The sequence below is a fragment of the Vibrio atypicus genome (genome assembly GCF_009811315.1).
Taxonomy (GTDB): domain Bacteria; phylum Pseudomonadota; class Gammaproteobacteria; order Enterobacterales; family Vibrionaceae; genus Vibrio; species Vibrio atypicus.
The window spans coordinates 1-95,578 of the sequence record NZ_BLID01000014.1; the positions used below are offsets into that span (position 1 = coordinate 1).

General features: G+C 42.7%; 82 protein-coding genes and 4 pseudogenes. 40 read left to right on the forward strand and 46 right to left on the reverse strand.

Translation table 11 applies throughout. From position 1 onward, the window contains the following. Nucleotides 1–576 precede the first annotated feature (576 nt). The 12 genes from GVO60_RS20625 to GVO60_RS20680 form a co-directional block, all read right to left on the reverse strand. Complete coding sequence (locus tag GVO60_RS20625; RefSeq protein ID WP_159657463.1) at nucleotides 577–1,113, reverse strand: HEPN domain-containing protein; 537 nt, start codon at nucleotides 1,111–1,113, stop codon at nucleotides 577–579. 387 nt (nucleotides 1,114–1,500) lie between these two features. After that, a complete protein-coding gene (locus tag GVO60_RS20630; RefSeq protein WP_031429622.1) occupies nucleotides 1,501–2,925 on the reverse strand; it encodes a VWA domain-containing protein in 1,425 nt (474 codons plus the stop codon). After that, nucleotides 2,916–4,529 carry an AAA family ATPase gene (locus GVO60_RS20635; protein ID WP_031429619.1) on the reverse strand — a complete coding sequence of 538 codons (1,614 nt, stop codon included), beginning with the start codon at nucleotides 4,527–4,529 and terminating at the stop codon, nucleotides 2,916–2,918. Before GVO60_RS20635 ends, GVO60_RS20630 begins: the two co-directional genes overlap by 10 nt. A gap of 48 nt (nucleotides 4,530–4,577) precedes the next feature. Further along, nucleotides 4,578–5,192 carry a hypothetical protein gene (locus tag GVO60_RS20640; RefSeq protein ID WP_225874953.1) on the reverse strand — a complete coding sequence of 205 codons (615 nt, stop codon included), beginning with the start codon at nucleotides 5,190–5,192 and terminating at the stop codon, nucleotides 4,578–4,580. Nucleotides 5,193–5,206: 14 nt separating this feature from the next. Further along, entirely contained in the window at nucleotides 5,207–6,298 is a 1,092-nt protein-coding gene (locus GVO60_RS20645) for a ComEC/Rec2 family competence protein (RefSeq protein WP_031429617.1), read from the reverse strand. A 163-nt stretch (nucleotides 6,299–6,461) separates the two neighbouring features. Beyond that, nucleotides 6,462–7,148 (reverse strand): hypothetical protein, encoded by a 687-nt coding sequence (locus GVO60_RS20650; protein ID WP_031429615.1) that lies wholly within the window; start codon nucleotides 7,146–7,148, stop codon nucleotides 6,462–6,464. Between the two features lie 82 nt (nucleotides 7,149–7,230). Beyond that, nucleotides 7,231–8,121, reverse strand: a complete 891-nt coding sequence (locus GVO60_RS20655; protein WP_031429613.1) for a hypothetical protein — start codon at nucleotides 8,119–8,121, stop codon at nucleotides 7,231–7,233. Continuing rightward, entirely contained in the window at nucleotides 8,121–9,587 is a 1,467-nt protein-coding gene (locus GVO60_RS20660) for a DUF3696 domain-containing protein (protein WP_042782920.1), read from the reverse strand. The genes GVO60_RS20655 and GVO60_RS20660 overlap by 1 nt, the downstream gene beginning before the upstream one ends. A gap of 51 nt (nucleotides 9,588–9,638) precedes the next feature. Further along, nucleotides 9,639–10,835: a restriction endonuclease subunit S gene (locus tag GVO60_RS20665; RefSeq protein WP_159657465.1), complete on the reverse strand. Its 1,197-nt coding sequence runs from the start codon at nucleotides 10,833–10,835 to the stop codon at nucleotides 9,639–9,641. After that, nucleotides 10,832–12,427, reverse strand: a complete 1,596-nt coding sequence (locus GVO60_RS20670; protein ID WP_159657467.1) for a type I restriction-modification system subunit M — start codon at nucleotides 12,425–12,427, stop codon at nucleotides 10,832–10,834. Before GVO60_RS20670 ends, GVO60_RS20665 begins: the two co-directional genes overlap by 4 nt. A gap of 132 nt (nucleotides 12,428–12,559) precedes the next feature. Next, the gene (locus GVO60_RS20675) at nucleotides 12,560–16,009 is read right to left on the reverse strand and encodes a DEAD/DEAH box helicase family protein (protein WP_159657469.1); all 3,450 of its coding nucleotides are present in this window, start codon (nucleotides 16,007–16,009) and stop codon (nucleotides 12,560–12,562) included. 62 nt (nucleotides 16,010–16,071) lie between these two features. After that, complete coding sequence (locus GVO60_RS20680) at nucleotides 16,072–17,556, reverse strand: sigma-54 interaction domain-containing protein (RefSeq protein ID WP_031429604.1); 1,485 nt, start codon at nucleotides 17,554–17,556, stop codon at nucleotides 16,072–16,074. 189 nt (nucleotides 17,557–17,745) lie between these two features. On the opposite strand from GVO60_RS20680, the gene GVO60_RS20685 reads away from it, so the two are divergent. The 4 genes from GVO60_RS20685 to cas6f are packed head-to-tail and all read left to right on the forward strand — an operon-like array spanning nucleotide 17,746 to nucleotide 22,495. Further along, the gene (locus GVO60_RS20685) at nucleotides 17,746–18,930 is read left to right on the forward strand and encodes a TniQ family protein (protein ID WP_031429603.1); all 1,185 of its coding nucleotides are present in this window, start codon (nucleotides 17,746–17,748) and stop codon (nucleotides 18,928–18,930) included. Then, on the forward strand, nucleotides 18,931–20,832 hold the full coding sequence (locus GVO60_RS20690) for a type I-F CRISPR-associated protein Csy2 (RefSeq protein ID WP_031429602.1): 1,902 nt from the start codon (nucleotides 18,931–18,933) through the stop codon (nucleotides 20,830–20,832). A 5-nt stretch (nucleotides 20,833–20,837) separates the two neighbouring features. Next, on the forward strand, nucleotides 20,838–21,893 hold the full coding sequence (gene csy3, locus GVO60_RS20695; protein ID WP_031429600.1) for a type I-F CRISPR-associated protein Csy3: 1,056 nt from the start codon (nucleotides 20,838–20,840) through the stop codon (nucleotides 21,891–21,893). A 2-nt stretch (nucleotides 21,894–21,895) separates the two neighbouring features. Continuing rightward, complete coding sequence (gene cas6f / locus GVO60_RS20700) at nucleotides 21,896–22,495, forward strand: type I-F CRISPR-associated endoribonuclease Cas6/Csy4 (protein ID WP_031429598.1); 600 nt, start codon at nucleotides 21,896–21,898, stop codon at nucleotides 22,493–22,495. Between the two features lie 396 nt (nucleotides 22,496–22,891). On the opposite strand, the gene GVO60_RS20705 is transcribed toward cas6f, so the two are convergent. Beyond that, nucleotides 22,892–23,098, reverse strand: a complete 207-nt coding sequence (locus GVO60_RS20705) for a helix-turn-helix domain-containing protein (protein WP_031429596.1) — start codon at nucleotides 23,096–23,098, stop codon at nucleotides 22,892–22,894. 95 nt (nucleotides 23,099–23,193) lie between these two features. Between GVO60_RS20705 and GVO60_RS20710 the strand changes: the two genes are divergently transcribed. Together GVO60_RS20710 and GVO60_RS20715 are read left to right on the forward strand one after the other, a co-directional pair. Beyond that, nucleotides 23,194–23,742 carry a VspR family transcription factor gene (locus tag GVO60_RS20710; protein ID WP_031429594.1) on the forward strand — a complete coding sequence of 183 codons (549 nt, stop codon included), beginning with the start codon at nucleotides 23,194–23,196 and terminating at the stop codon, nucleotides 23,740–23,742. Then, nucleotides 23,736–25,115: a DEAD/DEAH box helicase gene (locus GVO60_RS20715; protein ID WP_031429592.1), complete on the forward strand. Its 1,380-nt coding sequence runs from the start codon at nucleotides 23,736–23,738 to the stop codon at nucleotides 25,113–25,115. Before GVO60_RS20710 ends, GVO60_RS20715 begins: the two co-directional genes overlap by 7 nt. A gap of 42 nt (nucleotides 25,116–25,157) precedes the next feature. Here GVO60_RS20715 and GVO60_RS20720 read toward each other — a convergent pair whose 3' ends face one another. From GVO60_RS20720 to GVO60_RS20765, 10 genes and pseudogenes are all read right to left on the reverse strand, one after another. Next, nucleotides 25,158–26,147, reverse strand: coding sequence for a TniB family NTP-binding protein (locus tag GVO60_RS20720; RefSeq protein ID WP_031429590.1), 990 nt, complete (start codon nucleotides 26,145–26,147; stop codon nucleotides 25,158–25,160). Between the two features lie 11 nt (nucleotides 26,148–26,158). Continuing rightward, the gene (locus GVO60_RS20725) at nucleotides 26,159–27,970 is read right to left on the reverse strand and encodes a TnsB C-terminal domain-containing protein (protein WP_122045180.1); all 1,812 of its coding nucleotides are present in this window, start codon (nucleotides 27,968–27,970) and stop codon (nucleotides 26,159–26,161) included. Beyond that, nucleotides 27,963–28,652 carry a TnsA endonuclease N-terminal domain-containing protein gene (locus tag GVO60_RS20730; protein WP_031429588.1) on the reverse strand — a complete coding sequence of 230 codons (690 nt, stop codon included), beginning with the start codon at nucleotides 28,650–28,652 and terminating at the stop codon, nucleotides 27,963–27,965. The genes GVO60_RS20725 and GVO60_RS20730 overlap by 8 nt, the downstream gene beginning before the upstream one ends. A gap of 166 nt (nucleotides 28,653–28,818) precedes the next feature. Next, nucleotides 28,819–29,073, reverse strand: a pseudogene (locus GVO60_RS20735) (IMP dehydrogenase); the annotation flags it as partial. 535 nt (nucleotides 29,074–29,608) lie between these two features. After that, nucleotides 29,609–30,907 carry a PD-(D/E)XK nuclease family protein gene (locus tag GVO60_RS20740; RefSeq protein WP_159657471.1) on the reverse strand — a complete coding sequence of 433 codons (1,299 nt, stop codon included), beginning with the start codon at nucleotides 30,905–30,907 and terminating at the stop codon, nucleotides 29,609–29,611. 75 nt (nucleotides 30,908–30,982) lie between these two features. Next, on the reverse strand, nucleotides 30,983–31,285 hold the full coding sequence (locus GVO60_RS22690) for a YkgJ family cysteine cluster protein (protein WP_080286291.1): 303 nt from the start codon (nucleotides 31,283–31,285) through the stop codon (nucleotides 30,983–30,985). After that, nucleotides 31,282–32,988, reverse strand: coding sequence for a hypothetical protein (locus GVO60_RS20750; RefSeq protein WP_031427992.1), 1,707 nt, complete (start codon nucleotides 32,986–32,988; stop codon nucleotides 31,282–31,284). The genes GVO60_RS22690 and GVO60_RS20750 overlap by 4 nt, the downstream gene beginning before the upstream one ends. A gap of 67 nt (nucleotides 32,989–33,055) precedes the next feature. Continuing rightward, nucleotides 33,056–34,120 carry a chemotaxis protein gene (locus tag GVO60_RS20755; protein WP_159657473.1) on the reverse strand — a complete coding sequence of 355 codons (1,065 nt, stop codon included), beginning with the start codon at nucleotides 34,118–34,120 and terminating at the stop codon, nucleotides 33,056–33,058. Nucleotides 34,121–34,123: 3 nt separating this feature from the next. Beyond that, the gene (locus GVO60_RS20760; RefSeq protein WP_031427997.1) at nucleotides 34,124–34,516 is read right to left on the reverse strand and encodes a DNA repair protein; all 393 of its coding nucleotides are present in this window, start codon (nucleotides 34,514–34,516) and stop codon (nucleotides 34,124–34,126) included. Then, complete coding sequence (locus GVO60_RS20765) at nucleotides 34,497–35,477, reverse strand: helix-turn-helix transcriptional regulator (RefSeq protein ID WP_031428004.1); 981 nt, start codon at nucleotides 35,475–35,477, stop codon at nucleotides 34,497–34,499. Before GVO60_RS20765 ends, GVO60_RS20760 begins: the two co-directional genes overlap by 20 nt. 737 nt (nucleotides 35,478–36,214) lie before the next feature. On the opposite strand from GVO60_RS20765, the gene GVO60_RS20770 reads away from it, so the two are divergent. From GVO60_RS20770 to traI, 23 genes and pseudogenes are all read left to right on the forward strand, one after another. Then, nucleotides 36,215–36,592 (forward strand): hypothetical protein, encoded by a 378-nt coding sequence (locus GVO60_RS20770; protein ID WP_159657475.1) that lies wholly within the window; start codon nucleotides 36,215–36,217, stop codon nucleotides 36,590–36,592. Between the two features lie 84 nt (nucleotides 36,593–36,676). Next, complete coding sequence (traA, locus tag GVO60_RS20775) at nucleotides 36,677–36,973, forward strand: type IV conjugative transfer system pilin TraA (protein WP_159657477.1); 297 nt, start codon at nucleotides 36,677–36,679, stop codon at nucleotides 36,971–36,973. Between the two features lie 17 nt (nucleotides 36,974–36,990). After that, complete coding sequence (gene traL, locus GVO60_RS20780) at nucleotides 36,991–37,293, forward strand: type IV conjugative transfer system protein TraL (RefSeq protein ID WP_159657479.1); 303 nt, start codon at nucleotides 36,991–36,993, stop codon at nucleotides 37,291–37,293. Between the two features lie 12 nt (nucleotides 37,294–37,305). Continuing rightward, on the forward strand, nucleotides 37,306–37,875 hold the full coding sequence (gene traE / locus GVO60_RS20785) for a type IV conjugative transfer system protein TraE (protein ID WP_031428012.1): 570 nt from the start codon (nucleotides 37,306–37,308) through the stop codon (nucleotides 37,873–37,875). After that, nucleotides 37,872–38,615: a type-F conjugative transfer system secretin TraK gene (traK, locus tag GVO60_RS20790; RefSeq protein WP_159657481.1), complete on the forward strand. Its 744-nt coding sequence runs from the start codon at nucleotides 37,872–37,874 to the stop codon at nucleotides 38,613–38,615. Before traE ends, traK begins: the two co-directional genes overlap by 4 nt. After that, nucleotides 38,605–40,086, forward strand: a complete 1,482-nt coding sequence (locus tag GVO60_RS20795; protein ID WP_159657483.1) for a TraB/TrbI/VirB10 family type IV secretion system protein — start codon at nucleotides 38,605–38,607, stop codon at nucleotides 40,084–40,086. The genes traK and GVO60_RS20795 overlap by 11 nt, the downstream gene beginning before the upstream one ends. A 12-nt stretch (nucleotides 40,087–40,098) precedes the next feature. Continuing rightward, nucleotides 40,099–40,485 (forward strand): type IV conjugative transfer system lipoprotein TraV, encoded by a 387-nt coding sequence (traV, locus tag GVO60_RS20800; protein ID WP_159657484.1) that lies wholly within the window; start codon nucleotides 40,099–40,101, stop codon nucleotides 40,483–40,485. Between the two features lie 2 nt (nucleotides 40,486–40,487). After that, nucleotides 40,488–43,082 carry a type IV secretion system protein TraC gene (gene traC / locus GVO60_RS20805; RefSeq protein WP_371862504.1) on the forward strand — a complete coding sequence of 865 codons (2,595 nt, stop codon included), beginning with the start codon at nucleotides 40,488–40,490 and terminating at the stop codon, nucleotides 43,080–43,082. Then, entirely contained in the window at nucleotides 43,079–43,426 is a 348-nt protein-coding gene (trbI, locus tag GVO60_RS20810; RefSeq protein WP_051845768.1) for a type-F conjugative transfer system protein TrbI, read from the forward strand. Before traC ends, trbI begins: the two co-directional genes overlap by 4 nt. A gap of 2 nt (nucleotides 43,427–43,428) precedes the next feature. After that, nucleotides 43,429–44,103: a type-F conjugative transfer system protein TraW gene (traW, locus tag GVO60_RS20815; RefSeq protein ID WP_174855904.1), complete on the forward strand. Its 675-nt coding sequence runs from the start codon at nucleotides 43,429–43,431 to the stop codon at nucleotides 44,101–44,103. Next, the gene (traU, locus tag GVO60_RS20820; RefSeq protein ID WP_031428026.1) at nucleotides 44,100–45,107 is read left to right on the forward strand and encodes a conjugal transfer pilus assembly protein TraU; all 1,008 of its coding nucleotides are present in this window, start codon (nucleotides 44,100–44,102) and stop codon (nucleotides 45,105–45,107) included. The genes traW and traU overlap by 4 nt, the downstream gene beginning before the upstream one ends. A 49-nt stretch (nucleotides 45,108–45,156) precedes the next feature. Further along, a complete protein-coding gene (gene trbC / locus GVO60_RS20825) occupies nucleotides 45,157–45,864 on the forward strand; it encodes a type-F conjugative transfer system pilin assembly protein TrbC (RefSeq protein WP_159657488.1) in 708 nt (235 codons plus the stop codon). Further along, entirely contained in the window at nucleotides 45,861–47,597 is a 1,737-nt protein-coding gene (gene traN, locus GVO60_RS20830) for a type-F conjugative transfer system mating-pair stabilization protein TraN (RefSeq protein ID WP_159657490.1), read from the forward strand. The genes trbC and traN overlap by 4 nt, the downstream gene beginning before the upstream one ends. A 22-nt stretch (nucleotides 47,598–47,619) precedes the next feature. After that, nucleotides 47,620–48,411 (forward strand): type-F conjugative transfer system pilin assembly protein TraF, encoded by a 792-nt coding sequence (gene traF, locus GVO60_RS20835; protein ID WP_225874954.1) that lies wholly within the window; start codon nucleotides 47,620–47,622, stop codon nucleotides 48,409–48,411. A 30-nt stretch (nucleotides 48,412–48,441) separates the two neighbouring features. Then, nucleotides 48,442–48,855, forward strand: coding sequence for a type-F conjugative transfer system pilin assembly thiol-disulfide isomerase TrbB (gene trbB, locus GVO60_RS20840; protein WP_159657494.1), 414 nt, complete (start codon nucleotides 48,442–48,444; stop codon nucleotides 48,853–48,855). Nucleotides 48,856–49,065: 210 nt separating this feature from the next. Beyond that, complete coding sequence (locus tag GVO60_RS20845; protein ID WP_159657496.1) at nucleotides 49,066–50,475, forward strand: conjugal transfer protein TraH; 1,410 nt, start codon at nucleotides 49,066–49,068, stop codon at nucleotides 50,473–50,475. A gap of 3 nt (nucleotides 50,476–50,478) precedes the next feature. Further along, on the forward strand, nucleotides 50,479–53,286 hold the full coding sequence (locus tag GVO60_RS20850; protein WP_159657498.1) for a conjugal transfer protein TraG N-terminal domain-containing protein: 2,808 nt from the start codon (nucleotides 50,479–50,481) through the stop codon (nucleotides 53,284–53,286). A gap of 79 nt (nucleotides 53,287–53,365) precedes the next feature. Then, nucleotides 53,366–53,884 carry a hypothetical protein gene (locus tag GVO60_RS20855; protein WP_159657500.1) on the forward strand — a complete coding sequence of 173 codons (519 nt, stop codon included), beginning with the start codon at nucleotides 53,366–53,368 and terminating at the stop codon, nucleotides 53,882–53,884. Between the two features lie 144 nt (nucleotides 53,885–54,028). Then, nucleotides 54,029–56,122: a type IV conjugative transfer system coupling protein TraD gene (gene traD / locus GVO60_RS20860; protein WP_159657502.1), complete on the forward strand. Its 2,094-nt coding sequence runs from the start codon at nucleotides 54,029–54,031 to the stop codon at nucleotides 56,120–56,122. Nucleotides 56,123–56,154: 32 nt separating this feature from the next. Next, nucleotides 56,155–56,415 (forward strand): hypothetical protein, encoded by a 261-nt coding sequence (locus GVO60_RS20865; protein ID WP_159657504.1) that lies wholly within the window; start codon nucleotides 56,155–56,157, stop codon nucleotides 56,413–56,415. Between the two features lie 49 nt (nucleotides 56,416–56,464). Next, a pseudogene (locus GVO60_RS20870) lies at nucleotides 56,465–57,094 on the forward strand (endonuclease). Between the two features lie 201 nt (nucleotides 57,095–57,295). After that, nucleotides 57,296–57,445: a Hok/Gef family protein gene (locus GVO60_RS20875; RefSeq protein WP_118894345.1), complete on the forward strand. Its 150-nt coding sequence runs from the start codon at nucleotides 57,296–57,298 to the stop codon at nucleotides 57,443–57,445. Nucleotides 57,446–57,548: 103 nt separating this feature from the next. Beyond that, complete coding sequence (gene traI, locus GVO60_RS20880; RefSeq protein WP_159657506.1) at nucleotides 57,549–63,332, forward strand: conjugative transfer relaxase/helicase TraI; 5,784 nt, start codon at nucleotides 57,549–57,551, stop codon at nucleotides 63,330–63,332. 18 nt (nucleotides 63,333–63,350) lie between these two features. Here the strand turns inward: traI and GVO60_RS20885 are convergent, their stop codons facing one another. The 3 genes from GVO60_RS20885 to GVO60_RS20895 all read right to left on the reverse strand — a co-directional run bounded on the left by GVO60_RS20885 (nucleotide 63,351) and on the right by GVO60_RS20895 (nucleotide 65,485). Then, on the reverse strand, nucleotides 63,351–63,710 hold the full coding sequence (locus GVO60_RS20885) for a hypothetical protein (RefSeq protein WP_159657508.1): 360 nt from the start codon (nucleotides 63,708–63,710) through the stop codon (nucleotides 63,351–63,353). Between the two features lie 690 nt (nucleotides 63,711–64,400). Next, nucleotides 64,401–64,715 (reverse strand): hypothetical protein, encoded by a 315-nt coding sequence (locus GVO60_RS20890; protein WP_159657510.1) that lies wholly within the window; start codon nucleotides 64,713–64,715, stop codon nucleotides 64,401–64,403. Beyond that, nucleotides 64,715–65,485 carry a hypothetical protein gene (locus GVO60_RS20895; protein ID WP_159657512.1) on the reverse strand — a complete coding sequence of 257 codons (771 nt, stop codon included), beginning with the start codon at nucleotides 65,483–65,485 and terminating at the stop codon, nucleotides 64,715–64,717. The genes GVO60_RS20890 and GVO60_RS20895 overlap by 1 nt, the downstream gene beginning before the upstream one ends. A 655-nt stretch (nucleotides 65,486–66,140) precedes the next feature. On the opposite strand from GVO60_RS20895, the gene GVO60_RS20900 reads away from it, so the two are divergent. Continuing rightward, a complete protein-coding gene (locus GVO60_RS20900) occupies nucleotides 66,141–66,743 on the forward strand; it encodes a DUF2913 family protein (RefSeq protein ID WP_159657514.1) in 603 nt (200 codons plus the stop codon). Nucleotides 66,744–66,778: 35 nt separating this feature from the next. On the opposite strand, the gene radC is transcribed toward GVO60_RS20900, so the two are convergent. Next, nucleotides 66,779–67,267 (reverse strand): RadC family protein, encoded by a 489-nt coding sequence (radC, locus tag GVO60_RS20905; RefSeq protein ID WP_159657516.1) that lies wholly within the window; start codon nucleotides 67,265–67,267, stop codon nucleotides 66,779–66,781. 852 nt (nucleotides 67,268–68,119) lie between these two features. Here radC and GVO60_RS20910 point away from each other — a divergent pair. Continuing rightward, nucleotides 68,120–69,832, forward strand: a complete 1,713-nt coding sequence (locus GVO60_RS20910; RefSeq protein WP_159657518.1) for an SgrR family transcriptional regulator — start codon at nucleotides 68,120–68,122, stop codon at nucleotides 69,830–69,832. 343 nt (nucleotides 69,833–70,175) lie between these two features. Here the strand turns inward: GVO60_RS20910 and GVO60_RS20915 are convergent, their stop codons facing one another. Beyond that, a complete protein-coding gene (locus GVO60_RS20915; RefSeq protein ID WP_159657520.1) occupies nucleotides 70,176–71,114 on the reverse strand; it encodes a DMT family transporter in 939 nt (312 codons plus the stop codon). A gap of 103 nt (nucleotides 71,115–71,217) precedes the next feature. Here GVO60_RS20915 and GVO60_RS20920 point away from each other — a divergent pair, with 103 nt between their 5' ends. Then, the gene (locus GVO60_RS20920) at nucleotides 71,218–72,099 is read left to right on the forward strand and encodes a LysR family transcriptional regulator (protein ID WP_159657522.1); all 882 of its coding nucleotides are present in this window, start codon (nucleotides 71,218–71,220) and stop codon (nucleotides 72,097–72,099) included. A gap of 327 nt (nucleotides 72,100–72,426) precedes the next feature. On the opposite strand, the gene GVO60_RS22480 is transcribed toward GVO60_RS20920, so the two are convergent. Next, nucleotides 72,427–74,580: an AAA family ATPase gene (locus GVO60_RS22480; protein WP_217358386.1), complete on the reverse strand. Its 2,154-nt coding sequence runs from the start codon at nucleotides 74,578–74,580 to the stop codon at nucleotides 72,427–72,429. Between the two features lie 882 nt (nucleotides 74,581–75,462). Between GVO60_RS22480 and GVO60_RS20930 the strand changes: the two genes are divergently transcribed. Beyond that, nucleotides 75,463–77,727 carry an nSTAND3 domain-containing NTPase gene (locus tag GVO60_RS20930; protein ID WP_159657524.1) on the forward strand — a complete coding sequence of 755 codons (2,265 nt, stop codon included), beginning with the start codon at nucleotides 75,463–75,465 and terminating at the stop codon, nucleotides 77,725–77,727. A gap of 186 nt (nucleotides 77,728–77,913) precedes the next feature. Here the strand turns inward: GVO60_RS20930 and GVO60_RS22555 are convergent, their stop codons facing one another. Next, a complete protein-coding gene (locus GVO60_RS22555; protein WP_225874955.1) occupies nucleotides 77,914–78,090 on the reverse strand; it encodes a hypothetical protein in 177 nt (58 codons plus the stop codon). Nucleotides 78,091–78,644: 554 nt separating this feature from the next. Here GVO60_RS22555 and GVO60_RS20940 point away from each other — a divergent pair. From GVO60_RS20940 to gspS2, 5 genes and pseudogenes are all read left to right on the forward strand, one after another. Then, nucleotides 78,645–79,247 (forward strand): DUF2971 domain-containing protein, encoded by a 603-nt coding sequence (locus GVO60_RS20940; protein ID WP_159657528.1) that lies wholly within the window; start codon nucleotides 78,645–78,647, stop codon nucleotides 79,245–79,247. 469 nt (nucleotides 79,248–79,716) lie between these two features. Further along, nucleotides 79,717–79,974, forward strand: a pseudogene (gene tnpA, locus GVO60_RS20945) (IS200/IS605 family transposase); the annotation flags it as partial. 203 nt (nucleotides 79,975–80,177) lie between these two features. Further along, the gene (locus GVO60_RS20950; protein WP_159657530.1) at nucleotides 80,178–81,383 is read left to right on the forward strand and encodes an N-acetyltransferase DgcN family protein; all 1,206 of its coding nucleotides are present in this window, start codon (nucleotides 80,178–80,180) and stop codon (nucleotides 81,381–81,383) included. Further along, nucleotides 81,380–82,492 (forward strand): alanine/ornithine racemase family PLP-dependent enzyme, encoded by a 1,113-nt coding sequence (locus GVO60_RS20955; RefSeq protein WP_159657531.1) that lies wholly within the window; start codon nucleotides 81,380–81,382, stop codon nucleotides 82,490–82,492. The genes GVO60_RS20950 and GVO60_RS20955 overlap by 4 nt, the downstream gene beginning before the upstream one ends. Beyond that, nucleotides 82,467–82,853 (forward strand): type II secretion system pilot lipoprotein GspS-beta, encoded by a 387-nt coding sequence (gspS2, locus tag GVO60_RS20960; protein WP_225874956.1) that lies wholly within the window; start codon nucleotides 82,467–82,469, stop codon nucleotides 82,851–82,853. Before GVO60_RS20955 ends, gspS2 begins: the two co-directional genes overlap by 26 nt. 328 nt (nucleotides 82,854–83,181) lie before the next feature. Here the strand turns inward: gspS2 and nhaA are convergent, their stop codons facing one another. From nhaA to GVO60_RS21040, 15 genes are all read right to left on the reverse strand, one after another. After that, nucleotides 83,182–84,525 carry a Na+/H+ antiporter NhaA gene (gene nhaA / locus GVO60_RS20965; RefSeq protein ID WP_159657535.1) on the reverse strand — a complete coding sequence of 448 codons (1,344 nt, stop codon included), beginning with the start codon at nucleotides 84,523–84,525 and terminating at the stop codon, nucleotides 83,182–83,184. Continuing rightward, on the reverse strand, nucleotides 84,522–85,511 hold the full coding sequence (gene hflC, locus GVO60_RS20970; protein ID WP_159657537.1) for a protease modulator HflC: 990 nt from the start codon (nucleotides 85,509–85,511) through the stop codon (nucleotides 84,522–84,524). The genes nhaA and hflC overlap by 4 nt, the downstream gene beginning before the upstream one ends. Next, entirely contained in the window at nucleotides 85,508–86,566 is a 1,059-nt protein-coding gene (gene hflK / locus GVO60_RS20975) for an FtsH protease activity modulator HflK (protein ID WP_159657539.1), read from the reverse strand. The genes hflC and hflK overlap by 4 nt, the downstream gene beginning before the upstream one ends. A 537-nt stretch (nucleotides 86,567–87,103) precedes the next feature. Next, nucleotides 87,104–87,592: a 2-thiouracil desulfurase family protein gene (locus tag GVO60_RS20980; protein ID WP_159657541.1), complete on the reverse strand. Its 489-nt coding sequence runs from the start codon at nucleotides 87,590–87,592 to the stop codon at nucleotides 87,104–87,106. Between the two features lie 117 nt (nucleotides 87,593–87,709). Continuing rightward, complete coding sequence (locus GVO60_RS20985) at nucleotides 87,710–88,246, reverse strand: ClbS/DfsB family four-helix bundle protein (RefSeq protein WP_031428097.1); 537 nt, start codon at nucleotides 88,244–88,246, stop codon at nucleotides 87,710–87,712. Nucleotides 88,247–88,937: 691 nt separating this feature from the next. Beyond that, nucleotides 88,938–89,417 (reverse strand): GNAT family N-acetyltransferase, encoded by a 480-nt coding sequence (locus GVO60_RS20990; RefSeq protein WP_159657543.1) that lies wholly within the window; start codon nucleotides 89,415–89,417, stop codon nucleotides 88,938–88,940. Nucleotides 89,418–89,573: 156 nt separating this feature from the next. Continuing rightward, nucleotides 89,574–90,080, reverse strand: a complete 507-nt coding sequence (locus GVO60_RS21000; protein WP_159657545.1) for a P-loop nucleotide/nucleoside kinase family protein — start codon at nucleotides 90,078–90,080, stop codon at nucleotides 89,574–89,576. A 153-nt stretch (nucleotides 90,081–90,233) separates the two neighbouring features. Next, nucleotides 90,234–90,638: a DUF1801 domain-containing protein gene (locus GVO60_RS21005; protein ID WP_159657547.1), complete on the reverse strand. Its 405-nt coding sequence runs from the start codon at nucleotides 90,636–90,638 to the stop codon at nucleotides 90,234–90,236. Between the two features lie 166 nt (nucleotides 90,639–90,804). Beyond that, nucleotides 90,805–91,119, reverse strand: coding sequence for a N(4)-acetylcytidine aminohydrolase (gene yqfB / locus GVO60_RS21010; protein ID WP_159657548.1), 315 nt, complete (start codon nucleotides 91,117–91,119; stop codon nucleotides 90,805–90,807). Between the two features lie 122 nt (nucleotides 91,120–91,241). Then, entirely contained in the window at nucleotides 91,242–91,619 is a 378-nt protein-coding gene (locus tag GVO60_RS21015; protein WP_159657550.1) for a carboxymuconolactone decarboxylase family protein, read from the reverse strand. 58 nt (nucleotides 91,620–91,677) lie between these two features. Then, nucleotides 91,678–92,034 carry a MerR family transcriptional regulator gene (locus GVO60_RS21020; protein WP_159657552.1) on the reverse strand — a complete coding sequence of 119 codons (357 nt, stop codon included), beginning with the start codon at nucleotides 92,032–92,034 and terminating at the stop codon, nucleotides 91,678–91,680. A gap of 134 nt (nucleotides 92,035–92,168) precedes the next feature. Next, nucleotides 92,169–92,702 (reverse strand): P-loop NTPase family protein, encoded by a 534-nt coding sequence (locus tag GVO60_RS21025; RefSeq protein WP_159657554.1) that lies wholly within the window; start codon nucleotides 92,700–92,702, stop codon nucleotides 92,169–92,171. Nucleotides 92,703–92,832: 130 nt separating this feature from the next. After that, entirely contained in the window at nucleotides 92,833–93,039 is a 207-nt protein-coding gene (locus GVO60_RS22565; protein ID WP_225874957.1) for a hypothetical protein, read from the reverse strand. A gap of 383 nt (nucleotides 93,040–93,422) precedes the next feature. After that, a complete protein-coding gene (locus tag GVO60_RS21035) occupies nucleotides 93,423–94,019 on the reverse strand; it encodes a class I SAM-dependent methyltransferase (RefSeq protein WP_159657558.1) in 597 nt (198 codons plus the stop codon). Between the two features lie 101 nt (nucleotides 94,020–94,120). Then, nucleotides 94,121–94,582 carry a C-GCAxxG-C-C family protein gene (locus tag GVO60_RS21040; RefSeq protein ID WP_159657560.1) on the reverse strand — a complete coding sequence of 154 codons (462 nt, stop codon included), beginning with the start codon at nucleotides 94,580–94,582 and terminating at the stop codon, nucleotides 94,121–94,123. A 208-nt stretch (nucleotides 94,583–94,790) separates the two neighbouring features. On the opposite strand from GVO60_RS21040, the gene GVO60_RS21045 reads away from it, so the two are divergent. Together GVO60_RS21045 and GVO60_RS21050 are read left to right on the forward strand one after the other, a co-directional pair. Further along, nucleotides 94,791–95,033 (forward strand): type II toxin-antitoxin system ParD family antitoxin, encoded by a 243-nt coding sequence (locus GVO60_RS21045; RefSeq protein ID WP_159657562.1) that lies wholly within the window; start codon nucleotides 94,791–94,793, stop codon nucleotides 95,031–95,033. After that, nucleotides 95,030–95,329: a type II toxin-antitoxin system RelE/ParE family toxin gene (locus GVO60_RS21050; RefSeq protein WP_031428101.1), complete on the forward strand. Its 300-nt coding sequence runs from the start codon at nucleotides 95,030–95,032 to the stop codon at nucleotides 95,327–95,329. Before GVO60_RS21045 ends, GVO60_RS21050 begins: the two co-directional genes overlap by 4 nt. Before the next feature lie 67 nt (nucleotides 95,330–95,396). Here the strand turns inward: GVO60_RS21050 and GVO60_RS22485 are convergent. Then, nucleotides 95,397–95,578 (reverse strand): annotated as a pseudogene (locus tag GVO60_RS22485) (hypothetical protein); the annotation flags it as partial.

Sequence of the window (95,578 nt, forward strand, 5' to 3'; positions counted from 1 at the left end):
CTTACGCCATGATCAAAGCACTGAACAAACTTACAGGGCTTGGTATGCCTGAAACTCAGTATATTGTATAAAAGTCGCTCAACTTTAGGAGGTTTGGTTTCTCGTCTGAATTACGCAACAAAGCCGCATCAAACTCTAAGTCGGACTCGACTGTATGAATGGAGTCAGTTTTGAGGCTGACAAAACGTGAGATGTTTTTTACTGACGAGTTTCTAAGAATTCGTTTTTTCATAGTAAACAACCATACCTGTAGTAAACTTACTTAAGCGTTGTACACTTTGTAATCTATTTCAAGGTATGGTTGTTTTTATTTCACGGTATGGTTTCGTAAAATCAATGTATGGTTGTTTTTACAAATTTCCTGTTGAAGCAACCATTAAATGATAATATTGAATCATTTAAAATCAAACACTTAACCAAAAAACAACTATATCTTGATATCGCGTAAAACAACCATAAATTGATATTTTTGTGAAACTAGTATTTCAGCGAAACTACAGCGGTAAGAAAGTTACTTCCAGCTAGCTAGTAAGACTCATCAAAAGAACTACTTCAAAATTAGAAAACATATAATCATTACAGTTCCGATAATCTTGCATCAGTCACGGACACTAACTCTCTAAAGAATCGGATGCACTTGTTCAACTCTTCACGCTTGACGATGTGCGCTTCAGTTATATCAGTTTGAGCGCGGTGAACTGCCTCTCCTCGTTTTTTTAACCATTTGTTAAGCTGTTCTCTAGCTTCATCGGCGGTTTGAAAATTGTTCCAAATCCAAGCTTCGGTGACATCAATTCCAAAGAACTCAGCAAAAAGTGCTTTGGTCTTTTTTGAACCAGGGTTGTGAAAATACTTTAGATGTTCTTTCAGTCGATTCTCCACAATGCTCCCGAGTTGAGATCCTTTTACTACCCTATATTTCGCATCAACTAGCTCTCTTGCTATGTCTTCTACATAGGTTTCCCACGCAGTAAGGGTCAGAATCAAAGTAGCTCTCTTAAGTACCTCTGGAGGTTGGGAGTTGGAGTTACATCCGTTCAACTGATCGTAACACTCTAATAATTGCTCTGCGTCTGAGATCGCGTACTCAAAATTGCCTTTCGCTTCTGACATCCTTTGTCCTAGTTATCATGATGATATGAATAAGATTGAATTCACCATATTTAGACTTAAATCATGATAACTCGGCTCAATAAAGTTGAGTTACTTCAATAAGCTAATGACTCTTGATGACTAATCACACTGAGTGCATGTTCACACCTCCAACAAGCGGCTAACGTTTTAAATCAATCCACTCTGAGATGTAGTGCATTGGGTCACAAATTTTGCTCATTGATGTGTAGTGAGAATTACCAATTTGTATACTGTATACCTGTAGCCCCTGCTTCTCTCTTCGGTTGTTAATTTTCCTATTTAGTCCCGAGGGAACTGGAAATTCACCACCGCTCACTAGCAAGACATCAGTTTTGTTGAGCAACCCTCGGAGTGGTAAATTTCAATCTACACTAAACTCATGCTTTGTTTGAAGTTAACTAGCTCCTGAATACTGCTAGTATGTGGATTATATATCCACTCCAAATCAAACTGCGTCTTAGACCGTTGGTACATAAAACAATCACCGATGACTAGTGAATTAAATTTGTTCCCTTTTTCTCTCTGCTCTTCAATGCTCTTCATAACGTTTTTGGGTAGTTCACCCATGATGAAATCAGAGATAACCAAAACATCTGCGTTTTCATAAAACTCCCTCTTCATTAGCTCAGTCGCATGACAGAGTGCTGGAGCAACATCTGTTCCTCCATGAAAAGAGGAACTCAAGAACTTAATCAAAGATTCCAGCCCTTTTTTACCCGTTAAATCAAAAGTCACAATAGATGTAGAGAAGTTAATTAGATAACAATTTCGGTCCTGCTTTCTGGCGACACTAGACAAGTACAAGGCCATAGCTTTGGCTATGTGTTCAGGTGTACCGTACATTGAACCACTCGTATCTATGCATAAAATCATAGGCCCTAAATTCGAATCCTCTTCAACTGATTCATCTATGGGGATACTCTCCTCCTGATCTATTTCTGTAATGCCCTGCATTTCAAAACTCAATAGGCGTGATTCCAGATATTTAAGGTCAAAAAGAACTGATGTTTCAGGATCCGAAAGAAGTGCCAATTCAGAGGGTAGTGCATGCTCAATATCCTTCCCTTGAACCACACCTACAATCTCTTCCTTTGAATTGATATCAACAACTGGTTGTTTGAATGCTACCGACTTCAATACTGTTTCAATTTTAGTTGATGACTCAATTTGCCTTACTTTCCCTAAAAGCTCAGATACCTTTTTGGCACCTTTGTCGTTTTTGAGGTAATCCGCCCATCTCTTTAGTACTTCTATACTTCCACTTTTTAATTCAGCATCCGATAAATCAAGGTACATTCCTGGTTCAAGACCTAAACTCTCCAAGCTGTACATCAACTCTTCCAGCAAATTGAGCCATTCACTAATCTGTTTATAAAATTCTTCACGCATTCTGGACAGAGTTTCGAAGTACCACTCTGATACAGATTTATCCAGCTTCTTCTGCCAATCTAACAGCAGGAGACTTCTAGCTGTATCATTAGGTTTTTTATCTAACAACTCTTTATGCCAAAACGAAGAATCAACGTGATATTTTGCCTTCTGACAAAATGAGATATAGTTTTTTAGTAATACATTAACATCGTAATTATTCATCCATATTTTCAGATTCGCTTGATCATCGGAAAAAGGGTTATCCACTTTTAATGACCGTTCAACACCTACTTTCCAGGCACTAACTTTGGCTTCTACCTTAGATGACAACGCATCTAAATTACCCAACAATACACATCTTTCACTTGTGAGTTCTTTCAGTAGACTATCTGATTGCTTATGGATAAATTCTACTGGCATAGAGCCTCCAGACGTTCACAGTCTTTAATTCGTATTTTGAGTTTATCTATTTGAGAAAGAACACCTTTCAATGCGACATCTGTATCTGCGCTTGTAGTAAACGGACTATGCAGCTCCAGTTTATATACACGCAATTTATCTTCTGTCTCTTTAAGAATTTTTTTTAGCTGTCCTCTAAGATTACCAACTGAACCTGAAAGAGATTTAATCAGCCTCTCATTTACATCACTTCTTTTATCTCCTTTGTGGAAAAGAATAGAAGGGGTGAATTCAAAGTCATTATATCTATCTCTATAATGTCTAGTGTTATATGATAGTGTACAAGAACCCTGCTCATCAAATTCACATGTAACTTCTTTTATGTCATTTCCCGACATGTCGACAGGATGAAAAGAAATATTACTTTTAAATTTATTAAAAGGAATATGAACCGTTTTCTGCTTAATTTCCGGGTTACCATAAGAATATGAATTATGCTCTCTGAATTTTGCTACTACTTTAAAATATTCCTCACTACCTAATGAAATTACGTCATATACATCGTCCTTATAGAAAAGTTCCTTAGTGATCTCTTTCTCTAAGCTATCTTTACTATTATCAAGAGCAGCCAAATTAATATCACCAGCAATCCCACATGACTCGATAGCGTCCATAACGATCTCTTCGGTACAAACCCTGTTTTCTGGAGAAGTCCATAAACAATGTTTTATAAGTATTGTATCTGTCAGGTTTGTATAATTACGCTCGTTGAAAAACGCAGATGCTTTCAACAAAATTGCAGCTTTCTGCCAACGTCGATCCGAGACATACAGACCTAACTCTTCATTTTTTTCACTGATCTCATTACGTATATATTTGATAACAAGCAAAGTGTCTTTACTCAGCTCAACGTTATGTATCGCTTCATTCCACTGACTAAGCTCTGAAAGAGATACTCTAAGCTCCTCATCAACATTAGGCTCACTAGTCGAAGGCTTCGCGTTAAGCAACAAATTGAAATTATCTTCAAGTACAATTGGCGGAACCATTAAACGAGTAATAAATCGGTCATAAAGAGCATCTAGCCCTTGGTTTTCTTGAGGCACTTCATTCGAGGCTCCAATCACCGAACGAATAGGTGCCTTGATAACCTCACTGCCATTCTTAAAAACATGTTCATTAATTAAGGTGAGCAGAGTGTTCAAAATCGCTGGGCTGGATTTCCAAATTTCATCAAGGAATGCAAACTCTGCGTCAGGAAGATAACCTTCCGTCTTACGGATATACTTATCCTGTTTAAGTTCTTGAATTGACACAGGCCCAAATACTTCTTCAGGTGTTGTAAACCGATTCATCAAATGTTCATAATACTTTGGTGACTCAAATGCACATGCTAACCTTCTGGAAATTAGGCTTTTAGCAGTTCCCGGAGGACCGAATAGGAACGTATTCTGTCCACTAAGCGTGCTCAATAATGAAACAGAAAGAATATGCTCTCTTTCATGTAACCCTTCACCGATCTGCTCCAATAGTTGAGTTATACGTTTTTTTATTTCTGGCTGAGCGGCGACTCTTATATTTTTTCTGTCTTTGCTTGTTTGATATTCTTTACTTTTGACATTCATACTACTAACCAACTCTTTCCTTGTTAAATTTAAAATCTGAACGCTATATTAAGCACTTAAGCTTATTGCTACAGCGGTTGTCACCAGCCTGTTCCCAGCATTTTTTGCTGCGATGCAAAAGCCTGCGATCGCTACCACAAACACCCACAGGGATTGATAACTCAATTCTAAAAACTGCTCACTGAAAAATTGCTTTGCTACGAGCAACGCAAAGGCACTGACAAAAGATACAGCGGCAGAATCCCGATACAGCAAATAAGCTCTGTGAGTTGAAGCCACTTCGTCCTGCTTATTGGATGGACGATAAAACTCTTTGTACCAATAACTGTTCTGCTCGCTATTATTTTGCTTCAAAAGTTCAAACTCGGACACGCGAGCCTTTAGGAGCGCAGTGTCAATACGTCGATCTCTCTCTGATAACTGAATAAAGCGATGCCCTGGTAACACATTCTTCCATCGCCAAAATACCAAGACGTTCTTGAGATCAGTAGGCATAAGGTGGCTAAGCCACCCCGAAACCGCACCTATTGCTAACATCGCACCACTCGTGTCTTTTAGTATATCGACATAACTGATATCAAAAGCACTTTGATTTACTAGTGATATCACTGCAAACTGAAGTACCATCAATACTGAAAGCGGGACAATATTATTGGCTTTCATCGAGATTCCCATCATTATGCCACCTCTTCTTCATAATCGAAGTGATATGGCTCAGGGTTCATACTATTCCATCCATCACGGCCAGGCGCATTGTAATGGTGACAAATACCGGAACCTCGCGTCGCTAGTGCTTTGACACCTCGGTGAGTGAAAGCATTCATCACAGCTTTCCGTGGGTGCTTAGGCTCACCATTTTTAGCCGTAGAAGCGATTGCCGTGATGTTTCGTGAAACACCTTGGCTAATAGGCTCACCAACTAAACGATTTAGAACAGTGGTCCCAATATTGCGCTTACTGCCATGATGGGGGATCTGCATAAACCGAAGGTCTGCTCCACTTGTACACTGCTCTATTTGATCTGCCGCGTGTTCCAGAGCCTGAATGCCTGCGTCCCCAGTAAAAACAGAGCGTCTTCCTTCGACGACTAATTGGGTGATCACACTCGAATTGTTTTTTGCTGATGTTACCCCTTCATCATCAATCTGGTCTTCACCCCAAGTGGCAAAGAAACGACGAATAGATGCAGCTGCCTTTTCAAAGAAGCTTTCTAATGCATTTGTTGCAGTGGCTTTTTCAGGCATGCCATCAAAATCAGGAATGAGGGATTCGTAGTATTCGACAGAAGGACCGAGAACCTTAATACCACCGCCAGTGTCCGTTAAACCAGTAAAAGGTTCACGTATAGTGACCCCTTTCGATTCAGCCAATTTAGCCAGTGACCACGCTTTTTCGAGATTTTGTTTAAGACGTTCCCCTAAGCTGTTGTCCGTTACTCGTCCATCTTTGAATTTATCAGCAAGTCCTTGATTATGTAGCCAAGGCTGATGAATCCAAAGTTCTTTTACTTCGAGTTCATTGAGGACGGTTTCCAAACCGTTAATATGGTCTTGATCAGCGTGAGTATTAATGACCAAATCCACTTGGGAAGTACCGAAACAAGTGGTGATGTGATCAATAACCTTTGAACCTGTGCTTTGAAAGCCACCATCAATCACAACAACAGTTTGTTCGTCACGTGAACCGTGTAGATTCCCATAGCGAAGTGCGATTGCATCACCGCTCTTAGACTCTTCACCAACACCCAAAAAATCAATTTCGTAACCCATAACTTTTTCCTTTTTCTATGAAAGTTAAGAGTTACTAATCAACTAGCATGCCAAATCATAAGGCTTTGTTTTTACTGAGATTAGACTAGTAACGGATGGCGCAAACTGTAAATACATTTACTAAAAGTAAATTAAGTTACCACAAGGAAAATAAAGAATTAAACTAGCGCCTAAACGGAACGACATTACTCATGTCATCAGAAAGTGGAGTTGTTTCAGTGATTTGTTGGACGTATTCAATTAATCGCTCGATTGGGGTGAAGCGCTGCTTCTTGTTGTTCACCTTAATGCTCTTGGTTTGAGCATTGATATAACTAGAAATATCAAACGCCAGCGGCTGGCTTAAGCGATCGAGATCTCTATCTTCTAAGGTTTGCGTAACCCATTGAGCGGCGTCAGCAATATGACCGTTAATACTCAAGTCGGTGTTTTTTATCCATTGTGGCGTGAACTCAATGTCATTGAGCTTTGATAGCAGTGTGGCGATGTCGTAACGGCTGATTAAGCCGATATGTTTTAAGGAATAAGTTTCTAATGCATAAGCTTCCAAGGCTTCCACAAAAGCAAACTGCCATTCTATTTTTAACCGCTTAGCGAGTTCATCGGGCGTGAAAATCATTCGATTGAGCGGAATAAAGTAAGTGAAGCGGCTGTTGGCTTCACAGACGATTAAAGTCTTCTCTGAGGATTGGTAACGGTTTTCAATCAGGTGCACCTGCCAACTCATAGTAGCGGCATCCGAACTCAGTTTATTGACTCCGGCTTGTTTACCCGTTTCCACTGGCAAACGTGGGAAATCAGCTTTCAGCCATTTGTTAAGTGCATTGGTCGCACTGAGTTGAAGTTGCATAAAGACATCCTAAGCTACTCGAAGCAATATTCACTTGAGCCCGCCAAATGTATCGCATCAAGTAGCAGGCTCCAATTGTTCATTAAGGGTGGGAAGACCAAACATCTCTCACTAGCTTAAAGTCTTCATATTGAAGAGAAGTATTGTAAGACATAGATTTCGCTTGTAGTAAGCCTTTAGGCATCGGGAGTATATCCATGAGTTCTTGACGTTGATCTCTATCATTCGGCTCTTCAAAACCACCATCGTAGATCAACCCTCCTTTACTGGTAAAAAGCCCCCTCGCATGCAAAAATCTAGATCCTTCATCATCAGCACAATACCAATATAAATTAATATTTTCTGGCATTGTTCCTTTGAAGCTTTCTAGAGCTTGTCGCGTAGCCTGCCATGATGGTTTTCCATCTTCTTCAGAAAATATATGGAAATCTACTGAAGCTTTTTTACATAGCTTCATTGTTTCAAGTAGTGTTTTTCGATAACCAGGTCTGGTGAAACAGATATACGGGTCGTAAATAGTTACCTTTTCTGCACCAAGTAAAAGTGCTTTTGCTGCTTTAGCAAGAGACACCGCAGTTCGAGGAAATTGCGAAGTATAGGAAAAATCATCATCAGCCAGATCAACAAAAGAACTTACGAACACAGGTATAGAATTGAGTGACTGCTCAACCACTCGATGAAATGGCTCGTTCCCATGGCTCATCGTTGCTGAATTAATCCAGTCTGGCCCTTCGAATGCTCGATTAAAAGCTACCGTTTTATTATCCTTAAACGCTCGAAGTCTTTCTGTAGCACGATCTAAAGTATCGCCTTGATGAGTTCTTCTCAATTGATCTGAAACTTCCCTAAACCAAGCTTTAGGAAAACCAGATAATACTGCGCCGCGATCAAATCCAAGCCTTGCATCCAACAATGCCAAATCAGCTAAAGAGTTGACTTCTGTAGGCGCTACCGCAAATTCCAAATGCAACATCAGAATAGCTCCTCTCTTCTTTCTTCAAAGAAGCCATTTGGCCACGGCGCATCAAACTCACCCTCGTCAGTTGTTTTGATTGGAATTAAACGAGTTTTACCTTCGGACTGCTCACAGAAAACTATCTGTACATCACTTTTCTTACAACCAAATGGTTCGTATTCGATCTCTTCATCTGCGGTTTGGCGGCGACGCTTTAACAACCTCAATAGCAAATGTTCGCTGTGAGTCTCAACCAAGAACATACGGTCAGAATTTTTCTTGGTTGCCTCTAGCATCATATCCCCCAAAGCTAACTGCCACTTAGGGTGAATATGCAGTTCGGGTTGCTCGCACGATACGATAAGATCTTGCTCAAGTGAGGTCGCAACAACAAATGGGAAGACTTGCGATACGCCAACACCAACGCTTGACGGCAATAAAGGGATGTCAGTATGAGAGTCTTTGAGGATGACTGACTTTTCACTCAAACTTGGTTCGCCATAAGCTGGAGACTCAAAGCAGTAATTAGTGCCGAAGAACGCGCTACTCATAAATTTTTCATTAGTTTTGGTTTTTACACTTTCACTTGAAAAGGCGAAAGTCTCCCAACCCGCTGTACCGTCATACCAACGCTGAGTGTTCGTGCTCTTGTTTAATACGGTTGCACGTGTTGGCACAATACGTAGCGGACCGATATGGAGCAAATCTTCAAGTTTTTTCACTAATAGCTTTAATGGTGCAAACGCAGCCTGTGATAAAGCTGCTTCAGCGAACAATTGAGCTGCCAGCGGGTGCTCTTCATATACGTTAAACCAATCGAACGGTGGATCCGATAGATCAAGCCTTTTATAGATGTTAGGCAACGCATCTTGGCTATTGATGGATACATCTTCCCACTGGCCAGAATCAAAGAGATTATCGACTTTAAATGATTCATCGACTTCCCAGTGTGGCAGTGGTTCATAATGCTTAATTTGACAATCTGGTCGACCTGCTTGGGCTGTTATATTGAAATACTCGATGCCGTGGCTTTTACATACAAATCGGCTAATGTACGCACGTTTTTTTGTGTGGTCCCATTGAATATCTAATTCGAAGCAAAAAATGTCAGTGTCTGAATCAGGCGTGAAGAATAATGTATTCTCTAGTAACCAACGTTCGGACTCTGATAAATAATCATCCCAAATATCCGTTGTACCATCTCTAAAATCTAGAGTTGCACCTAGGGTGATAACGCCATTTAAGTCCTTACCATGTACGATATTTTGAAAACCACCAAAATAAAGAGATTCGCCTGCGACTGAGCTGTACTGAGCATCAAAGTTACGTTTAGCGACCACTTCATACAGATACAGTAATGCATGTAATACTGTGCTTTTGCCTGTGCTGTTCGCGCCAAAGAACAAGGTGATGGGAGCTAATGGAATCGTAGCTTTGTTTTTGATGCCTTTGAATCCACCAACGGTAAGTGATGTTATTTTCATTTTTACCTAACCTTTGATCAAAAAAGAGGTATCCGAAGATACCTCTGAAATTTATAGTTGGCCTGAAAAGGCTTTTTGGGTGAGAGCAGAGAAGTTGTTTTGAGCCTCTACTAACTGCTCTTTATAGTTATCCAATACTTTCTGACTTTGATGAAGTATTTTGACAAACCGCTGTTGTTCACTGCTAGGCGGACAGATTATCGGGAATTCTTCAATATGGTTCTTGTTTAGTTGTCGCTTATCAATTCCACCAACACATACGGCTCTTATATGGTCTCGATACTCTTTCGTAGTTAGAATAAATTCAATAAACTCATGTACGTTATCTGGTTTGAGCCTAACTAAATATACGTGCCCGTTTATATTGGCTTCGTCATCTTTTCCACGGTAAATAGCAGCTCGTCCCAGACTACTGTTTTCAGTATTGATACGGCCAGTTTTGGTTATCAAAATATCCTTGTGTTTCAAACTACTTTTGGACATTTTTGCATGTGTTGCATCATCAAGATAAACGATGTCATCTAGATCAATACGCTTTTTCCACACGTTTTGACTTCTTAAAAATGCAATGCCTTTTTCAACATACACATCACTCCCCCCTTTGGGGGTTGTGCCATTGAGAATTTTATCTGATAAAGTCGATAAGGGAACTTGTTCCCACCCTTTCGGGTTTGTAACCGGATCACCAAACATATCCAAGAACACACTGTGTAAGAACTCATCGGCAAGCTCGATAGCTTGCTTGCGTTTCTGGCGAATGGCATCGGCTTTATCCAAAATGGCAGCTATACGCTTTTGTTCTTCTAGTGGTGGCAGTGGAATTTCAAAATTCTTAAGGAAGGTACCTGAAATGTTAGGTTGCGCACCGCCTGAACCTGCTTTGACAAAATCGGGTTTGCAATGCTTCAGCAAATAATACAAAAATACAGGATCAACTTTCTCAGTAGGAGTGAATGCAGCACATGCTTGATTAGTTGCGGCTTCGATATCAAGAATAGAGCACGCTCCTATCGTCGCCCCATACATTGCAACCAACACCGTACCCTTCGGGTAAAGCCTAGCAGAAGAACCATCTAACCCCTCTTGAGTAATAAACTCGCTAGCTGAACGAACGTATTTATTGTGGAGATCTCCAGTTTTTACCCAGTGAATATCTCCGCCATCGTAATATTCCGACTTTTTGCGCGATGGAGTTCCGCCCGATGTAACCTTAAACAGCTCGCCTAGCTTCACTAATGGCCAACTCATAGCATCGACTCCAGCTCATTTAGGTCAGCCAGAATCTCATTTTCTAGGGCTTTGAGTTTACCTAGAATCACATTTGGTTCTTCATAACTTTCTTGCTCGTAGACTACTTCTTTATAGCGGTTGATCGACAGGTCATATTTGTTCGACTTAATATCATCTTTCGCAACCAAGAAGGCTTTTTGCGTTTTGTCTGACCATTGCTCGGTTGACTGCCCCTCGGCTACAGCCGCTTGGTAAGCTTTGTACTGCTCGACCAAATCTGGCAGGTCATTGTCTTTGATTGGGGTACGCTTATCATCCAGCGATTTACCATCGGCCTGCACATCGTAGAACCAAACATTATCAGTGCTACCACCTTTGGTGAAAATCAGGATAGCCGTAGAAACGCCCGCATAAGGCTTAAATACACCACTAGGTAGTGAGATTACCGCTTCCAACTGGTTATCTTCTACTAGGTGTTTACGCAGGGTTTGGTGCGCTTTGGAGCTACCAAATAACACGCCATCAGGAACGATGGTTGCAGTGCGACCACCTACTTTCAGCATACGTTGGATCAGTGCGACAAACAGCAGTTCGGTCTTTTTAGTTTTGACCACTTTTAGAATCGCAGGATCGACGTCTTCTTCATCTAAGCTGCCCTTAAATGGCGGGTTAGCGAGGATGATGTCAAACCCGTTTTTTGCCTCATCAGGGAAACGCTCTATAAAGCTCTGGCTTAATGTATCTTGGTAATGGATGTCTGGCTGTTTTACGCCGTGCATTACCAAGTTCATTACCGCGACGCGAAGCATTGTTGAGTCAAAATCAAAGCCGTGGAACATGTCGTAATCGATATGAGCACGGTTTTCTAGCAAATCGCCTGCGTATAAGTGATTAAATACAGGGTTACCATGTACATCTAAAACAGGCTTTCCTTCAGTGTCAAAGGCTTGCTCTTTCTCTACACCTTCAGGCGACGAATACTTTTCTAGCAGGTATTCGTAGGTCGAAGATAAGAATCCACCCGTACCACATGCTGGGTCACACACTCGGTGCGTTTCTTCTACATCGAGCATTTCAATCATGGCACGAATAATATGACGCGGCGTGCGGAACTGGCCGTTGATCCCTGCGGTGGTCAATTTAGACAGAAGGTATTCGTACAAGTCACCTTTTACATCTTTGTTTTCTAGTGGCAGCTCGCTCACCAACTCAACCGCTTTAACCAATAGCGACTGCTTTTGGATCATTAGCTGCGCATCTTTCATAAAGTCTGCAAACAGCGTGTCATCAGATGTAAGTTCTTTGAAATACGGAAAGAGTTCGTCTTTTATTAATGGGTATAACTTTTCTGCGCCAAGATGACGGAAGTTTTCCCAACGGATGTGTTGCTTGTCTTTGTCTTTATCTTCACTGACAGGAAAACGGCGATTAAATGGCTTGCCCGTTCGTGCGCTACGTTTTTCGTCGTTACGCTCGTTCATGTCTAACATGCGGGCGTACATCAAATAAGTAATTTGCTCAACTACGGTTAGCGGGTTGGTGATCCCACCCGTCCAAAATTCTTCCCATAGCTTGTCAATTTGGCTCTTTAACGCGCCTGATGTAATCATTATCTGTTCTCTATATCATTTTATGCCAATTGTCGCTGCGGCTTTCTTAACAAGCCTCTCATCTAGTGATGAATGAACAGCGTCAATCGTAATTGGTTGTAGTTTACTTAGCCAGTGGCCATTGCCAAAGGGTTAATTCACCACTTTCTCTACACTTGCTTGTTTCTCACCCAAATGGACACTAAATCGGCGAACAAACTGTTCCACCACATCCGCTTGAGCAGGAATTGGGAATACGCCATCTAAGCCAGCATCATCAATTTGATTGAATGGTGCATCGTACAACTGCTCAATATCAACGCTACCGTAGCGGCAAAGGTGATTTTTGAGCATGCCGATAAAGCGTTGTTGTCTTGAGTTGAGGTGGGTATGCACTTGCTGCACAAAGGCCGTAAACTCATTTTCAATCGCTTTTGCATCCATGCCAACAATGGTACGCAAAATCTGGTCAAGTCCTGCGGTTGATTCAGGGAAAAACTCTTTCAAAATAGAAAGGTCGACACCTGGGTTTTGAGTATGTACAAGCGCGTTAAGCGTCTCTAAATCGGCTTCTGTTACTGATTGTCCAGCACGTATTTTCTGCAACACTTCATTAGATTCAAACAATGGTGACAACGTTTTTTCGACCTCTTGTTTATAGATCTGGTAGTCTACTGTCTCAATATCAGTTTTCACCTCTTCAGTGCGATATTCAGCGGCATCTTCTTTTACGTCCAATACTGGGGTTGGCTTAGGTGGCGGTGTTGCGCCTTTATCACGCAAATGAATCACCGCTCGTAGCTCGCTTCGGCAGGCCTCTAATTCATGGTGGTCGGCATCGTTCAAAAAGTTAGGCTGCTGCACTTGCTTAATCGTACTGGCCTTGCTGCGCACTTCGTTAAGGTGCATGGAAAGTGTGGTGACCTTATCCATAATCGGCATCGCGGCAATATCAACCTTGGATGGTTGTTTGAGTTTGATAAGCTCAAGCTCTAAGAACTGGAGATCAAAACGCAAAGCTTCACTCTCACCCGTAATTGGCTTCCACTGCATTAGCGGAGCCATCGTAGAGCGCAGTAGCTCCTTGGTATCCGGAGCCATTTGGTGCAAGGTTCTCTCATCACTTAGTTGCGCTTTAATTTGCCAGTTTTCACGCACTTCGATGGTTTTATCGTTAAGCGATTCGATATCGGCTTTAATCTGTGGGATCACCGAATCGAAGATATCCATTTCTGCACGTTTAATTGCCTCATCAGCCAAGTTTAGCCGCGCTTCAAATACCTTTTGCGCAAGAGACTTACCTTTTGCACCATCATCTTCTTCTGGGTTCATTTTGAAATATTCAAAGTTGTTCCAGTGATCGAAGATCAAGAAATGTTTTTTATGTTCGCCTTGGCCAAACAAGTTCTCACACAAACGGGTACCACGACCTACCATTTGCCAAAACTTCACTTTCGATTTAATCGGTTTAGCAAACACAAGGTTGATACATTCCGGCACATCAATACCGGTATCGAGCATATCGACAGACACCGCAATGGTGATCTCTTCTTTGTTGCCTTCAGCACTTTTGAAGTTGTCGATCAGTTCATCTGCGCGTTCGTATTTCGAGTGAATCACTCGGCAGAAGTTACCACCCAAATCGGGGTACATTTCCGCAAACAGATCGGCGATAAGTTCGGCGTGTTTGATGCTGCGAGCAAAGATAATCGATTTACCAGGCAATTGATTGTCAGCATCTTTAAGACCACGTTCCATTAAATTACGGATGATCTGGCGGTTGGTGTCTTTGTTAAAGATCGCTTTATCGATTAGCTTTGAATCAAAATCGAGCTCATTCGGGTCGATTCCTTGATCTTCAAGCTCAGCTATCTGCTCATCAGTGAGCTCATTACCTTTAATGCCATCACGCAAGAACTTGGTGGTATGAGAAACGACTTTAAAAGGCACGAGGTTTTCTTCTTCAATCGCTTGCTCTAATGGGTAGTTGGCCGTTGGCATTTTGTAGTCACAACCAAACAGCTGGCTGGTCGAGCGGGAAATCATCTCAACTGGCGTTGCCGTCAAGCCCACTTGCAGCGCATCAAAATACTTAAACAGCTCACCATACTTGTTGTAGATAGAACGATGCGATTCGTCGGCAATAATAAGGTCGAAGTGACCAACATCGAATTCTTCGAAGGTTTGCATCATGCCTGGGTAAGTTGCGATCACGATACGCGCTTTACTCGCAAGTTCTTTTTTGCTTTTGCCCTTTACGAATAACGGCTCTTTAGTGAACTCATTAAATGCGTTCGCCGCTTGCTTACGTAGCTCTTTACGGTCACATAAGAACAACACTCGCTTTGCCCAACCTGCATCAAGTAGACGCTTCGCTAGCGCAATGGAAACACGCGTTTTTCCCGTACCTGTGGCTTGCACGATCAGCGCTTTACGGTGCTTATCGCTAAATCGTTCACAGACACGAGTGATCGACTCCATTTGATAGAGTCGACCTGCGACTTCGGTATCAATCGGAGTGCTGTTAAGATCTTTTTTCAAAGCACGCTGCTGGATAAGGTATTGCAGACTGTCTTTAGAGTAGTAACCAAAAAGTTTGCGAGGTACGTAGCCCTGAGCGTCATCCCACAACCAGATATCATAACCATTGGTGTAGAAAATAACTGGACGTTGACCCGTTTGTTTTTCTAACGCATCAGCATAGATTTTGGCTTGCTCTTGCCCTGCTCGCGCATCCACTCGGGTTTTCTTCGCTTCGATAACTGCCAGTGGTTTGCCGTTGTCATCCCACAGTACGTAGTCACAACGACCTTTGCCTGATTGAGTCGGTTGACCTTCTACTTCGTACTCTTTTGATACTTGTTCTGTGCTCACCTCTGCCAGTGCAACATCCCACCCTTCACTTCTCAGCTCCGAATCGATTAGACGTTTACGAGTTTCCGCTTCGTTAAAGTCAAAGCTGTTCTTCAACTTGAGGGTGTTGCGCTTTAGCTTCTCAGCTTTGGTTTGATCAACTTGCAACTTGAGCTTACTAGCAGCCTGCTGGGCCAACAACTGGGCTTCTTTCGCCTCTTCAAGCTCTTTTAACGCCTGTGTAAGCTGCTCACTGTTCTGGGCGAGCTTTTGTTGTAACTGTTTGTTTTTTCGCTTGAAATCTGCTTTAGACTCACCCTCTAGCGGAGCATTATCAGGTTGAGTATATCGTGGACATTCTTCTTGGGAACCATCCCCATAGGCAATGAAAAGCCAACAACCAATCAGGTAGGATTCTTTGAGTAACCAGAGTGCGTCATGCTGATTGACATATCCGTCATGGGCAGCTTTGTTTCCGCCTTTGCGCACAGCATGAAATTTATCGAGAATATCTTTATGGATGATGGCAGTAAACGAAGCACTCGTTAGCTTGTCGTGAACCGATGCATTTGGCAATACAGGTAAACGTAGCTCTCGATATAGGTAACCTACAATCTTTTCGACATAGCAACGAAGTTTTACCATCGAGCTTTGAGGATCAGTCACCGCATAAGCTTCAGCAAATGCGCCCAGTTCAGCCAGTTCTGGCCAGTCTTTTCTTAGATGTTCAAAGTTCACTGACGTTTTCACTCTTATTGTACTCCTGACCTCAATGAGCAATGGGTGTGCCAACCCTGTTTTAGCCAACTTGCTTATTCTTCGATGCCTAATTTTGTCATCCAACCGCTTAACGTTTGATGGCTCTTTAGACCTAGTACTTCAGCTGCTTTGGATTTATTGTTGCGACTATACTCTAAAGCTGATTCAACCGCATCTTTCTTAATAGTATCAATGTATTGCTGTATATCCCCAGGTACAAAAAACTCCCCCCGAGATGATTGCCTTCTGCCTGCACTTAATACTGATGATTGAAGGTCTTCGGCAGAAATGGTAGGTGATTCAGACCATAACACTGCTCGATTCAGTGTATTCCAAAGCTCCCTGATATTCCCGGGCCACGAGTATGATTGTGCAAAATTAATTGCATCGGTGGAAATTTTCTTACTTTCGAACAGAGGATGTTTCTCCACCTGTTGATTGATATCACCCATTAGTGTTGAGATAAGTTCTGGAATATCTTCCGTTCTCGCTCTAAGCGGTGGCATTTCAATAACCCCTACGGCGAGTCGGTAGAACAAATCTTCCCGAAAGGCTCCTTGCGATATCATCTGAAATAGATCTTGGTGCGTGGCTGCAATAATACGCACATCAACAACCTTAGATTTAACGTCACCGACTCGAGTAATCTCTTTTTGTTGCAAAGCTCTAAGTAATTTAACTTGGACATTAAGTGGCAGCTCGCCTACTTCATCTAGGAACAAGGTGCCGCCATTTGCCTGTTCAAATAACCCTGTATGATCTTTATCCGCTCCAGTAAACGCCCCTTTGACGTGACCAAATAGAATTGAGTCCACCAAATTCTCTGGTAATGCACCACAGTTAACGGCTCTGAATGGTTTATCAGAGCGAGAGCTTGCGTTGTGAATGGCTGTTGCCATGACTTCTTTTCCTGACCCGCTTTCACCAAGCACAAGTGCAGGCAAATCAGATAAAGCAAGTCTGTGAGCTTTGTTCACTAAAAGCTGCATAATTTTCGACTTTGCTGTTATAGCTTCAAAAGCAGAGCTTAATTGAGGGGTATCTGATGTTAGTGACTGTATAGCGTTAATGGAGGATTTGGCGTATTCCGTCGCGAAATCGACAGGTATATCAACTTCAATTATCTCACCTTTAGGCGATGTTTGAAGTAACTGGCATTTAGCTATGCTCTTACCAAGTAAGACAGAAATGACTGCCATTGCTGGCGTTCCAGAAGTGAGGTTTAAGTAAATGTGTTCCGAGCCAGCAGAAATCTTACTCAGCTGTTTTTGCATCACTTTGGTTATCGCTGAATAATCTATTGGTGATGCCAATCGAACTCGTTGGATAGTCACTAAGGTCTTAGATCGCCCCACGCAGGCAAGCTTTCTCTCCAACCACTCTTTATAGTCGTGCCATTCATCATCCCAGGTACTGGCAAGAATAATAATGCTGTCTAGAGGTTTGCATTTCAAAGCAATCGTTGCAATTGAAGCAGGCTTATCCTGCCTCATTTGATCAAGATCTGTTCTGCCAAGCCAGGTGAGTAATGTTGCCATTCTTGCGTCCGTAACTATTTTTACTTATGGGAATGGAGTTTACCGCATTAAGCATTGAGTTGATATTCAATTACACCCAAAACTATATCAATAAAAGAAAAATCAAAAAGTTGTGGTTGGCGTCTCAATTCCAAACAAAACACGGCTAATCATACTGTTAGCTCCTATATTGAACTTAGGAGGAGCTCTATGTTTTTGCAAAGACCCAAACCTTACAGCGATGAAAGCCTTGAGAGCTTCTTTATCCGTGTGGCAAACAAAAATGGATATAGTGATGTCCATCGTTTCCTAGAAGCCACCAAAGGCTTCCTACAAGACATTGACCATAACGCATATCAAACCTTTCCAACCAATATCGCAAAGATTAACCCCTGCTTAGCCAAAGATAGCTCTGGTGCCCGAACAGCCTCACTCCTGAAACTCGCTCAATTAACGTTTAACGAACCGACCGAGTTACTTGGATTAGCAATTAACAGAACAAACTTAAAATATTCTCCATCAACTAGTGCCGTGATCCGTGGCTCAGAAGTTTTTCCTCGCAGTTTACTCCGGACAAAGTCTATACCCTGCTGCCCATTGTGCTTACAGGAAAATGGTTATGCTTCTTACCTTTGGCATTTTGAGGGTTACGATCACTGCCATATCCATGATGTACCTTTACTCAACAGCTGTCGCTGTGGCGCTGAGCACGACTATCGAGTGTCTAGTTTAAGTGGAATGTGCGGCAGTTGTGAAGCGACTCTCGCCATAAAGAGTAGAGAAAAAAGTCATAGCGCAACACTCTCTGTTGCGAATTGGCTAGCGGGCAATGAGTGTAAAAATCTACCTCACGTCCCCAGGAGCTACCGATGGGGGTTGGTACATTGGTGGAGCCACATCAGCGATAATGAATTCGATCACTTTTCGTTCGTCCAATTTTTCTCAAACTGGCCAAGAGCATTTCATTCAATGATCGATGATGAAATCGAATTCAACCTTGAGCATGCCATTGTTGGAAAGAAGGAATTACGGGTTAAGGACCTTTTTGGGCGCATCTTTTTTAGTTCTATTCGATTACCAGAGCGTAACCTTCAACAAAATATCGTTCTAGGAGAGCTTCTACGACATGTAGAAGCACATTTATGGGATAACGAAGGATTGCTAGCTAACCTTCGCATGAACGCTCTAGAAGCAACTGTGTTCCTCAATTGCAGTTTGGACGAGATAGCCTCAATGGTAGAACAGCGCATCTTAAAGCCAAATCGTAAACCTAAGCCAAACATGCCTCTGGCGGTTAACGACTACTTATTTTATTTCGGCGACATCTTCTGCCTTTGGTTAGCTGAATTTCAGACTGATGAGTTTAATCGTTCGTTTTATGTATCGAGGTGGTAAATGGAGAGTCTGAAAGAGTCACTACAATCAAGACCAGATGATTTGAACGTAGAATTAAAGCGAGCCTTCCGCCCTCTTACTCCACATATCAATATCGATGGAAAGGAGCTAGACGCTCTCACCGTTTTGGTTAACTTAACCGATAAAACCGCCAACCAAAAGAACCTACTTGATCGTGCAAAGTGCAAAGAGAAGTTGCGAGACGAAAAATGGTGGCACTTTTGTCTGAATACTATCGAATACATTCAAAGCCATAACCTAAAGTTCCCGGACATTCGATCAGGTGGCGTTATTCGAGCGTCAACTTTAGGCTCTCTTCCAGAGCATTTGTTGTCATCATCCAAATTACCACAGCACTTTTGGGCTTACAGCCATGATCCAAAGTACGTCAACAAAAGTGCCTTCCTCACAAGTGAATTCTGTTGGGAAGGGGTAATCTCATGCCTTGCTATCTTTCTACAAGATGAATCACATATTTTATGGACTAAGTTGCTGGAACTAGGCTGTTACAAGAAGACACAAAAAGCAGTATTAAAAAAGTTGCGGAGCTTTGATGCGCAGAAAATCGACGTAGCACTAACGGGTAACTACTTAACGCAACTTTCATTACCTAATGACGAAGGTTCGTATGTTTCATTCTCGCCAGTTGCTTCTCAATCGATGCAAAGCCACTGTTATCAAACCCTAAGCCAGAATTATCAATATAGCGTAACAACTCGTTTCAGCCGTATTACCAGCATGGGTGTTTTGCCTATGACATGTGGTGGGGCTTTCAGAATGTTCAGGTCTGTTCCTAATTTCTCACAAACGCCTCACTGTAACCTCAGTAACAATGAGCGCTGGTTAACAAAAGAAAGCATTCAATCGTTAAAAGATTATACGCACTTGAATAAGCGTCTAATCACCGACAATCAAAAACAAGCATATCGAAAATCAGCAACCGACAATATTCGAAAAATGATTCGGGCATGGCTGTCACATCAAAACTCTGAAATAGATGCCGACACACTGACTGAGTACTTAAATTATGATCTTTCTCAGATGAGAACAACGAAGCGTTTTGCGTACCTTCCCAAGCTTACAAGGTTGTTGCACAGTCTACTAAAGCAAGAATTAAAAGACCCCTTGTTCGAACCAAATAATGATAGCTGTAACTCAAAGACTGGGGCATTTTTACTTTTGCCAAATATTAGAGTTTCTGGTGCAAGCGCATTGAGCTCTTCAATGACAGTCGGCATTCCATCATTAACGGCGTTCTATGGATATGTGCATTCGTTTGAATGTCACTTAAAAGAGTCAAACTCAGCAGCGGAAATTGAATCATTTGCTGTCTGCATTCATCAGTTCCATTTAGACAAACGTGGTTTAACCAAAGAGTTTGTTGAGAAAGCGAACGGCACTATCTCTCCCCCATCAACACATGATGACTGGCAATGTGATTTCACATTTAGCCTTGTCCTAAAATTCTCACATCAACCAAATATTCCCGATGATTCTATTATCAAAGTTCTGCCAAAACGCCTTGCCCGAGGGACAGCTAAGATTTCTATTGCAGACTTTCACAACATTCAGTCATTCGACAGCTTAACCTCCGCAATTGAACATGTGCCAATACAGAAGGGAAAGTGGCTCTCGCTCTATAAGAGCCACCTGAATAGCTTTGATGACTTGATATCAAGCGTTAGGGAAAAACGGTGGTTAACTCCCTCTTGCGTTGGATTTCATCTGCTAGAAAAGCCCTCAGAGAAAAGAGGCTCATTACGAGGCTACAAGCACGCATTCTCGGAGCCAATTATTGGGCTCATAAACCCTATAGTGTTTGGCAACAAGACTGACTCAAACGAAATTTTATGGCGTTATAAATATCACACTGACTATATTTCGATTCAAACGGAGGCATGACTATTATGGAACTACCGACCAACTTAGCTTATGAGCGCTCCATCAACCCCTCCGACGTTTGCTTTCTCGTTGTGTGGCCTGATGGTACGAAAGAACCTCTAAGATATACATCTCGTATTGCACTTGGGCAAATGGAAACGGCTTCATTAGCCTATGATTCACAAGGAAATATTAAAGAAGCTGTGACCGCAGAAAAGCTAGCACATGGCAATCCGCACGCTGGTGACTTTTGTAGCGTCCCTTTCGGAGCCAACCACATTGAATGCTTTTTCTCTGTGTCTTTCTCATCGGAATTACGCAAACCATACAAATGCAACTCAAAGGAAGTCAAAAGTACAATCATTAAGCTAATCGAGCTCTATGAAAAACGCATCGGCTGGGAATACCTAGTATCAAGATATCTCATAAACGTCTGTAACGGGTCTTGGCTGTGGAAAAATACCAAGAGGGCATACCGCCTTGACGTAGAACTATCACCTTGGCCTTGGTCTGAAAAACCTGTTTTATTTGAAAATATACATAAAGAGTACAGAGAAGAATCAGCATTTGAAGCTCATCAACGGTGGAGTGCAATCCGTCAGTTAGTTGTTGATGCATTCAGCCAATCGAATGGGCTAGCAATATTTGAAGTTAAAGCCACTCTGGTACTTCCAACAAGTAGTGAGATTTATCCAAGCCAAGCATTCACTGAAAAGGAAAACAAGAGCACAAACAACGCAGGCAACAAGGCTCGAACATTCCAGAATACTCAAATTGAAAACGTACGCTCTCCAATCATTGGTATTTACAAAGTAGGTGCTGCCATTGCAACAATTGATGATTGGTACCCGAACGCCCTTGAACCATTGCGAGTTAGTCGATTTGGAGCTCACAAAGGCGATGTGACTTGTTATCGTCATCCATCGACAGAGAAAGATTTGTTTACCATTCTTCAAAATGCGGAGCAATATATTGAACGATTGTCTGCACCAGGAAAGTTGAGCCAAGAACTTACCAGTGACCTACATTACTTGGTTGCAAACCTCATCAAAGGCGGAATGTTTCAGCATAAGGGTGATTAACTATGAATTGGTACTACAAGACCGTCACGTTCATTCCTGAGCGTTGTGACAATGAAGTACTCGCAGCTAAGTGTTTGAGTATTCTTCACGGATTCAATTACAAATATGAAACGCGAAGTATCGGTGTTTCTTTCCCCGAATGGTGTGATGATACTGTGGGTACAAAGCTAACTTTTATCAGTGCGAGTAAAGTTGAACTCGATTTGTTGTTGAAGCAACATTACTTTATTCAAATGAGACGACTTGGTTATTTCGATATTTCAGCAACGGCTAAAATCCCCGAAGATTGCGAATACGTTTTGTTCGTGCGCAATCAATCAATCGACAAATCCACTGCCGCCGGTCAAGTCAGAAAGTTGAAGCGTCTTCAAAAGCGCGCAATGGCTAGAGGAGAATCTTTTAATCCAGCTCTGCTGAGACAAGAAGAGTCTATGATTGTCCCTCACTATCACTCTCTCGAGGTTAGCAGTCAAAGTAAAAACAGTATCTTTCGGTTGAACATACAGATGAAGGCTAATCATGGCTTTGAAGGTAACTCGATGTTCAGCAGTTACGGATTGTCCAATACAGACGATTCGTATCAGGCAGTCCCCCTAATTTGACACTATTTTTGTCGATAAATTTAAAGCATTGAACTATATAGCTTTTTACATCTGTGAGAAAAATAAGGTTAATTGGCCGTAAATTAACTAACTGATTGATAAATTCATACTATTCTTAAGTTAGTAACAGTGTACTGCCGAATAGGTAGCTGATAATTATGGCGTTGGTGCTGCTAAACTTCCTCCACAGCGTACTGCCGAATAGGTAGGACACCTTTCAATATCAATGCTGTTGCTTCCAATCCCAAACCACTATTCTGTGGTTTGCTTTAGTATGCAATGAGGACTATAATCCTCATTACTACTGAGAAGTAGCTGATAATAAACGAACCACTTTCATTCGAGTTCAAGAGCAATTCACTGCTGAATAAGTAGATACTTTAGGCCGTTTGACTTTCAAGGCAACAAATCTCTCACATCACACTCAAGAACCTCAGCCAACTGATACGCTTTTTCGAGTGTGATGTTTACTTCCCCACGCTCTATTCTGCCGATGTAACTCCTATCAATATCAGCAGTTAATGCTAGGTGATCTTGTGAAACACCTCTATCACGTCGAATTCCACGCAGTTTAGCGCCAAACTTCTTTGCCAAATCTCTCATTTTAATCTGTTCTTAAAATGAAAAACTATCGCCTCTTGATGCCTATAGAGCCACGGATTATAATCCGCATTTAATTTCAAGTAAGACTAAAAAAGATGCCAAAGTTACATCGAATAGATAGTAATATTTACCAATACATATCACCTCCTGAAGCTACCGATTTCACGATACTTGAAGTTAGGGACTGGGTACTAAAATGCTCAGATATGTATGGAAGTAAAAGTGCTGCGAGATTATTTGTTGCTAGACAACTAGAAGCACTTGTAAAAGTGGGTCTAATCTCAGTTAACAGCTCTGGCAGAAAAAAGACGTTTTCCAAAACAGCTTATTTCAATGAAGATAAAATCAAGATCGTGACGAAAAAGCAAAGAACCAAGAAAGAAGTCCTACCGGTACATTCTCATGATAAATCCATCTTTAATGAGTTACGAAATGAAAGAGCTGACATTGAAGCAGAGTTGGCTATCACGTTAGCTGAAGTTGATGAGTACAAAGCTCTAATGGCACGCTCTAATGCTCTAAACACGCTACTCAAAGCCTCCTATTCAGAAGCGACACAAAAAGCTGCAACTCTGATGGCTAAACTCAATGTATGGACTCACACCATCAGCCTCATGCAACTGGACAGGAAATCTCCATGCTAAGAGTATGGCAAAAGGAATGTGTCAATCTAGCACTCAATAACTATCAAAATGGTAAGAAGCACTTCTTGGCACAAGCAACGCCAGGTGCTGGGAAAACCATAATGGCAGCGAACTTAGCAAAGCAAATGCTCGAGAAAAATCTTATTGATTTTGTTCTTTGCTTCTCTCCATCCAAGATCGTGTCAAATAGTATCTCTGCCTGTTTCTCTAGCGTACTAGGCAGGTCTTTTGATGGAAGATTAGGTTCAGTTGGCTGCTCAATGACTTATCAGTATCTTCAATATCTTGATGAACAGTTTTGGCAAACTCTTTCTAGATATCGAGTGCTGTGTGTATTTGATGAAATTCACCATTGCGCCGGTGATGACGACAGCAATACAAACTCATGGGGACATCACATACTTTATGATGTTCAAAAAGTATCAACCTACACTTTAGCCCTTACCGGTACACCATGGCGCTCAAATTTAACCCCCATAGTACTCTCATCGTATACAGACCCGGATGGCGCAATTGTATGTGATTACCAATACACGCTTGCACAAGCTGTTCAAGATGGCGTTTGCCGCAAGCCAACTATCGCTCTTATCGACTGTGAAGAGTCAATTATCAAAGCGAACAATCAAATCAGGTCATTTGGGTCTCTAGATGAACTTATCTCAACGGGTGAGATAAACTACTCAGCAATACTCAACGATAAATCTGCTTTGCTGCATATAGTGGAAATTGCTGTAGATAGACTAGCAAACATTCGCACTCAATCGTCTTCTGCGGGTGGTTTAATCGTAGCAACCTCAGTAAACCATGCGATAGAGATAGCCTCTCTACTTCAAGATAAGTATTGCCAAACGACAACGATTGTTACGTACAAAAATGAAGGCTCGCACGAGCAAATTGAACAGTTTAAAACTAGTACCACTGAGTGGATTGTCAGCGTTGGTATGGTCAGTGAAGGGACGGATATTCCAAGGCTACAGGTATGCTGTCATTTAAGCAACATTACGACTGAACTCTACTTTCGCCAAATTCTAGGCAGAATTCTTCGTATGACTGCGAGCCCAAATCAAGAAGCATGGTTATACACATTTGCGGCTCCAAAGCTCATCGCATTTGCAGAAGAGATCGAGCAAGACATTCCCGATTGTTGCACATATTTAAAGTTATCTAATAAAACCACGGATATTAAAATACAAAAAACAAATAGATTTAGTCTTAATTATCATAAACTTAAAGGCAATACTGCAACACTTAACTTCTCACAAAAGAGCACCCATGATGTACTTCCAAAATTGGGGAGCAATACAGACAAAGCTATAGAACTGTCACTAATAAGCTATAAACAAAGAATAATAGAAGCTTTTCAACACCGTTAACAGATTTAGAGCTCAGCAAGACCTAAACATGGGAAGCCAATATTAATCGAACATATTGCTGTCTTGATTTTTTCGATTCTTTTTAGGTTTATTGCGCAAGTAATCTTCCCAACCAATATCTTCTGGTGGAGGGCGCAACATCTGCTCAGTAACTTTGGTGCCTTTTTCAAATGGATTTATCCATGAGCTTAATTTATCACCACTCGTTAATTTTGCTGCGAAAACAAAATCCTTTATGGTAATAGTGTCATGATTGTTATCAATTGCTTCTACTGATGCATGATAAATAAGGTTTCTCAATGACCGCATATTTCCTTGGGAGAAAGCGTAGAGCTTTTTTTTCAGGTCATCATTGGCAAGACCAATCTCTTTGTCAAATGGTAGCGCCTTATCGAGATTCCACAGAAAGTTTTTAAATACACCCTCACCTCCTTGATAATTGAACGGTCGCAATTCAAATTGGATTGAGAACCGTCCGTGTAATTGTGAATTAGCTGTTAATACAACCTTTGAGTACGGCATGCCAAAAAGAACAATTGGGCACTTCGTTCTATTGAGTATCATTTTGAGCCAATTGCCTACTTGTGTAAGAATGCGGTTTGACCTCTCTTCAACTAAGTGCTGAAATTCATCAATAATGATCAACTTAACACCAACCACAGGTATCAAGTCAGTCAGCTTTTGCGTCAATCTCGCCAGGTCAGTATCATAAAGCGCTAAGGGGTCACCCATTTCAAGCAACAACTCTCTTGCTGCATCAACAGGCTTCGCATTGTCTGGTAACTCGATATGTAGAACAGGAACTACATCTCCTCGCACTTTAGAGTCCCGATTATTTTGACTTAAATATTTTTTGATAACCGTCGTCTTGCCTACTCCTGATGCACCAAAGACCATCATACAAGTTGGCTCGGATTCAAAATCTGACAAATCCCTACATCTATCCATGTAGCTCAAAATTTTCGTAACACTCGGCGTTGATACAAATGCTCTTTTGGCTTTTGAGATGCGCGCCTCTCGAGTTTCATTCATCTATTGATTTCTCAAACATAATCAATATCCCAATCTTCATTATCTACAATTACAATTTCTTCTTCGTCTTTCTGGGGTGGGACAAGCTTAGTATTGCTGATGCTCTTTGCTCTTGCGCTATTTTCTTGATGCCTAGCTCCACGCCTACGAGATCTAATTTTCTTTGTTTCAAGAATTGAACGGTCAGCAATTTCTTCAATTTTGATCTCTGAATCGATTTCCTTATCTTCGTCATATTCTGCTGAATTTAATTCTGCTAGATATTTCATATTGTATTTATGCTGCCACAGAGAGACTCTACTAGCATATTCATAATCTATAGCATTAACCGTAAAGTATTCGTTCACATCTTCATCTAACACCCAAATGACTGCCATACACTCTGGATTATATTTGAACTGCACTTTATGATTCCCTTTTTTACCCCTATACCCAGCTAAACGTTCACTGCTGTATGTCAGCCCTTTATAAACGGTTACACCTGCTTTGGTTAGTTGTTTGCTATCAACAATAGCGAATTTAAAGTCCAACTCATCTTTAGGTCCAGAAAACTCTTCAGGCTCCCATTCTTGACACCCATTTCGCCAAGCGATATTCGGACAATTAGTGCCTCTCTGGTTAGAGCCTTTATGATAAATATCTACTAACCAAATCAAGTAAATTTCTTGAATTTCATCTAGTGTAAGAGTAGCTTCATCCACTGAATCATAACCCTCTCTCTGAAGGTATTGACTAAAAGCTTTCCCTGGTAAATCGTCTAATAGAGAAGTATTGATCGTCCCGTATTTACGTTCGACATCAGGCTTATTGTCAGGCACTTCGACTCTGTTTTGATGAACATTGATCAACAGTGACTCACATGCTTTATCAAAGGCTTTAGACAAGAATTCTTTACCATTATCAGTTACGAGCAAGTCAGGGATACCGTAACATAGCCATTCATTTTCAATTGATTCATATGAGGACAATAAGTCATCTTTGCGTTGTATTGCATTTTTTAGGGCTAACGATACCGATACGTAACTGGGTGGCTCAAAACCTAAATAAAAACCAATTACGGCTTTACTATAACAATCTACTAACTGCGTGAGCCAAGGTCTTCCTAAAGTAACTCGATGTACTGGGTGTACCGCAAATATATCAACCATTGTATGGTCTATTTCCACCCGCTCTAATACGGCCGAGGTTGTTATCTTCTTTCCCATCCGGCGGAATTCTCTTTTAGCAACTCGTTCGCCTTTCTTTGCTACTAACACTTCGAAGGGCGTTTTCTTTTTAACCCGTATTCTTACAGACTCGTATTTAGGATAAGAATAATTTGTGCCGTGCGTTAAGTTATATTGTCGAACTTTACGCTTAACTCGCCTGTGTGCCGAGCTGATATTGATCTTTCGACCAGAAATAACTCTTTCAACTGCTTGTTCCATTATCGAATCAACAACTGGTGAAACTTTAGCCCCCCTATTTCCTCTACTTTTAAAGTTAGGAGCTAAACTAACCGGGTTATAACCGGAGGCTCTGAAAACTAACCACCACCTGTATATTGATATCGAACTTGGAATATTTGTGTCGTGTAACCGTTGCAGTGCGACGCGATATGGTTCGATTGTCTTGGGAGTGATTTTTTCGCACTTACCAGCTAAAAAACGAAGAATGCTTAGACGAAAAGTAATCTGATTGGCTATATTTTCAGGAAATGCGGATATATCTTGATATATTGCTTCATCGACATCGTTGGAATCAACGACCCTATCATTCTGCTCAAGTTTTTCTTGCTGAAGTGCTGACTTCCTATGAAAACTTGAAAATGATTTCTTAGGCATAACAACCCAATTCAAATTCAGACTCAAGTGATAGTGGAGTCTCTAAGCTCGTCTGGAGGAGGTTTCGAGAGAGTAAATCACACAGGAATGGTAATATTTTTCTTCCATTTAAGCCGAGGTGATGCCCTAAACTCTTTGCTGTTTGCGTACCATTCCGTTTCAAAGTAGTAAGGAGAATTTGATGGAAGTCGTTCAAGTTATCTCTTGAGGCATATCTATGCAAAAGCTTAAGGTTGTTAAATATGACCTCATCCAGTATGTCTTCCTCTACAACCAGCTCTAGCTCTAACCCTATGTCAAACGCACCTTGAACTTTTGCTTCCCATTCACAATGAAACTCCTCGTTTGAACTTTCCTTGTCGGACTTTACCTCGTACAGCTTATATTCTCCGGTATCAAATTGAACTAGAAAATCTGGAACATAAGTATGGGTCTTACCATTTAGGTTGTATGAAAATCTTATCGGTTGAGAACAAAAGCGAACGATACTAGGTTCGAAATCAAAATGATAACAAGCGGCACATTCTAAAAATGATTCTACCGTGACTCTTTTTCCCATCTTAGCACTGACGTAACGGTGTATGTTTTTTCCACGTGATTTAGTTAAGTTTCGAGCAGGAGTGTCAAACGCAGTTTCAAGTTCAAGCAGGGTGGCTGTAGAAAGGGAAGGTAGAGCAGACATAATATTGCCTCTTCACGATTTTGTCGTAAACTTACACAAGTTTAGACCATGAAGAGGCAATATCAAATTATGGCTGTACCAAAAATCAATATATGGTTGTAAATATCAATTTATGGATGTTTCAACAGCGGCTCTTAATATTTCGATTTTTAGAATAATCGCAAGATTACTCTTTACCGAATACGTTGTTCTCTTGCTCTTGTACGCGGATGAAAGTCGTACGCTTAGTTAGCTCTTTAAGCTTTGCTGCGCCTACGTATGTACACGTTGAGCGTACACCGCCAAGGATGTCAGAGATCGTTTCGTTCACGTCTCCACGGAATGGCAATAGAACGGTTTTACCTTCAGCTGCGCGGTACTTAGCCACACCACCAGAGTGTTTCGCCATTGCAGACTCTGAAGACATGCCGTAGAACCTAACACAAACACAACAAACACCTTAATAATCAAAAGCTTAACCACAATTGCCATGTACATAAACACAGCACTTTTCCCCTTATATAACGCTGATTTACATTTGTTTTCAGTGGGTGCCGCCATTTTTGTCGCCACTATTTTTGCTTATCATGTGACTTTTCTATTTTGAAACGTTAACTGTACCTATTTGTTGAATCCGTCCAAAATGCTAGTTTTTGCTGCACGATATTTAAAAAGCAAAAATCATACGTAGGGTTAAGAATGGGGATGAACCAACAACGATAGTAGATTTTATAGATGAGAGTAGAGCAAGAAAGCTGTTTAAAATGCTAGACCAATTAGGCAATGAGTTCGACTTCAGATTTGTTTTCAGGGTCTTGTTAGTCATTGATTGACGAGAACTTTATGTACAAAAGCTGTCTGACTGGTCGATTTTCTCTCCCAGTCAGTTTTGAATGAGCACTCTCACACACCTCACTCAGGCCACTAAAAAGTCAGCCCTCTCGTAAATCAACTTCACAACGGCTCAAAAGTGACAACTACTCACCTAAATTAATCACCGTTCTAAAAAACTTCATGTAAGCACTATGTAATTGAGAGCCTGGCGTAATATCTAGCGTATCAATCCTATCTAATAACGTTAGTCTAAAGTTCACTCTGGAGCGTGAAGCTTCAAAATCGTATTTCTCTTTTAATCTATCAATTGTCCAGTGCAACTGTTCATCAGACTTTTTATTTAAGACCAAACTCAGCGTGTAATAGTTGGGCTCACCGTCGTCTCTTTCTTCACGCCTCAGAGACAGATAATATGGCCAATACCCAGATTCAAGCCCCAGTTCTCTGATTTGTCCTACATGCGTAAAATTAAGCTCGTTCTCTTCAATTTCAGAGGCGAATACAGCGCCATAAGGTATAGATTTCGCCAGCTCCTCTTCCAGTTTTTCGAAAAGATAGAAGCTTTCAAGGTCAGATAAGTACAGATGTTGAGATTGTACTAAATGGTAAAGTGGTTCTGTGAGAATTGTCGGTTCATAAGGCACCAACCCAAAAAATTTCTCTGGGGTTAACTCAGATAAAGTCAGTTGCGTACCATTAGCGATTATTGTCGTATTTTTCAGTAGAGACAAACAGTTCTGATGACGCTCACACAAGCGCTTGCTCACCTTATACCATGTCTTTTCAATCGGATATTTATATTCAGAATCAACGATTCGCCTAATGTTAGATAGCTCGTTTTTCACCTTTTTATCCAAGTCGTGCAATTTGCATATGTCTGCGAGAGCTTCAGATAACCACTGATCCCCTATTTGTGTATACGCGTCATCCCAATACTTGTGTTGCTTCTCATGACTATCAGACAGAATGAATACCGACAGCCAGTCTGGATAGTTATCTTGGATAAATCGGCGATAAGCAGTTAACTGTCCTTTCTTTGCTGTATCACCATCTTTGCGTTCGATGACAATCAGGGTTTTGGACAAGGCATCCATTATTACGATATCGATTCTTTGTTTGTTGTCGATCACAAACTCTGTAAACACCTGAGCATCATGGTAGCTTCTAGAGAGAAGTTGGAACTTGTCTGTTTCTTCTAAACGGGCGCCTTCATTCAATACTGAGATGAGCAGGCGTTTAATGAAAAAGTCTTGCTGCATGTGCCCTTCTCGTGGGTTAAATAGCCAATGTAGAACTTGGCACATCTGCGTTTCGAGCAAGTTTACGTAGTCTCCAACATAACTACACGAGTAATGCGTACGTCGAAGCAGTTGGTAATCGGGATCACTTAATAGCACATTTAAAGCTCGGGTGAGCGTTGAAACTGGGGTACTCACTTCCATAGTGGGCTCCAATAATTAATAAACAAATTGAATGGAGGGCTGTTTGATATCTAAACGCACAAATTCCACTTTCGGTTACTCCGCCAGTTCTGAGCTTAACGGCTCTAACTTGTCCGGTAAGGTCTTACAGATAGAGAGATTTATCTCAACGAAGTCTTCCCAAGTGTAGGTGGACGAGTAGTTTTGCAGATACTGTAACTCTACTCGACAGATATCTGGCCTAGACTCATATATATTGCAGTGTTTGTTATCCTCATTGAGGTGGCAGCAAATACCGTCTCCTCTATCCAAGAACTTTGTCTCCTGGGATAAGTCAACATTCGAGCAGCACTTCCCACACGAATAGCATGGGAAGGATGCCAGAGCTATCTGACTCATAGCTTCATTAACCAAGCACGTGTACTATCGAGGTTGTTTGATTCAAATGGCAAATCTATCTCTCGTTTACGTATCTCTTGCGATAGCATGTAACTTCTTTCACTTTCGCAACAAATGGACTCTAAGCTAGTAGTAAACCTTGTCAATTCCTCTGGAGAAAGGTTGAACTCAACCTTAGAAAGCTCGATCAAGTATCGGTCGATCTCGGCATTCACCTTTTGAAAGTACTCTAATGTCTTTTTCGTTTCTGACTTAAACTGATCGAGGTACTCCCAGACTTTTTTCATTAACTGACTGTGATCCAAAAAGTAGGTAATACCAATAGTCATTAGGCCTGTCGCAACAGCGCTAACGAACGATGCGAGTTCTGTACCTAGAGGGAAAGTCATTAATGTTGCCAGTTGTTGATTGAGCATTACTCCCATAGCAACAGCGACACCAGTCGATAAAATGCGTGTCACTTCACGAGCCAAAGCGCTAGGGCCAAGATGCTCAGGGTTGAAGAAGAGGACCTTGGCCGCTGAGACCAAACTAGACCATGTTTCTCGCAAGAGTTTGCCTATCAGCTTTTGAGTCGTGAAGAAGATATTCATAATGGTCGTGCTCAGACTAGATAACGCCCCAGCTAAAACCCCATGACTAAATTCTTGTAAGATATCTTTGAATCGGACTTTTACTCTGTGCCAAATGTTTAGCGACGTGTTTTTTAACTTCTCGAGAAAATTCTCAAGAGTAAAATTATCTTCTGTATCTTTAAAAGCTTGAGGAATCGCATCTTTTAATTCAAACCAAACCTCTGCAAGCACTAGCCCCAATGCCTGCCTTACCCCCATTTTCAAACCAGCCTTGCCAGACTCCATCGCTGTACTTTTAAAAAACTTACTGCTGGTGTAATAAGAAAAATTAATCTGTTTATCGTAAGCTTGCCTTGCTCTATTATCGGCCGCGCGCATTTTGTCTTCATCAAGACTCTCAAGAACCTCAATGTGCTCATTCTCTTTGGCAATTTTACTCTCTAATTCACGTTTTTTATGCCGCTGCTCTTTTGTCCCAGTGGGCATCGATGCTAAACGTTGCTTGTTTTCTTCTATACGTTGACGTTTATTTTCAATTGTTCTTGGAACGACCGTGGTCAGGAAATCATCCATTGAATGATCTGACTTCAGGTTATTGATGTAACTGTGGGTCGATTGAAAATTTGACCTCTGGTTGGCCAGTTCTACGCCACTAAGTCCCGCTAACACTCTTCCTGCATCATCGTGAACTTCATGAGAGGAAATGATATGGTCAAGCTGACGCTGCTCACTAGAAGACATTGTTGTACCACGGTACTCATCGACTAACTTACCATCTCGTTGAAGACGTTTGTCTTCTTTACCTTTAGCCAGATAGTTTTTATCCGAGTGGTAAAGGTCCTCTTTCTTTGGCTTGCCATTTCTGTGTGTCAGGACGTTACCGCTCTCATCGTGCTTAATAGGCTTGTAATCACCTCTATTGACATAATCTTGCTGGACACTGTTAGACATGAAAATGTCCTTGTCACCTTTTTGATGCTGACGAACGTTATGGATCGTCGCCACATCGCCACCTTTTTTATCTTCGAACAACAAAAAATCCAGGCCAAACGTGGTTACCAGACTCTTAGTGACAGTTTTATTGAGCTCATCAACTAAACAATATTTTTGTGACGTAGTTTCTGACATATCACACAATTCCATTTAAAGAGGGAGGTGCTCCTCCCTTGAATCTATAACTTAACGAAAGGTGATGCTACTTCTTCGTGCTGCTCGAAGCCGCAAGTACAATCTCGATTTCTGATTCATTGATAACTTGCATCCCTTCACTGTCCGTTTCTATCTCAACGATGTTTTCATCACTCAGCACCACGTTGCCGTTCTCGTCATGTTTTGGCTTAAACAACGGTGTCGTGATGATATCGGTAAGAATGGCAGCGATCTGGTATCCATTGTGGATCAGACGAATGACATCATCTTCAAATTTAGAAATGTCAGTTTTTGTTGAAATCAACTGATCAAAAGCTTTCAGGCTGTCAAAATACTCTCTGAATACGCTGTAAAGACGGTCTGTTTCTGAGTAGATTTTATCAACGTAGAGCTTGGTTTTATCGAGTTGCGTACGTCCTTTCTCCATCTTCTCAACGATTTCATTGACTTCTCTTCGGGTCTTTCTCGCATCACTCAATGCTTCTTCCGCGTGCGAGGCAAAAGCCCAACCTGCGATTGCCACAATTGGGGCAGCAACGACGCCTCCAAGTACCATTGCTCCACCAGCCATTCCGAATCCACCCGCAGCAATAGAACCACCACCGATTGCGGCCATTGTGGCATTGTAGGCAGCCGCCCCTGACAGAGCAGCAATCGGAGTCCCTGTTGAAGCGGCAGCCACAGCCATCACGCCACCATATACGGCGTATGCTGCCGCAGCGCCAGCGGCGCCAGCCCCCGCCACCTTGCCCATGTATGCAGTCGTAGAAAGAGCAAGCCCATCAATCTCGTCGAGCTTATGCTGTGGAAAATCGACTGCGATGTCCTTGGAATTGCTTTGATTCAGCTTTTCTAGAAGCTTCTCAGCAATCGTTCTGAATTCCTTAAAATCACGACCGACGTTTAACTGAAGCTCACCAAGCTTAGTTAGGCTTTGGTTGGTCAGATCGTTTTTTTTGTCGAAAACCGCTTTTTCATTGTTGTACTTACGTTTAGAATCCTCAACAATCGCGTTGGCTTCAGATTTATCTTGGTATCCATCATAGCCTTTTTTGGCCCCGAACCCTGCTGCAGCTACCGCAGCACCAGCTAGAATAAATGGTAATGGCATGATTTATTTCTCCAAAAATGTCTGAGCTTCTGTCACAAGAGCTATCTGGCGTTGGACCCAATCCTTCAGTTCTTCAAGTCGTGGTAACTCGACACCAATGCTTTCTGCAACATGTTCAAGGAATTTACTTTCACTTTCTGCGAGACTCTGATCCGCGTAGCCCAAACCTACAAGCTCAATGAGGAAAGCCATTTTTGGTGCGTTCTCAGTCAACAACGACGATAGTTCAACCAATTCGAAGGCTCTGTCAAAATCAACGCTATCGCTACATTGAGCAACGATGGTTTCCAACAGCAAAGTCTCACGCTCATCAATGTGACCATCTACAGCAATGAGCTTTTTGGAAAAATGGTACAACGCTGATTGTTGCTCAAGATTAAGGTATTGAATAAACATTACTATTTCCTTTTTTCTTTTGAATATTAAAAACATCAGAGCCAAAGCTCTTTAGCCATTTATCAAGCAACATTGAGTCGATGACGTTGGCTGAAATCCTGTAGCTATCTTCCAATTCTTCTACGATTTGATCTTTCGCCAAAGGTGTTTCAAGGAGGTGGTACCCAGCCTGTTTTGTTATATCGAATTGAATGTGGCAGTACTCACCTTCACCAAAACCAAAGCGACCATCGGAATCGTACTTTTTCAACGAAAAACCTTCTGGCCTCTCGAAACGAAATGATGAGACTGCGGCACTATTGATACGGTGCACAGCCAAACTTCTTTCATTGTCGAAACCTTCAAAACGACAAACCAGATACAATCTAACGCCTTGCTGTGCTAGCCCGAGTGGCATGACCGTGGCCTTTCTCGCTTGTTTATTGGTGTTGCAATAAGTAACCGTCAATAGACGATCCTCATAGAGAGCCGTACTTATGTTTTCGAGCACCACCTTATCAATGTTTGGAGCAATAAGAGGCTGGGATTCTCTTACAAGTTTTACCTTATCTTTCCACACACGATCTTTGCGGCTTTTAGGGTCAAACTCGAGGTTGTATTCCGCCTCAATAAAATGGGTTCGCAATGAACACGCCACCTCCTTTGGTAGTAAGAGCTTTAAGTGTTTTTCAGCTAACGCAAGAAGCAAGGATTCATGGGCATTGAGTGAACTGACACTCAGAGAATGGCCACCTTTTATAATACTGTAGCCATAAGGCTTTGAACGTGTATCTCTATCAATTGCAAAGTGTTCACTTAGCATCTCCAAGTTGCGCTGTATGGTGCGAATATCCCTCTTAATATCTATTGCCCTGAGCTGTTCTTGTAACTCTCCTGCTGTGATCTTTTTATGCTTCGGTATTCTTTTTAAAATTTCAAATGCAAGAGTCAGTGAATCTTGTGTTGTTCTTCTGTTCGACAAACCTGGCTATTCCGATTCCATTATGTGAGATGTGACTTTAATTCCATTTTATCGGAACAATATACTACACAACTGCAACCATATGTTCATGTGATGTGATGCACACAAACTATAATTTAGTGCTGCGACAATTTACGTCGCAGCGGTTGTATATTCAAAGAAGTTTGGATAGAACAGAGGAAAAGAGACGCCATAACTAAAGAGTCCCAAAAACAAGCATAGAAAAGCCATACTTCATCGCACGCTACCCCTACCTCATTGTCTTAATAGCTGATACCCCCACCCATTCGTTATACGTTTTTGCTCTGTTCGCACATTGCACCCATGAACCATTCACCCATACTGTCCCCATTGATATAGCTCAGATAAAGCATCGCGCCCCTTACTGGTTCATCGCATCTTTACCTTCTGTATATATCAATATCGCGAGAGTGGGCTGCTCTTGCTGCTGAAGGCGCCACAGATGGGCGCAGGACAGCTTAAATAACCTAACCAAATTCAGGCGCCTGTTAGGTGAGGCGCAGGCCAATGCCAACGTTCTGTGTATGTATGCAAGCATCATCACTCGGTTTGTTGGAATTAATTGGGAGTATCACCTTAGCCTTTAACTTAAATCTTAAAGGTTGAGTTTGACTACACAAACTCACAAGCCAGTTTGTAGCACGAGCTCTGTAAGGGGCTCCATTGTTGTGTCGATTTAAGAGTCCACACAACAATGTCCTACTAAAGGAGTGCCTATGATTATCGTCTATGGATATTACAAAGACGACCCCACGGAACTGATTGGCAAAACGCTTGACCAACAAGGCTCTTTCATTGCTGCCAAACCTATTGGACGCATTAATGATAAGTTAACCTTTGCCGCGCTTGTTGATAGCTCGAAGCCAATCTCCTTTCCAGTCATTCTGTCCCACTGCGTCCTTGTAAAAGAGCAAACATATACTCATAAACCTTACAAATCCCATCTCGTCAATACGTCAGTGATGGGTGCCAAGCAGCGTAAAACCTATTGCAAAAAGCTCAAAAAGAGACAGCCCCTCGGCATATCAAATTGGAAACTGCACATCAGTCGTAACCGAGGGCTCAAGTGGATACGTGATCATTTAGCTGCTTAATCTCTCACTTGTTAACTCCTAAAAAGACTCTACGTCATCCAGCGTGAGTCTTCTTTATTTTCAACTCAAATAAGGAAGCTATTTATGCCTCTTACTAGTCAAAAACATACCTACCACCTTCTTTTTCTATTGCTCGCCACCTTATTACTACTCTGCTTCACCGCCCCATCCTTTGCCACTGACTTGTTTGCCGGTGGTAAAGCCACCATCAAATCAACCGCAGGTGACGATTCAGCGGCAGAAATGGCCATGCTCACCGCTGGTGCACTCGGCGCTGCGGTTCTTGGTTTCACAACACGTAACTGGTTCGCTGCCATTGGCGGTTTTGCTGGCGGTATGATTTTCTGGGAAGTCATTAAGCCACTGGTTGGTTTAGCGTAGTGCGAAGGCGGTGATGTATGGAAAACCCACACCTTTTTTTCTCCATCCCCAAGTATCTGAGTAAAGGAAAGCGCATATCAGGTTTACCTCGAGACGAAGTTTTGCCCGGGCTTATTCTCTTTGTACTCTTCTTCTTAGCCGGTAAGTATTTGATAGGCCTTATCCTTGCCGCCATTTGGTTTATGGGGCTTCGCTATATCAAAGTTCAGTACGGTGAAAACATCATCGCCTTAACCCTCTACTGGTGGGGGAACACCTCACTCAATCACCGTGTCTTCAAACACACACCCGCAGCGCAAAAGCGTTACTGGCTCTCTTAAGAGGGACAATCCATGGATAACCAACACCAAGGTAACTTACTTGCATTGAGTAAGTTACTGAACTTTCTTCTCGTCTTTGGGTTTGCGGCATCGATGCTCGTGAACGTGGCCTTAGGTCTTAGTTTGGCCAAAACTTCATCTGAAAAGAGTCGAACTCTCGTTCCCCCTAAGATTTCACAAGCGTTTACGGTTTCAGATACGGCCATTGATGCGCCTTACCTTCTGCTTATGGGGGAATTCTTTTTAAAGCTCAAGCTCAACGTGACGCCTGCAAATGTTGTTAGACAATACGGCCTCTTGCTTGAGTACGTACCAGCAGATAACTGGTCAACGATTCAACCGGTATTATTCCAGGATGCCGAGCACCTTAAAAAGTACAACACAACCAGTCGCTTTGACGCCCTGCCAGGGCGAACCGAAATTTCGATTAAAAATAAGCAGTTCAAACAGACAGGTCACCTTATCAAAACCGTCGGTGACCGCACACTGCCTTCAGAGCTTGTAACCTACACGGTTCAAATGGATTACAGCAACGGCGTGATTGAGCTTATTAGTATCCAAAAACAAGGAGCAAAAGAATGAAACCCTTATCATGGCTGATGAGCATGCTTATCGCCACTCTGAGCCCTTTCGCGTTAGCAAGTAATGTCCAAAAAGCCATGTTTCCCTTTGCAGACGGCGACACCATTCCCATAAGTTTATCGTCTGTGAACATTAACCGTCTCGTGGTCGAAGATGACAAAATTCTTAACGTCACTTGCCCTCACAGTTTTTGCACCACTAACGGTATACAAAAAGATAAAACAGGCTCAGTGTCCTTAAAGCTGAATGTCGCGCTCCCTTTTACCGCCCACGTTCTCACTCAAAAAGGGCGTCTTTTCGCGCTATTTATTACCCCAAAAGCCACACCAGGCATCATCACTGCATTTACCCCAATTGACCGACATCTATCTCAACCTTCCGTGTTTGAGCGCGGCTTTGATTACCCTTCGGCCATCGCTAACTTCACCAAAGCCATGATGACATGGAAAGAAAATAGCACCCCGATTTCAGGATTTAGCCTTCATCTGGTAGACCCAAACACCTTACCGAAAAAAGACTCCTTACTGCTCATCACCCCACAAACCGTGTTCGTGGGCAGCGATTATTCGGGCATCATTTACGAGGTGAAGAACAAATCCAGTGACACCGTCACGCTCACGACTACACAGTTCTACAGTTATGCCGCTCGAAGTGCGGCGCTGGACAAATTTGAGCTCGGCCCAAATCAAACCACACACTTATACGTGGTGACAGGAGGAGGAGTAAATCATGCTCGATAACTGGAGAAAACGCCTATTTAGTGACACTGATGGCGACTTTGAGCAAGGTGGCGAGATTAATCAGCGCACCACATCGAGAAACAACACCGTCACCATTATGGCCGTCTCTGCCCTTCTTTTTGCCGCTTTTGGACTGTATCAATACACGAGACCAGCAGACCCGTTACAAGAAGAAACCCTCCAAGAGCCTATCGAATTTGGTGCCATCATAGAACAAGATTTTATCGAAAAAGACAACCAATCAGCGCTCACACTACAACAAAACACGCTCTCTAGTCTCAAAAAGCAAATCGCAAATTTGACCAATTCGATGCGCACTCATAAAGAAGAGACTGAGCGTAGAATTGAGCAAGCAAAAGAAAAGACCGCTCGCTTAGTCGAAGAGCAAGTACGTGAAGAGTTTCGAAGTAAAGAAGCGCAGCTTCAAGCCCGTATTGATGAACTCGAACAAAGCACTTCGGAGCTCGTCAATACCGAGCCATACAGTACCATCCATACGCAAGGAGCAATTAACAGCTCAGAAACGTTTGGGCAGCACAAGCTTCCGCCTAGACCCATCGTATCAAGCAACGACAACCCCGACATCGCGCAGATGCAATATCAGCCCTCAGAGCAAATCCCTTTCAATCGCAACGAGTTTGATAGTTTTGATTTCTTTTGGGAAAGCGATGAAACAACCTATCACCGCACCACCGAGAACTATGTACCAACAGGAACCTTTGTCACCGCAATAGTGACAGGAGGCGCTGACACCAATGCCGGAGTACTTGGCCAAGGAGATACGACTCCTATGGTCTTTCAAACCATTCATGAGGGAATCTTGCCTAATGGGGAAAAATCCAAACTCAACAACTGCACGATTACCGGCTCATCCTACGGTGAGATCTCGTCAAGTCGCGGTATTGTCCGTACCAACCGCCTCAGTTGCATTCAAGATGAAGGACGTATCCTAGACGTCGCCATCAAAGGAACCGCGTTCAACTTTGGCCGCAACGGCATACGGGGAACTACCATATTAAAAAATGGTGAGATTGTTCAAATGGCGGGGATTGCTGGCATTTTAACGAGTGTAGGTGAAACGGGTAAAGCGCTCTCACAAACCACTGCTACCTCAGCATTAGGCACAACCTCAAGCATCAACAGCCAAGACGCGGCATTAAACTTGCTCGGCAATGCCACCTCCACGGTAGGGGATAAACTCTCCGATTACTACATTGGACTTGCAGAGCTCTACCACCCCATCGTAGAAATCAACCCTGGCGCCATTGTTAACATTGTCTTTTTAGAGGGATTCCCGCTTGACCCTCTTATGGCCGAGGAGTACGAACGCCAGCAATTGGTAGAGCAAAACATGTCGAGTCAATCAAATCAAATCCTCGATGTGATCACCAATAGCCCTCTTAATCCACTGGCGAAAGAGTTAACCACGCAAGGCATTGACGTTCCCCCAACGCCATTTGGCCGCAAATAAAGGAATAGGAATATGTTAAAACTGTCATCAATATTCTTTGCTGCGCTGCTCTTAACGGGTTGCGCGGCAGGTCTTGGCGAAGATTATAGCTGCACAAAAGTTGGCGGCGTACCAGGTTGTACCAACATGGACGACGTCCGGCGAAATATCGCTCTCTACGCCGCTTCAGGAAACCAAACGTCGGTTGAGCAAGCTCACCGCGTACCCACAGACTTTATGACCTTACCGAGACGTACACGACAAGGTGAGCCGACCCGCACCGACGATGTAGTGAAAAAGGTCACCGTCTTCCCTTTTATTGATAAAAGCGGTCATTACGTAGATACCACCGATATCTACATCATCCTCGATGACAGCCGTTGGACAGGTCGCCCAGTACGCACCATTTGGAAGGACTGACTATGTTCATGAATTTCTTTTCAAAGCCCAAACCAGGTACGTTAGGGGCGTTTTATCAAGACGTCAAAAAGCATCAAAATCACTTCCATCATGAGCTCCCTTATCGGACCTTCGACAATGACACCAAGATTTTCCTCAATCAAGCATCCCATGGTATTGGTTTTAAACTCAACGTCTTAGGCGGCGCTAACGATGAGCTCATTCACTCTCTCAATAAATTAGTGTGTGAGTTTCCGCAAGGGGATAAATGGGATTACCAACTGTCGCTGTTTGGCCACAACAAAGTGGCGCATTACATTGAAGCCAATCAGGCGCTCATGAGTAAGCGTGGGGGTATTTGTGAAACCCTCGCCGTTAAGGAGGCGCAATACGCGCAACTTGCCGCCACACAAGGATTTTTCCACAAACAACGACATCATTTTGATCTGCGTGACTATGAAGCGTACTTCTTTGTCTCCACCACAACCAAAGACGACGAAGCGCTGTGCGACTTACGCGCAACCATTGAAACGGCCTTCAGCCAACTTGGTATTGACACTCAAAGACTCACCCCAGAGGGACTGATCACCTTTACTGGCGACTTATTAAACTTTGATTCGATGCAAGATCGTCCTATCGAGCGCACCTACAACCGCTATGATCCCATTAATCAACAGGTGATGTCGAGCGATACCGAGCTGCTTATTCGTCGTGATCATGTTGCCACTCGTCATACCAATCATTTTGGCTCTGAAACAAAAGGCCGCACCGTCTGTATGGGACTGGCTCGAACCCCAAGCGACTTTCGACTCTACGCGTTACCTGAGTGCTTTGCATCAATCCGCAATATCGCCCGGCATGTCACGTGTCCTCACGTCCTGACTTTAAACTTTCGACAAGAAGTGACGGGAAACTTTGAGCATGACAATAACCGCAAGATCTCAGATCTCACCAAAACAGTTGGATCGTCGCTGTCCATGATCATGCCAACGGCCAAAGATGAACTGGAAGAGCGGAAAGGATTGCAAAAAGGGCTCAGCGACAAAGAGTTTACCATTAGCTCAATGGTGCTCAATTTAACCCTGTTTACCAATCAAGCCCATCAGCGTCGTGACGTTCAGGCCGCCAAAGAAGCATTTTCGGCAACAGGCCTTGATATCCGCCCTCAAATCATGCTGCAAACACAAAGCCTATTGACGGCTCTGCCCTTTACCATGAGCGAAGGGTTATGGCGAGATTGTGGTGTCGCAGGCAAAGTACGCTCGATGAAAAGCTCTAATTTCGTCAACTTCTTTCCTATTGTGTTGGATGTCAAACGCATGACTGGAGGCTTGTTGCTACCAACCATGCGAGGCCAACTTTCGTTTTTTGACCCCTTCAACTGTGGTAGTGACAATAAGAATATCGCGTTAACAGGCGGATCGGGCGCAGGTAAGAGCTTCTTCGTGCAAAGCATGGCTAAGTCGGTTTATGCGTATGGGGGTAAATGTTGGATACTAGACAAGGGTGCCAGTTACAAAAAGCTCACGCTTATGCTCGGTGGCTCCTACCTCGATCACCGAAACATCTACCTCAATCCATTCACGCACCTTGGTAAAGTGATGGACAGCGCATCACGCGCCAAAGAAACCCTGCAATTTGTCAACGACGATGGACAACATGAAAACGTCGATCCCATCAAAGAAGCACTCAGTAACATTACCGCGCTGTTTGCCACTATCGCTTCGCCTTATCAAGAGCTAGAAAGCTACCAAATGGCGGTACTTGGCGATGCCATCATTCGCGCCTGGGAGCGAAAACACACCAAAACCTTGGTGGACGATGTTCAAACGGCCTTGTTCGAACTGTCAAAAGAGTACAATGACGATCGTCGTATCCACGATATTGCTGTCCAGTTGAATAAATATTGCAGCAACGGCATTTACGGCGACACCTTCAATAAACCGTCGATGCTCGATCCAAACATCGACATCACCACTTTAGAGCTCGATGGCTTCAATGAAGACGTTCTGCGTCCGGTCATTTTTGCTCTAATTGTCTCTATCAACCAACAAATGTACCTGTCTGGCTCTCGCTCGACGCCTAAGATGTGCATCATTGAAGAAGCTTGGAGCTTAATGAGTGGCGCTAACGCTCAGACTCGAACCTTTATTAATACCGGTTATCGCACCGCGCGTAAGTTCGGCGGCTCATTTTGCACCGTTACACAAGGCATTATTGATTTCTTCGCGAATGAAGAAGCGCGGGCAAGCTACGACAACAGCGATATTCATATGGTACTTCGACAAGGTGACGGCTTCGATAAGTTCTTAACCGACAATCCTAAAGCGTTCAGTGAGATAGAAGAGCGTATCATTAAAAGCTTTCCGCGAGCCAGTGACGCAGGTTACAGCTGTGTTCGCATCAAAGCCGGGGGGCACATCTCGTACCACCGCATGTTCTCCGACCCTTTTTCCCGCGCCTGTTTAAGCACAGAACCTCATGAATTTGAGTTCTGTGAAAACCTGATGAACAAAGGCATGCCACTCATGGAGGCCATTAACGCCACTGCAGAACATTTTTACGGTAAGGAAATTGCTGAATTTGAACACGCGCTCAAAGCTAAGGAGGCCGCATGAAGCATTCATTATCCATAACTGCGATGGTGTTGAGTATCAGCGCTCTTTCGACGCTAGTAACGCATACTGTTATCGAGCCTTCTCCCCCCCCAACCTTTGTCAGTGTTGACGTGAAAAGCACCCTCAATGCCTACCATCAGGAGCTCATAAAAAAAGAGATGAGCCTTGAAGAGCAAACCAAGCGCTTAACGCTGTTTGCCGACATTATGCACGAAGAAATCGACGCGTATAACGCACAGCACAACACCATTGCGTTAGTCAGTGCGGCTGTCGTGGGTGGGGCCGTGGATATCACCCCTCAAATCCAACGGTCAATCATCTCCCGCTATCAAGACAAGGAGTGACTATGAAAAAAATGACGGCGCTCGCCCTTTGGGGCGTAGCGCTCTTATTTCAGCCCCATGCTGAGGCGAAAGATTTAGGTCGTATCGGGGCGATCTTCCCTATCGGTGAAATCGATATGCTGGTTTGGATAGAGCAACGTTTAAAGGGGTTTGAACAATCGGGCCAACTGGCAGATATGCAACAAGAGTTTATCGAAAAAGTGGCAGAGAATGTTGAAACCCCACCGCCGCTCTCGCTCACCACAACGACAGCCCCCGATACGTTTTTGGTTGATCCCAGTTTAACGCTAGCTAAGGACTTAACCGATGCCAACGGTCAGGTCTTTGCGAAAGCAGGGACACGCATTAATCCCTTCGATACCACCACTTGGCCAGAGCACAGTCGTCCCCCGAACCAATTTGAGTACTCCCATGTATTGGTCTTCTTTGATGCAAGGGACGAGCAGCAATTGGCCTTTGCTCAGACCTTTCAATCCAAGAAACCCATCAAATGGATACTGACAGGAGGTAGCCCCAATCAAGCCTCAGAGCATCTCAACAGTCGCATTTACTTTGACCAACAAGGAGATTTATCCCAAAAGATGCACATCAAAGCCGTACCAAGCTTGGTTGAGCAATCGGGTATTCACTGGAAAGTGACGGAATTTGATGTCAGCCATGAGGTTTTCAAGCCATGAACCATAGAATCAGCCTAGTTTTAGTCACGATAGTGACGTTAGCCATTAGCCCTATAACGCGGGCCAATGCGACTTGCTCTGGCCACTTTATCAACCCAATCAGTGATATTTGTTGGAGCTGCATGTTTCCGATGACCGTGGGCTCAGTGCCTATCATTCCATCGAACTACCCCGACACACGTAATCCCTCTATGCCCATCTCCTATTGCCCCAAGCCACCGCCCATTTTTGTGCAAATCGGCCTTAATATTGGCTATTGGGAGCCTTATGCACTCACCGATGTCACGCGAGTCCCATACTGCATGGTCAACATGGGAATGGAGTTAAGCGGTGCGAACAAGCAACGAATAGGAGGGCGCACCACCGCGAGAGAGTCTGGCAGCAGTGACGGCGGATTTTATCATGCTCATTGGTACAAGTACCCGATCATTTACTGGCTCCAGTTAATGCAATCAACGGCCTGTATGGCCACCGACGCCTTTGACATTGCCTATCTGACAGAGCTTGATCCGCTTTGGGATGATGATGAACTGTCGTTCATCATAAACCCTGAAGCCATTTTATTTGGTAACCCCATCGCGCAACTCGCCTGCATTCCCGAAGCGATAGCGACCACCACGAACTCAGTCTTGCCTTTTGATGCTTTATTTTGGTGTTTAGGCTCTCAAGGCAGTGCTTATCCTTTAACAGGCAATACCAACTATCGGGATACGCCAGTCCAGGCAGGCACACTCATCATGGAGAGGTTGAATTACAAATTGCACAGACAAGGTATCGTCTGGGAAACGAGTGGCGAAGATGGCGCGATTTGTTATCAGTACCCAACGCCTATTTTACCCAAATCTCGTTACCGCTATCAGATGAGCGCCCCTATTCCCGATGCAGGATGGTGCCACCCTTACACCACCACCACCGCGATATGGGAGATGGGACACGATAACCCGACTACGGGCGATAACTTTGGTTATGTCCAATGGCGCAAGCGTAACTGCGTCTTTTTATAGTAAGAACCCACTTACCCTCTCGCTTACTCGAGCAATTTAAGGAAAGGCCATGATATACATCCGATCATGTTTAATCGGGGTGCTGACCCTGTTTTATAGTCATTTTACTCTGGCTAACATCGGTTACACTCCAGACGAACTCAAAGCCCTCGCGAAGCTCGAACAACAAATCGCTTCACAAGCGCCCTCTCTACAGACTCAACAAGACATAGAAACACAGCAGCAAACCAGTACCCAGTTTATTGATCATGCTAGGCAGCAAGCGATACAGTGGCAGGAGAAGCTCACCCCAAGCTCGCTACGAGGAATTACCAATATTCCCACACCGACCGAAAACCCAAATGCAGCCCCTACGGGTGTCATGGTGTTCGTCTCTCTGACCATGCCGGAAAGCAGCCTCAAAGCCTTATTGAAGCAAAGCGAGGTTTGGCAAGTGCCTTTGGTTATTCGAGGCGTGTTACCTTACGGCTTTACGGCCACGGCTAACACCATTCAATCCCTCCTACAAACAAACGAAAAAAAACCGATTAACAGCGGATTCGCTATTAGTCCTGAGTGGTTTCAAACCTTCAACATTCAAGAAGTACCCACGTTCGTTGCGGTAAAACCTGGGCGCTGTTTACCCAAGCAAGCCTGTAGTGAAAGTGATTACGACATCGTAAAAGGCAACGTATCTCTACCTGACGCATTAGAGCACCTTGCGAAGGGAGATAATCCTGATGTGGTTCGCCAAGTGCTCCAAAGGAGAAAACAATGAAAGCCGTCATCGCCGTGTGTTTATCGTGGCTTCTCACTGCTCATGCCATGGCCTCCAACCTCACTATTGCAGAGCAAGAAAAGCAGTATCAAGATAACCTAGGTTGGGCGCAAAGCGCTCAACAAGGTATTACCACTAAGGCCAATGGCAATCTGAATATCGCAGATTATTGTGATGATGCTGAGTGTGTTCACCAAGTGAATAATCCGCCACAAAAAGGACTCAATGACAGCGCCATCAATAACCAAAAAACCGCTGAGTACGTTTCCAACGACACTGCAGGAGCCATACAGGATAACTTTAATGAAGGCGGACCAAACGTAAAGTCCGATCCCACATACCAATATGCCCTACTTGGCCAGGAAAATGCGTATGAAATTACCCACGGCATCTCTAACGCCTATGTGGATTGTGAGAGTGGAACTCAATGTGTCATCGAGCACACGCCAAGACAGTGTAACGCCCCCACTGACGCCCTAGTGCCGTGTGACAAAGTCCCCACAGCCACCGCCCAAATTGGTGAGGTCACATACACTTGCCCAGACGGGTGGGCGAAAGAAGGAATGGTATGTAAGAAAACTCTCAAGCAGTGTCGATACCACAAAGACCGTGATTTTGTTCGTCAGACAACGGGCTCCTTTAGATGCAAGATTTTTGGCGAAACATGGAAGTGGAACAACTCAGATGTACGAAAAAAACCAGGCTACAGCCAAGGCTCGCACGTCTCATCAAGAAAAAGTGGAGAGTGTGAGCATCACCGATACCAAATCTGTGGTCCTGTAACCCAAACCCAGCCTGTTGTACTGACATGCACTGAGGGTTATACCTTATCCGGTGGCAACTGCATCAAGAACACCTTTACATGGAGCACTAACTGCTCGCTCCTAACCACTTGCCAGCCCGTCAGTGAAACTTGCGTTGAAGGTCAAGAAACTCGCATCGTTAATGGCGTTCCGACCACTCTCGATTGCTGGAAATACCAAGTTAACCACCAATGCGATCTGCCGGATACGTGCACCAGCCTTGCCAGTGATTGTGAGACGATCTCAAGCAGTTGCAGCTTGATGCAAAATGGCGTCTGTGTAGAGCAAGAATTTCAAAAGGCATGCCCTCAAAAAAATTGCAGCACCACTAATTTGCAATGTCTCGGCACAACCTTCTGTCTCGATGGTGATTGTTATAACGGCACCCCCACGCAATCTCAGGACTTTAATGAATCAGCATCTGGGTTAGCGGCGATATCAGAAGCCGCCGAAGGGTTAGGCGATCCTCCTTTAATTTTCACAGGCAAAGCCATGAAGTGCACTGATAAGGCGTTTGGCTTTGCCGATTGTTGTAAAGACAAAGGCTGGGGCGTTGGGATTGGTTTGGCGGAGTGCAGCAGCACAGAGCAAGCATTGGGCGAGGCCAAAGAGCACGGGTTAACCGTCTATCTTGGCTCGTATTGCGCGAGCAAAGTACTCGGAGCTTGTACCCGCAAGAAAAAAACTTATTGCGTGTTCGACAGTAAACTCGCACGCATCATTCAAAACCAGGGCGTTAAGGGGCAGTTGGGGCTGAGTATGGGCTCAGCTAAACGCCCAACTTGCAACGCGATTACCCCAGAGCAATTGCAAGAGATTAACTTTGAGCACATCGACTTTTCTGATTTCTATGAAGATATGCACGATAACACGAACCTTCCTTCCGCCACCGAAATCCAAAACCGCCTGCAAAGTGCGTATGGACAATAATCCGTACCTAAAGGAAACGATTATGAAAAGCTTACACATGACAAAATCGGTCGGGTCATTGGTACTGTTTACCTGGGCGTTAACTTACGTCCACCTAACCTTTGCCAGCCCGACCACCCCAAAAGGCTGGAAATGGTATAACGAACTAAAAGCCTACCCAACGGCACCAAAGCCAGTGCCCACATCGCTGCCCTCAAATACAAAAACCACCGTGATGAGCGCCACTCAGCAGATGCAGTGGTTTCATCAGGCTTATGAAGAAGTCAAAGCCGATGCCACCATCAACCCTCAAGATGAAGAGAAATATCTCAAACTGATGCAGCTCAATCACTTTATCGGTGAAAAGACGGCCCAAACAGGTATGACGTTTAAAAAACTGCTTCTCAAGTATCCAGAGTACTCCTACGTCAAAGATCGCCCTGTGGAGCAAGCCGCGAGAAGTACCTATCACCAACAAGAGCGCCAAAAGAAAATCGACATGGTGGACAAAATGAAAAACGAGGGTTGGGGCTTTTTCTTTGTCTATGAAGGCGACGATCCGCTCACACAAAGTCTGGCTCCTTCAATGCAGCAATTTGCCGATACGTACAATATTGAACTGCTCGGCGTCAGTAACGATGGTGTGTTCATCGACAACATTCGTCAAAATCGCCTCAATAATGACAAAGTTGTTGTGCCGTTTACCCCAGCCCTGCTCTTGGTCAATCCAACCACCTCAGAGTTTAAACCACTCGCTTACGGGTTTATTTCACAAAACGATTTGTTGGGACGATTCTATAACGTCGCAACCAATTACCAATTTCCTGATTTTTAACCATCAACGACACACATAGGAAGAAAAACTATGCTCAAACGTGCACTCTTTTTCCTTTTATTTATAACCACTGCATCGTCAAGCTATGCTGCCATGCAAGACCAATATGCGATGGTCTTTATCTATCGCAGTGACTGCCCTTACTGCCATAAGTTTGCCCCTAAGTTCAAAACCTTTACTCAGCAAGCGCAACTACAAACTTACGTCTTCTCACTCGATAACCGACCGATCACAGAGTATCCCGTGCCTATTCCAGCCACACCAGAAATCAGTCAATTGTTCTTTGAAAACCCAAGAAACATCACTGTGCCAGCGACGTTTTTAATCAACGTCAACAGCCGAAAGTTTGTCAAAGTATCGATTGGGGATGTGACTTACGACGAACTAGAGCAAAGCGTCAGGGGCATATTGAGTGATAGAGCCCTACTGGAGGCAATGCAGTAACCCAATTACTTTGAGTAAAAAGCACTGAGTAGGATCATGGCGATAAGAACAAACACAGCCAAGGGCACGCGTGGATCCTCTCCCCCACACTTCGCCCTATTTCATTAATAAACTCCACTCTTCCCTCGTAAAACCACATTAAGAGTCGAACGATGGTAACCCATTGAGCCGTCTCAAAGATACGTCCTCATCACATAAGGATATTTCAACATGCACGCATGGGAATCCACATTTTCTGTGGCAAAAGCACGCTGGCTATTGACCTGCCTCTCTTGGTCGTTGGTCTTCACGCATCCCGTCCACGCCACAGGGGTGAGCGGCTCACTGGACAGTTTTTTCAACGGTTTGGGCTATCATACGAACGTGTCTAACCCAAACGCTTACAAAAGCCAAGGCGCTAGCTATTACAATGGGGGCTCGTTGTATGTTCGCTCCCCAATCAAGAGCGCCCAATTAGTCTCAGCCACTGTCCCATCTGTTAGTATGGGGTGTGGCGGTATTGATGCCTTTATGGGGGGGTTCAGTCACATCAATTCAGACCAACTGGTTCAGTTTGGCCAAGCGGTCGTCTCGAATGCGGTGCCATTTGCCGTCGATTTAGCTCTGCAAACCTGGGCGCCTCAAATCAAACAAATCCGAGACAACCTACAAAACATCGCCGATAAATGGCTCAACCAATCCATCAACTCATGTGAAACCGCGCAAGCTGCCGTGAGTGGCCTTGCGGGAGCGTTTGACAACCCACAAACGAAAAAGCACATCTGCGCCACTATGGGGACGCACAACAATGCTTTCTCGGATTGGGTCGCCGCGCAGCAAGAGTGTGGTGTAGGCGGTCAAGCGAATGCTCAACTGGCCAATGCGCGGAGCAACCCGGCGCTCGAAGACCTAACCCAAACAAATCACAACATCGTGTGGTCAGCCACGCTCAAAAACAGCTTTCTTTCTAGCGATACCGCGCTCGCGGAATTTCTCATGAGCTTATCGGGGACGTACATCTATGACGCCACTGGTCAGCCACGCTATTACGCAAGCTTGCTGGCCGACAACAATAACTTGGTTCAGGCGTTACTCGAAGGGGGTGAAGTGTCTTATTACCGATGTGATAACACAGACCGTAAGCATTGTTTAAACCCAAGTCAGGCAACCTTAACGTTAGCCTCATCAAAAGGGCTTCAAGAGCGGATTCGAACCCTTTTGGAGCAGCTTTATACCGCGATTGCCAACGATAGCGCATTAACCAGCACCCAAAAGTCGTTTCTTGAGTACACCGAGACCCCGATACAAGCCATTTTCATCAGTGCGACACGCGCGAACCGTTACCCAAACTTTGCCGCTTATTCACGACTCGTCGCCATTGAGTTACTTAACCGCTATTTGGCGAACATGCTGAACGTGGTGCAGAGCTCGCTGGCGAACACGCAAGTCAACCATGAAGACATTGCACTGATCACTCGCGATATCGACAGAGCGAAACGCTTCACCGATGGGTTGACCGACAAAGCGACCCAGCAACTGCTTGAGCAAGAGCAGCTTATTCAAGCGCATAAAAGCAATGACCAAAAAGCCTGGCAAAAACTCAACGAACAGCTCCAACAAAACTTAACTTTCGGGGAATAACTCATGACACTCGAATACTACGTTTACACCCAAGGCGCGACGCTCTTACGGGCACTCAATGCTATCGCGGCGTTCTTTCAATCGGCCAGTTTTGCCTCCATGACTTCCATCGCCTTAATGATTGGGGCCATCATGACCATGGTGCTTTTCTTTGCCACTCGCAACACCAAACACATTTATGTTTGGGCGATTGTCTTTACGCTTGTTCCATCGATGCTCCTGCAACAAACCGCTCGCGTCCAAATCATCGATAAAACCGAACCAAGCGGCGTTTATTCGGTGGACAATGTGCCTTATCTTGTTGCTGTGCCCACTTGGTTTTTCAGCACCATGATGATGGGCGTGACCGAAGCCGTTGAAACCATCTTCATGACCACCGACGATAAACGTTACGGTCGGACAGGCATGATGTTTGGCTCTGAGTTGTATCAGTTATCCAGACAAGCGGATTTAAGAGACATTGAAGTACGCCGAACCTGGAATGACTTTTTCAAAAACTGCATCATTGGTGACATCGAAATCAACCGTAAATACACCTGGAAAGCCCTGCTGAATGCCCCTGATATTTGGGGTTTTCTGGATGGACAATCAATGAGCCCTCTTCGCGGCGTGATGATTAACGGCATGAGCCAGGAATTTAAAACCTGCCGTGAAATTTACCCGGACTTAAAAAGCCAGTTCGGCGTCGCGTCCGCAGACGAGCTTGACCTGATTGGCACATATCTTCATGGCGCAAAAGCGGCGACCTATGCCCCTCACGTTCGCAATGCGCTGCAAAACAGTTATCAGGACTTTATTGGTATCAGCAATAACGCCGTGGACGTACTTCGACAAAATATGACGATAAACGCGATGCGCCGTAGCATTCATGCGCTCAACCCGAATGCCAGTGCCATGAACTACGCCTATACCTCCAACAAAATGCAGCAAACCTCGATGTGGGCAACACTTGGCATGCAAGCGCGTGAGTTCATTCCCATGATGCATACCATGCTGTTTTTCCTGTTCAGTTGCTTAAGCTTTATGATCGCTGCCGCCGCGCTCATTCCAGCGCTCACCAAAATGGTCTTGGTGAACTACATTAAAACCTTTGCGTATTTAGCGACCTGGCCTCCCCTGTTCGCGATTTTGAATGTCCTGATGGTTTGGCCATTGGAAATGACCTCATCTGCCACCGCCGACCCCATGAATGGCCTATCCCTATCGAACGCCAATGCCCTTGATGAGCTCCACACGCGCTTTGGCTATATGGCAGGCTTTCTTATGATGACCATTCCAGTCTTGGCCGGAAAAGTGCTGCAAGGAGGCGTTGCCGCAGCGCAAGCCATGAACTACCAGTTAGCCGGAATGATTAACAGTACCAACGCCCGGGTCTCTGCGGCCAGCTCAACCGGTAATATGGACTTTGGTAACTTGCAGATGCAAAACCACAGTTTCAATAACACCAGTGCCAATAAGTTTGATGACAACCTATTGATGAGAACGGGCATGGCGACCATTCAGCAACAAGATGGCGCCTCCATCACCACGTTGCAAAATGACAGCGGACGCCGACTCTATAACGCTCAAGAAGCCGAGTCCAAACCGATTTGGCAAGCGCAAGCCTCAACCATGTTGCAAAACAGCGTCAGTGACCAATACTCCAGTGCCCTGACCGCGCAAAAACAGAGTATGAATACCTTCACGGATAACTACTCAAACAGCATGCAGCAAAGCGACCGCTGGAATGATAACTGGTCTCGCAGTCTCTCGTATGGGGATGGCCACAGCACGTCTACCGAAGGTCAAATCAATCAATCTTACTCGAAGATGGAATCGGCTATCGATAACATCTCACAAACAATGGGTTGGACACAGGATCAAGCCAGAGCGTATGCCACTGCCGCCAGTACGGGAATTGAAGTGAGCACTCCAGGCAGTTGGATGGGATTTGGGGCTAAAGCGGGCGTCAACTGGAGTGCCGACCAACGTGAGGCGTACAGCAACATGAACGCTGAGCAGAAACAAGCCCTTGAGCAAGCAACGCAGCAATACAGTGAGGGGGCAACCTCAATGGAGCGAGCGGGTCGAACCATTGATACCAAAGAGAACCGCAGCGCAGTGGAGCAATACGCCCATGACTTTGCGCTTAACCATCAACGTCTGCAAAGCAGTGCGGCTTCTGTCAGTGTGTCCAATGCCGAAGTGGCCAGCTTACAAAACATTCAATCTCGCCTTGATACCGATTCGGTGAACTTTAGCGCCAGTGCGGTAACGGGTTTCCAGAATTATTTAGAAGCTACCAACCCCGATAATCCAAATAATGTCGCTCGCCTCATGAACGCCACCAAGCCGGAAGATTTGATGGAAGTACGCAATCAATTTAACGAATACACTCGCAGTGATGCGTTTCAAAACGCCTTTGGGGTCTCGACCTCAACCAGTGACATCGAGGACTTAGGCAAAATGTATCAGCCTAACAACTTAAGCGAGACACCGACGTTATCGCCAGAGCAACAACATGGAGTCAACAGTGGCGCGGCCAATACCAAGAATAAAATCGACGAAGTGACCATCGATATGATCAACTACCAAGGAAGTGACGAGCTTTATGACCATGATGTGTATCGTAACGTGAAAGGCAATGTATTGGTAGCCGGAGGGCACATGCAAAACGAAGCGGATCAGCCTGTGACACCCACGATTGACCCAAACTCGGATGTAGCCAAAACCGTCCAAGACCATCTCGTGACACCGCCACAGATGGATACGGACAGGCCTCCTCATACTGGGTATCAATTGTATGATTCCAATTCCAAAAACCGCGAATAAACAATACTGTTTATTTATACAGCCCTTCATTTAATGTTATTATACCCACTAAATGAAGGGCTATTTACGGAGAACACAGATGAATAAGATACTTACCGTCATTTTAAGCTTGCTGTTCATCGCTCCAACATGGGCGCAGGACAATACTTGGCGCAAAAGCCCAGAGCTCAACGCTCTGATTGCGGAATTAAAGCAACACTATGCTTCCAATGATTTGTCTGACTTTCGTCATGAGCAGATGGCTCAAGTCGATAACCTGTCCTTTTTTATTCAGTACATCGATAAGCCTGATACGCCTGAGCACAAACTGCTTAAGGCTTACCTATGGGGAACTCAACAAGCTTATATGAACAGTATCAATCAGCAAATCGACACTAATGTCGTGCCATGGTTCTGCCCAGGAAGTGGACTAAAAACTGTCAGCCCTAACGCAAAGAATCCAACTCAATTTATAGAAAATATCATTTGGCAAGGGTTAGAGGGAGACTTAAAACGAGCTCCGACAAGATTTAAAGACTACAATGGTGCTGCTGCCTTTATGTCTACGACTAGTCCCATCACATATGGACTAAAATTAAAATACCCATGTTACGAATAACAGCTTTCGTTAACATCATTTATTAAACCCTAATAACAAACCTACACTGCGTGATACTTCCTGTGTCACGCAGTTTTTTATTCCCTCTCAGATCTAATCTCAAAACCAAACCTTATTACTCTTTTTTGCCCTATAGGAGCATTTATGCACACGCCTACCCGCAAGAAAAGCAACCACTTTACCCGTGGCGGACAAGTGACCTTTCACGCCATCACCATGTTCTTCCAAGTGAACAATAAGCTTGTGAAATTCATTGGCTGGGGCGTCGTTGCGCTCACTTTGTTACTGACGTACCTAAATTCCCCGCCCAATGCCTTTTGGGGCGAATTTTATTACTTGCGTAATGTTCTCTACGCAAAATTAGGAAAGCCCCTCGATAGCCCTGTCACCACCATTTGGGAAGGTGAGCGCTACACTGACACCCTCGCCTCTCAACTGCAAAACTCTGTTCTCCTCGATATCCACGCCACCATTTGGCACAACGTTCAAATCTACTTTCTGATTGCTTTAGTGATAGGTATGGCCATCTTCATGATCGCCTTACGCTTTTTTAAAGAGCAAGGCGAAAAACAGAGTGAAGATTTTCATATCCGAGGCTTTCGCTTAGCCCCGCCAGAAGCCATCACCAAAGAGCTCAAAGCACGAGCAAAAGCCAAAAAGAAACGAGGCTATGGGGATGGGTCAATATCGAGTTTTAAAATCGATGGTCATGCGCTTTTAAAGCAGTACTTCGAAGTTCAGCACTTACTCATTGATGGCACCACAGGAGCGGGAAAATCCATCATGATCCGCAAACTGGTGCGTTGGATACGCGCCCAAGGGGATAAAGCCATCATCTACGATAAGGGATGTACCTTTACAGGAAAATTCTACAACCCTGCGACCGACGTTCTCCTCAATCCCTTTGATAAACGCTGCGCTAACTGGGATGTCTGGAGTGATGCTATTGAGGCGCCGGATTTTGAAAACATGGCCGCCGCATTGATCCCTCAACATGGTGAAGGCGATCCATTTTGGGTCGATTCAGCACGTACCATCTTCTCATCAACTGCCTACCGAATGAGTCAAGACAATAAGCCTTGTACCACCGAGCGATTGCTGAGTTTAATATTAACCTCAGAACTGGAAACGCTTGGCAACTTCTTAGAAGGTACAGAGTCCGCCTCCCTTGTCTCAAAAGACATTAAGAAAACCGCGATTTCCATCAAATCGGTGTTGGCCACTTACATCAAAAGCCTGCGCTTTTTGGATGGCCTGAATAACGAAGCACGCCCTGATAAACTCAGACAAAAGTTCTCAATCACAAACTGGGTTCAAGACGATAACCAAAAAGGCTTTTTGTTTCTTTCTAGCAATGCGCAGCAACATGCTTCACTAAGACCACTGATATCGATGTGGTTAGCCATTGCTTCCAATGCCATTCTAGGACTGAAAGAAGACGAAGAGCGCCGTATCTGGGTCATTATGGATGAGATGCCGAGCTTGCATAAATTACCTGAACTGGGCTCTATCATTGCCGAAGTTCGTAAGTTTGGGGGATGCTATCTGATTGGTATTCAGTCGTATGCGCAGCTCGTCAAAACATACGGGAAAAATGCCGCTGAAGAGATGTTCGATTTACTCAACACGCGCTTCTTCTTTCGAGCACCTTCTGAGCCTATGGCGCGTATCTCAGCGAAAGACTTGGGTGAACAAGAAGTCGATGTGTCAAAAGAAAATGTTTCTTACGGCGCAAATACCTTGCGTGATGGTGTCTCTCTTGGCCATCAAACCATTACACGCCCTGTCGTGTCTGCTAGCGAAATCCAAGCCTTGGATGATCTGCAATGTTATCTACGCTCACCTGGCATTGATCTCATCACGAGGCTCGATCTGGAATTCGACAAAATGCGTGATGTTTGTCCATCGTTTGATAAGCGCACCATTGTGCTTTCGTCTGCAATGAACAAAGTATATGAACAAGCGATCTACCATGAATGCGTGGCGCCAGGACTGTATTTGAATGAAGAAGATCGCCGTAAGCTAACGGACGCCCAAGAGGCGAACTTTGAAAACGAAGCACAGATGAAAGTGGAAACCGATCAAATTCAGCAAGCGATAAAAAGTGAGACCGTGAGCGAGCTGGTCAACAAAGACCCGAAGCTAGCCCAAGAGCAAGCCTATCAAGAGGAAGCGCAGCGCAATATTGAAGAAGCCGCCATTACTCAAGAGGTGGAAATGAGTGATATGTGCGACTGAAGAAGCGTCTAGCTAATAATGAGGATAAGACAATGACAGACACTCAAGACATTCCCCCCTTTCAATACCCTGTCAAAGACAGTTCTGAGCCAAGTTATTCAAGGAAAAAGCCCTCAAAAGAGCAAAGCGAACTGAAAAAAATTCGAGATCGCATTGAGAAAATTGAAGAACAACAAGCTTGGGAAGCCCTTTGGGGGGAAAGATACACTTTAAGAGTGAGAACAACGTATGACGACAAGACATATCTTCGGAATGAGTTTACTGGTTATCGTCTCGGGAGCCAGTGTGGCTAAACCACTCGGCAATACCACCATTACCTCTTTCAACACCGCCAAGAAGATCATGCAAAAGCATGTGTACACCACCACAGAGCTACGTAAAACGCTCTATTGCGATGCCACATTTAACGCGAAAAAAGAAATCACGCTCCCAAGTGGTTTCAAGACCAACAAATACAAAAATCGATTGAAACGTTGGGAAGCCGAGCACATCGTTCCGGCAGAAAACTTTGGACGAACCTTTATTGAGTGGCGCGAAGGACACCCGCAATGCATCGATAACAAAGGAAAAGCGTTTAAAGGCCGTAAATGCGCAGAAAAGGTCAACACCGAGTATCGCCTGATGCAATCGGATTTGTATAACCTCTACCCTGCAATTGGCAGTGTCAATGCGGCAAGGGAAAACTACAACTTCACACTACTGCCCCATGCAACGTCCAACTTCGGTCAATGCGATGTGCGTATTGATGGTAGGAAAGTACAGCCGCCGGAGTCGTCCCGTGGCGCGATTGCTCGCACGTATTTGTAGTTTGAAGCGGTCTATCCTCGATACTCAATGAGTAAAGCACAAAGGCAGTTAATGCAAGCTTGGGACAAACAATACCCAACAACAAAAGTGGAATGTCAGCGAGCTCAACGGATAAAGCAACAACAAGGCAATACCAACCCTATCCTTGCCGCTCGTTGTCATTAACTCTCTACCCCTCAATAATCACCAGAGTAGCCATACCCCTGCATTTTGTTACAATGCTCCTGGGCGCTTAGACATACCCATGTCGAAGCGTTAGCCAAAACATGGATATGAAAAAGCCCCGAATGAACCATAAATTCAAACGAGGCCTTTACCATGTATAAGCAACTTGATAATAGCCTCTTACTTCATAGGAGGCAAGTTATGCCTAAAAAAACGGCTCTCGCAGCCTTAGTCGTGGTCTGCATCACGGCGGTCATTCTCACTGCGCTTTATACCGGTTCGCTCTGCGATATCCGCTACAAAGATCAGCAAAATGACTTAAGCATCAAACTTGCCTACGAAGTAAGATAAGGTCAAAGGGCAAGAGCTTGCTCTTGTCCTTTCCTTTATCTCTTTGTGAATCTGGTTTCTAAGCGCCCCTACTCTTGGTGGTTCCCGTAAAGGAAACACCACAATGATGTCCATCAGCCCTTTAAGATCGCCCTCTAACGCTGCTCAATACTACTTAAACGAAGAAAACACCCAAGACCACCCAGACACCTCTCTCGAAAAAGACGCAAGCGACAACTATTACCTCAAGGAAAAACAACAAGGTGAAAACACCTTTTGGCATGGAAAATTAGCACAAGAAGCAAGATTGCTTGGTAAACCTGTAGAACAAAAAACCTTAGAGACTATCCTCTCTGGCACACTCAATGATGAAACCATTAAGGGCAAGCGAGAAGACCATAAAAGTGGATTCGATCTCACTTTTTCTGCTCCTAAAAACGCCAGCATACTCGCATTGGTCGGTGGGGATTCACGCCTGATTGAAGCGCACAACAACGCGGTGAAATTTGCCCTCTCAGAGTTAGAGAAGGACGTAGCTCAGGCCACGCACACTAACGAAGCTGGCGAGCGCGAGTTTCACAATACTCAGTCCATGATTTTTGCGGTTGTTCGTCATAAAACCAGTCGCAACAACGATCCACAAGTTCACTCCCATGCCCTCGCTGCCAATATGACCCGAGATCAGGAAGGCAACTTACGTACACTCGCGTCTAACTTAAAACAGAAAGGCGGCGTCATTAACGGCAGTGGCGAGCGCATCTATAACTTTCAGAAGTATTACACTGCCCTTTACCAAAGCCAGTTCGCCAGAGAATCCGAAGAATTGGGTTTCCAAACAAAAGGACTCGGTAACGCTCAATTTGATATCGATGGCGTCCCTGAGTCATTACATAAAGCGTTCTCAACACGCAAACAGCAAATTGACCAACAGGTAATGGAGTTTGGCCATGATACCCAAGCAAGTAGAGACACCGCAGCCCTTGATACCCGACAGAGAAAAACTTACCACTGCGATGCGACCTTAAACCACAAATGGCAACAAACCGTAAAAGGTGAAGGTTTTGACCCTGCCCTTTTGGTCAAGCAAAGCCAAGCAATGCCTCAAAAAGGCGGCCATGCCATGCAGCAAGCCCATGAAGCGTTTTCACATGCAATGACGCACTTGGGGCAGTACTCAACCTCATTGAGCCTTGAGAAAGTGATTGAGGTCGCGGCCTCAGACTTTACGAAAGGAACACAGCAAGCCAATGCGATTGATTTAAAGCAAGTCGCCGACGAGTGGATAAAAAACGGCCAGCTTGTGCCACTGGCTGAGAAAGGACACTACACCTCCCAAACGATGCTGAAAAACGAAAAAGCACTCATGGACATCACTAAGGGACGGACTCATAACATGCGCACTAATATCGATGAACCGACCCTAAACCGTCTCAATATTGCCCAAGATAATCGCCAAAAAGTGGCCGACATTTATGGCTCAACCAAACAGTTTCACGTGGTCAACGTATTTGGTTCTTCCGAGCAAATCGCGCAAAACCTACTTAACGCAGGCAACCACAGTGGTAAGCGAGTACAGCTTGTCTCTCAAAACACCCAACACCACCGCCATAATCAACAAAACATCCCCCGAGAAAGCCACACCTTTGCCACTTGGGTTAAGCATTTATTTCAAGACGATCAGCGTCATACCTTACAAGGTCTACTTGATTCTAAGCACCCGCTGACCAACAAGGACATTGTTTTAGTCGATAACGCAAACAAAATGAGTGCGAATGAACTGCTCTCACTCAGTGAAAAAGCCGGTAACAGCAACAGTAAAGTTATCTTACTTAACCGTGTCTCAAACCGCCAAGGCATGAAAGCGCACAGCGCTATCGACCTTTACAGTAAAGGAAATGTCACGACGCACACCTGGGTCAACAGCAAACAAGCGGATAGCGTCGTGCGATTGCATAATCGAGAGGATCACAACATCGCTCTCACTTACGCCGACTTGCCCGACAAAACCAATGCTCAAGTATTGGCAACCTCTGGAGTCGAACAACGGCGATTAACCAATGAGATACGCACCGCTTTGAAGAACGATGGTCAACTCTCGCGTACCAGTGTCACTGTCTTCACCCAGCAACCGCATTACCTTTCAAAGCCACAACAACAATTTGCAAAGCATTACCAATCCGGTATGACCCTCAGACAATGGGATAAGGGAAAACCTCACGACTTCGTGATCGCCAGTGTCGATAAAGCCTCTAACACCCTAGAGGTTTTGAGCAAAACGGACGGTAAAGCGAGCACTTTTGACCCTTCATCTAAAGCGTTTCAATCTATGAACATGCAATTGTACAAACCAGACGCCCTTGAGATCTCACAAGGCGAACGTATTCTGGCCACAAATAAGCACTTTCCTTCTCAACTCGAAGCTGGACACCGTTACCTCGTCACGTCCATCACTAAAAACTCATTAACACTAACCAATCAACAAGGGCAATCAAGTACGCTCCCTCTAGATAAATTGAAAGACGCACCACTCACGTATGACTATGCTCACTCAGCAAATCACTTTGAGCCTAGAGAACATACCTTACTGTCGGGAAAAGCCTTTACGCTCTCAAAAGAGTTGCTTAATGACCTAACAGAAAACAGCCGTCGTTTAGATATCTTCACCGATCATCCAGAAAAAGCGCAGCAAGCGTTGGAAAAAGGCGAAATAAGGCCATCATCTATCGAGCGAGTTCTACATACTCAGAACATCAATGACCGCTATCTATCTGAAGCAACGCAGCCAACCCTCAGACACGACATTGAACACGCTATCGGTGCTCTCGCGAAAGAGCAACAAGCGCCCGAGTCAGAGAAAGCGGTGAATTTCGCCCTAAACCACCTGTCAGAAAAAGAGGCCGGATTTACTCAAAAAGAGCTCGTGATTGAGGCGGTACGTTATGCCTTTGAGGAAACCAATAGTCCGATCACCAAAGCGCAGATTGAAGCCGAGTTGGCGAAACGCAGTGACGCCCTTTCTGCCGAATACAGTGACGGTACACGTTGGACGACAGAGGCGGCAATCGAGACCGAGAAGCATATCCTCGGAAACATTGAAAAAGGAAAAGGACAGCATAAGCCGTTCAGCTCCTCTAAGCAGGTTCATCAGTACCTTAAAAACCACCCTAGCCTGACTCACGGCCAAGGTAATGCCATTCATTTGATTTCAACGACACCCGATAGTTTTGTCGGTATTCAAGGTTTAGCCGGTACGGGTAAGTCCACGATGCTCGAAACCAACATCGAACTCATCGAGCACGTCGCCCAAGCGGGGAAAAACCAACCTGATCGAATTATTGGTCTTGCCCCCACTCACTCAGCTGTCGGGGAATTGGAAAGTAAAGGTGTCAAAGCGCAAACTCTGGAGAGCTTACTCACCGATATTCGCCAGGGCCGAACCTCACCAGAAGACTATAAAAACACCTTATTCTTTCTGGATGAAAGTTCGATGGTCAGCAATAAGCAAGCGAAGGAGCTCACTGACTTGGTACTACAAAGCCAATCTAAAGCGGTGTTATTAGGTGATAAAGAGCAATTGCTCTCTCTTAATGCGGGTAAGCCGTTCGAGTTGGCCATGACAAAAAGCATCATCGATACCGCGCAGATCATCGACTCAGAGCAAATGACCGACATCATTCGTCAGTGCAACAAAGCGACGTTAGGTGCAGTGCATAACATTCTCGATAAACAACCTGACAGTGCGCTCGACAAACTCTGTCAACAAGGCGCTGATAGACAAGGAAAAACGCAACATGTCATTTCAACACTTACCGATAACCCTCAAGACCCTCGAAAAGCGCAGCAAATCGCGACTGAGAAGCTTCCTTATGAAGTTGCACAAGATTACCTATCACGTACTCAAGAAACGCGCGAAAATACGCTTATCATCGCTTACACGAACAATGAGCGAGATGCCATCACTGAGCACATTCGCCACGGTTTAATAAAAAAGAACGAGTTAGGCAAAGAAAATGTCATTGTGCCAAGACTTCGTTCTATCGGCGCCAGTGGCGAAGAGCTCAAAACCATGATGCCGTACCAAAAAGGGCTTGTACTCAGTACCAAGCCAGGGCAATACGGAACCATCACCAAAGTCGATTCTGAACATGGTGTGGTCATGGTAAAGAGCCACGAGACAGGAAAAGAAAGCGCGTTTTTACCAAGGCATCGCGATCATAAGTTTACTGCCCTGTTTTCGGCCTCGCATAAACCGCTATCGACAGGCGATAAGATCATCACCCGCTTTACAGATAAAAGTCGCGGCATTAAGGCCAACGTCGTACACCACATTGTTCAAGCTGACAATAACGCCGTGATTGCCCAATCCAAAAATGGACAATCACTCACGATCGATCCAGAGAAACTTAAGGATGGTCATTGGGATTACGCCTATACCCGAACCGCAGATATGGCGCAAGGTGCCACGTACCAAAACGTCATTACCTCTATCAAAGGGAAAGGTGCTCTGACTAACCTAAGACGTGCTTACATCGATTTAACAAGGGCGAGTGAACACGTCAGACTCTACACCGATAACCCAAAACAGATGATGAAGAGCTGGTTATCCAAAGAGGTCAACAAAGCCAGTGCGATTGAAACCGTTAAGCAAATAGCCCCTCAATCGACCACGTATTTTAATGACAACGCCCTCCCTCATGAAGACGTTCGTTATCAAAACAAGAGTGGGGATTTTGATTACAACAAATTCAGAGAACACATTAACTCTGAGTTGCCAAAATACACAGAAAGCCTAGCCACTCACCTATTAGGAGCACCTAACAAATCGAAATCTGATCGAGACTATTTAACGTTTGGTACGGGTAAGTCCGCCATTAAAGTCAGTTTAACGGGGGACTATCGCGGTTATTTCAAAGATTACACAACAGGAGAAAAAGGCTCGCTGATTAATCTAATGATGAGTCATAAAGACCTCAGCTATAAAGAGGCGATGAACGAGGCTCATAACCTATTAAATAATCCTGAACACTATCAAGTAGCGATTAACAAGGATCACGAAAAGCTTATGAATACAACACCAAAACACGTTGCTCAATTTGAACAGCGAGCGAAAGATTATTTACAAGAGAGCCAAGAACTGAAAGGAACATTAGTCGAACAATACCTCAATAAGCTAGGCATTAAAGAAGCAGAGAACGACAACGTTCGTTTCCATCCCGCAGTTTACTCGTCAGAAGATCAAGCGTTTCACCCTGCTATGATCGTAAACATTCATAACCAGAAAGGAGAGACACGAGCTATTGAAATTACCTATCTTGATCATAATGCCAATAAAGATATTGATATGGACGTTAACCCAAGGGTATTAGGCACTAAATCGAAGCAAATGACCGTCTTTAATCAAGGACGGGATTTAAACACCACTATTATCAGTACAGGAATTGAGCAATCATTCATTATTAACGAACATACTCAAGGCCAATATGACATCATTAATGTTAACCAAAAAAATGATATCCAGAACATATCCCCTGATGAGGTAAGACAAAATGTCATTATTGTATTGACGAGCCAAAACTTAGAAATCAATTCAAATAACATGGAAAAGATCATTGAAAAGTTCTCCTCTCCTAACATTCACTTTGTTACGGAAGAAGATATGATCAAGCAAATAGCAGATTGCGTTCAGTTATTTGAAGGGAAAGAAAAGGACGCTAACATTGGTCTTAGCAACCATGAGGAGTTACCGATAAAATCGGATAATCATCATAAAGAAATTATTTCTTCTAGTCACAAAGATCAAAAAAGCAAAGAGCTAGAGCACTTTGACCATAAAGAGCATTCTCCACAGAGAGAACTTGAGTTAAATAAAGAACCTAACATTGATAATGGTTGGGAGTTAGAACGATAAAAAAGGGTAGCCATTGGGCTACCCTTTTTTTTTGCCTTCAAGGTACTCATCGACTTTATTATTAACATCCGCTGTCACTACATTACGCAGTTCATTTGCTTCAGGCTTGTTCCGATAAAACGCTTCACCATCGAAACCTTGCGTATAATCCAAATTTACTGTGCCTTGCGTCTGTCTAATACGACGATACATTTCTTCCAGCAACTCTCTGTTCGAAGGACGATCATCTTCGCTATCATTCAACTTGATCCGCAAAGCAAAACTCAAAAGATCGCGCACCGCTTCCGCATCGCTAAGCTTTTCTCTTTGCTGGTAGGTGTCAAAATCGGTCTCTAATTTTCCCTTAACGGAGGCTTGCAACACTCGACTTCTCGCCATGATCCACTCCCTTTGCCTGTTAGAAAATAGATAATATATTACAATAACTATCAAATAACATCTTAATACACAAAGGATCAGAATTATCCTTCAAGCATTGGTAGATAAGGGGTAAATACATATTAAATACAATAGTAATAATTTTGCATTTAATTGGCCGATAGCCCTTACCAGTAAAGGGCTAAATAACAATGTAATACAGCTACATTATTTTCAATTAACATTCACTCCAAGTTTTAGTGAAGAATTTGAAAATTTTTTCACCATTTCAGATTAAGCACTGGAGCACACTATATCATTGTTTTTTAAGTCTTTATCTTTCCCACATACAACCATTCGGATTGAAAATCAATCCGCCGTGGGGTGTGGGGAGGAAAAGACGAGTAAAGGCCCAAGTGGACAGATTTACAACCAGGTCATGCCCATCCGCCTTGCCGTTATATTGCCGGGTGATCAGCGCCCTTTTGAAAGGGTCAGGGGATGCAAAATTCACCGCACTAAGTAAAAATCTGCGAAATCAGACGTTTTGCAAGACCATTTTTTAGTCGATTCAGAGGTCTCTATAGAGAGTAGAAAGCGATACCCTGTTCTTAAAATTCTAAGTCAGTATTCACAGGTGGCTAAGGTACTCTTACTCTACGGTTTTGTAGAGTAAGAGTATAAGGGGCAGAGCGCCTTTTAGGTTTTATGTTACCAAAGATTGTATTTGTTTACGTAACTGATCATCAGCGCAGTGACGGTTACAAACACCATAAAGCTAAAGAAAAATTCTTCACGGCTCCTTATCATTTTTTTCAATGGCGTAAAACTAAGTAAGAAAAAAACCGAGGTTCCAAATAAAATTTCTTTTTCAATGCCAGTACTCAAAGCAGCGACACAAATCGTTACAACTAAAGCATATGCAAAAAACGTTGCCTTGCTCATGCCTATTTGGCTGTTGTTTTTGTAAACATATATTCCTTGCATTGTAAAAGCTAAAAATAGAGCCAAAAAAGTCGATACCATTAAAACGTGCCTCCACAATCGGGCACATGACAGCTTGTACACAGAGCTCCCATCGACACGCCTAAACCGCCAGATCCTACTCTAGCAACAATGATCCCCATGCCATTGGGTATAGCCATTAACGTACTAAGCATTGCAGTGGACCCTGCAACAATTGCAGCGCGCGTAATATCGCCCCCAGAACAATCATTGGCAATTGCCCCCATTGCGCCAACTGCTGCGCCACCTATGCCATAAAAAATTACAGCAGGAACCGCTCTAGTTTGATTAGCGGCAAATTCCTCATCATAACCGTTGAGAAATATAGGAGTTTGATAACTAAGTTCTGTCGTCATGAACGAAGGAACCGTTTTTATTTTAGATACCGGAATTTGGTTGTTAAGGCTTCTCCATAGAGTATTAAATTTTGCTTTATTTGTGTGCTCAGAAATTACGACTCTACTCCCAGGCCTGTATGCTCTACCGTTTACCTTTGATACAATGTGAATGAAATTGAGTGGCTTAAAATACAACTTAGTACCCGGCTCTATTTCATAAATTTTACCCTTCTCATTCGAAGCATATATTACATCTTGCGTTAAATTAACAACTTCGTGGCCAAGTCCCTTAAAGCAATACTCATATCCTGCTCTCATCGTGCTTAGGTGTTCCTTAGGCGATAATACTTTACAAAAGGGACTATCAAATCCTATTTGTGTAAGGGCCATAACCTGTTGGTAGGGTGAAAAAAAAGTTATAACAAGGAGCGCTGTAATGATTTTTTTTGTCATAGAAATACCTAACCTCTGTCTGTGTGACACTCTAGGGCTTCTAATGTGTATAAAAGCCTATTTCTAACACGCGAAACAACTTTCATTTAGTTTTTACATAGCTAACAAAAGTGTTACGTAGCATTCTATCAAATGAAAATAATTATCATTTGATCGAAAAAAAAACCATAAGCCTTTTTGTTCTTGATACAATATGGGCTCTGAGTGAAGAAGGTCTACAACCTGCAAGCACCATCAAATGATGCAAGTCGAAAGGAAAATCGGCACATAAGACACCAACCCCTTACCCGAACTTAATCGAAGTCAGTCAAAGGCTATTACGAGAGGAGACACGACGAACGGCAACTAGGAAGTATGACGAGTCCGTAGTCCGCCCTGCGCAGTAGTGCAGGCGTTGGGAGATTGTTCACAGGAGCTTAGCGTCACATCGAGCTTGATCGATATCTGTGACTCTAGTTATCGTGGGAGGAGCATTCCGACGGAATGAACCGATCGAAGCGGTGTGCCGCGGGGTGAGAACGCCCACAACAAAAATTTTGCATGCAAAATTCTTTCTTTCAAATGGCTACTTTGATTCCAAACCATTACGTGAACGGTTGAAAATCAAGCGAATGACCTTATATAGACTCTGGGAATACACATTTTTTGAGGCCGAATGTCAGAGCTTAAAGACTTACACTACTACCGAACCTTTCATACACTGGTTATAAATGCCCTACTCCACCTTCTCTTCACAGTATCGATGAGTGATCGATTTGTACCTATAGCCAAACGCAACGACATACTCACTAAATATTTAAAGCCAAAACTTAAAGAGAGAGCCTTTTCGAGCCTCAAGAAAGACATTCGTTTGATGCTCAATATTGCCAAGTCGAAACAAGGTAATTTGGAGAAAAGGCTGTATGAAATCCATTCTCTGGCTAATGAATGCAAACCAACGGATCTAAGCAAGCTCATGGAGTTACTTGTTTACTTAAATGACGAAGCAAGCATCGACTCTAAGGTTTATGAAGAAGGCCAAGAAACATTACCTAATGTTCTCTACATGCTGGAATCACACATAGAGCATTGTTTTGATGACAACGAAACGCAGATTGCCCCCGTATCAATGTTCATCCATACACCAACCCCTAGTGAATTGATTCAAACAATTAATGAATTCAACAAACTAACGTGCGAAATGAAACAATGGGATAAGAACACCAACCATGTTCACTTGCTTCTTCATCCTATCGGCGTGAAAACAAATTTAGCCTGAACATCAAGTTCAGGTATTTAAACGGCCGAAGCCGTTTAAATCCATCCTCGTTCAGCGAAAGAGACTACCTCTTCGTGAGAGATGACAAAGTGGTCTAGGACTCGAACATCAACCAACGCTAACGCATCGGCAAGGCGGCGAGTAATTCGACGGTCACTTTGGCTAGGTTCGGCGACACCAGAGGGATGATTATGGTAAAAGATAACCGCAGCTGCATTGTGCATTAGAGCTTCTTTCACGACTTCTCGCGGGTATACACTCGCGGCATCGATAGTGCCGTTGAACATTTCGTCTGTAGCCCGAACTCGATGTTGATTATCTAAGAAAAGAACACCGAAGACTTCATGCTCTTTTGCTGCTAGGGAAGTTTGGCAATATGCCTTGACGAGGTCAGGTGATGTCAGAGCAGGTAATTCGTTGATGAAAAGTTTAGATTTGAGGATTTGAGCTGCATGGCCAAGTGTCTGTTTCTCTTCTGCTGAGAAAAGCGCGTTATTTAGATAAGTAAGATTTGATGCAGTCATAACGATGTCCTTTTTTGTCTATGTCGTTTTCGTCTGACTGTCCGGCCTACTGACACGGTTCTGGTTAGCAAGGGCGCGACGCGTTTATATACCCTTGCTAACAAGGTTCTGTTAGTAGACGGTTCAAAGGAAGATACGAAGAACGCAAGGATAAAAAAGGCGGCTCTGACGGCCACCCTTACAGTAGATAACAATGTTAAGGCTACAGCACCCTAATCACGAGTCGAGGATCATTTCAAACTTTCCCGAATCAACTTTCATGATGATAATAAGCAGCCAGAACGTGCAACCACCATGTTCGAACAGCATTTATTCCTCAAATGCTTCTATTGCCTGACGAATTCTGCATTTCTTAGAGTTCCTATGACGCACGTTTCCAGACAACACTTGATTTATACGACGCTGCATTGTCTTATGAATTACACCTTGGTAAGAAACATTAAATACATGCCGCTTTAGCAAATCACTAACTCTAAGTTTGCTATCTTAGCAAGTTGGTAGTGATGTTACTTTTCAAACTGACGCTATAGCCATCATTCTACACGTGAATATTGAAATATAATTAAACATGTACGGCTCTTAAAAAGAGGCATTACAGCTTTGCTCTCATTACCTACAAATGATCATTAGATAAACCATATTCAGCGCTCTTTCTACTGTACTAAGTCAAACAACCTATTTGCTATATCATCTTAACTTGTATAACCACTCTAAATTCAAATGTTCTATTTTTATTGACATTCACACCAAACACACGCTTCACTAAAAGTATCAACATCCAGTACAAAAAACGCGATTGAGTCAGGTGACGCGGACACCACTATCATTCAACTAACAAGAAGTAACCATGACATGTTAGAGAAATCGAGTTCACCTTTTATCAATCAGATCCACCTACAACGCCTTAAGCAACTGTGTATGCGATACCCTGTGAGTGAGCAGTGCGCGACGGACATACAGACTCTAGCTGAACAACTATCCTGTTCCGACCGCAACGTGACAAAGTTAATCAAGACACTCACTTCATTGGGTTGGTTATCCTGGGAGCCAGGTCTCGGTCGAGGACATAAATCAAAACTCACTATTAACGTAAGTTTCGAAACGGCATTGACTCGGGAGCTAGAAAACTATTGCTTCAAAGGCCAATTAAGTGAGGCTGCTCGGTATGCCGAGCAGTTTGGTTATTACGATGTTTTTCGCAACAACCTTCCAAAGTGGTTACATAGAGCTCAGGAAGCGCTCAAGGTTCAGAATCATCTTGCAATGCTGGCACCTTATTGCTTACCAGAGCTGCACCCTTTAAAAGCTATCCGTCCAATTTCACGGCCGTATATTGATGGGATATTCGACACTTTGCTGAGTTATGACAAAGCGTCTGATTCGGTGAAACCCAATTTAGCCCATTACTTTGAATTTCGAGGCGCCGAGTTGTGGTTAAGATTACGTGATGATGTCTATTTTCATAACGGGGAACACTTGTCACCTAACCATGTTGTTCAATGCTTAGAAGCATTAGTCTCTTACCCTCACTCAAAGCAACTTTTGTATCGTCATATACGGTCCGTTTATGCTGATGGCCGCTGGATTGTTCTACAGATGGAATTTGCTGACCCTATGATTTTGAGGGTGTTAGCCGATACCCATGCTGCGATCTACTTAGAGAGTCGCGACAGCCAAATTCCTATTGGAACAGGAGTTTTTCAACTCGAAGTCGATCCCTCAATTTCTGGCTCTGAGGCTAACACCTCGCATACTCATTGGAGTTTGATCAAGAACCCTCATTACTTTGCCGTTAATGCTCTGATAGACAAGATTGAATGCTGGACCATTGACTCTACTTCAACGGACATCCACGCTCATATCACTCACCATGGCTATTCAACCACGATTCCTTCTGCTTCCGTCAATAAAACGCTGTCGATGGGATGTGAAGTGATGGAGTTCATCTACAAAGAAGACATGTTGTCCATGGATGAAAAAGCTTGGCTGATTCATCATGCAAGAGAGTTCTGTAATAACTCTTCTAACAACCATGCGCCGGTTGCTAACTGTGTTTCAGGGCTACATCAAGAGAGGATGGTTCATTTATATCACCCTACAATGACTCGGCCTGAGCGTGACATCAAAGTATGGTGTGCGGATCTAAACCGGGCTCACTACTTAGAACTGATTGAGCGTTGGCGTCAACAAGGTGCAAATATGACGCTTCTGCCCTATCAAGACAGTGATTATGCTGATATTGCGATGGGAATTTACGCAGCTCAAGATGATTACGTCTTGAACTATTACAAGTGGTTTCTCTGTAGCGATGCCTTCGATGACTGTTTGTCACCAGAGCAACAAAAAACAATAGTCTCGTTTGTCGACAGAGTGCTTAAAAACTCGTCAGATCTTAATCATCTAATAGATGAGCTGCACCGGTGTGAAGACTGGATGGTTCAGCAAGGCATATCGATTCCGCTGTGGAGAACTTCTACCGCTTATCATGTTTCAGAGACAATCAAAGGTGCGGATATCGACAGTATGGGGCTGATATCTTTTAAGAAGCTTTGGATTAAGGACTAGTCAAGTAAGTCCAAGAAACAAGTACCAACGACGACAAAGGTGGAACTCTACTCACTTAACTCATCGTTATTACTACTCTTTGGTCACGGCACAATGGTGCTATTCGGGACTAAAGAGGAATTATAGATGTTTCCACATGATCATTTTTTATATCGATATAAAGCAAGAGCTGATCTCATTAACCCTGAGCAAACTGTTATTGTTGAATCAAGGGCCTCTAACCACTCAGCGTCACTGCCAATGTTTGTCATAGGGTTTCTTTTGGGCTCAATTGCAACAGTTCTTTTCTTTTAGTTCGACTACGTGGGCCAGTCTTTCAAAGACTGGCCTGTTTCTTGTCTCTTCAGGCTTTACCGCGCCAAACCCTAGTAATACTATCCCGGCTTACTTTTTGTCGGTTGCGCTTGCTTACGGTACATACAACAAACCCACACGAAATCATCGCTAGGGCGAACTTTTCACTGTCGGTGATGACGTGTCCAAACCAGAAACTTGCTAGGAATATTGAAACTAACGGAATAAGAGCTGGAAGCGTAGAGGAAACCGTTGCCCCTAAATAGTTGACTGCACGTGCGAAGGTAAAAACAACAACAATTGATGCTAATACGCTCTGAACAAAAGTTTGTGTTATCCATTGCTCAATAGGCAGAGCGGATAAATCAGAATGTGCAGAGCGTAGGTATACCGGTAAGTAGATAATACCGGAGATAACATTCATCATGAAAATCGTTGAAACAAGATTCACCTGCCACCTTTTCAGCAACAGAGCAAATAAAGCCCAAGCTAATCCAGCCAGTAAAAACAACGTCGCGCCTATACTACTTTGCAGTTCGGCGCCAAGAGGTCGGTTTATGAGTAAATACAGGCCGAAAACAATCACGCCGATGCCACCAATCTGAGCTTTATTGATTTTTTCACCCTGTGCCGACAAAAATGCCATAGTGATGATCATCGTAAAGGTCGGAACCATCACACTCGCATAAGACAAAGGCGTCAGTTGCATCCCTTTGTTGACCAACCAACCATACATTGGCCCTGCGAGTAGCGAAAACGCAGTAGCCCTCAACCAATTCGTTATCTGCATTACACCGCGCAAATTTATCAGCAAGAGAGGAAGACAGATTATGCCTGCCACACAATAGCGAAGCATCGTCAGATCATTGGGTAAAAAGCCACTACTAAGAGCCTCATGCGTTGTGACATTTAATATCCCCCAACATCCAACAGTCAATGCGCCATACCCAAACCCTTTTATTAATTTTCTTTTTTCGAATGATTTCATGGATTCTTCTAAGTTATGTTTTTCGAAAGAGTAACCTAGATAATGGATAACAAATATTGATATATTCTTATCATTCAATGCCTAATGGTTAACAAAGAGTTGTATGGAACTTCGACAAATTAAGTATTTCCTTGCTGTTGCTAACTCTGGTGGAGTTACAAAAGCCGCTGATATTCTCAATGTCACTCAACCTGCTATTTCGCGCCAAATCCGTGAATTAGAAGAGGAGTTAGGGGTGCAACTTTTTGAACGTGTATCAAGAAAGCTCATCCTTACCGTTGCGGGGGAACACTTTAGAGAGCAGATGGATAAAGTCTCCTCAGACATAGAAAAAGCGACCCAAACCGTCAAAAAATTTGCTTCAGGGGCAATCGGAAATCTTAGATTGGGTTCGGTAGAAACCGTATTATGGGAAGGGTTAGTGCCTAATCATTTAAGTCTGTTCAGAACTCAGAACCCAGATGTCAGGATTGAAATGATTACAGACAACACGACTGTACTTTTAAACCAGATGGAACATGGCAGTTTGGATTGTGCATTTGTGTACTTATTTAGGGAACTCGACAGTTCATATGGTGTTATTCAGCTGCGAAGTGATCCAATGGCGCTTGCGTACCCTGCTTCTTGGGAAAAGAAGTTTCATGACAACGTCTCTATTTCTAAACTGAACTCACTGCCTTTCATCCGCTTCCCCCAAGAGTCCTACCCTGCATTTTTTGAGTGGCAAGAGCAACAATTCCGAACTCTTGGTCTAAGCCCAAATGTACTTCATTGGGCGCATCATGAAAGTTCGATGCTTGCATTGGTTGCCGCGGAGCAAGGCATCGCTATCGTAAATAGCAAACATATTAATCGAGCATCCCCTCTAGTGAGGTTCATCACCTTAAGTGAGTTAGATCTGCAGTTACCGCTTTGCTTTGTTTGGAAAAACGAAAAAACAAGACCCGTTGTAAAAAGGTTATCTAATCAATTGATAGATAGTTAAAGCCTTTAAGCCTCTGACATTACGTAACCTAATCCAAAACAGAAATAGGTCTTTAACCAAACCTATTAGCAATAACAGAAAGTGGATCGCTCCCAAGTCTGAAAGTAACGCCTGTAAAGGTTCTGGACAAAAACAATTTAGACTAATTACTTAATTTCAAATTTGGCGAATAACATTAGGTATGGAAAAGCAAATACCCTTCATACCACCTCACTAAGAGCATCCAATCCACTAGAGAAAGCGTCTTCTACTTCAGGTGGTCGACGCTCTACGGCAGTTCCTAGTGTCCTTAAATGATAGGTACCCTCTCGGTGCCTATCATTTAATTCATAGTGTTTTTAATCGCTTGAGTATCTGCTCTCGCTCTTTGTTTAAAGCTTTGTCTGTAATATCGATTGCAGGCTGAAAGATGTTCATATCCATTTCAAAGTGATTAAACTCATTTAGAAGAGTCTTCTTTGACATGAAAAAGACACGATGTTGTATCTTTTTGCGTTCATTTCCCTTAAACGATGCGAAAATGATACTAGATAACATATCGTGTTTGTTTGTATTGATGGCATATGTATCAACTAAAACTTTTTCAACATTTAGCCTCAAGTATAAATATGTAAGTGTGTGCCTTAGTGTTTTTGATAGCAAAGGGTAAGATTCTGATTTTAAAGGGCTAAATTCCGTATAGTCCCAACCAACAACTTCCTTCGCTGATATTTTATGAACATTCCCTAGCACTCTGTCAGAAAATAGCTTCTCATAGATTTCTGTAACATTGATCGTTTCATCACAGTAACCATGCATTAACTGAGTTAACTTGTTTTTTTCTTCTACCAATCCCCTAATTTGACAAAACCCACGCATAAACGGAACTAGAGATATCAGAAATTGTTTTTCATTATCAATTTCCGTTTTTATATCCTCTCTTAAAAGGTTTAAGAATTCATGGATGTACAAGAGAATCGACATTTCTTGAGGGTTAATTGGCGTAAAGCCGTTACTCTCGCCTAATACGTTGTTGAAGTAGTACAAGTTTAAGCACTGTTTTGCTTGATGCTCTAATAGTTTAATTAAGTCTGTGTTGTGCGTAAGGACTAGAGTCTTTTTGGAAGATAAGAAGCTTAAAATCGCATATGCTAGTTTGTTCTTGTAAATGGAATCAAAGCTCGATATCGGGTCATCAAGTACGATTAATTCACATGCCGAGTTTTTCGCTTTTAAGAGCTCAAATGCGAGTGAAAGGAAGTTCTGCTCACCATTACTTAGCTCAAGGTCTTGGCGGTTTTTGTTTAAAAAGTCTTTCCCTCCTAACATAAGTCTAATATTGTTATTATCATCACGCTCTAGCGAAATTTCACGCTCAAGAGATTCATTTAGAAACTGTTCGATGAACAATATGTCTTCACTTCCAAATGTTGGCTTATTCTTGAGTAATGCTTGATAGGCTTCATAGTCTTCTTGTAACGCGTGATTAGTTGAAGTTGTTATAAAGTCATGTTTGAGAAGCTGCCAGTACACTGATTTATAATTGTTGAATTCAACGACTAGATCCTCAATGAAGGATTTATCAGATTTCTTTATAGCAGTTCTAACTCTATCTTTGATATTAAACGAGTCAGGCTGAGACAGGTTCTTGATGATCTTTTCTGCTATTTCTTTTTCTTTTTCATCCATTTGATTGGATGTTTGTTCATATTGTTCGTTTTTCTGAGCTAGTTTAGCTACTACATCAATAGGATGGTCGCAGACTAAACACTCATCTATATAATTAAATTTCTCTAGAATTATTACAGCTTCGCTTTGCTCTTCAAGTTTGACTATGCTCTGTTCTTTATCATCAAGTTGGAAATTATAGTTTGATAAAGCGCGAATGATTGAGTCATTTTTGGCAAAATCCTCAATGAAAAACCTTAGCTTCGCTTCATCATAGTCTGGCGTTTCTGCTAATTGGTATTCGTATACTTTATCAATGAAATTTTTACGATCTATTTTTTTACCTCTGGATCGACTGTTTGCTATGTCTGCTATGTAACCTAATAGGTCTTTATCTAGAATGAGCTCATCAAAATTCGTACTCATTTTAGCTATTTGATAGTTTTTCTTGAGGATACCAACAAGTTCTTTTTCGAACAGTAAGGAAAAGCTGTCGTTCAGTTTTTCTTTAAGTTGGTATTCCCTTTTAATATCATCGCCGAGGATAAAATCCTGAGTCTCACCTTGAATTACGTTTCTGTCATTTTGGTCTGATATGATATGAGCTACCGGATCACTATTTTCGGTATGTTCTATACCACCAATGTCCAGCGTGTACTCTACATCTTTGTCTTGGTTTAAGACCTTGGATAAACTTGTTTTTCCAGTACCATTAGGCCCATATACCACACATACTTTCTTACGTTCGAAATCTAACTCGTTGTTCTGCGTTAGCGCTAAATATTCGTCAGTGAAAATACTATCTTTCTTGATTTTCGATACTTTGATTTTCATAATTTTTTCTAACTAGCTGTTTTTTTTAATGTAACACAAGCCTTGTTGCATATAAGGGCTTTCGTCAAATAATCGAAAATTACTCCACCGTAATGAAGCGAAGTTGGCTCAATGTATCCACATTGATCACGCCTTATGGCAAGTTGATGCTCAACTATTAACAGGGTTTTAACGCTGATGCGTTGGTCGTTTTCAGTCTTTACTTCTAGCACATCATAAGTCCGCGGTAATAAAACCAAGTCTTGTCTTTGGACGATCCATTAGATCATGCATAAAAAAATAATTAGTTGAGGATTGAGATTTTATGAGAGTAAGCACAGAAAGGGGCAGAGGCTTTCCTATCTATCTGAAGTGATTTTCCACTAACGTTCTAGACACCTTCTTATGACCTTAACTCCTATGTATTAAAGTGCTAATTTAGTTGCAGAAAAACTATTAAGGAAGATAGTAATGCATGAAAGCGATGAGCCACGCTCCTAGATATACTAGATGGCATACAGCTAAGGAGAAGCGAAGCTGTATACAGAGGATTTCTATATCAACACCTATATGCTGTTGGATGCTTACTATTAACTCCAACGGCTGATGTCGATGCTGTGCTGGTTGGACTTGATGAGGATATAGAGCTTATTACTGGGCTCGGGCGAACCTATGTGCAAGTTAAGAAGCTTGTAGGGTGTCACATTAGTTATGCTTGGACTAACCGTGAATCGCATTCTGCAACCGAGCTTTCTATCTAAAACACTTTGGGGCGAATTAGGAAGCTAGGATAGGTATTTTATTCACTCCTTCAAAACTCAGCTATTGGCCTTTAAAGTGTTTCTGATGGAGATGGCATGATGTAAGCTAAGCCAATAAAATAGAAATGGATTTAGAATTTATATGTTTAATCTTCATACTCTTGGTTGGTACAGCTTTCAACAGTTATGCCTTTCGGTATTACGCGAAGTTCTCGGTCAAACGGTCCAGTCCTTCCTAGATACTAATGACGGCGGTAGAGATGGAGCATTTTCAGGTATCTGGAGCCAACAAAATGGTGAGTTGTTCTCTGGCCGCTTTGTGATCCAATGTAAGTTCACCGCTCGCGTTGGGCACTCTCTCACACCATCAGATCTCAAAGACGAATTCAGCAAGGCCGAACGATTAGTCAGCAAGAATGAGTGTGACATTTATATTCTAATGACAAACGCAGGTGTTTCCGGTGCTACCGAACTAAAGATTAAGGAAAGGTCCAAAGAAGCAGGAATCAAAGATTTCCTTATATTGGGTTCCACTTGGCTGGAAGACCAAATTCGTGACAATAAACATTTAAGGATGATGGTTCCAAGAGTATACGGTCTCGGAGACTTGAGCCAAATTCTAGACGACCGAGCATATGCTCAAGCTAAAGCTGTACTCGAAACAATGAAAGAAGATCTAGCTAAGGTCGTTTTAACTGAGTCTTATCGAAAAGCAGCTGAAGCTCTCGACACGCATGGTTTTGTGCTTCTAGTTGGCGAGCCAGCCTCAGGAAAAACGACCATAGCATCATTGCTTGCTATGTCATCTGCTGACCAATGGGGAGCGTCTGTGGTTAAGTTGATGACACCCCAGTCAGTCGTTGAGCGTTGGAATCCTAATGAAAAGTCCCAACTATTTTGGATCGATGACGCATTCGGAGTGACTCAGTATGAAAGTGGCCTAGCCTCCGGTTGGAATCATATCCTCAATGAGGTAAGAACCATTCTTCGCCAAGGAAACCGTATCGTTATGACGTCACGAGACTACATCTATAATCGTGCACGTCAGGATTTGAAGGACGGCGCCTTCCCACTCTTCCAGGAAAGCCAGGTTGTTGTAGATGTTCATAACCTAACGCCAGACGAACGAAGGCAGATTCTCTACAACCATCTAAAGCTTGGAAGGCAACCCAGAGAGTTTCGTGCTGCGGTTAAACCACATTTAGAGACTGTTGCAGATCATGATAGGTTCATTCCAGAAACAGCTAGGAGGTTGGCAGATCCATTTTTCACCAAAAATTTGTACCTGTCTGATTTGAGCTTGGAGAGGTTTGTAGATAAGCGCGAACAATTCCTCATAGATACCTGTAAAGAGCTAGACGCCGGTTGCAAAGCAGCATTAGCATTAATTTATATGTCCAACGGTCAATTGCAAAGCCCGGTCACATTGACGGCTGCTGAGGATGATACTCTGAGGCGATTGGGCAGTGACTTGGGAGGGTGTACAGCTGCACTCGAAGCACTGCGCGATAGTCTAGTAGTCCACGTGAATTCGGACGGAAAGTCCTTTTGGACTTTCAAACACCCAACTATTGGAGACGCATACTCTGTCATGCTTCGAGGCAGTCCGGAGCTGCTTGGGATTTATGTCCGCGGTAGCGATATCCAAAAGCTGATGCGTCAGATAACTTGTGGCAACGTAGACATTGAACAAGCTGTTGTCCTGCCTAGTTCTATGTTTGAATTACTCATTAAGCGACTTATTACATATAAAACAAGTTCTGCCTATAAGACTCAATGGATGTCAGGTTGGTGGGCTCGACGAGAACTGCTAAGTTTTTTAAACGGACGGTGTAACAAGCAGTTTCTCGAATCGTATCTCAGAGCTGACCCCAAATTAATTGATCATATCACGACCCCTACGCCGAACTTAGATTTTTCGGTAGAAGTAGACCTAGCTATTCGCTTGTTCAAACTAGGCATCTTACCAGAAAGCGCGCGTAAAACACTGGTAACTACAGTCTCGAAATATGCTCAAAATGGCGAAGATGCCAGAGTTCTAGGTGACCCTGAGCTCCGCTCACTATTAAATGATAAGGAAGTGAGAATACTAAGAGAAGCGATTCGTACTGAATTACTGCCGCGAATTGAGGAAGTGCGTTATTTACATCAAGAAGACCACGATCCCGAAGAAGACCCAGAGTGGCACATGAATCGTTTTACTCAACTGCTTTCAGGCATTGTAGATGAATATCCACATAGTATGCGTATTAGAAATATTATAGAAAAACAGCGCATGTTAGTTAAAGAATGGGTCGATGAAAACCCACTAGAGGAAGACAGTTCGGCTTCGCGAGATATCATAGTTGATGAACCGAATGTAAGCTATACGAGCAGTCGAAGCATTTTTGATGATATAGATGAGTGATATCTGCTCCAGCGAGATTTTCGATAAACACTCTGTAGCATTACTAAAATTTGGTCAACAGAATTGGTAAAAATGGACAGGCTTACTGCGCCTGCAACACAGAAAGGGGCAAAGCTGTGTTTGCCGTAATCGGCTTCAGCACACCTCTGGACAAAACAGTGTGGAATCGTATGTGCAAAGGTGTCGTTAATGCTGTAACTCGCGACTAGAAGCCATTACGTACTTCACCGCCTCTCTCAATACAATTTCATTAAAGTTGATCGCTAGGTCTACATCGGTTAATACAATGATTAAAAGTATGTCATCGACCACCAAGTCGTTCATTAAATGCCAATCTATTTCTGCTGAATCAGTTCGTATCAATGCTTGACTCATCAGATCAAAAAGACAGTCTAGACATTTTTCACAATCCAGTTTTGTTCGATGGATTTGGGCCAGAAGGAAGGTCTTTGTATTCATACCACTAGGGTAGTGAATTCTGAATATCAGTAAGTATGAGATTCAACCGGTATATTGTGACCTTTATTAATCTTCTGGCTAGCTAAGGATGATCAAAGTACTGTATGTGAAGGCTTTTGGACAAAAGTAAGTGTACCAATGGTTTTGCTAAAGTTAGAAAGCAAAGATTTAGTTTGGGTATAAGATTAACTGTATTAATCGTTAAGCGCAGAACACTTGATGACAAATTTTTTCTTCGTGAGATACTCAAAGAAATCAATTCCCCTTGAGCAACAGAAATGTATGAATGTATCCACCCTTATAACCTCACGTCATCCAATAATACAACAATATGGCGATACTTAGATTTTACAAAGTTTGCATCTTTGCTAGATACGGAAACACTGTTTTTTTGTCGATCAGATAAATTCGAAGACCCATTCGAAGGCGCAACATCCACATTAACGAGTTCCAAACGAATGAGTCGAATTGAGAAGCTGGTTGCAAACCACCCGATAGAAACTGACAAAGATGCATTCCGAGAACGATTAATCATTAATTATAAAAACAGGTATCATCTTAGAAAGCGAGTGGCTATAAACTGTTGGCATAAGAACGAATTTGAATCAGAGGCAATGTGGAAGCTATATGTTCCGTCAAAGGAAGGCATTGCTATAAGGACTAATATTGGGGCATTAACTTCCGCTTTAACGAAAGCACAGTCCTCGGAAAATGTTCACTTGGCTGATGTAAGGTACGTTGACTACGAAAACTACGAGTTTCAAGATCATGCTTCACTTGATCCATTCATAACAAAGAGAGTTAGCTTCTCACACGAAAATGAATTTAGAGCTTTCATTGTGAGAGATCTTAGTGACATGAATTTACACATTGAGTTACATGAAAGCCCAATTGAGCATGGCATTAATGTAAAGGTAGACCTAAATGAACTAATCCAAGATATATATATTTTTCCTACAGCCCCTGCGTGGTTTAAAAGCTTGGTAGTTTCAATATGCGAAAAGTACAGTCTTAATTGTACTATTAATCATTCATCATTGAATAAAGATCCTGTGTTTTAAGTAATCAGCCACCGATTTGATAGACACTATTTAGCTAGCCGTTGTTTATCAATATATGGATTGCTTCGGATAACTTATTGCAGGTCAAACTCGACTGAAGACAATGTACCAGAGTATTTGTTCTAACTCACTTTGGGGCACTTCTGAGTTACGAAGTGCCAACTGTGAAGGTTCTGGACAAAAACGCGTTTCACTAAAAGCTCTGACCCGCTCAACTGATATTAGAAAAAGTATCTGAAACTTTAAACCTTAAAGGTTGATATGGAAGTGTTGAACAAGAAGTCTTAAATCTCTAATCAATCACTCGAGTATGGGTTAAGTCTTAAAGTGATAGACGCCGAAAGCGTATTAATTTTCAGCCTACCACCTACTTCAGTTGGTGGTTATCATTCAGTTAGGTTTTGCCTGTAGTTCTACCCATGTTAAATGTCCTCTTGATTTTTAGCGAAGTCAAAAAAGGACGAATAACATGAGTAGATACAACCAAGCTTCCCACGTGTTCTGGAAATGTCAATATCACATAGTGTGGACACCTAAATATCGTTTTAGGCTCTTGAAGAACAACGTAGGCAAAGAAGTTTATCGGTACATAAATGTGTACTGTAATCAACTTGGATGTGGAGTCGTTGAATTGACCGTTCAAATCGACCACGTCCACTTAGTTGTAAAAGTGCCGCCTAAGCTATCAATATCCAAGTTGATGGGCGTATTGAAAGGAAAAATAAGCTGTGGGTCAATCACTTTTGACAAAGGGGCTCACACAAAACCACCTTCTTTAGAAGGTGGTAATTTACAATAACCAACAAAAGTCTTGGAAGTGTGTTAGACTGGTCGCTTACCCTACCGCTTAGTAGGGACTTCTTTTCTTTTCCGAACTCACATCTCGGCACTCCTTAGTAGCCCCCCTAAGCCTTACTGCAGGCTTTAATTATGTCAATTTCAACTAGAAAGTTAAGAAACATCTTTCAATTAACTAGAACCGAACATATAAGAAACGACCATAGCCCAACTCATCCGAAACCTTGGACGCCTCTTTGTCATAAAGTCAACCCGACGACGCCCACTGCAATTATTTACTGTGAAGGTAACTTTAATAACGCTGACGGAAAGACAGCTAATGGTTTGGTAAGGCATTCCCACAATTATCGCATTTTATCTGTCATTGATAGTGAGCTAGCTAACTTAGATTCCGGTGAAGTTCTTTATGGTACGAAAAATCATATTCCTATTGTGGCAAATATTGAAGAAGCCATTATTCAGGCAGAAACAGTTCCTGATTACTTTATTTTTGGGATAGCACCATCAAAAGGTTTTCTTTCAGATTCTGAAAAACAAATTATTCTCGATGCTATGTCATTAAATATGAATATAGTGAATGGTTTACATGAGTTCTTAAATGATGACCCTGTTTTTCGTGAAGCTAGCTTAAAAAACAATGTTCATATACTTGATATTCGTAGACCCAAGAGCAAGGGAAAACTGCAATTATTTAGTGGCAAAATACACAGTGTTCAGTGTCCAAGAATTGCGATAATGGGAACGGACTGCGCATTGGGGAAAAGAACGACTGCGACGATACTGGCGAATGAGTTAAGAAATAAGGGTCTCAATGTTGTTATGATAGCGACGGGACAAACGGGCATTATACAAGGTGCACCTTATTGTGTGGCATTAGATGCAGTTCCCTCTCAATTTTGCGCTGGGGAGCTAGAAGCAGTAATTGTTAAAGCATATGAAGCAGAGAATCCAGATATCATTATTATTGAAGGGCAGGGAGCACTGAGTCATCCTGCATTCTCTACCAGCTCGTTTATATTACGTGGTAGTTGTCCGACTAGTGTTATTCTACAACATGCACCTAAACGTATGTATCGCATAGATTTCCCAGATATGCCGATGCCTTCCGTTGCCTGTGAGATAAATCTCATAGAGGCGTTCTCCAATACTACAGTGATCGGGTTAACTTTGAATCATGAAGGGATGTCTTCAGATGAGATTATTTCCGAAATAAGTGTGTATTCTGCTGAGTTTGACCTACCTGTGACAGATCCATTATCTCAATCTAAAGAACAACTGCTTCAGATGGTATTGTCGACCTATCCTTTGTTAGAAAACAAAATATCAGAGCAAAGGTGAGTTACCCGAAGTTAAATATTGACTGTTCAAAAATTCACCATAACGCCAAGTTTCTTATTGAAACACTGGCTTTAAAAAATGTCTCAGTCACACCAGTTACAAAGTCCTGTTTAGGTCATCCTATCATTGCGCACATTCTGGTTGATGCTGGAGCAAGTATGCTTGCTGATTCTAGAGTGGAAAATATACAAAGAATGACACATTGTGGGGTTGCTGTTCCGAAAATATTAATACGCACTCCAATGCTGAGTCAGATTGCGAGTGTGGTGGCGTATTGTGACATCAGTCTGAATACTGAAGTTCAAGTTATTCAACGGCTCTCTCGTGTAGCAAAACGAGCAAATACTAAACACGGTGTGATAATAATGGTTGAGCTTGGAGATTTGAGAGAAGGTGTTATGCCATGTCGCGTCATTAATTTCATACGTGAGATCATTCTATTACCCAATATAGTTATCAAAGGGATAGGGGCGAATCTTACGTGTCGCTACGGTGTTGCTCCTGATGATAAAAAGATGAGGCTTCTTTCTGATCTTGCAGACGGTATTGAAGCAGTTTTTGGTATTAGTCTTGAGATTATTTCAGGTGGAAACTCATCTTCAATCAATTGGGTTCTAGCTCATGAGGGGAAAACTCGAGTCAACAACTTGCGACTCGGAGAAGCAATATTCTTAGGCTGTGTCCCTGTAGAGCAGAATTCAATCAAAGGGTTACACACCGATGCGATTACGTTAACTGCTGAGGTGATCGAAGCTAAAATTAAACCTTCTTTGCCATGGGGGAATCGAGGGGGCAATGCATTTGGTGAAAGGGAAATACTCCAAGACCGCGGAGCTGTTTCGCAAGCAATTCTCGCCTTAGGTCGTCAAGATGTTTGTGTGACGGGACTTAACGCTCCTTATGATATGAACATTTTGTCGTCAAGCAGTGATCACTTGATACTCGAAAGTTCCCAAACGCCCTTAACCGTTGGAACGAAAGTTCAATTCACTCTCGATTACAGTGCATTTTTGTCGGCTATGTCATCCAACTCAATGCATAAAGTTTTTCATAATTATAACTCTAGAAATAGTTCAAGAGGGAGTGTTTTTCTTGAATCAACATCGTAATACATTCGTACTATTTATCATCATTCTGCTGAACGGTTGTTTATCAAATCAAATGTTACCAAATGAGTTATCTGATTATAGAGCAACGATTATTTCAAGCCGACTCCCACAAAAAATAGGAGCATTAACACTAGTACAAGCCAAGTCAGATGCGAATAACATTTCTCTTATTTTTACCAAAAGCAAATTTGTTGATATGGATAGTCTAGTTGAGCAAGTCGCTATCGAATTTTGTGAGAAAGAGGAAACTAGATATCTATTGAAACGTGGTATTTCTTATCGAATTATAACGTTAGATTCCAGTAATAAAGTAGATAGCCTCAATTCCATCTCTTTAAACACATGTATTAATGATGAATGAACAAATAGATACTAGCAAACATTCAATTGGGGTTATCTTTGAAGCTGCTTAAGACATGGTTTTGTTTAGATAGAAAACGCAGAACCTGCTATTTCGATCATTGAATGAGCCTATCCATTACTTGAATTATTAAAAACGGCAATAGAAGGGAAATGTGACGTTATGTGGGAAACAATGTAGTTCATAATAATTGAGCCTTTTCTCTTCAATATATCAATCAATAGAGTATATGCTGATTTCTTAAATATTCACTATCTATCCTGTTATTCTAGATGTGAGTAGTTATTTATTTTACGTCCTATTTGATAGGTTGGAATAACAAGAATTCTCAAGCACCTTTCTGTTTTTCTTTAACAGAAAAATACCGAATAAAGATGATGCCGATAAAAGCCGAAACCATAGACGCTAAGAAGATGCCTAATTTCGCAGCATTAATTTGGGTAGGGTCATAAGCTAATTCTGCTATGAACAATGCCATAGTAAAACCAATGCCAGCTAACATCCCTCCCCCTATAATCATTCCCCAATTCAAGTTCTCAGGTAATATTGCGATTTTAAGTCGGACGGCAATCCAACTAAACAAGGCAATACCTATTGGCTTACCAAAAACAAAACCTAAAAATATAGCAAGCGTGATTGGAGAAGTTAAATTCGCCGCAGTTAGCGAAACTCCCGCGTTGGAAAGAGCAAACAGCGGTAACACGACAAACCCAACCCAAGGATGAAGTAACATTTCCAGCCGCTCAACTGGCGAAAGAGTTTCGCGCGCAGCCGCTGCAGCGGTTCTTAACGTCTCTCCTTCTGCTTTATCGCCATTCCATTGTTCCATAGTGGAAGATGACACTACGGTATCCATAATTATGGAAAGATGCTCCTTACTCATCCACTTATTTGTAGGGGTGAGTAAGCCGAGAATCACTCCGGTGATTGTAGGATGTATGCCAGACATATCGATGGCTATCCATATCATTCCTCCAACAATAGAAAAGAGTACTATACTGCGGATCCCTAAAAAGCTCATAAGCCGAACAATAATAAACCCTAACAAGGCATAAAGTAAGGACATCCAGTTAACATTATCTCCATAGCCAATAGCAACAACAAAGATCGCGCCGATATCATCTACCACAGCCATTGATAGCATGAATATACGCAAGCTGCTTGGAATGCTTCGTCCTAAGAGCGCTAGGCACCCGATCACAAATGCGGTATCTGTAGCCATGACTGTGCCCCAACCATGTTGCCCTGATTCACCAAACTGTATAAGAAAATAGAAAAGAGGAGGCACTAACATGCCCCCAAGAGCAGCTGCAATAGACAAAATCGCTAATCTAGGGTTCCGAAGTTCTCCTAGCACTAACTCACGCTTGAGTTCCAAGGCAATGAGAAAGAAAAATAAGGTCATTCCTACGTCATTGATCCATTTGTGTAATGACCGTTCAAACACTAAATCACCAACAGTAACCCCTACCGACATCTGCCAAAAGCGAGTAAACGATTCACTTAAATTTGAGTTGGCTAGTGAAATGGCAACTAACGTTGAAACAAATAGTACAATACCTGCTGCAGATTCAATATGTATAAAACGATATATTGGTTGAGAGATCCAATCAATATACCCTTTGGGTAGGCGAGTTAGATTGGTTGGTGTTATTTTTTCTCTTTTACTCATTGTTTTTCAACTGTGATATTTTGATTTCTATCAATACCATTAAGAAACATGAATAAGTCACTATTAGTAGACAAAACAAGCGTTGTGTTCTCTGAAATAACGGTCGAGTAAGATTGCATCGTACGTGTGAATTCATAAAATTGTCTTGTTTCAGGATTTTTATTGTAAGCTGATGAATAAATTTCGGCGGCTTTAGCGTCAGCTTGTCCCCGAATCTCTTCGACTTCACGATAGGCCTCGGATTGAATCTTATCCAAGTCTCTTACTCTATCACCTCGAATCCTCGCAGCCTCCCCATTTCCTTCGGATAAAAAACGTTCTGCAATTTGACGACGTTCACTAATCATTCGCTCATAAATTTTAGGGCGAACACTTTCATTGTAATTAATACGTTTAAATCTAATGTCGAGCAACTCAATTCCAAAGATTTTTATTTTTTCTGACGCTGCAGAGAATATTTCTTGCTCTACAAATTGGCGACCTTTTTGGATAGGAACTAAGGCGCCTATTTTCAGCTCTCTTTCAGCCTCACTCAATAATGGATCTCGTAATGGTTTGCGATTTTTATTAGTACGTATTATTTCGATCAATTCATGTTTTGCTACAGCATTTCGTGTCTCACTACCCAAAATGTCGTCTAGTCGAGATTGTGCACTGCGTTCATCTTTGAGACGTAAAAAGTATTGAAGCGGGTCAATTATTCGCCATCGAGCAAACAAGTCTACAGAAATATACAGTTTATCTTTTGTTGGCATGTCGGAAGGGCGACCATCCCATTCCAACACTCGTTTGTCGATAGTATTAATTTCTTGAATATACGGTACTTTTATTTTTAATCCAGCATTAACAATAGGTTTCCCTATTGGCTTTCCAAACTGAGTGATAATAACCTGTTGAACCTCACTTACTGTGTAAAGAGCGTTATATACACTAAAAGATGTACCTAAAATCAATGCGGCTATGACCCCTTTTTTAATCAATTTCATCTAGGCTCTCCTTGTGTGTCGTTGAGATTGAGCAAAGGCAGAATATTGTTTGCTCGTTCATCAATGATAATTTTGGTACGAATATTAGGTAACACAGCCTGCATTGTTTCTAAATAAATTCTACGTTTAGTTACTTCTGGGGCTTTAACATACTCGAACAGTAATGCATTGAAGCGAACCGTATCTCCCTTAGCTTCATTGATGCGTTTTAAGCGATAACCATCAGCTTCTCTGATCCGTTGATCTTTTTCACCTAAAGCTAAAGGGATCACTTTATTGTAATCTCGGCGAGCTTCGTTTATGAGCTTTTCTTTCTCCTGTTGGGCTTGGTTCACCTCATTAAACGATGCCTGTACAGGTTGAGGAGGGTTAATGTTTTTTAACTGAACTTGGTCAATTCTGATCCCTAAAGCATATTTTGTAACGAGCTCTTGCATTTTTGAGAGCGCTTCAGACTCAATTTCTTGCCGACCAATTGTGATCACTTCATCCACAGTTCTATCACCCACCACTTCACGCATTACGGATTCAGAAACATATCGAAGGGTTTCACTAGGCTCTCGAACTTCGAACAAAAACTTGATGGGATCGGATATTCGATATTGCACCACCCATTCGACGAGAGCGGCATTTAAATCACCTGTAACCATTTGTGTTTCTTGACGTCGAGTGTTTATTCTCGGGCTTTGGTTAGGATTTTTTGCCATGGGTGTTATGAACCCAAACTCCTGCTTTAGCTGTCGTTTCACAGGTATGATTTCAGCCGTATCAATGCCAAGTGGCATCTTGAGATGAAGCCCTGCAGGAACAATATGGACATATTTACCAAAGCGTTGTATCACGGCAACAGAATCGCTTGGTACCGTGTAAAAACACGTCCAGAATATGATTGTTAAAAAGAAAATAAAAAGAGGGATTAAAAAGCTTGAATTCCTTCCGCCTGGAAGCATTTTCTTTAAGTGATGGAGAATAGTATAAAATACCTCACCCAAGTTAGGAGGATCTTGTTTTCCTCCACCCCAAGGGCTACCTGAAGGTTGGTTATGATGGAGCATGAGCATGCCCTCCGGCTATAGGCGAACAAATTTTCACCTATTCTATATTTATACATTGGGGGGGGACATCGAATTAACAAGGGTATCTTTTTTTTAATTTGAGATATTTACTTAAGACTGATAGAGGTTAACTGATCTATTCATCGATGGTGGCGATTCAATACTTCCTAAAATAAAACCTGTTCAATAAAATGTTGAACTAAAACAGTAAGTAAACTTAAAAGTGACCAAAAACGAAGTAGTACTAGAAACGCTCGAGAGGTATAATCTCGATTTCTGCATCTAAAAACACAGTGAAGGGTGTTTACTGTCTGTTTGAGTAACAGAGATACGGCCTAATATTTTGTCTTTCACATTAATTAATGTATTGTAAAGTCCGCTGATTACCTAGTCATTAATACTAGACGTAACTCATTTCGGGGCAATTCTGAGTTAGCCTCACCAGCTAGCTCAGGCTTGGACAGAAGCACGTTAGATTTTAAGGTATAACGCGCTCGATATAGATTAGAAGAAGTATCTTGAAACCTTAAACGCTTATTAGCTATGTTTTTCCAATACCCCTCGGAGTTTAGCTATCGCATGCTGACTGTAGACTTTAATGCCATTACGCTCTAACAATGCAGTAGCTACCCCTGCGCCATCGATTTTAATCCCGTTAAATGTGCCATCATAAATTTTTGAACTGCCACAGGAAGGGCTGCCTTCTGCAAGAATCGCGTACTTTATTTGCTGGTTTTTGCAAAGTTCCAAAGCCTTCTCTGCCCCACTTACAAATTGTTTAGTAACATCGATGCCATCATTTCCAACAACGTTTGCCAAACCATCCAGCACATCAACTCCTTTACCAATAACAATTTCAGCAGGTGCTCTAGGAATAGGTAAACCTGCTGATACTTCGGGGCAAAAGATCACTAGTTCTGTGTATGACTTTAACCAGAGTAACTCAGACTCTGGGATTGATAAACAGCTCGCATTGTATCTAACGTTGTTTCCAACTAAACATGAACTAACGAGAACTTTTGCCACAAGAACTCCTTTATATACGAGAAATAGCTAACGTCGCATTGAGGTGTGAGCGACGTTTGGCTATACCTGAGCGAAGTGAAAACGCCAAGCGTTGCGAATCATGTTAGTGCGTACTTTTTACGAATGCATTTTTGCATGAGCCCGGAGCTTTTTTAACGCCCAATCATAGTGACTTGGCATCGCAGATACACAGTAACTCCCTAGCGTTGTAGTACCAGTCCAATTGAAATACTGTTTAGTGAAAAGTGCCTCATTAGTAAAACTTTTAGCTAACTCGAGCGACGCTTTATGACTTTCCTGTACCAATTGCTTTGCTAACGACAACTCTGTTTCTTGGTGCTTTTGCCAAAATTCAATGTTCATTTGGCCGTATGTTTTCCAATTGTATGGTTCAGGAAGAAAACTGCCCTTCTGTCCCGCCATATTTGAATTAACCCATTTCAGTAACAACTGATGCCATTCGTACAGATGTATCAATACATCTCGAAGGTTTCGGTCACGAGTCCAATGTAATTCCGTTTTACCCTTGTCACTGGAAAAATCAAACTCAGTATTTAACACATTTTCAGGCATTGAATCGATATACCGAAGTAGCTTTGTAAAACTCTCATCAGCTTGATGCATTAACTCTTCTTTAGTCTTCGGTCTTGCCATAACAAACTCCGTTCATCGTCTACAGGTAAGCACTCACGCCCAATTAAGTTGTGATCAACGCTGCCACATTGCCTAAACACTTCGCCGTAGTCACCAAACTAATTGAAACTGAAAGCGCCGAGCGTTGCGAATCAACTTGAATTGTTTGTTAGGCAAATTTTCCTGTGTACTTACAAAACAGAACACCTTGAAAACAATAAGCAACCAATCACCCACTGATTTTTTGTGATTCAAGAACCTCTCAGCCACAATGTTACAGCCTCAGTTATAACAAACACGAAATGCGACTTATCAACGACAAAGTAGCTTTTAAAACCGAGAAACTCAAAGCGGCGAACTGACCACAAAAACGAAAGCTTCGATTAGCTTGCCCTTTCCACACTTTAAACCAGTGAAATTCGCCACCAACCAACACTGAAACCCAATGAGGCACCCATGAACTTTAACATGTTCTACGATTGAAGAGATTCAAGAATTTGAGACGGCAATGCTGAATTTCCGACTAAGAAAAACAGATGGCCAGAGGAGGCAAGAAGATTAGAACAAATAACTTTCCTGCTCTTTGCCTAACGCCTTGCTAAGGTGTTAGCAACGCTATCACCTAACCTAACCATCGTAAACACAAAACCCAACGATGGAATGAAAAACATCATGCGTTGGGAATCACTCTTAATAGTTTGTTATGCGAATTTTAGCCAGCAAATGCTTTGAGCTCATCGCCAGTTAACCGATAAATAACCCACTCATTTTGAGGTTTAGCACCAATTGACTTATAGAATTCTATTGCTGGCTCATTCCAATCAAGTACACACCACTCAAAACGGCCGCATTTCTTAGAAACAGCTAGCTGAGCCAAATACTTAAGGATAGCTTTTCCTGCACCAATACTTCTGTATTCTGGCGAAACGTAGAGGTCCTCTAAATACAAACCATTTTTACCTAACCAAGTTGAGTAATTGTAGAAAAACACCGCAAAACCTATTGGCTTACCGTTCACTTCGCAAATAATTGCATGGGCCGTAGATTCCTGTGAAAACAAACTACTTTCAATATCTGAAATACTCGTCTTAACTTCACTTTCTAATTTCTCATACTTAGCCAACTCAGTGATAAATCTCAATATTGTTTCCGTATCTTCTACATGAGCTTCTCGAATTTCTATTTTATTCATCTTTCCTCCTTGAGTTTACTATTCGCATAACGCCCTGCTAAGGTGTGAACAACGCAAAACCAATGCTCCCGCATACCACCTTAACCACTAAAACTAACGCATAGTAAAAATGCCACGCGTTGCGAATCACTCTTAAACTGTTTGTTATATGCAATTTCACACGCCTAGCTTTTCAGTTAGTTCGGCGAAAGCTATTTCAATACTTTTGCCTGCCGTGTCTATTTTGATGACATCGGCTTTCCAAGCTTCGTAATGACGGTTCTGCACTTGTTTCCAGTCAGGTAATTTTAGGTTTGTTACTTCACTTCTACGAGTGATGACTCTTTGTTCGTGTTCACTGGTATCTGAGCAACTAATTTCAATATTGATGAATTTAGTCCCCACACTTTCTGCGACTTCCTGCCATTCACGTCGCGTAAGCTCAATAGGATTACAAGAGTCTGAGATACAGCTAATTCCAAGCTCTAAGTTATCTCTGATTATACGATAGCTTAAACGATACCCTTCACCTTCTACGTTGAAGTTACAAAGATCTCGAAGCCCTTGCTCTACTGTATCAATGCGAACATACATAGCACCCACTTTAGCCGCCAACAGCTTAGCAAAAGTCGATTTACCTGAAGCAGGGAGACCCGAAAATATGTATAAAATAGGATAGTTCAATTGACCTCCGTTCCTTGCATATAACGCTGCGTTAAGGGGTGAACAACGCCACCACCGACCCTAAGCAATTGTGCCGTAGACACTAAAGCTGAATCAAACTGAAAATGCCAAGCGTTGAGAATTCCTCTTAAACGCCTTGTTATGTGAATTGTTTCACGCGCCCAAAAGAGGCAGATTCTTACGTTGCTGGTAGGTTAAAGCTAACTCTAGACAGGACTTGATGATCGTTTCTGGTAGCGGTTTAGATACGGACAGAACTATAGCTCTGTTTCCCTGAAACACTAATTCGTCACCATATAACTCCCTAAATGTATCGACTAACTTAGTTTGGCAATTAAAGAATAGGTAATAATTATTAGGAGACTTAAGCTTCCAGTCCATTCTTAACGGGCTGCCATTTTTTACACTGTAGCTTGGCTCACCCCATTTTAGAGCTTCATCGACTTCACCCAGTTCCAACTCAGATGCAACTTGAAAGACTAAATTTCGCAGCTTCTCTAACCTAGCACGAGCATTATTTGGGTACTCATCAAAGCGATCCTTGACTACCTTGTCCATTGAATTCTCCTATTCACATAACGCCCTGTTAAGGGGTGAGCAACGAAATACCCAAGCGGCCTTAAGCACTAAAATCAACGCATAGTAAAAATGCCACGCATTGCGATTCCCTCTTGAACAGGTTGTTATATGCGTGGCTCAAGGGGTTTCATAACTAGCAGACTTGTTAATCAACGACTTTGAAGCTTATAAAACACAAGCTCTTTTCTGTTGGGTATATCTTTCGCAAAATCCATTTGAGCATGAAGACAAATGGAAGATTTTCTGCTTTTGCGTGCTTTCTGTTTAGTTTATCAAAGTTCACATGCTCAACACCGACAATTTCTAGTCTACAGATTTTCCGCCCATCTTCGTGAGTAAATGCCTCAACAACCTGCCCTAGGTAATAATGGCTTTCAGATTTATCCCTAATCGTTGCAGTCTTTTTACCAGAAAGAATCTGGCGCTCTAGCCTTGTGAAAAATGTAATTTTATCCACCATTGAACACTTGCTCCCTTACCGATTCTTCCAAACATCACGCTGCATTAAGGTGTAAGCGACGCTTGGCCATACTTGAGCGAAGCGAAACTGCCAAGCGTTGCGAATCACTTTTAAAAGCTTTGTTAAGCCTTTCGCTCGGTAATCACTTCTTTAAAAGCAAACATACCATTTAAAGCGGCAGGAAAACCTGCATAAACTGACATTTGTAATACAACCTCTTTAAGCTCATCTTCACTACAACCAACGTTAAGAGCGGCATTTAAATGAACTTTAAGCTGAGGCGCACAATTCCCTAATGCTGTTAATGCGGCAACCGTTGCGATTTCTCGCAATTTTACATCCAACCCCGGGCGCGCATATATATCACCGAAAGGAAACTCTATTGTATATCTGGCTAAATCAGGGCAGATATCTTGCAAACTTTCGATAACATTTTTTCCGGCTTCGCCATCAATGCATGTTAATAATTCGAGACCGGTATCAAAACGTGATTTGTCCATTGGTATGCTCCTATTTAGTAAATACATGCACACCATACAAGTTAGAGTTCACTCTAAGTCAACGAACTTTTCCATTATCATAAAGTTTAATTTTTTCTTCTAAAGCAATAAGATGTGACTGCTGTTGCTCGATATGATCTATCAAATTTTTTCTGTGTTGCTCTAGCAGCACCTGACGCTGTAATACAGTATCTATCCCTGACTCCCTTAGCCGCGCATACTCCAGAATGTCTTCGAGAGGCATGGCCGTCTCTTTAAGACGCTTCACAAATTCAATCCACCCCAAATCTTTCGAAATATAAACTCGGTGCCCACTTGTATTTCGTTGTATATTCTTGAGTAAACCTATTTTTTCATAATATCGAAGAGTGTGTGACGACAAGCCAACCAAACTTGAAAACTCCTTCATATTCATGATCTCATCTCCTAGGCATAACGCCAAATTAAGGTGTGAGTAACGCTACCACTCACCTAAACCATTGTGCCATAAACACAAAACTAGACTGAAGTGAAAGCGCCAAGTGTTGTGAATCACTCTTAAATTTATTGCTATGTGCGTAGCTCGCCTATGAAGGCTTTAGCCTTTTTAGGGCTTGTTATCCTTACGAATTTGATATGACTATACTTAGGGTCATGAAGTAATTCTGTGTAGCGAGCTCGGTTTTTACTGTACGTTTTCAACGTCCAAAGAATAATTGAGTCTTTACTAAGAAAGGACTTTCTGAACGATTCAACATTGCCTGTTTTATCCCATAACTCCTGTTTGGTCGCTACGCGGACTACAGCCCTTTTCACGGCTTGAAATAATGTCCTTACAAATGAGTAGTCAACCCAAACAATAGTATCGACTCTATGCCATTTAATTTCAGCGGTTAGGTTGTAGTTGCCATCAAGAACCCACTGTTCGCCATTCAACCTGTCGGCCAAGTTTGCAAAGAACTCTGCATCTGAAGATTCCTGCCAGTTGGGCTTCCAGAAAATGGCATCCATTTCCAAATATGGGTATTTGAGCTCACTCGCGAGCATGCGACTAAAAGTGCTTTTTCCACTACCACTCGTGCCTATTACATTTATTCTTTTCATCGCCTGACCTAATGTTTGCCCGAGCACATAACGCCCAATTAACGTGTGAGCGACGCTGCCACTGAGCCTAAAACTAAACTCAACCCGAAGTGAAAGCGCCAAGCATTGCGAATCACTGTTGAATTGTTTGTTATGTGCCTGGCTTCAAGTACACGCCTTCCTGACGGAATTGTGCTCGTAAGTCTAACATTTGTACATTCGTTGATATCACCGAAAACAGATTGCCAATGGCTACAGAAAACATTAAGCCTGCTGCATATCCATTCCATAGCCCGAGAGCACCTTGAGAGAGCATATTAAATGCCAGACAAAAGAAGATGATACTGGAAATAAACATTCTTAATTCCCCACAACTAAATTTGTAGGTGTTATTCGTATAGTCATACTTTATTTGAACTCTTGAACTGAGGCCACCAAGTTTTATATACATGGTACTTTCACTGCTTTCATAAGCAATGTCATTGAGATCTAGTACTTTTTCTATTCGTTTCAACATAACTTTATGTTCTCTAAAATTGATTACTTTGAGGTTATTCCTCATAGCATTCTATTTCATAAAATATTTGAAATTTCTCAGCCCAAGTCACGTATAGAGCGGGCTCATAACTCCGCGTTAAGTGGTGAGCACGCCTACTACCCTACCTAAACCATTGTGCCGTAAACACTTAAGCTGATTCAAACTTAAATGCCAAGCGTTGGGAATCCATCTTAAACACCTTGTTATGTACGTTTCACCGCGACCACGGAATATGTATGCCAATGCTTCATTCTACCCAATGAAGTTTTCGCTGTTTCATCACGTTCAAAGAACCTGACTATTTCAAAGCCTGAGAACAAGGCCTTTACTTCGGATTCCGACAACGACGTTGTAGGACTACGATAGTTGTTAACCCAACTGTCTTTGAGACCCATGAAGTCACCATCGAATACCCCACCGATTTCAATTGAAGACCTAATGTTGCGCCAAGTCGAAGCAAATAGGTTTGGGTCGGCAAAGAACAAACTGGAGTTTGCGACAACTACACCAGATTTGGGATAGTTGAACGACTCAAACGAAGACTCTGAAATATCCACTAATGACTTCGCCCCAAACCTGTCTCTACAAATAGCGACTGAGTCAGGATTAATATCGAAGCCATGAACTTGAAAACCCTGCTGCTCGAGGTAATCTATATCATGGCCAGTACCACAACCACAGTCAGTGGCTACTTTGAGGCTTGATTCAATGAGTCTGACAGCAAATTCAGTACGTTTTGAATGTGGACGAGACAGTGCCTTTTCGTAGTACTGACGCCAAATTTCAGTATTTTCATCCATAAATTTCTGATTTTCCGTAAAAGAACATCGCGCCGTGTTAAGTGGTGAGCAACGCTACCACTCTACCTAAACCATTGTGCCGTAAGCGTTGGGAATCCGTCTTAAACGCCTTGTTGGGCATCTTTGCGCAAGATTTGCACTGCTATTTCAGTGGCTTTTCGAGTGTAGTTACTACAATTAGAGCGAAGATTATGAGAACGAAAGTAAGCCATACCCTCATCGGTACCGATGTCACAACCCAATAGCTTATGGCAGTCTTTAGCCCCAAATTCATTTTGAAACTTCTCGACTAACTCCTGTGTTGCTTCGTACGTAGTCGCGACAGAGTCAATTCGGGATTCACGACCTAGAGCTAAGCTAATGCCCATAACTGCCCCTGATAAAGCACCACATGGTCCACAAGTTCTAGCCATGCCACTACAAAATCCAGTCGCCATTTTCGAAGCTAAGTAATCATCCACCCCGTGATATTCAGCGATAGCAGAAACGACACTTTCAGCACACAAAAGTCCATTTTCAAAATGAGCTTCCGCTAACTTACCAAATTTTATGGATTCTTCCATGACAACAACCTCCTTGATGCCTAATGCCGCGTTAAGTAGTGAGCAACGCCACCACGAAACCTAACCTATTGTGCCATAAACTCCGAAGCCAAGCTTTGAACTGAAACCGCCTAGCGTAGGGAATCTATCTTAAACGCTTTGTTATGCGCCTTGCTCACCGAGCAATTTAGTACCATAATTAGGTATTCATTGGTATTGAGGCAAAATCATGGCTAAAAACACAAGCATTACACTTGGTGACCATTTTGATGGTTTTATAGCAAACCAAATTCAAAGTGGTCGATACAGTTCAGCAAGCGAAGTTATCCGTTCAGCTTTACGCTTACTCGAAACACAAGAAACCAAAATGAACACTTTACGTCAGCTATTAATTGAAGGTGAAGAAAGCGGCACTGCTGATTATGACCTGGATTCGTTTATCAATGAGCTCGATAGCGAAGAAAGAAAATGAAACCATTTCAGTTAACCAACAAAGCAAAGTCTGATTTGCGCGATATAGCCTTGTTTACCTCACGCCGTTGGGGGCGTGAACAACGAAATATCTATTTAAAACAATTTGATGATTCATTTTGGCTACTAGCGGAAAACCCTGATATTGGTAAAGTATGCGATGAAATCCGAGACGGTTACCGAAAATTCCCCCAAGGCAGTCACGTTGTATTTTACCGTCAGATTGGCAGCCAAAATATTGAAATTATTCGTATTCTTCATAAGAGCATGGACGTAAATCCGATATTTGGCGCATAACGCCGCATTAAGGTGTGAGCAACGCTACCACTTGACTTAACCATACCACCGTAAACACGAAACCCAACTATGGAATGAGAAATGCCAAGCGTTGGGAATCACTCTTAAATGCTTTGTTATGCTCCTTGGATTCAAGTACGAAGTGCGACACCACTGAAAAATAAAACAGTGAGATGCGATAATCATGATTTTGCTCCCGCCAAGAAGTAAAGCTATGAAATATACACACCTCACTGAGAAAGAAAGATA

Excerpts from the sequence above, each read along its gene's own strand:
- GVO60_RS20625 (WP_159657463.1), bottom strand. The coding sequence starts at position 1,113 with ATGTCAGAAGCGAAAGGCAATTTTGAGTACGCGATCTCAGACGCAGAG.
- GVO60_RS20630 (WP_031429622.1), bottom strand. The coding sequence starts at position 2,925 with ATGCCAGTAGAATTTATCCATAAGCAATCAGATAGTCTACTGAAAGAA.
- GVO60_RS20635 (WP_031429619.1), bottom strand. The coding sequence starts at position 4,529 with ATGAATGTCAAAAGTAAAGAATATCAAACAAGCAAAGACAGAAAAAAT.
- GVO60_RS20640 (WP_225874953.1), bottom strand. The coding sequence starts at position 5,192 with ATGAAAGCCAATAATATTGTCCCGCTTTCAGTATTGATGGTACTTCAG.
- GVO60_RS20645 (WP_031429617.1), bottom strand. The coding sequence starts at position 6,298 with ATGGGTTACGAAATTGATTTTTTGGGTGTTGGTGAAGAGTCTAAGAGC.
- GVO60_RS20650 (WP_031429615.1), bottom strand. The coding sequence starts at position 7,148 with ATGCAACTTCAACTCAGTGCGACCAATGCACTTAACAAATGGCTGAAA.
- GVO60_RS20655 (WP_031429613.1), bottom strand. The coding sequence starts at position 8,121 with ATGTTGCATTTGGAATTTGCGGTAGCGCCTACAGAAGTCAACTCTTTA.
- GVO60_RS20660 (WP_042782920.1), bottom strand. The coding sequence starts at position 9,587 with ATGAAAATAACATCACTTACCGTTGGTGGATTCAAAGGCATCAAAAAC.
- GVO60_RS20665 (WP_159657465.1), bottom strand. The coding sequence starts at position 10,835 with ATGAGTTGGCCATTAGTGAAGCTAGGCGAGCTGTTTAAGGTTACATCG.
- GVO60_RS20670 (WP_159657467.1), bottom strand. The coding sequence starts at position 12,427 with ATGATTACATCAGGCGCGTTAAAGAGCCAAATTGACAAGCTATGGGAA.
- GVO60_RS20680 (WP_031429604.1), bottom strand. The coding sequence starts at position 17,556 with ATGGCAACATTACTCACCTGGCTTGGCAGAACAGATCTTGATCAAATG.
- GVO60_RS20685 (WP_031429603.1), top strand. The coding sequence starts at position 17,746 with ATGTTTTTGCAAAGACCCAAACCTTACAGCGATGAAAGCCTTGAGAGC.
- GVO60_RS20690 (WP_031429602.1), top strand. The coding sequence starts at position 18,931 with ATGGAGAGTCTGAAAGAGTCACTACAATCAAGACCAGATGATTTGAAC.
- csy3 (WP_031429600.1), top strand. The coding sequence starts at position 20,838 with ATGGAACTACCGACCAACTTAGCTTATGAGCGCTCCATCAACCCCTCC.
- cas6f (WP_031429598.1), top strand. The coding sequence starts at position 21,896 with ATGAATTGGTACTACAAGACCGTCACGTTCATTCCTGAGCGTTGTGAC.
- GVO60_RS20705 (WP_031429596.1), bottom strand. The coding sequence starts at position 23,098 with ATGAGAGATTTGGCAAAGAAGTTTGGCGCTAAACTGCGTGGAATTCGA.
- GVO60_RS20710 (WP_031429594.1), top strand. The coding sequence starts at position 23,194 with ATGCCAAAGTTACATCGAATAGATAGTAATATTTACCAATACATATCA.
- GVO60_RS20715 (WP_031429592.1), top strand. The coding sequence starts at position 23,736 with ATGCTAAGAGTATGGCAAAAGGAATGTGTCAATCTAGCACTCAATAAC.
- GVO60_RS20720 (WP_031429590.1), bottom strand. The coding sequence starts at position 26,147 with ATGAATGAAACTCGAGAGGCGCGCATCTCAAAAGCCAAAAGAGCATTT.
- GVO60_RS20725 (WP_122045180.1), bottom strand. The coding sequence starts at position 27,970 with ATGCCTAAGAAATCATTTTCAAGTTTTCATAGGAAGTCAGCACTTCAG.
- GVO60_RS20730 (WP_031429588.1), bottom strand. The coding sequence starts at position 28,652 with ATGTCTGCTCTACCTTCCCTTTCTACAGCCACCCTGCTTGAACTTGAA.
- GVO60_RS20740 (WP_159657471.1), bottom strand. The coding sequence starts at position 30,907 with ATGGAAGTGAGTACCCCAGTTTCAACGCTCACCCGAGCTTTAAATGTG.
- GVO60_RS22690 (WP_080286291.1), bottom strand. The coding sequence starts at position 31,285 with ATGAGTCAGATAGCTCTGGCATCCTTCCCATGCTATTCGTGTGGGAAG.
- GVO60_RS20750 (WP_031427992.1), bottom strand. The coding sequence starts at position 32,988 with ATGTCAGAAACTACGTCACAAAAATATTGTTTAGTTGATGAGCTCAAT.
- GVO60_RS20755 (WP_159657473.1), bottom strand. The coding sequence starts at position 34,120 with ATGCCATTACCATTTATTCTAGCTGGTGCTGCGGTAGCTGCAGCAGGG.
- GVO60_RS20760 (WP_031427997.1), bottom strand. The coding sequence starts at position 34,516 with ATGTTTATTCAATACCTTAATCTTGAGCAACAATCAGCGTTGTACCAT.
- GVO60_RS20770 (WP_159657475.1), top strand. The coding sequence starts at position 36,215 with ATGATTATCGTCTATGGATATTACAAAGACGACCCCACGGAACTGATT.
- traA (WP_159657477.1), top strand. The coding sequence starts at position 36,677 with ATGCCTCTTACTAGTCAAAAACATACCTACCACCTTCTTTTTCTATTG.
- traL (WP_159657479.1), top strand. The coding sequence starts at position 36,991 with ATGGAAAACCCACACCTTTTTTTCTCCATCCCCAAGTATCTGAGTAAA.
- traE (WP_031428012.1), top strand. The coding sequence starts at position 37,306 with ATGGATAACCAACACCAAGGTAACTTACTTGCATTGAGTAAGTTACTG.
- traK (WP_159657481.1), top strand. The coding sequence starts at position 37,872 with ATGAAACCCTTATCATGGCTGATGAGCATGCTTATCGCCACTCTGAGC.
- GVO60_RS20795 (WP_159657483.1), top strand. The coding sequence starts at position 38,605 with ATGCTCGATAACTGGAGAAAACGCCTATTTAGTGACACTGATGGCGAC.
- traV (WP_159657484.1), top strand. The coding sequence starts at position 40,099 with ATGTTAAAACTGTCATCAATATTCTTTGCTGCGCTGCTCTTAACGGGT.
- traC (WP_371862504.1), top strand. The coding sequence starts at position 40,488 with ATGTTCATGAATTTCTTTTCAAAGCCCAAACCAGGTACGTTAGGGGCG.
- trbI (WP_051845768.1), top strand. The coding sequence starts at position 43,079 with ATGAAGCATTCATTATCCATAACTGCGATGGTGTTGAGTATCAGCGCT.
- traW (WP_174855904.1), top strand. The coding sequence starts at position 43,429 with ATGAAAAAAATGACGGCGCTCGCCCTTTGGGGCGTAGCGCTCTTATTT.
- traU (WP_031428026.1), top strand. The coding sequence starts at position 44,100 with ATGAACCATAGAATCAGCCTAGTTTTAGTCACGATAGTGACGTTAGCC.
- trbC (WP_159657488.1), top strand. The coding sequence starts at position 45,157 with ATGATATACATCCGATCATGTTTAATCGGGGTGCTGACCCTGTTTTAT.
- traN (WP_159657490.1), top strand. The coding sequence starts at position 45,861 with ATGAAAGCCGTCATCGCCGTGTGTTTATCGTGGCTTCTCACTGCTCAT.
- traF (WP_225874954.1), top strand. The coding sequence starts at position 47,620 with ATGAAAAGCTTACACATGACAAAATCGGTCGGGTCATTGGTACTGTTT.
- trbB (WP_159657494.1), top strand. The coding sequence starts at position 48,442 with ATGCTCAAACGTGCACTCTTTTTCCTTTTATTTATAACCACTGCATCG.
- GVO60_RS20845 (WP_159657496.1), top strand. The coding sequence starts at position 49,066 with ATGCACGCATGGGAATCCACATTTTCTGTGGCAAAAGCACGCTGGCTA.
- GVO60_RS20850 (WP_159657498.1), top strand. The coding sequence starts at position 50,479 with ATGACACTCGAATACTACGTTTACACCCAAGGCGCGACGCTCTTACGG.
- GVO60_RS20855 (WP_159657500.1), top strand. The coding sequence starts at position 53,366 with ATGAATAAGATACTTACCGTCATTTTAAGCTTGCTGTTCATCGCTCCA.
- traD (WP_159657502.1), top strand. The coding sequence starts at position 54,029 with ATGCACACGCCTACCCGCAAGAAAAGCAACCACTTTACCCGTGGCGGA.
- GVO60_RS20865 (WP_159657504.1), top strand. The coding sequence starts at position 56,155 with ATGACAGACACTCAAGACATTCCCCCCTTTCAATACCCTGTCAAAGAC.
- GVO60_RS20875 (WP_118894345.1), top strand. The coding sequence starts at position 57,296 with ATGCCTAAAAAAACGGCTCTCGCAGCCTTAGTCGTGGTCTGCATCACG.
- traI (WP_159657506.1), top strand. The coding sequence starts at position 57,549 with ATGATGTCCATCAGCCCTTTAAGATCGCCCTCTAACGCTGCTCAATAC.
- GVO60_RS20885 (WP_159657508.1), bottom strand. The coding sequence starts at position 63,710 with ATGGCGAGAAGTCGAGTGTTGCAAGCCTCCGTTAAGGGAAAATTAGAG.
- GVO60_RS20890 (WP_159657510.1), bottom strand. The coding sequence starts at position 64,715 with ATGGTATCGACTTTTTTGGCTCTATTTTTAGCTTTTACAATGCAAGGA.
- GVO60_RS20895 (WP_159657512.1), bottom strand. The coding sequence starts at position 65,485 with ATGACAAAAAAAATCATTACAGCGCTCCTTGTTATAACTTTTTTTTCA.
- GVO60_RS20900 (WP_159657514.1), top strand. The coding sequence starts at position 66,141 with ATGTCAGAGCTTAAAGACTTACACTACTACCGAACCTTTCATACACTG.
- radC (WP_159657516.1), bottom strand. The coding sequence starts at position 67,267 with ATGACTGCATCAAATCTTACTTATCTAAATAACGCGCTTTTCTCAGCA.
- GVO60_RS20910 (WP_159657518.1), top strand. The coding sequence starts at position 68,120 with ATGTTAGAGAAATCGAGTTCACCTTTTATCAATCAGATCCACCTACAA.
- GVO60_RS20915 (WP_159657520.1), bottom strand. The coding sequence starts at position 71,114 with ATGAAATCATTCGAAAAAAGAAAATTAATAAAAGGGTTTGGGTATGGC.
- GVO60_RS20920 (WP_159657522.1), top strand. The coding sequence starts at position 71,218 with ATGGAACTTCGACAAATTAAGTATTTCCTTGCTGTTGCTAACTCTGGT.
- GVO60_RS22480 (WP_217358386.1), bottom strand. The coding sequence starts at position 74,580 with ATGAAAATCAAAGTATCGAAAATCAAGAAAGATAGTATTTTCACTGAC.
- GVO60_RS20930 (WP_159657524.1), top strand. The coding sequence starts at position 75,463 with ATGTTTAATCTTCATACTCTTGGTTGGTACAGCTTTCAACAGTTATGC.
- GVO60_RS20940 (WP_159657528.1), top strand. The coding sequence starts at position 78,645 with ATGAGTCGAATTGAGAAGCTGGTTGCAAACCACCCGATAGAAACTGAC.
- GVO60_RS20950 (WP_159657530.1), top strand. The coding sequence starts at position 80,178 with ATGTCAATTTCAACTAGAAAGTTAAGAAACATCTTTCAATTAACTAGA.
- nhaA (WP_159657535.1), bottom strand. The coding sequence starts at position 84,525 with ATGAGTAAAAGAGAAAAAATAACACCAACCAATCTAACTCGCCTACCC.
- hflC (WP_159657537.1), bottom strand. The coding sequence starts at position 85,511 with ATGAAATTGATTAAAAAAGGGGTCATAGCCGCATTGATTTTAGGTACA.
- hflK (WP_159657539.1), bottom strand. The coding sequence starts at position 86,566 with ATGCTCCATCATAACCAACCTTCAGGTAGCCCTTGGGGTGGAGGAAAA.
- GVO60_RS20985 (WP_031428097.1), bottom strand. The coding sequence starts at position 88,246 with ATGGCAAGACCGAAGACTAAAGAAGAGTTAATGCATCAAGCTGATGAG.
- GVO60_RS20990 (WP_159657543.1), bottom strand. The coding sequence starts at position 89,417 with ATGAATAAAATAGAAATTCGAGAAGCTCATGTAGAAGATACGGAAACA.
- GVO60_RS21005 (WP_159657547.1), bottom strand. The coding sequence starts at position 90,638 with ATGGACAAGGTAGTCAAGGATCGCTTTGATGAGTACCCAAATAATGCT.
- yqfB (WP_159657548.1), bottom strand. The coding sequence starts at position 91,119 with ATGGTGGATAAAATTACATTTTTCACAAGGCTAGAGCGCCAGATTCTT.
- GVO60_RS21015 (WP_159657550.1), bottom strand. The coding sequence starts at position 91,619 with ATGGACAAATCACGTTTTGATACCGGTCTCGAATTATTAACATGCATT.
- GVO60_RS21020 (WP_159657552.1), bottom strand. The coding sequence starts at position 92,034 with ATGAATATGAAGGAGTTTTCAAGTTTGGTTGGCTTGTCGTCACACACT.
- GVO60_RS21025 (WP_159657554.1), bottom strand. The coding sequence starts at position 92,702 with ATGAAAAGAATAAATGTAATAGGCACGAGTGGTAGTGGAAAAAGCACT.
- GVO60_RS22565 (WP_225874957.1), bottom strand. The coding sequence starts at position 93,039 with ATGTTTATTTCCAGTATCATCTTCTTTTGTCTGGCATTTAATATGCTC.
- GVO60_RS21035 (WP_159657558.1), bottom strand. The coding sequence starts at position 94,019 with ATGGATGAAAATACTGAAATTTGGCGTCAGTACTACGAAAAGGCACTG.
- GVO60_RS21040 (WP_159657560.1), bottom strand. The coding sequence starts at position 94,582 with ATGGAAGAATCCATAAAATTTGGTAAGTTAGCGGAAGCTCATTTTGAA.
- GVO60_RS21045 (WP_159657562.1), top strand. The coding sequence starts at position 94,791 with ATGGCTAAAAACACAAGCATTACACTTGGTGACCATTTTGATGGTTTT.
- GVO60_RS21050 (WP_031428101.1), top strand. The coding sequence starts at position 95,030 with ATGAAACCATTTCAGTTAACCAACAAAGCAAAGTCTGATTTGCGCGAT.